Source organism: Streptomyces sp. NPDC031265, from assembly GCF_055570295.1.
On sequence record NZ_JBVIHM010000003.1, the window covers coordinates 217,899 to 331,198 of the forward strand.

Genomic DNA, 113,300 nt, shown 5'->3' on the forward strand with positions numbered 1-113,300 from the left:
GAGGGCGCGCAGGGTGTGGGCGAGCAGTTCGACGGGGTGCGTCCGGGAGAGCGCCCCGCCCGGCTTTCCCTTTCCTGTCGGGGTACGGACGGCTTCCACGATCACGGCGTCGCGCATCGCGTGCTCCTCGGCTCTGCTCGGTCCTGCTCGGGTCCTACCCGTGCCGCTACCCGCGAGTAGGTTGGAAAACTGGATTCACTGTAGCTCGCTGGGTTGGAAAATCCAATGCACTGCCGTTCCGGGCTTACCGTGGAGCCATGACGACGTCGCAGAAGAACGCCCGCCCCTGCTCGATCGCCGACGCGCTCGCGGTCGTGGGGGAGAAGTACGCGCTGCTCGTGCTGCGCGAGGTCTTCTTCGGCGTGCACCGCTTCGACGCGATCGCCCGCAACGTGGGCGCCCCCCGCGACATCCTCACCGCCCGGCTGCGCCGGCTCGTCGACGCGGGCGTCCTGGAGAAGGTGCTCTACAACGAGCGGCCCGCCCGGTACGAGTACCGGGCCACCGAGGCGGGGCAGGAGCTGCGCCCGGTGCTGCTGATGCTGATGCGCTGGGGCGACCGCCACCTGGCGGACGTACCGCCCACGGTGTGGCGGCACACCTGCGGCGCGGACCTGGACCCCACGATCATGTGCCGCTCCTGCGGCGAGGAGGTCCACCGGCGCGATGTCACTCCGCGGTTCCAGGTGGCGGGGTGGACGCAGGAGGGGGCGGAGGCGGGCTGATCCGCGCGTGGCCGGCCCGACGCAACCCCGGCTGGTCGAGCCCCCCAGGGGCGCGGAGCTGCGACATGTGCGGCTCCGCCGCCCGGGCGCGACCGGCCACGCACGGTTCGCAGCCGAATCGCCACCGGCGGAGTCCTTACGCCGCCAGCGGCGTGCAGTGCCCGGCGACCTCGTCGAGCGAGAGTCCGAGTACGGAGGCGAGCGCGGCCACGGTGAAGAACGCCGGGGTCGGGGCGCGGCCGGTCTCGATCTTGCGCAGAGTCTCGGCGGAGAGCCCGGCGGCAGCGGCGACCTCGCTCATGCTGCGCCCTTCGCGCGCCGCCCGCAGCAATCGGCCGAGCCGCTCGCCGCGCTCGCGCTCTTCGGGGGTGAGAGGGGTGCGGACCATGGGGCGAGTCTAGTCCCGTAACCCCTTCGTCCGGCTGCGGACGCGCATGGCCGCTCGCGCCCACGCGGCGGAGCCGCACATGTCACAGCCCCGCGCCCCTGGGGGGCCGGTCGGCCCAACAGATCCTGCGTCCCGCGGTGGGCGGCCCCACCGTGGAAGCGTGCTCAAGCAGCCCGCCCCGCAGTGGCCCCGCCGCGCCGCCGCCCTCGCCACCCTGGTCGCTTTCGGCGCCCTCGCCGCCTGCGCCCCCGCCTCCCGCGTCTCGGCCACCGCGGCAGGCCAGGACGCCGTGTCCGCCTTCCATCACCCCGGTGTGGTGATCGGCAGGAGCCAGCTGGACACCGTACGGGCGAGGGTGCGGGCCGGGCGGGAGCCCTGGCGCTCGGCGTACGAGAAGATGCGGACCAGCCGGTACGGCTCGCTCGCGTACACCGCGCACCCGGCCGAGGTCGTCCCCTGTCCGCCGAACGCCGGGCCGCCCTCGTGTCTGGCCGAGCGCGAGGACGCGATCGCCGCGTACACCCAGGCGCTGCTCTGGTCCGTCGACGGCGACGAGGCGCACGCCCGCAAGGCCGTCGAGATCATGGACGGCTGGTCGAAGGTGATGAAGGAGCACACCGAGGGCAACGCGGGCCTGCAGACCGCCTGGGCGGGCTCCTCCTGGGCGCGCGCCGCCGACATCGTGCACGCGGGCTACCCGAAGTGGGGCGCCGCGGACGTCCAGCGCTTCAAGTGGATGCTGCGCAAGGCCTATCTGCCCGCCGTGACCGCCAAGGTCCCCGACTACAACGGGAACTGGGAACTGGCGATGACCGACGCGGCCATCGGGATCGCGGTGTTCCTGGAGGACCGCGAACTGTTCACCGAGTCGCTGGGCCGCTACCGGGCGCGGGTCCCCGCGTACTTCTACCTCGGCTCCGACGGGAAGCTGCCCAAGCCGCCGCCCGGCGGCACGATGGACACCCCGGAGAAGCTGGCCACGTACTGGTTCGGGCAGCGCACCTACGCCGACGGGCTCGGCCAGGAGACCTGCCGCAACTTCATGCACATCGGCTACTCGCTGGCCGCCTCCGGGCACATCGCGGAGACCGCCTGGCAGCAGGGCGTCGACCTGTACGGGCCGACGGCCGAGCGGCTGCGGGCCGCCCTGGAGTTCCACGCCCGCTACCAGCTGGGCGAGGCGGCCCCGCCGTGGCTGTGCGGCGGCAAGGTGGAGCGCACGATGGGCCCGGACGTCGAGGTCGCGCTCAACCACCTGCGCAACCGGATGCACCTGAAGCTCCCCGAGACCGAGAAGCTCGCCGAGCGGCTGCGCCCGTCGGGGACGGACGACCTGTTCGTGGCCTGGGAGACGCTGACGCACGCGGACAACCCGGGGCGGGCGTCGGCGGTGTGACCGGCGGAGCGCGCGTTGGGCGCGGTCGGGGGGCGCGCGACTTCTTCCATCACCACCCCGTTCGTCGCGCGGCCACACGCCGGTATCGCGGCGAAGACCTCGGCGTAACACGGGCGCAATGCGGCGGGTATCGAATGCCCACGGACCGTGGGGGTTCAGTCGGCGGTTGGGGGATTGTGCTATGACGGCGAATCAACTCCCGGTGGACATCGGGGTGTTCGTGCAATACATGGGCCGGATGGCGGCCCTGCTCGACCGGTACGGCGGCTGGTGCGGCGTCTTCTGGCGGCGCGACCCCGACGGCATGGCGGCCTGTCTCGACGGCAGGGAGATCCCGCCCTGGGACGTGGTCGAATCGCTGCTCCAGGACCTCGCGCCGACGCACGGCCCGGAGGCGGTGGCCCGTGAGACGGTACGGGCGAAGGCGCTGCACAACGCTGCCGCCGCCGCGTACGACGCCCGCCCGGGCGGCCGTGAAGTGCTGCGCGAACGGCTCGCCCTGATGCTCCGCGAGCAGGCGTACGCGGCCGACCGCCTGCCGGGCGCCGCCCCGGACGAACTGGCCTGGATCCAGGACGACCTGTCCCGGGCGACAGCGCGCTGCGCGGAACTGCGCGCCCGCATCACCGCGTTGGGCCCGGAGGTCCCGCGGGGCTGGTTCAGCGATCGGGCGGTGGCGCGGCCCAGGGGGTCGGCCGAGGGGGAGGGCGGTCCCGGTGAACCCGGCGGGCCGGACGCGCCCAGAGTGCCCGACCTCCCCGCCGGACCTGCGGCAACCGACCCGGCACCTCGGGTAGCCGCGCCGCGGCCCGCCGCGCGGCGCACCTCGCGCGGGGCCCGTTTCGCCGGACTGGAGGACGGCGGGGCCGAGGTGGAGGACGGCGGGCCCTTACTGCCGCCGGTCGCCGCCGCCGCGCCCACCGGCGCCCGGTTCGGCGGCGGTTGGCACACCCGCAGACACCCCGAGCACGCCCGGGGAAAGAGCGAGCCGCAGCAGGAGGAGCGGGCGGACGACCGCGAACGGCGCCGGAGCGTGCGCGAAGCCGTCGTCCGGCTCGTCCGGCTGCGCGCCCGGGGCCGGACCGGCGAGGCGCACGCCGTGCTGTGCGAGGCGGCCGCCGGACCCGCCGCCCTGCTGCCGCTGTTCGCGGGCGAACTGCACCGCGCGGGCCTGGGCGCCGACTGGGCCACCCTGCTGTGGGAGGCGGCCTCGCTGCCGCCCGACCGGCTGGCCGCGGCGGCCGCGGCGCTCGCCGCCGCCGGGCAGGGCGCCGACTGCCACCGGCTGCTGCGCCAGGGCGTGTCCCGGCCCGCCGAGCAGATCGCGGACGCGGTGCTCGCTCTGGGTGACGCCGGGCGCGAGCGCGAGGCGGACGCACTGCTGAGCGCCTTCGTCCGGGTCCGCACGCCGGAGGACGCGGCGCATCTGGCCGCGCACGCCCCGGCGCGGCTGGGGCCGCAGCTGCTGGCCGCCGCCGGTGCGGTCTCCGAGGGGCGGCGACGGGACGTCATCCATGCCTTCCGGGTGGCCAGAATTGCAACAGAACGTTGAAAATGCTGATTGAGGTGAGGGCGCGGCTGGGCAGGGTCCTTACCGATGGACATGGACTCCCGCACAGCCCAGCCGCGTACGCGTCCGCCGTGTACGCCCACCGCCGCCGCGTTCTTCGACGTCGAGGGCACGCTCCTGGCCGTGCCCGAGCTGCCCGAGCTGCCCGAGCCGCACCACGACGGCCCCGGGCCGCCGCTCGGCCGTCTCTGGCACGCGCCGGTCCTCGCGGCACTGCACGACCACGCCGCCCGGGGGCACCTGGTGGTCCTGGTGACGCCGTCGTCCGCCGGGGCCGTCGCGCCCGTCGCCCGCGAGCTGGGAGCCGACGCGGTGCTCTGCGCCCGGCCGAGGGCCCCGATGGCCGGCCAGGGCAAGGGGTACGCGGCCCGCGCCCTGTTGCGCGAGCACGCCCTGCTGGCCGCCGACTGCTACGCGTACGCGGACGAGGCGGCCGACCTCCCGCTGCTCGCCGAGGTGGGCAACCCGGTGGTCGTCGGCGACGACCCGGTGCTGCTGAGGCATGCCCGGCGGGGCAACTGGGCCCGGCTGCCCGGCCCCGTACGGAGGGAAATGTGATCGACTTCGTGGCGTAACGGCGATGGTCTTGCCACGGTGCGTGACGGGCTTTACGGTCTCTCCACACGCGGTCTACGCGTGTGGATGCCTGGCTGACGGCCCGTCTAAGGAGCAGCTCATGGCCACTGTTGTCCGCGCCGCACTGGTCCAGGCCAGTTGGACCGGCGATACCGAATCCATGATCGCCAAACATGAGGAACACGCCCGCGAGGCGGCCCGGCAGGGTGCGAAGATCATTGGATTCCAGGAGGTCTTCAACGCCCCGTACTTCTGCCAGGTGCAGGAGCCCGAGCACTACCGGTGGGCGGAGCCGGTGCCGGACGGGCCGACCGTGCGGCGGATGCAGGAGCTCGCCCGCGAGACCGGGATGGTGATCGTCGTCCCGGTCTTCGAGATCGAGGGCTCCGGTTTCTACTACAACACCGCGGCCGTGATCGACGCCGACGGCAGCTACCTCGGCAAGTACCGCAAGCACCACATCCCCCAGGTGAAGGGGTTCTGGGAGAAGTACTACTTCAAACCGGGCAACCTGGGATGGCCGGTCTTCGACACCGCCGTGGGCCGGGTCGGCGTCTACATCTGTTACGACCGCCACTTCCCCGAAGGCTGGCGGCAGTTGGGCCTCAACGGCGCCCAGATCGTCTACAACCCGTCGGCCACCTCGCGTGGACTTTCGGCCTATCTCTGGCAGCTGGAACAGCCCGCCTCGGCGGTGGCCAACGAGTACTTCGTCGCCGCCATCAACCGGGTCGGCCGCGAGGAGTACGGCGACAACGACTTCTACGGCACCAGCTACTTCGTGGACCCGCGCGGCCAGTTCGTCGGCGAGCCCGCCAGCGACAAGGAGGAGGAGCTCCTCGTCCGCGATCTCGACTTCGGTCTCATCGACGAGGTGCGCCAGCAGTGGGCGTTCTACCGCGACCGGCGGCCCGACGCCTACGAAGGGCTGGTGAAGCCGTGACCTCCCTCTTCGACCGCCACCGCGCGGTCCTGCCCGACTGGCTCGCGCTCTACTACCGGCACCCGATCGAGATCACCCACGGCGAGGGCCGCCACGTCTGGGACTCCGAGGGCAAGCGGTACCTCGACTTCTTCGGCGGCATCCTCACCACGATGACCGCCCACGCCCTGCCCGAGGTCACCAAGGCCGTCTCCGACCAGGCCGGGCGGATCATCCACTCCTCGACGCTCTACCTCAACCGCCCGATGGTGGAGCTCGCCGAGCGGATCGCCCACCTCTCCGGCATCCCGGACGCCCGGGTCTTCTTCACCACCTCCGGCACCGAGGCGAACGACACCGCGCTGCTGCTCGCCACCGCCCACCGCGGCTCCAACCAGATCCTGGCGATGCGCAACAGCTACCACGGCCGCTCGTTCAGCGCGGTCGGCATCACCGGCAACCGCGCCTGGTCACCGACGAGCCTGTCGCCGCTGCAGACGCTGTACGTGCACGGGGGCATCCGCTCCCGGGGCCCCTACGCGGAGTTGAGCGACGGTCAGTTCATCAACGCCTGTGTGGCCGACCTCGAAGACCTGCTCGGCCACACCCGCGAGGTCGCCGCGCTCATCGCCGAGCCCATCCAGGGCGTCGGCGGCTTCACCTCGCCCCCCGACGGGCTCTATGCCGCCTTCCGCGAAGTCCTCGACCGGCACGGCATCCTGTGGATCAGCGACGAGGTGCAGACCGGCTGGGGCCGCACCGGCGACCACTTCTGGGGCTGGCAGGCGCACGCCGAGAACGGCCCGCCGGACATCCTCACCTTCGCCAAGGGCATCGGCAACGGCATGTCCGTCGGCGGTGTGGTGGCGAGCGCCCGCATCATGAACTGCCTGGACGCCAACTCCATTTCGACCTTCGGCGGCTCCCCGGTCACCATGGCCGCCGGCCTCGCCAACCTCTCGTACCTCGTCGAGCACGACCTCCAGGGCAACGCGCGCCGCGTCGGCGGCCTGCTCATGGAGCGGCTGCGGGCCGTCGCCGCCCAGCTCCCCCTCGTACGCGAGGTGCGCGGCCGGGGCCTGATGGCGGGCATCGAGCTGGTGAAGCCGGGCACCGACGAGGCCCATCCGGAGGCCGCTGCCGCCGTGCTGGAGGCGGCGCGCGAGGGCGGACTGCTCATCGGCAAGGGCGGCGGGCACAGCACCAGCGTGCTGCGGATCGCCCCGCCGCTGACGCTCACCGTCGCGGAGGCGGAAGAGGGCGCCGCGATCCTCGAACGTGCCCTGCGGAGTGTCAGTTAGGGGCGCGGGCCGTGACATGTGCGGCTCCGCCGCGTGACGCGACCAGCCACGGACGGCCCTTCAGACGAAGCACACCGCGCCCCCTCCGCGGAGCGCTCGTACGTGCATGAAAGGGAGCACCACCCATGAGTACCCGCACCCTGATCACCGGCGGTCTGGTGATCACCGCCGCCGACGAGATCCACGCCGACGTACTGATCGAGGACGGCCGCATCGCCGCCCTGGCCGCGCACGGGTCGAGCGCGGCGCAGAGCTGGAGCGCCGGCCGTACGCTCGACGCGACCGACAAGTACGTCATCCCGGGCGGAGTCGACGCCCACACCCACATGGAGCTCCCCTTCGGCGGGACCTTCGCCTCCGACACCTTCGAGACCGGCACCCGGGCCGCGGCCTGGGGCGGCACCACCACGATCGTGGACTTCGCCGTGCAGTCGCCGGGCCACGCGCTGCGCGAGGGCCTGGACGCCTGGTACGCCAAGGCGGACGGCAAGTGCGCGATCGACTACGCGTTCCACATGATCCTCTCCGATGTGAACGAGCACACGCTCAAGGAGATGGACCTGCTGGTGGAGGAGGGCGTCACCTCCTTCAAGCTGTTCATGGCGTACCCCGGCGTCTTCTACAGCGACGACGGCCAGATCCTGCGGGCGATGCAGCGCTCGGCCACCAACGGCGGGCTGATCATGATGCACGCCGAGAACGGCATCGCGATCGACGTCCTCGTCGAGCAGGCGCTCGCCGCGGGCCGCACCGATCCGCGCCACCACGGCGAGGTGCGCCGCGCCCTGCTCGAAGCCGAGGCCACCCACCGGGCGATCCAGCTGGCCCGGGTCGCCGGGGCGCCGCTCTACGTCGTCCATGTGTCGGCCGAGGAGGCGGTCGCCGAGCTGGCAGCCGCCCGGGACAAGGGACTTCCGGTCTTCGGCGAGACCTGTCCGCAGTACCTGTTCCTCTCCACCGACAATCTGGCCGAGCCCGGCTTCGAGGGCGCCAAGTACGTCTGCTCGACGCCGCTGCGCCCCAAGGAGCACCAGGCCGCGCTCTGGCGGGGGCTGCGCACCAACGACCTCCAGGTGGTCTCCACCGACCACTGCCCGTTCTGCTTCGTGGGACAGAAGGAGCTCGGCCGGGGCGACTTCTCCAAGATCCCCAACGGTCTGCCGGGCGTGGAGAACCGGATGGACCTGCTCCACCAGGCGGTGCTCGACGGCCACCTCACCCGGCGCCGCTGGATCGAGATCGCCTGCGCCAGCCCGGCGCGGATGTTCGGGCTCTACCCGAAGAAGGGCACCATCGCACCGGGCGCCGACGCCGACGTCGTCATCTACGACCCGCACGCCGAGCAGACCATCTCCGCAGAGACCCACCACATGAACGTGGACTACTCGGCGTACGAGGGCAGGCGGATCACCGGCCGCGTCGAGACGGTCCTCTCGCGCGGCGAACTCGTCGTCCACGAGCGGCAGTTCACCGGACGGGCCGGACACGGCCTCTACACCCCGCGGGCCACATCCCAGTACCTCGGCCAGTAACCAGGAGCAGCACCACATGGACTTCGGACTCGTCCTGCAGACCGACCCGCCCGCCTCGACCGTCGTCGGCCTCATGCGCCGCGCGGAACGCAACGGCTTCCGCTACGGCTGGACCTTCGACTCGGCGGTCCTCTGGCAGGAGCCGTTCGTCATCTACAGCCGCATCCTGGAGCACACGCGGCAGATGCACGTCGGCCCGATGGTGACCAACCCGGGCACCAGGACCTGGGAGGTCACCGCCTCCACCTTCGCCACCCTCAACGACATGTACGGCAACCGCACCATCTGCGGCATCGGCCGCGGCGACTCCGCGATGCGCGTCGCCGGGCGCAAACCCAACACCCTGGCCCGCCTCGGCGAAGCCATCGGCGTCATCCGCGACCTCGCCGAGGGCCGCGAGGCCGAGGTCGACGGGCAGCGTCTGAAGCTGCCCTGGGTCAGGGACGGCAAGCTGCCCGTCTGGATGGCGGCGTACGGGCCGAAGGCGCTGGCCCTCGCCGGGCAGAAGGCCGACGGCTTCATCCTCCAGCTCGCGGACCCGTTCCTGACGGAGTGGATGGTCAAGGCGGTCCGCACGGCCGCCGTGGAGGCCGGGCGCGACCCCGCCTCCGTGACCGTCTGCGTCGCCGCCCCGGCCTACGTCGGCGACGACCTCGGCCACGCCCGCGAGCAGTGCCGCTGGTTCGGCGGCATGGTCGGCAACCACGTCGCGGACCTGGTGTCGCGGTACGGCGAGCACTCGGGCCTGGTGCCGGACGCGCTCACCGACTACATCAAGGCGCGCCAAGGCTACGACTACAGCCACCACGGCCGCACCGACAACCCGGACACCGCTTTCGTCCCCGACGAGATCGTCGACCGCTTCTGCCTCCTCGGCCCCGTCGAGGCGCACATCGAGAAGCTGAAGGCGCTGCGCGACCTGGGTGTCGACCAGTTCGCGGTGTACGCCATGCACGACGCACGGGAAGCGGTCATCGACGCGTACGGGGAGCGGGTGATCCCGGCGCTCGGCTGAGCCGTTCGGGGGCGCCCGGCCCGCACCGGGCGCCCCCGTTCCCGTAACCCGCCTCCTCCCACGGCCCGTTCGCCCTCCCCCTCGTCCCCCGAACGAATGGCCTGCCCATGACCGACACCGCGATACCGACGGACACCGCCCCGCCGGACAGCCGCTTCGCCAACGACGACCTCCGGCCGGTGCCGCCCGAGGAACGCCGCTGGACCACCTACAACTTCGCCGCCCTCTGGGTCGGCATGGCGCACAACATCCCCTCCTGGACGCTCGCCTCCGGTCTGGTCGCCCTCGGCATGGACTGGAAGCAGGCCGTGTTCACCATCGCGGTCGCCAATGTGATCGTGCTCGGGCCGATGCTGCTCACCGGGCACGCGGGACCGAAGTACGGCATCCCCTTCCCGGTCCTCGCCCGCGCCTCCTTCGGGCTGCGCGGCGCCAATCTGCCCGCGCTGATCCGCGCAGCGGTCGCCTGCTGCTGGTTCGGCATCCAGACCTGGATCGGAGGCCAGGGCGTCTTCGTCCTGCTCGGCAAGGTCTTCGGCGGCTGGGCCGATGCCTCCGAGATCGGGGGCGAGCCATGGACGCTCTGGCTCTGCTTCGTCCTCTTCTGGGCCCTGGAACTCGCCATCATCCACCGGGGGATGGAGACCCTGCGCCGGTTCGAGAACTGGGCGGCGCCGTTCGTCCTCGTCGGCGCCGTGGTGCTGCTGGTCTGGATCGCCCACAAGGCGGGTGGCTTCGGCCCGCTGCTCGACCAGCCCTCCAAGCACGGCTGGGGGCGCGACTTCTGGCCGGTCTTCTTCCCGTCGCTGATGGGCATGATCGGCTTCTGGGCGACGCTGTCCCTGAACATCCCGGACTTCACCCGCTTCGGCAAGGGCCAGCGCGCCCAGGTCTGGGGCCAGACCCTCGGTCTGCCGACCACCATGACGGCCTTCGCTCTGCTCTCGGTGCTGGTCACCTCCGGCTCGCAGGCGGTGTACGGGGTGCCGATCTGGGACCCGGTGGAGCTGGTGGCCCGGACCGACAACGTCTTCGGGCTGCTGTTCGCGCTGCTCACGGTCCTGATCGCGACGATCTCCGTCAACATCGCGGCGAACGTGGTCTCCCCGGCGTACGACCTCGCCAACCTGGCGCCCCGCTTCATCAACTTCCGTACGGGCGCGCTCATCACGGGCGTCGTCGGCGTCGTGATCTTCCCGTGGAAGCTGACGTCGACGCCCGAGCTGTACATCTTCACCTGGCTGGGTGTGGTCGGCGGCCTGCTCGGCACGGTCGCGGGCATCCTGATCGCCGACTACTGGATCATCCGCCGCACGGTCCTCGACGTGGCCGACCTGTACCGGCCGGGCGGCCGCTACTGGTACACGGCGGGCTGGAACTGGCGCGCGGTGGCCGCGTTCGCGGTCGGCGGCGTGCTGGCGGTGGGCGGCTCCTACTCCACGCTCGACCCGGAGGGCAAGAAGCTGGGCCCCTTCCCGGCGGACGGTTTGATCCCGGCCCTGAAGCCGCTGGCGGACTACGGGTGGGCCGTGGGGCTCGGGGCGGCGGTGGTGGCTTATACGGGGTTGATGGGGGCGGGGAGGCGGAGGGCGTAACGGGTGAGCCGTGCGGGGTGGTCGTGGCCGGTGCGCTCGGCCCCGGCCACGCGGCGGCGATCGCCGGGTCACGCAGCAGGTCCGGGCCCCTGGCGTCGCGCCGCTGCCGGTCTGCGCCGGCGAAGCCGGCTACGGCACCCGCGCCGTCCACTCCTCGTTGGAGAACTTCGTCTCCGCCAGCTTGCGGGCGCGGGACATCTCCTCGTCCGTGACCTTCCCCTCGGCCAGTCCGTACCGCCCGCGGAACGAGGCGATCATCCGCTCGATGACCGCTTCGCGGGGCAGGCCCGTCTGGCGGCGGAGCGGATCGACGCGCTTCTTCGCGCTCTTGATGCCCTTGTCCGAGAGCTTCTCGCGGCCGATGCGGAGGACTTCCAGCATCTTGTCGGCGTCGATGTCGTACGCCATCGTCACGTGGTGCAGCACCGCGCCCTCGTCCGCGACCACCCGCTTCTGCGCGGCGCCCGCGATCTTGCCCGCGTCCGTGGCGATGTCGTTCAGCGGCTGGTACCAGGCCTTCACGCCCATGTCGCCGAGCGCGCCCAGGACCCAGTCGTCCAGATAGGCATAGCTGTCCGCGAAGGACAGGCCCTGGACCAGGGCGTCGGGGACCGAGAGCGAGTACGTGATGGTGTTGCCCGGCTCGATGAACATGGCCCCGCCGCCCGACACCCGGCGCACCACCGTGATCCCGTGGCGCTCGGCGCCCTCCGGGTCGACCTCGTTGCGCAGCGACTGGAAGCTGCCGATCACCACCGCCGGGGCGCCCCACTCCCACACCCGCAGCGTCGGCGGGCGGCGCCCGGCCGCGACCTCGGCGGTGATCACCTCGTCCAGCGCCATGTGCAGGGCGGGGGACTGGGGGCCGTCGTGGATCAGCTGCCAGTCGTAGTCCGTCCAGTCCGTCGCGTGCGCGAGGGCGCGGCGGACCGCGACGCCGATCCCTTCCGACGTCAGTCCGTACATCGTCGTGCCCGGCGGCAGCGCCGCGTCGATACGGGCCGCGAGCCCGGCGGCGTCCGTGTCCGCCGGGGCGCCCTCCAGCGCGCTGTTGATCGCCAGGATCGCCTCGTCCGGTTCGAGGAAGAAGTCGCCCGCCACCCGCACACCGCTCAGGACGCCGCCCTCGACGTCCAGATCCACCACCACGAGCTTGCCGCCGGGGACCTTGTACTCACCGTGCACCGCTGCTCCTCCATCCGTTCCGAGCGGAATCAACGGTAGACGGCGGGTCTGACATTCCACGGCGGCCGTCGCTAGCCTGCCCGGATGGCCGATCACACAGCCCACGCCGTGCGCGCGCCGGAGAAGCCGTGAATCCGTACGCCGCGCCCCCGTTCACCACCCGGCCCACCCTCCAGGGCACCTTCGGGATGGTGTCCGCCACCCACTGGCTCGCCTCGCAGTGCGCCATGGCCGTCCTGGAGGACGGCGGCAACGCCTTCGACGCCGCCGTCGCCGCGGGCTTCGTCCTCCATGTCGTCGAGCCGCATCTGAACGGCCCGGCCGGCGAGGTGCCCGTCCTGCTCGCCCCGGCCGGGGGCGCGGTGCGGGTGCTGTGCGGCCAGGGGCCCGCGCCCGCCGGGGCGACGGCCGCCCACTACCGCTCGCTCGGTCTTGACCTGGTGCCCGGCACCGGCCCGCTCGCGGCCGCCGTGCCCGGCGCCTTCGACGCCTGGATGCTCCTGCTGCGCGACCACGGCACCAAGCCGCTCGCCGACGTACTGAAGTACGCCATCGGATACGCCGAGGACGGGCATCCGCCCGTCGAGCGGGTCGGGGAGACCGTGGAGGGCGTGCGCGCGCTCTTCGAGAGCGAGTGGCACTCCTCGGCCGAGGTGTATCTGCCGGGCGGCCGCGCCCCGCGCCCGGGGCGGCTGCTGCGCAACCCGGACCTGGCGCGGACCTGGCGCCGTGTCCTTGCGGAGTCGGCCCCTACGCGCGCGTCCGCGACCGGCGACGGCCGGGTGCGGCAGATCGAGGCCGCCCGGCGCATCTGGCGCGAGGGGTTCATCGCCGAGGCGCTGGTCGCGCAGGCGCACCGCCCCACCCTGGACACCAGCGGCGAGCGCCGCACCGGCACCCTGACGGCGGCCGACCTCGCCGGGTGGTCCGCGACGTACGAGGACCCGGTGACGTACGACTGGAACGGCTGGACCGTCTGCAAGGCCGGCGGCTGGAGCCAGGGGCCGGCGTTCCTGCAGCAACTGGCGCTGCTTCCGGACGAGTTGCCGCCGTACGGCTCCGCCGAGTACGTGCACCTCCTCGTCGAGGGGTGCAAGCTCGCCATGGCCGACCGGGAGGCCTGGTACGGGGACGCGGCCGGAGTGCCGCTCGTCGAACTGCTCTCGGACGACTACAACGCGGCCCGCCGCGCACTCGTCGGCGCGGCGGCCTCGTGCGAGCTGCGGCCCGGCAGCCCGGGCGGGCGCCCGCCGCGGATCGCCCGCGAGGCGCTACGCGCGCGTGGCCGCGACGCCGACGTACGGGCGGCGGGCGCCGGGGAGCCGACCGTGGCCCCGGACGGCGCCACCCGGGGCGACACCTGCCACCTGGACGTGGTCGACCGCTGGGGGAACATGGTCGCCGCCACCCCGAGCGGCGGCTGGCTCCAGTCCAACCCGGTCGTCCCCGAGCTCGGTTTCCCGCTCGGCACCCGGCTCCAGATGGCCTGGCTGGAGGAGGGGCTGCCGAACACGCTGACCCCTGGACGCCGCCCCCGTACGACGCTGTCGCCCACCCTCGCGCTGCGCGACGGCGTACCGGTGCTGGCGTTCGGCACGCCCGGCGGGGACCAGCAGGACCAGTGGCAGCTGCACTTCTTCCTCGCCGTCGCCCTCGGCGCGGCCGAGCGCGGCGGCCCCGGCCTCCAGGGCGCGATCGACGCCCCGAACTGGCACAACGACTCCTTCCCGAGCTCGTTCTACCCACGGGCTGCCCGGCCCGGCAGCGTCACGGTCGAGGCGCGGACCGCCGAGGAGGTGGTGGCGGGGCTGCGGCGGCGCGGGCACCGGGTCACGGTCGGCGGCGCCTGGTCACAGGGGCGGCTGTGCGCGGTCGCGCGCGACCCGGAGACCGGCATTCTGTCCGCCGCCGCGAATCCGCGCGGGATGCAGGGGTACGCGGTGGGGCGCTGACCCGGGGCGTTCGCCGACGTCACCTCGATGACGCCCGGGGTTGGGACCGTGTTCGCCGATTGTCAGTGGGGCATGTTTTGCTGGACGCATGATCGAAGGGTTGCTCACACAGTTTCTGGAAGACCGGTCGTCCGACGTCGAAGAGGCGGTCCGCAAGGCGGCGGCCGTCGAGATCATGCCGCGCTTCCGCCAGCTCGCCGCGCACGAGGTACTGGAGAAGAGCGGCCCGCACGATCTGGTGACGGTCGCCGACCGGCGCGCCGAGGAGTTCCTGACCGAGGCCCTGACCGAGCTGCTGCCCGGCTCGGCCGTCGTCGGCGAGGAGGCCGTCGCGGCCGACCCGTCGGTGTACGACGCGCTGGGCGGCGACGCGCCGGTGTGGATCGTCGACCCGGTCGACGGGACCCGCCAGTTCGTGCGCGGCGAGGAGGGCTTCTGCACGCTGGTGGCGCTCGCCCACCACGGCGAGGTGCTGGCGTCGTGGACGTACGGGGCGGCGCTCGACGTCATGGCGGTCGCGGTCCGCGGCGGCGGCGCGACGTTCAACGGCGAGGCGATACGGTCCGGGGCGCCCGCGCCCGGCGCGGCGATCGAGGTCGCCACCTCCCACCCGGACTACACGACGGAGGACCAGAAGCGCGCGCTGCTCGGGCTGCGCACCGACGGCGTCCGCCCGCGCCCGTGCGGCTCGGCCGGGCTCGAATACCTGGCGGTCGCGCGCGGCGAGCTGGACGCGGTGGCGTTCTCCTGGGAACTCGCCTGGGACCATGCGGCGGGCCTGCTCCTGGTGACCGAGGCGGGCGGGGCCCACACGACCGTGACGGGCGAGCCGTTCCGGATAACCGGCGGCAACGCACTGCCGTTCACGGCCGCCCGGGACGCGGCGACGGCGGAGCGGGTGCGGGGGCTGCTGGCGGGGGAGTGAGCGGGCGCGGTCGGACGGCCGCCCCCGGGTCGCCGCGCGGCCTCCTGCCGCAACCGTGCCCACCCCGGACCTGATTGTCCGTGGCCCGGAATATGCTGGGTGCCTTGGCCACAAGGGCGTGAGGAGTCCAAGGTGCCGTCGATGCTCGATGCCGTCGTCGTGGGGGCGGGGCCCAATGGACTGACCGCCGCGGTCGAACTGGCCAGGCGCGGCCTGTCCGTTGAGGTCTTCGAGGCCAAGGACACCATCGGGGGCGGCGCCAGGACAGCGGAGCTCACCCTCCCCGGCTTCCGCCACGACCCCTGCTCTGCCGTGCACCCGCTGGGCATCGGCTCCCCGGCATTCCGCCGGATGCCGCTCGACCGGTACGGGCTGGAGTGGCTGCACCCCGAACTGCCGATGGCGCACCCCTTCGACGACGGCACTGCGGCCGTACTCGCACGCTCGGTCGCCGAGACCGCCGCGTCGTTCGGCCCGCGCGACGCGGGCACGTACCGCAGGCTGGTGGCGCCGTACATCGGCAAGTGGGACGTCCTGGCGCGCGACTTCATGTCGCTGCCGCTGAGCGCCCTGCCCCGCGACCCGATCGGCCTCGCGCGCTTCGGTATCGACGGTGTTCCGCCGTACGCGTGGACGATGCGCCGCTTCCGGGACGACCGGGCGCGCGCCCTGATGGCCGGGCTCGTCGGCCATGTCATCGCCCCGCTGACCGGGGTGGCGACCTCCGCGGTCGGCCTGGTCTTCGCGCTCGCCGCGCACGAGAACGGCTGGCCGCTGCCGCGCGGCGGCTCGCAGTCGATCTCGGACGCGCTCGCCGCGTACCTGCGCGACCTGGGCGGCTCGGTCCACACCGGCTTCGAGGTGAAGCGGCTCGACGACCTGCCGCCCGCCCGCGCGTACGTCTTCGACACCTCACCGACCGCGCTCGCCCGGATCGCGGGCCTGGGCCGGGCGTACGAGGGGTACAAGTACGGCGCCGGCGTCTTCAAGATCGACTACGCGCTCGACGGCCCGGTGCCGTGGACCGCGGCCGAGCCGCGCCGGGCCGGGACGGTGCAGATCGGCCCGTCCAGCCGCGAGATCGGCGCCGCGCTGAGCCAGGCGTCCGGGGGCACCGCCCCCGAGACCCCGTTCCTGATCACCGCCCAGCCCAGCCTCGTCGACCCCTCGCGGGCGCCCGAGGGCAAGCACGTGTTCTGGGCGTACGGACACGTGCCGAACGGGTGGGAAGGCGACCTCACCGACGCGATCGAGCGCCAGATCGAGCGCTTCGCGCCGGGCTTCCGCGACCGGGTGCTCGCGCGCGCCACGGCGGGGCCGCCGCAGCTCGCGGCGCACAACGCCAACTACGTGGGCGGCGACATCGCGTGCGGCGCGGCGCGCGGGCTCCAGCTGCTGCTGCGGCCCACCTTGTCGCTGTTCCCGTACACGACCCGGCACCCGTCGGTGTTCCTCTGCTCCTCCGCCACCCCGCCCGGCCCCGGGGTGCACGGCATGTCCGGGCACAACGCGGCCAAGGCGGTCTGGCGGGCTCTGCGGAAGGCGGACCGGCGATGAGTGCTTCGCGCCCCCGGATCGTGCTCGTCCGGGGCGACATCACGGACCAGGCCGTGGACGCGGTGGTCAACGCGGCCAACTCCTCGCTGCTGGGCGGGGGCGGGGTCGACGGCGCGATCCACCGCCGGGGCGGGCCGGAGATCCTGGCCGAGTGCCGCCGGCTGCGCGCCTCCCACTACGGCAAGGGCCTGCCCACCGGGCGCGCCGTGGCCACGACTGCCGGCCGGCTGTCCGCGCAGTGGGTGATCCACACCGTGGGCCCGGTCTGGCAGCGCGACGAGGACCGCTCGGCCCTGCTCGCCTCCTGCTACCGCGAATCCCTGCGGGTGGCGGGGGAGTTGGGGGCGCGGACGGTGGCGTTCCCGGCGATCTCCACGGGGATCTATGGGTGGCCGTTGGACGACGGGGCGCGGATCGCTGTGCGCACGGTGCGGGAGGCCGCTGCCGCGGCTGGGTCTGTGGAGGAGGTCCGTTTCGTGCTGTTCGACGAGGGGGCGTATCGGGCGTTCGAGGAGGCTGTGGGGTAGACGTGTTTCGGCTGCGGTCAGTATGTGGCTGATCGCGCAGTTCCCCGCGCCCCTTGGGGGTTGGGGCTCGGCAGCCCGTCGGGGGAGTGGTTGTTCGGCTGCGGGTGGGTGCGGGCTGGTCGCGCGGTTCCCCGCGCCCCTGGGGGCGTGGCTGGAGGGCTGCATGCTCAGGAGCACGGAGTGTTGCCCCCGGCGGCCTTTCGGCGGCCAGGGCTGCCCCCCGCAACCTTTTCGCCGGCCGGGGCTCCAACCCTCAGCAGCACTTCAGCCGCCAGGCCTCCAACCCCCTTAGGGGCGCGGGGAACTGCGCGGCCGGCTCACCATGGCCCGCAGTCGAAGACGCACCCGGCCGGGGCGCCCCCAACCCCCTGAGGGCGCGGGGAACTGCGCGGTCGGCGGCCCACCCCCACCCACAGCCGAAGAACCACCGAGGCCCGACCCAGCCCAGCCCCTCCCTGCCCACCGAAGGTAGATGTCGGATTCCTGCCAGCGACACCCCCTCCCCATAGCCGATCCTTGACCCATGAATCCCGCCGCCCCCGCGGCCCCCGCCGCCATGCACACCGATACCGAGCGCTGCGTGCGGGCCGTCCAGTCCAAGGACGCCCGTTTCGACGGCTGGTTCTTCACTGCCGTGCTCACCACCCGTATCTACTGCCGGCCCAGCTGCCCGGTGGTGCCGCCGAAGGTCGAGAACATGACCTTCTATCCGAGCGCCGCCGCCTGCCAGCAGGCCGGGTTCCGGGCCTGCAAGCGGTGCCGCCCGGACACCACGCCCGGCTCGCCGGAGTGGAACGCGCGCGCCGACTCCGTGGCCCGCGCCATGCGGCTCATCCGGGACGGTGTCGTCGACCGCGAGGGCGTGTCCGGGCTCGCCGCGCGGCTCGGCTACAGCGCCCGCCAGATCGAGCGCCAGCTGCGCGCCGAGCTGGGCGCCGGACCGCTCGCCCTGGCCCGTGCCCAGCGCGCCCAGACCGCCCGGATCCTCATCGAGACCACCGCGCTCCCGATGGCCGACGTCGCCTTCGCGGCGGGCTTCGCCTCGGTGCGCACCTTCAACGACACCGTCCGCGAGGTCTTCGCGCTCGCCCCCACCGAGCTGCGCGCCCGCGCCGCGCGGGGCGTCGCCCGCCGGGCCCCCGGCTCGATCGCCCTGCGGCTGCCCTACCGCGCCCCGCTCAACCCGGACAACCTCTTCGGGCATCTGGCCGCCACAGCAGTGCCCGGCGTGGAGGAGTGGCGCGGCGGCGCGTACCGCCGCACGCTCTCCCTGCCGTACGGGCACGGCATCGTCGAACTCACCCCCGGGCCCGACCACATCGGCTGTCTGCTCTCGCTCACCGATCTGCGCGACCTCACCATCGCCATCAGCCGCTGCCGCTGGATGCTCGACCTCGACGCCGACCCGGTCGCCGTCGACGACCGGCTGCGCGCCGACCCGCTGCTCGCCCCGCTGGTCGACAAGGCTCCCGGCCGCCGGGTGCCGCGTACCGTCGACGCGGCGGAGTTCGCCGTACGGGCGGTGCTCGGCCAGCAGGTCTCCACGGCCGCCGCCCGTACCCACGCGGCCCGGCTGGTGACCGCGCACGGCGAGCCGGTCGAGGACCCGGCGGGCGGCCTCACCCATCTGTTTCCGACGTCGCAGGCGCTGGCCGGGCTCGATCCGGAGGCCCTGGCCCTGCCGCGCAGCCGCCGCGCCACCCTCACCACACTGGTCGCGGGCCTGGCCGACGGCAGCATCCCCCTGGGCTTCGACACCGACTGGGACCGGGCGCGGGCCCAGCTCCTGGAGCTGCCGGGCTTCGGCCCCTGGACCGTCGAGGTGATCGCGATGCGGGCGCTCGGCGACCCGGACGCCTTCCTCCCCTCCGACCTGGGAGTGCGCCGCGCGGCCCAGTCGCTCGGCCTGCCCTCCTCGCCCGCCGCCCTCACCGCGAGCGCCGCCGCCTGGCGCCCGTGGCGGGCCTACGCCGTCCAGTACCTCTGGGCCACCGACGACCACCCCATCAACAACCTCCCTGCGTGAGGACGTTCACGATGACCACCACACACACCGTCACCGACAGCCCGTACGGCCCGCTCACCCTCGTCGCCGAGGACGGCGTGCTCAGCCGCCTCTACATGGAGAACCAGCGCCACCGGCCGCCCCAGGAGACGTTCGGCGAACCCGACGACGGCGGCCCGTTCCCCGAGGTGATCCGCCAGCTCGGCGCGTACTTCGCGGGCGAACTCACCGACTTCGACCTGGACCTCGACCTGCGCGGCACCGACTTCCAGCGTGCGGTCTGGGACCAGCTGCGCCACATCCCGTACGGCGAGACCCGCTCGTACGGCGAACTCGCCCAGTTGCTCGGCAACCCCGGCGCCTCCCGCGCGGTGGGCCTGGCCAACGGCAAGAACCCGGTGGGCATCATCGTCCCCTGCCACCGAGTGATCGGCTCCACGGGAAGCCTGACGGGGTACGGCGGCGGCCTCGACCGCAAGCAGCGGCTGCTGGCCTTCGAGAAGGGGGCGGGGGAGGACGCGCTGTTCTGACCTCACCGGCCGACCACCCTCAGTCGCCCATGAGCAGCGCGCCCAGGCGCAGGAACGCCTTGTACGTCTCCGGCGCCAGCCACGACAGCTCCACCGTGCTGCCGGTCGTCAGATGGCCGTCGCGGGGGATGGTGAGGACGCCCCGGCAGCGGGAGCTGAGGCTGCGGATGGTGGCCGCGTCCAGGGTCCAGCCGGCGGCCGGGCGGCTGTGGTTGAGGACGACCACGGCCTCCGCCACCAGGTCGGGGCGGCCCAGCGCCACCAGGCGGTCGACGGCCTGCTGGGCCTGGGTGACCCCGGCCGGGTCGGCCCGGGAGACGATCACCACCCGGTTGGCGAGCTCCAGCATCGCCTGCGGGAACCTGTCCGTGTCGGCTAGCGTGATGTCGAAGTACGGCGCCGTCACCTCCGCGACCGTGCGGTACTCCTGGTCCGAGAACTGGCCGGCCGTCGGCGGATGGGACACCGAGTCGTTGGCGAGCACCATCAGCCCGGAGCGGTGCTGGGAGAGGAAGAGGCGCAGCACCTCGAAGCCGGTGACCTCGGGGGCGGAGTGGGCCAGTTCGGTCAGCCGGGCCGCCGTGGCCCGGTAGACCCGGCGCGCGATGTGGATGTGGCTGCCCGCGTGCCGGTCCGTGTCGACGGCGAGCACCCGCTCCTGGCGCTGCTCGGCGAGGATCGCGCCGAGCACGGTGGTCGTCGTGGTGCAGCCCGCCCGGTCCTTGACCCCGAGGACCGCGATCCGCAACGGCTGGCGCAGCGGCGCCCGGATCGTCCGGATCCACTCCTCGCGGACCGAATCGTCCTCCGGGGCCGCCTCGGCGTCGGCCGCGACCTCGTCGTCGTCCTCGGCGGCCTCGTCGTCCCACTCCACCGGCATCAGCATCAGCGCGCCGAACGCCTCGGCCATCTCCCGCGCGGTCGGCCGGGCCTCGGGCTCCTCGTCCACGGAGCGCAGCAGCAGATCGCGCAGACTCTCCTCCAGGCGGCGGAACTCCGGGTGGTGGCGCAGCACGTCGTGCTCGTACCAGCGCCAGTGCCGCCCGGTCACGGCTTCGAGCAGGATGGTGCCGACCGCGTACACATCGCCGGCGGCGATCCGGGACTCGCTCCATGGCGTCACCTCGGGCGCCCGGTAGGGCGAGTTGCTGGGCATGACCAGCGAGGAGGCGCTGGAGGCGCCGTCGATCCGGGCCGACGCCCAGCTGATGATGTGCAGCGTCCGCTCGGTGACGAGCACCGTGCCGGGCGTGAGCGAGCCATGGACGAGCCCTCTGCGGTGGCAGCGGTTGACCGCCCGCGCCAGGCTCCAGCCCAGCCAGGCGAGGAGTGAGGAGTCGCGCAGCGGCCCGGCGGCCTGGAGCACCGCGCGCAGGGTCGGCGCGGGCAGCCCGGTGCTGAGCGTGTCGAGCCGCAGCGCGATCCAGGGCGTGGTCTCGTCGAGGTCGCTGGCGAGCACCCCCGGCGCGTACACCCCGTCCATCCGCCGCAGCGCCCGGTACTCGGTGGCGAGCAGCTCGCGGGCGACGGGCGGGTCCGAGGTGTGGGCGACCCGCAGCAGCACCTCCTGGCCGTCCAGGTCCGCGCCGATGTACGCGACGGGCTTGGTGCCGGTGTCCTGGCGCATCAGCAGCGTGTACGGCCCCAGCCCGTGCAGGTCCTGGAGCCGCAGCGGCAGCCAGGACGGCGCCCTGTCCAGCCCGGACGGCAGCCGCACCTCCTCGTACTCGGTGACCGCCGGGGGCGCCGGCACCGACGCCATCGGACGGGCGCCCAGATGCGTCAGCAGCCGGTCCTCCAGCCAGGCGAACGGCCTTGTCCCCGGCAGGAGTTCGCCCGTCCCCGACGGGTGGGCGAGCCAGGCCGGGAAGTCGGGGGAGCGGCCCACCAGCGTGGCCAGGCGGTCGGTCACCGCGCGGGTGGTGCGCAGCAGGTCGATCGGGGAGGCGGTGTCGAGCAGGATCTCCTGGACGCCGTCGAGGAAGCCGAAGCGGCGGTGCTGGGCGGGGAGTCCGGCGCCGGGCGGGTCGGCCTGGCGCATCAGCCCGCCGAGGAACACCTCGGCCAGGTGTGCGGTGTCCGAGCGCCACGGCACGGCCGCCTGCACCAGCCGCATCACCGGCACCGTCAGCGGCGAGATGGCCGCGAGGTGCGCGGCGAGCCGGTACGCCTGCGGGGACGCCGCGTCCCGGAACCGCAGCACCGCGTCGGCCGGGTCCGTGCCCCGGGTGGCCGCCTCGCCCCGGAGGCCGCGCACGCCCGGCGGAGCGAGCAGCGGCAGCTCCGCGCTGGCCCCGGGCGAGGCCACCAGGCGCGCCCAGGTGGCGACGGCCGGGGGATACGGCTCCAGTACGGGGACGGGCACCCCCGGGAAGCGGTCGCCGAGGCCCGGCGGCAGCAGCGGGTCGGTCACCTCCCAGGTGTGGTTGGCCGCGCCGCGCCGCCGCGTCGTCACCGACCACTGCTCCGAGCGGATGCCCGAGGCGTCCCACATGTGGGAGGGCAGCGCGTGCACCACCGCCGTCGGGCCCTGCCGGGCCCAGCGTTCCAGGGCGGTGTGCATCCGCCCGTCCCGCCAGCACGCCCCCACCCCGTCGCTGATCACCAGGACCAGGGTGCGGCCCGACGGGTCGGCGGCGGACGCGGGGGAGAGCAGCGGCCCGCCGGGGTCGAAGGGGCGCACCTTGAGGCCGGGCGCGGTGTCCGAGCGGGCGTCCAGGCCGTGCACCCGGATGTCGCGGAAGGCGCCCAGCCGCTCGAAGACGGACCGCAGTTCGGTGGCGAGCCTGCGCCACAGCAGCATCGAGAGGCCGTCGTCGATGAGCAGGGTGAGATCCAGCCAGCGGCGCCGCGCGGGCCGCAGCACCACGTCGGGAAGGCCGCTCTCGGCCATCGCGGTGGCGGTCGCCTCCTCGTCGAACTCCCAGAAGTGCGAGCCCGGATGGGGCTGCTTCAGCAGCCGCAGGGACCGGCTCAGACGCAGCTCCCCGTCGCCGAGCGCCTTCTCCTCGGGCACCCGCACCGGCAGCGCCCCGGCGCCGCGTTCAGGGCGGTGCGGGGAGGCGGTCGCGCCGGTGAACTCGGGGGCGCTGCGGGCGGCCGCCGCCGCGTGCAGGGCGCCCAACAGCTGGGTGGGGAGCGGCGGTTGGGAGCCGGCCCCCTCCTTGGCGTCGCCCTCCCCGAGCCCGGGTGGCACCACCGTGCCTTCGGGCGGTGTCGGCGGCCCCGCCCACGCCTCCGGGCCCGGCTGCCGCACCCGGTCCGGCGCCAGAGCGCTCGCCAGCGGTGCGGCGGCGCCGCTCGGCAGCCGGGCGGCCAGCCACAGCGTGTCCAGGAGCTCGTGCGTGGACAGCTCGTGGCCCACCAGGGCGGCGAGTCCCGCCAGGGCGTCGGAGGGCTCCGCGCGCGGCACGGCTAGACCGATCCGCCCAGCCGGTGGAGCACCGCGTCCAGCAGGCCCTCGGCGTTCAGGTTCACCCCGCCCTTGCGCAGGAACACGGCGTTGAGCAGCTGGTCCGTGGCGAGCTCGCCCGGCGCCCGGCGGTTCAGGAACGCGTGCAGCAGGTCGTCGACGCCTTCGAGGGCCCGCTCGCCCAGGTGCGCGGCCACGATGTCCCGCAGCCGCTCCTCGTCCGGATCCGGCAGGTCGAGGCGGACGCAGCGCCGCAGGAACGCGGGCGGGAAGTCCCGCTCGCCGTTGCTGGTGATCACCACCACCGGGAACTCGCGGCAGCGCACCACGCCGCGGGCGACCGTGACCCGTCCGCCCTCGGGGTCATGGGTGAGCACCGGCACCTCGGACTGCGCCTCCGGCAGCCGCGACAGCTCGGGGATCTCGAACTCGCCCTCCTCGAACACCGTCAGCAGGTCGTTGGGAAGATCGACGTCTCCCTTGTCGAGTTCGTCGACCAGGAGGACCCGCGGCCGCTCGCGCGGGACGAGCGCGGTGCCCAGCGGCCCCAGGCGGACGAAGGTGCCGATGTCGGGCTCGGGCGCGCCGCGCTCCTGGCGCAGATGGGTCTCGCGCAGCCGCCCGATGGCGTCGTACCCGTACAGCGCGTCCTTGAGCACCGACCGGCTGTTGACCGGCCACTGGAGCACCGGGCCGAGCGACAGCTCGTGCGCGACGGCGTGTGCCAGCGAGGACTTGCCGGTGCCGGGGTGCCCGGTGACCAGGAGGGGCCGGCGCAGATGCAGCGCGGCGCTCACCACGTCGGCCTCGGTGCGGCCGATCAGATACGGGCGGTGGCGCACCCGCGTCCCCGGGGCGCCGTTGGCGAACTGCCGCCACGGCGGCGCCTCGGGGAAGGCCACCTCCCGTGCCGTGCGGTCGCCGCGGAAGAGCCGCCACCCGTCGTTCTCCGTCATGTCGCCTGATCCGTTCCTTCCGAGGGGCGGGCGATTCCTTCCGGTCCCAGCGAGGGGTCGGCGAGCTGCAGCTCGTCGGGGAGCGGCAACCCGGCGTCCTCCCACACCAGCGCCGGCCGTGCGGGCACCGCCGGGTCCATATAGGCGCGGACCCTGAAGTGCCGGACTCTTTCCGGGAGTTCGTCGACGGGGCCGTACGGATTCGCCCCGTCGAGCCGGGCGGCGTCACCCGGCTCCCCGGCCGCGCGGTCCCACAGGACGATCGGCACCCCCATCGCCAGACAGAAGTGCAGCAGTCGCGTCCGGCTGCCGGGGGGTCCGTGCACTATGACGCGGGCGGCGTCGTAGTGGGTTGTCTTGAGCAGCCGGATGAGCTCCATCTCGTCGGAGATCCGGTGGTCCGCGACGAGCGGTTCGCTCTGGTGCCGGGCGCCCCAGCGGCGCTTCAGGTCGCCCGCGCCGGTGCGCGAGCGGCGTCTGATCTGCGGGCAGCGCAGTACGAGGTGGAAGTCCTCGCCCAGCGGCGCCGGGAAGAACTCGTCGGCGCTCGCCCCGTCCCACTCGTCCACCGCCAGGTGCAGCGCGTCCGGGGCGACGGACACAGCGACCAGCGCCACGTTCTGCCCGGCACCCTCCGCGCCCCCGGCCACCTCGCGCACCAGCCGGGCGATCTCCCGCCCGGTGCGCGGCCGTTCGGTGCCGGTGGCGGCGCGGGCGGCCGTGCCGTCGGCGCGCATCCGCCACACCGCGCACCGGTAGCGGTCGGCCGGGTCCTTGGGGTGGCGGCTGAGCTCCACCAGGACGCGGACTCCGGTGCCGGCCGACCGGTTCGACCAGCGCGCCGCGTCCGCCCGGCGCTCGCCCAGGGCCGAGAGGTGGATGCCGAGCCTGGTCGCGACCCGGCCGCTCCAGTCCTGGAGCGCCTCGCAGGCGATGCCGCCGGTCTCGGCGGCCGCGTACTCCACGACCCGCAGCAGGGCCGGCAGCCGGGGCGTCTCGTCCGGCACCGGCGAGCCGTCGCCGGGCCACTCCTCCAGCTCGCGCACCGCGCCCGGCACGTCGTCGGGGTCGAGCCGCGCGGCCGTCAGCGAACGGGGCAGATCCACATAGGGCAGCGCCGCCGTAGCCGCCCGGGGAAGCAGCCCCGGGTCCTGGCGGGTGAGATGGTCCCACTTCACCAGCAGCGCCCGGTGTTCGGCGACGGAGAGCAGCCCGGCCGCGTCGGTGAGCCGGCCGAGCGCGAGCAGCCGGTCCAGCTGGGCGCGGCCCCGCGTGTCGGTCAGGGACGGGGCGAGCGACTCGGCCAGCGTGGGCAGCGCGCGCTCGACCGTGCACAGCAGCACCGCCAGCTCCTCCACCGACGGGGCCGTCCCGTCCGCCCGGGTGCGCAGACCGAGGGCCGCCCCGAGCGCGGTGGAGTGCGCCGCCCGTACGGTCGGATCGCCCAGCAGGGCGTGCAGCGGGCCGGCCATCATGTCCCGCACCGACTCGTCGCCCGCCGCGGCGGCGGGCTCGCCCGCACCCGGTGGCGCCGGGTCTGGGGCCGCCCCGACCCGTAACAGCTCCTGCCGGACCGACTGCCAGGTCAGGCCCCAGCTGCGACGCACGGTGTGCTGGGTGTCGAACGACCCGCCCGGCGGGGTGATCCTGCCCATCACCAGCCCCACCGCGGCGCCGTCGGCAGGTGACCACAGGGGCCCGCCGCTGTATCCGTCGTCGACGGCCGCGCCGGAGAGCTTGCCGTCGAGATAGCCGATCCGCCCGTCGCACGAGCCGACCTGGACGTCCGCGTACGAGAAGGGCTGGCCGCCGCCGTACCAGGCCCGCACCAGCTGCCCGGCCCGCATGTCCAGCCAGCGCACCGGGCCCACCGGGGGCGGCGGTTCCTCGTCCAGCTCCAGTACGGCCAGGTCGCCGCCCCACTCCAGGGAGCCGTCGGCCACCGGCCCCTGATGGTGCGCGGCGCGCGGCGGCACCCAGGCCACCAGGCGCGCCTGCCGGGCGTCGGCGGCGCCCGCGGCCAGCGCAGGGAAGGAGACGTCGAGGGTGACCGCGCCCGGGTCGCGCGGGCTCAGCATCCGCAGGCCCAGCGCGGCGTTGACGACGTGTGCGCAGGTCAGCAGTCTGCGGCCGGCGAGATAGACGCCCGCGCCCGCGGTCCGCCCCCGGTCGGCCGAGAGCACCCGCACCAGCGCGCCGCGCGCGTCGGCCGACGGGTCCGCGCCCGGCGCCTTGAACCAGCCCACGGCTCAGCTGCCGCCGTCGGCGCCGTCGGGCCGCAGCTGCCAGGTCGCCGAGACGGTCATGCTGGCCTGGCCGTTGGCGCCCACGATCCCGAGCTTGAGGTCCTGGCCGATCTGGAGGCCGAAGCAGACGTCGAGGGAGTCGGGCGGGTCGGGGATGCCCCGTACGGAGTCGTGCACCTGCTGGAGGAAGGGCCCGAGCGGTCGCAGTACGGCCGCGAGCGTGTCCGTGGCGAGCGCGGCGACCCGCTCGCGGCGGCGCCCGACGGGCGTCGCCCCGCCTACCCCGCCCGGCAGGTCGTCGTCCGCTGCCGGGGCCGTCGTTCTCGGTCCGCCGACGGGCGTGAGCTCGACTCTGACCCGGGCGCCGTCGTCGAGGATGAGTTCCATGTAGTCGTCATGCGGCACGGGGATATTGTGGGGCCAACCGGCGTTGGGGGCAGCATGGTTGACGGAATGCGATGACGTAGATCCCGTGGTCGTCAGCCCACCGTTCGGCCGTTCTCCAGCTCCGCCGTACCCGCCCCCGCCGTCAGCACGTCGAGTGCCGCGAGCACCCGGTCACCCAGTTGGCCCGGCAGATACGCGGTGATCTCCTCGCGCGGGACCAGCCGCCAGTCGAGCAGCTCCTCCTCCTGGAGGCGGATCGCCCTCAGCCGCTCCTCGGGGAGGACGCCGCCGTCGTACACGTACGCGGCGATCGGTGGCCGGTCCGGGCCCGGCACCCAGTCGACCGCGAGCAGCCGTCCGGGGCTCACGTCCAGGCCGATCTCCTCCAGAGTCTCGCGCCGGGCGGCCTGGCGAGGGGTCTCGCCCTGGTCGGACTCGATCGTGCCGCCGGGGAGGGCCCAGCCGTCACGGTAGTTGGGCTGGACGAGGAGTACGTGGCCCCGGTCGTCGCGGATGAGGGTGGCTGCGCCGGCGAGGATGCGGGGGAGGGGCGCCGGCGCCGGAATGATCGATCGAATCCGTGCTCATGGCGCCCCACCATGGTTCGCGCCATGGAGGTTTCGTGGGGTGGCACGCCGTTCCGCCGTACATGACACCTATGGGCAGGGGCGCGTGCGGCGGATAGGGTCGGAGCGGCGCGACTGCCTGTTCGACAGCAAGGGATTAGCAAGTGACGGACGGAGCAGTTTTCGAAGCCGCGCGCGTGCTGGTGGCGGCGGACAAGTTCAAGGGCTCGCTCACGGCCGTACAGGTCGCGGAGCGGGTGACGGCCGGGCTGCGGCGGGTCGTCCCCGGTCTGCCGGTGGAGACCCTGCCGGTCGCCGACGGCGGCGACGGCACGGTCGCGGCGGCGATCGCGGCCGGGTTCGCCCGCCGCGAGGCCCGGGTCACCGGCCCGCTCGGCACCCCGGTCACGGCGGCCTTCGCGGTACGGGACGGGGTGGCCGTGGTGGAGATGGCGGAGGCGTCCGGCCTCCAGCACCTCCCCGACGGCGTCTTCGCCCCGCTGACCGCCACCACGTACGGCTCGGGCGAGCTGCTGCTCGCCGCGCTCGACGCGGGCGCGCGGACCATCGTGTTCGGGGTGGGCGGCAGCGCCACCACGGACGGCGGCGCGGGCATGCTCTCGGCGCTCGGCGCCCGCTTCCTGGACGCGGCGGGTGAGCCCCTGGCGCCGGGCGGCGGCCCCCTGGCGACGCTGGCGACGGCGGACCTCTCCGGCCTCGACCCCCGTTTCGCCTCGGTCGGCCTGGTCCTGGCCAGCGACGTGGACAACCCGCTCACGGGGCCCAAGGGGGCGCCCGCGGTGTACGGGCCGCAGAAGGGCGCCACGCCCGAGGACGTGGCGACCCTGGACGCGGCGCTCGGCCACTTCGCCGAGGTCCTGGAGGCGTCCGTGGGCGCCCGTGCGGCCGAGGCGGCCCTCGCCCCGGGCGCGGGCGCGGCGGGCGGTATCGGCTACGGCGCGCTGGTCGCCCTGGGGGCCACGTTCCGGCCGGGTATCGAGGTCATGCTGGACGTCCTCGGCTTCGCCCCGGCCCTGGCCCGGGCCACCCTGGTGATCACCGGCGAGGGCTCGCTCGACGAGCAGACCCTGCACGGCAAGGCTCCGGCGGGCGTGGCGGCGGCGGCCCGGGCGGCCGGCATCGAGGTGGTCGCGGTCTGCGGCCGCCTGGCCCTGCTCCCGGAGGCCCTCGGCACGGCGGGCATCCGCCGCGCGTACCCCCTCACGGCCCTGGAGCCGGACCCGGCGCGCTGTATGGCGGAGGCGGGGCCGCTGCTGGAGCGCGTGGCGGAGCAGATCGCCCAGGACTTCCTGAGCTGACCGCTTTCGGCTGCGGACCGTAGTGGGCTGATCGCGCCCACGCGGCGGAGCCGCATATGTCACAGCCCCGTGCCCCTGACCCCCAGGGGCGCGGGGAACTGCGCGACAAGCCAGCGACGGCTCCCTGCCGCGCGACGAGCCGATGCGCCCCGAACGGAGCGGCATACCGGCCAAGGACGGCCCGCAGCCGAGCCGCAAAGCGGAAAGGCCCCGGACCACGAGGTCCGGGGCCTTGCACGCACAGCGCGAAGCGCTACGGCAGCTGGGCCGCCCGCGCCTCACGGCGGTTGTCGCGGATCGAGTTCACCCGGCGGGCCGTGGCGAACAGGGGGATCACCGCGCCCAGCACGACCTGCAGCACGCAGCCCGTCTGGAGCAGCAGCTGGCCGCCCGGCGCGTCGAACGCCCACGCCGCGAGCAGCCCCATCGCGCCCACGATCCAGCTGAGCATGGCCACCGCGAGGATGCCCCGCGGCTTCGGGTACTCGACCCGGCTGACCATCAGCCACGCCACCCCGATGACGGCGAGCAGCGTCGGGACGAACGGCAGCTCCAGGAGCACGATCGAGACGACCGTGAGCGCGCCGAAGGGGCTCGGCATGCCCTGGAACATGCCGTCCTTCATCGTCACGCAGGAGAACCGCGCGAGTCTGAGCACCACCGCGAGCAGCACCGTGATCGCCGCCACGGCCGCGACCCGCTGGTGCGCGTCGTCGGCGACCATGCCGTACACGAGGACGAAGTACGCCGGGGCGAGCCCGAAGCTGATCAGGTCCGAGAGGTTGTCCAGCTCGGCGCCCATCGGCGAGCTGCGCAGCTTCCGCGCGACCAGGCCGTCGCAGAGGTCGAAGATCGCCGCGAGCAGCATCAGGATCACGGCGGTCGCTGCGGAGTGCCGCGCCATGCCGGTCTCGGAGCTGCCCGACAGGTGCGGGATGAGGATTCCGGTGGTGGTGAAGTACACCGCCATGAACCCGCAGGTCGCGTTGCCGAGCGTCAGGGTGTCCGCTATCGACAGCCGCAGGGAGAGGGGCATCTCCTCCGCGTCGTCGTCGGCGTCCGCGCCCGGCACCCAGTCGGTCTGGGTGTCCGGATCAATCACGGTCAATTCGAGTCACCCCCGCAGTGGTCTTCTGCCCGACCTCGACAGCGACCTCGACCCCCTCCGGAAGATAGATGTCGACCCGGGAGCCGAACCGGATGAGACCGATGCGCTCGCCCTGCTCCACCTTGGTGCCCTGGGGGATGTAGGGGACGATCCGCCGCGCCACCGCACCCGCGATCTGCACCATCTCGATGTCACCGAGCTCGGTGTCGAAGTGCCAGACAACGCGCTCGTTGTTCTCGCTCTCCTTGTTGAACGCCGGAACGAACCCGCCGGGCACGTGCTCGACGGACGTCACCGTGCCGGCCAGGGGCGCACGGTTGACGTGGACGTTCAGCGGGCTCATGAAGATCGCGACGCGGGTGCGCCCGTCCTTCCACGGCATGATGCTCTGCACCACGCCGTCGGCGGGGGAGATGACCCGCCCGGTAGCGATCTCGCGCTCGGGGTCGCGGAAGAACCACAGCATGCCCGCCGCGAGCGCGGTGGCGGGTACGGCCACGGCCTTGGCGGCGCCGGAGCGGCGCGCGCGGGCGAGGCTGAGGGCTGCGGTGGCGACGGTCGGCAGAAGCCACGGCGATGCTCCGCGAGCAAGACGTCCCTGGAGGAAACCGTCGCGAGATGCAGAGGTTTGGCTGTGGGGCATGGATGACCTTCGTAGCGGATGATGCCGCGCTGGCAAGTGGGGGACGGCGGCTGGTTTACCAGCGATGCTATCGGTTGCGAGCCGCAACTGGGAAAGCCAGAAGCCGAGTCGGTCGGCCGGAAGCCCTCAGGAAACGCCTACAGGGTGTGATGTTCTTCGCGGCCGAACCGACCTAAAAGCGGCAATCAACCCTGGAATCGGTACTCCTCGAGAAGCCGACGCCCAATGATCATTTTTTGGATCTCGGCGGTACCTTCACCGATGAGCAGCATCGGCGCCTCGCGGTACAGGCGCTCGATCTCGTACTCCTTCGAGAAGCCGTAGCCACCGTGGATACGGAAGGCGTCCTCCACGACCTCCTTGCAGTATTCGGAGGCGAGGTACTTCGCCATCCCTGCCTCAAGGTCGTTTCGTTCCCCAGAGTCCTTTTTGCGTGCTGCGTTGACCATCATGGCATGAGCGGCCTCGACCTTGGTAGCCATCTCGGCCAGCTTGAACTGAATCGCCTGGTGCTGGGCGATCGCTTTGCCGAAAGTATGACGTTGCTGGGCATAGGAGACACCCAGCTCGAATGCACGCTGAGCGACGCCACAGCCACGCGCCGCGACGTTCACACGGCCGACCTCGACTCCGTCCATCATTTGGTAAAACCCTCGGCCGGTGACCCCGCCGAGGACCCGATTGGCCGGAATGCGCAGTCCGTCCATGATGAGTTCGGTCGTGTCGACGCCCTTGTAACCCATCTTGTCGATCTTGCCGGGGATGGTCAGGCCGGGCCGGACCTCGCCGAAGCCGGGCTCCTTCTCCACCAGGAAGGTCGTCATCGACTTGTGGGGGGCGGTGCCCTCCGGGTGTCCTTCGTCACTCCGGCACAGAACGGCGACGAGCGATGACGTTCCGCCATTGGTGAGCCACATCTTCTGGCCGTTCAGGACGTACTCGTCGCCGTCCCTGACGCCCTTGGACGTGATCGCCGACACATCCGAGCCGAGCGCCGGCTCCGACATCGAGAACGCGCCGCGCACCTCGCCCAGGGCCATCCGGGGCAGGAAGGTGTCCTTCTGCTCCTGGGTGCCGTGCTGCTTGAGCATGTACGCCACGATGAAGTGCGTGTTGATGATGCCGGAGACCGACATCCAGCCACGCGCGATCTCCTCGACGCAGAGCGCGTACGTCAGGAGCGACTCGCCCAGACCGCCGTACTCCTCGGGGATCATCAGCCCGAACAGGCCGAGCTCCTTGAGGCCTTCGACGATCTGCGTCGGGTACTCGTCCTTGTGCTCCAGCTGCGTCGCGACCGGAATGATCTCCTTGTCGACGAAGTCCCGGACGGTGGCCAGGATTTCCTGCTGGACGTCGGTCAGACCGGCGGTCTGCGCGAGACGGGCCATGGCTACTTCTCCTGCTGCTTCGGCTCCGGGCGGCCGGGCTGCTCGCCGCCGCGTTCCTTGATGTACGTCTCGGTGGGGACCATCACCTTGCGGCGGAACACGCACACCAGCGTGCCGTCCTGCTTGTAGCCCTTGGTCTCGACGTAGACGATCCCGCGGTCCGACTTGGACTTGGAGGGCGTCTTGTCGAGGACCGTCGTCTCGCCGTAGACGGTGTCGCCGTGGAAGGTCGGCGCCACGTGCTTGAGCGACTCGACCTCCAGGTTGGCGATCGCCTTGCCGGACACGTCCGGCACGCTCATACCGAGCAGCAGCGAGTAGATGTAGTTGCCCACGACGACGTTCCTGCCGAAGTCGGTCGTCTTCTCCGCATAGTTGGTGTCCATGTGGAGCGGGTGGTGGTTCATGGTGAGCAGACAGAACAGGTGGTCGTCGTACTCGGTCACCGTCTTCCCGGGCCAGTGCTTGTACACGTCGCCGACGGTGAACTCTTCGTAGGTGCGGCCGAACTGCATGGTGTTACGCCTCCGGGATCTCGAACTTCGACGTGCGCTGCATACCGGCCGCCCGGCCCTTGCCCGAGATGACCAGCGCCATCTTGCGGCTGGCCTCGTCGATCATCTCGTCGCCGAGCATCGCCGAGCCCTTCTTGCCGCCGGCCTCGGAGGTGAAGTACTCGTACGCGTCGAGGATGAGCTCGGAGTGGTCGTAGTCCTCCTGCGAGGGCGAGAAGACCTCGTTGGCCGCCTCGACCTGGCCGGGGTGCAGCACCCACTTGCCGTCGAAGCCGAGGGCGGCGGCGCGCTGGGCGACCGCCTTGTAGCCGTCGATGTTCTTGATCTGGAGGTAGGGGCCGTCGATCGCCTGGAGGTTGTTGGCGCGGGCGGCCATCAGGATCTTCATCAGGATGAAGTGGTAGGCGTCCGCCGGGTAACCGGGCGGCTGCTCGCCCACGACCAGCGACTTCATGTTGATCGACGCCATGAAGTCGGCCGGGCCGAAGATGATCGTCTCGAGGCGCTGGGAGGCCGTCGCGATCTCGTTGACGTTGTTCAGACCCTGGGCGTTCTCGATCTGCGCCTCGATGCCGATCTTGCCGACCTCGAAGCCCATCGTCTTCTCGATCTGGGTGAGCAGCAGGTCCAGCGCGACGATCTGCTCGGCGGTCTGCACCTTCGGCAGCATGATGCAGTCCAGGTTCTGCCCCGCGCCCTCGACGACCGTCACGACATCGCGGTACGTCCACTCGGTCGTCCAGTCGTTGACCCGCACGACCCGGGTCTTGCCGGTCCAGTCGCCCTCGTTCAGGAACTTGACGATGGTGTGCCGGGCCTCCGGCTTGGCGAGCGGCGCACAGGCGTCCTCCAGGTCCAGGAAGACCTGGTCGGCGGGGAGTCCCTGCGCCTTTTCCAGGAAGCGCGGGTTCGAGCCCGGAACGGCGAGGCACGAACGGCGCGGGCGGAGCCTGGAGGTGTCGTCCCGCAGGGGCGTCGTTTGAGGGTGGTGGTGGGAGACGGGAGGGCGGTTGACGGTCATGCGGGGACCTCCAGAGGGTCGAGCTTGTTCGCTTTCCGGATCTCGTCGACGATACGGCCGATGATCTCCGTGATACCGAAGTCCTTCGGGGTGAATACGGCGGCCACACCCGCCTTGCACAGCTCCTCGGCGTCCGCCGGCGGGATGATCCCCCCGACGATCACCGGGATGTCGGGGGCGCCGGCCTCGCGCAGCCGCGCCAGCACGTCCGGGACCAGCTCGGCGTGCGAGCCGGACAGGATCGAGAGGCCCACGCAGTGCACATCCTCCGCCAGGGCGGCGTTGACGATCTGCTCGGGGGTCAGCCGGATCCCCTGGTAGACCACCTCGAAACCGGCGTCACGCGCGCGTACGGCGATCTGCTCGGCCCCGTTGGAGTGCCCGTCGAGCCCCGGCTTGCCCACCAGCAGCCGCAGCCGGCCCGCTCCCAGCTCATCGGCCGTACGGGTCACCTTCTCGCGCACCAGCGCCAGCGGCGTGCCCGCCTCGGCCGGGACCGCGACCGGGGCCGAGGAGACCCCGGTCGGTGCCCGGAACTCGCCGAAGACATCGCGCAGCGCCCAGGACCACTCGCCCGTGGTGACGCCCGCGCGGACGCACTCCAGGGTCGCGGCCATCAGGTTCTCGGACCCGGCGGCCGCCTTCTTCAGAGCCGCCAGCGCCTCCGACGCCCGGGTCTCGTCCCGGTTGTCGCGCCACTCGTGGAGCTTGGCCACCACCCGCGCCTCGTTCGCCGGGTCGACCGTCATGATCGCGGTGTCCAGGTCGGAGGTGAGCGGACTGGGTTCGGTCGACTGGTAGCAGTTGACGCCGATGATCTTCTCCTCGCCGCCCTCGATGCGCGCCCGGCGCTCGGCGTGCGAGGAGACCAGCTGCGACTTGAGGTAGCCGGACTCGACGGCCGCCATCGCGCCGCCCATCTGCTGGATCCGCTCGATCTCGGCCAGGCACTCCTCGACCAGCGAGTCCACCTTGGCCTCGACGACGTGCGACCCGGCGAAGATGTCCTCGTACTCCAGGAGGTCGCTCTCGTGCGCGAGGACCTGCTGGATCCGCAGCGACCACTGCTGGTCCCAGGGACGCGGCAGGCCGAGCGCCTCGTTCCAGGCGGGGAGCTGGACGGCCCGCGCGCGGGCGTCCTTCGACAGCGTCACGGCCAGCATTTCGAGCACGATCCGCTGGACGTTGTTCTCCGGCTGCGCCTCGGTCAGACCCAGCGAGTTGACCTGGACGCCGTAGCGGAAGCGGCGCTGCTTGGCGTCCTCGATGCCGTACCGCTCGCGCGTCACCTTGTCCCAGATGCGGCCGAACGCCCGCATCTTGCACATCTCCTCGATGAACCGGACACCCGCGTTCACGAAGAAGGAGATCCGCGCGACCACCTCGCCCTTGCGGTCCTCGGGGATCTGCCCGGACGCGAACACCGCGTCGAGCACGGCGATCGCGGTGGACATCGCGTACGAGATCTCCTGGACCGGGGTGGCCCCCGCCTCCTGGAGGTGGTAGCTGCAGATGTTGATCGGGTTCCACTTGGGGATGTGGTTGACCGTGTACGTGATCATGTCGGTGGTCAGCCGCAGCGACGGACCGGGCGGGAAGACGTGTGTCCCGCGCGACAGGTACTCCTTGACGATGTCGTTCTGCGTCGTGCCCTGCAGCCGGGTGATGTCGGCGCCTTGTTCCTCGGCGACCACCTGGTACATGGCCAGCAGCCACATCGCGGTGGCGTTGATGGTCATCGAGGTGTTCATCTGCTCCAGGGGGATGTCCTGGAACAGCCGGCGCATGTCACCGAGATGGGACACCGGGACCCCGACCCGGCCCACCTCGCCGCGGGCGAGGATGTGGTCCGGGTCGTAGCCGGTCTGCGTCGGCAGGTCGAAGGCGACCGACAGGCCGGTCTGGCCCTTGGCGAGGTTGCGCCGGTAGAGCTCGTTGGACGCCTCGGCGGTCGAGTGACCGGCGTACGTCCGCATGAGCCAGGGCCGGTCCTTCTGACGCTCAGTCATATGTCGCTCCGTGCTCAGATGTTGCGGAAGCGGTTGATGGCGTCGAGGTGCTTGGCACGGAGTTCGTGGTCGCGGACGCCGAGGCCCTCACGGGGGGCGAGGGCGAGGACGCCGACCTTGCCCTGGTGGAGGTTGCGGTGGACGTCGTAGGCGGCCTGCCCGGTCTCCTCCAGGGAGTACACCTTGGAGAGGGTGGGGTGGATCTTGCCCTTGGCGATGAGGCGGTTGGCCTCCCAGGCCTCGCGGTAGTTGGCGAAGTGGGAGCCGATGATGCGCTTCAGGGACATCCACAGGTAGCGGTTGTCGTACTCGTGCATGTAGCCCGAGGTGGAGGCGCAGGTGGTGATGGTGCCGCCCTTGCGCGTGACGTAGACGCTCGCACCGAAGGTCTCGCGGCCGGGGTGCTCGAAGACGATGTCGATGTCCTCGCCGCCGGTGAGTTCGCGGATGCGCTTGCCGAAGCGCTTCCACTCCTTCGGGTCCTGGGTGTGCTCGTCCTTCCAGAACTTGTAGCCCTCGGCGTTGCGGTCGATGACCGCCTCGGCGCCCATGGCGCGGCAGATGTCGGCCTTCTCCGGGCTGGAGACGACACAGATCGGCGTGGCGCCGCCCGCGAGGGCGAACTGGGTGGCGTACGAGCCGAGTCCGCCGCTGGCGCCCCAGATCAGGACGTTGTCGCCCTGCTTCATCCCGGCGCCGTTACGGGAGACGAGCTGGCGGTAGGCGGTGGAGTTCACAAGCCCGGGCGAGGCCGCCTCCTCCCAGCTCAGGTGGTCCGGCTTCGGCATCAGCTGGTTCGACTTGACCAGCGCGATCTCGGCGAGGCCGCCGAAGTTCGTCTCGAAGCCCCAGATGCGCTGCTCGGGGTCGAGCATGGTGTCGTTGTGGCCGTCGGAGGACTCCAGCTCCACCGACAGACAGTGCGCGACGACCTCGTCGCCCGGCTTCCACGCGTTCACGCCCGGTCCGGTGCGCAGGACCACGCCCGCGAGGTCCGAGCCGATGACGTGGTACGGCAGGTCATGGCGCTTGGTCAGCTCGCTGAGCTTGCCGTAGCGCTCCAGGAACCCGAACGTCGAGAGCGGCTCGAAGATCGACGTCCACACCGAGTTGTAGTTGACCGAGGAGGCCATGACGGCCACCAGGGCCTCGCCGGGGCCGAGTTCGGGGACCGGCACCTCGTCGAGGTGCAGCGACTTGCGCGGGTCCTTGTCCCGGGTGGCGAGCCCGGCGAACATCTCCGTCTCGTCCTTGTGCACGGTGATCGCGCGGTACGACTCGGGGATGGGCAGAGCCGCGATGTCTGCGGCGGTGCTGTCCTGCGACTGAATCGCGTCCAGGATTTCCTTCACGGTGTTGCCTCCGGCGGAGCGCGTTGGGAACGCTGAGGGGACTGCTGCTGTGGAGGTGTGCCGTCGGTTCGGCGGTACTACGGGATCGGCGGCGCCTGGTGGGCGCGGGAGGGTGCCTGTGACGCAGGCGTCCGGGCGCGCTCGCTGGGGAAGCTTGCGGGGACAGCCGGCGTACGAAAGGTCTCTGCACGCCGGCCGCCCGGACAACATCAACGTATGGCACGCGGTGCCAGTCGGCAAGACACTGCGTGCCAACAATTTCTCTCAATTGCGTAATGACCTGCACGGATGAGCGATGATCGATCGATTCCGTTTCCGGAGGCGCTCCGGAAACGACGAAAGCCGCCCTGGCGGGGCGGCTTTCGTCCGTTGTATCCGGGTTACGTGCTGTTTCAGCGCTGCCGGAGCGCCTTCTTGATCGACTGCATGATCTCGTCCAGCGGCGCGTCCGTACGAGCCACCGCGACCAGTACCTCGTCGCTGGTGGAGACCGACGCGGCGGCGGGCTTCGGCCCGGCGGTGCGCCCCGCCCCGATCCCGGAGCCGAAGGTGTCCCGGACGATCGCGAAGGCGTGGTCGAGCTGGGCCTCCACATCGCCCTGGCCGCCGGCCCGCAGCCAGCGCCGCAGCACGTGGTTGTGCGCGGTCACGACCGCGGAGGCGGCCACCTCGGCGAGCAGCGGGTCGTCGTTGCCGGCGTGGTGGTCCTTCTCGTCGAAGTGGCCGAGCAGATAGCGCGTGAAGAGCCGCTCGTAGCGGGCCACCGAGGCGATCTCCGCCTCCCGCAGGGTGGGCACCTCACGGGTCAGCTTGTAGCGCGCCACGGAGACCGAGGGGGAGGAGGCGTACATCTTCATGACCTCCTTGATCCCCCGGCACACCGTGTCCAGCGGATGCTCGTGCGGGGGCGCGGCGTTGAGCACCGCCTCGGCCCGTACGAGGGTGTCGTCGTGGTCGGGGAAGATCGCCTCTTCCTTGGAGCGGAAGTGGCGGAAGAAGGTGCGGCGGGCGACCCCGGCGCGGGCCGCGATCTCGTCGACCGTGGTGGCCTCGTACCCCTTGGCCGAGAAGAGCTCCATCGCCGCGGCCGCCAGCTCGCGGCGCATTTTGAGCCGCTGGGCGGCCGCGCGGCTGCCGGCGGCACTTTCCGGGGCGTCGGACGTGGCGGACGTTCGGGTCGGCCGTTTCGATGAGGCAGCGGGCTGGGGCATGGACCGAACGTACTGCATATGCCCAGGAAGTCGCGCTCGCGGGGGCGGACCGCCCGACGGATCGAGCAGGCCGCCCCAGCCCTCCCCCGGCCGGTGGACGGGGGAGCCCCACGGCTCAGCGCCGGGCATACTCGCGGAATCCACGGCCCGTCTTGCGGCCCAGGCACCCGGCTGCGACCAGGTGCTCCAGGAGCGGGGCGGGCGCGAGGCCCGGGTCGCGGAACTCGGCGTGCAGCACCTTCTCGATGGCCAGGGAGACGTCGAGGCCGACCACGTCGAGGAGTTCGAACGGACCCATCGGGTAGCCGCCGCCGAGCCGCATCGCGGCGTCGATGTCGTCGAGCGTGGCGTAGTGCTCCTGGACCATCTTGATCGCGTTGTTGAGGTACGGGAAGAGCAGCGCGTTCACGATGAACCCGGCCCGGTCCCCGCAGTCCACCGGGTGTTTGCGGATCTTCGCGGTGACCTCGCGGACGGTGGCGTGCACCTCGTCCGAGGTCAGGACCGTGCGGACCACCTCGACCAGCTTCATCGCGGGCGCCGGGTTGAAGAAGTGCATCCCGATGACGTCCTGCGGGCGCGAGGTGGCGCGGGCGCACGCGACGACCGGCAGCGAGGAGGTGGTGGTGGCGAGCACCGAGCCCGGCTTGCAGATCTTGTCCAGGGAGGCGAACAGCTGCTGCTTGACCCCCAGGTCCTCGGCCACCGCCTCGACGGCCAGGTCCACCTCGGCGAATGCCTCAAGGGCCCCGGCCGGGGTGATGCGGGCGAGCGTCTCGTCGCGGGCCTCGGCCGTCATCCGGCCCTTGTCGACAGAGCGCGAAAGCGACTTGGCGATACGGGACTTGGCGGTCTCGGCCTTCTCCAGGCCGCGCGCGGCGAGCACCACGGCGTACCCGGCCTTGGCGAAGACCTCCGCGATGCCGGAGGCCATGGTCCCGGACCCGGCCACGCCGACCGAGCGGATCTCGCGGCCGACGCTCGTGCCCGCCGCCGTGGCGCGCGTCTGCGCGTCCGGCACCACGGCCGAGCTGCCGGGGCCCTCGTACGTGTAGAAACCGCGGCCCGCCTTGCGGCCGGTCAGGCCCGCCTCCGCGAGCTGGCCGAGGATGGGCGCGGGGGCGTGCAGCCGGTCCTGCGAGTCGGTGTACATCGCCTCAAGGACCGTACGGGCGGTGTCGATGCCGATCAGGTCGAGCAGCTCCAGGGGGCCCATCGGCAGTCCGCAGCCCAGCTTCATCGCGGCGTCGATGTCCTCGCGGGAGGCGTACTTCGACTCGTACATCGCGGCGGCCTGGTTGAGGTAGCCGAAGAGCAGCCCGTCCGCGACGAAGCCCGGGCGGTCGCCGACCGCGACCGGCTCCTTGCCGAGGTCGAGGGCGAGCCGGGTGACCGCCTCCACGGCGGGCGGCGCGGTCAGCACCGAGGAGACCACCTCGACCAGCTTCATCGCCGGGGCCGGGTTGAAGAAGTGCAGGCCCAGGACGCGCTCGGGGTGGGACGACTCGGCGGCGAGCCGGGTCACGGAGAGGGCGTTGGTGCCGGTCGCCAGGATCGTGGTGGGCGCGACGATGGCGTCGAGCGCGGCGAACACCTGCTGCTTGAGCTCGTACGACTCCGGCACGACCTCGATGACCAGGTCGGCGTCGGCCGCCGCCTGGAGGTCGGTGAAGGTGCGGAACCGGGCGAGGATGTCGCGCCGCTCCTCCTCGGTGATGCGCTCGCGGGCCACGGCCCGGGCGGTGGACGCCTCCAGGGAGGCCACGGCCCGGCGGGCGGCCTGCTCGCTGATGTCGATGCCGATGACCTCGCGGCCCGCGCGGGTGAGCACGTCGGCGATGCCGGTGCCCATGGTGCCGAGACCGACCACGGCGACGGTGTTCAGGGGGGTGTCCATCACGGGACTCCAGGGTGAGTGACGACTGAGGAGAGGGCGCACGCGACCGGCATCCGGCTGTCGCGAGGCGTCAACGAAGACGCGGGTGCGCAGAGCGGCGCACGGCGTGCGGGAGATGTGTCGTGGTGGTGCTGAGGGCCGGCGGACCCGGTCCCGGGGCCACACCGTGAAACTGCCGAACCGACGAAACACTCGCGGTGGCTGCGTCACCAGGCCACCGGAGTTCGCGGGGGGTACCCGCTCACTTGAGATTAACTGGTGAGTAACGAGCGCGCCATAGGGCGGGGGTAAGGAGTCCATGTGATCTGGCTCGCCCCCGCTCCCGGCGGGACCCCTCCCCCTCCCGCGACGGGCCACTACGCTTCCCGCATGGACGAGGAGCTGCGGTCCCTGGCGGACCGGCTGCGGGGCGAGGCCAGGGCGTCGGACGCGGTGTCCGCGTACGAGCGGCTGCTCTCGACCCGGGACCAGGACGAGCTGGCGGCCGTGCTCACCGAGCGCGAACGGCCTCTGTGGGCGCGGGAGATCGCGGCCTTCCGGCTCGGCTGCGCGGGGGACCGGCGCGCCTTCGAGTCGCTGGTGCTGCTGCTCAACCACCGGGACCCGGAGCGCTGCGTCTCCGCCGCGCACGCCCTGGCCCGGCTCGGCGACCCGCGCACGGCACGGGCGGCGGCCGCGCTCGCCACCAACCAGCTGCGCACCGCGTACGCCCTGCACCCGGTGCGGCTGCTCACCGCGCTGCGCGCCCCCGAGGCCGTACCGGCGCTGATCACCACCCTGCGGCCACTGCTCTCGCCCGACACCCCCTACTGGCGGGTGGCGCTGGCCTGTGTGGAGGGGCTGGGGGAGCTGGGCGACAAAAGGGCGGTCGAAGTCCTGGAGACGGCGCTGGCCCGCCCGCGCCTCGCCTCGGCGGCCGCCGTGGCGCTCAGACGCATCGCATAACGCACCTCGGGCACCGCGACCCCGTCCACGACGAAGTCCTCCTCGGCGCCGTCCGGGGCGAAGCCGGCGCCCTCGTAGAACCGCCGGGCCCGGTCGTTGGCCTTCAGGACCCACAGCAGCAGGCGCGGGCACCCGGCGTCGGCCGCGCGGGCCGTCAGCTCGGCCGTCAACAGCCGCCCGGCGCCCGTGGACCAGTGGTCCGGGTGCACATACAGGGCATACACCTCACCGTCGGCCGTCCGCCCGCCGCCGTCCTCCCGGTACGGCCCGCAACACCCCCAGCCGATCACCTCGCCCGCCCGCTCCGCGACCACGTTGACGACCGAGCCGTCGCCGTGGGCCAGATGCTCCCGGCGGCGCTCGGCGTCCCGCTCCACGCTCAGGGCGTCCAGGTGCGTCTGCGGCATCAGGCCCCGGTAGGCGGTGCGCCAGCCCTCGGTACGGACGGCCGCGACCGCCTCGCAGTCGGCCTCGGCCATGTCCCGTACGCGCACAGGGGCGCTCACCGGTCGGCGATCACCGCGAACGCCTCGATCTCCATCAGGAGTTCGGGGCGGAACAGCGACACGACCTGCACCGCCGAGCTGGCGGGGAGGCGGCCGCTGTCGAGGTGTTCGTCCCGCGCCTCGCGGATCGCGGGCAGATGGGCGATGTCGGTGACGAAGACGGTCAGCTTCACCACATCGTCGAAGGTCGCCCCGGCGGCCTCCAGGCAGCGGCGCAGATTCTCGAAGATCTGCCGCGCCTGCGCCACCGGGTCGCCCTCCCCGACCACGTTCCCCTTCTCGTCGAAGGCGCACTGGCCGGATATCGCGATGAACCGGCCGGTGCCCCACACCACATGGCTGTAGTTGACGCCGGGTGCGACGCCGTCCGGGGTGGCGATGTGCGTGAGCGAAGTCATGCGTCCATCCTGAACCATGCCACTGACAATCGGGCGCCGGGTTCCGGTCAGAGCAGGGTGAGCTGGGTCGGACCGGCCGGTTCCGGCTCCACGCGCTGCGGAATGCGCCGGGCCGCGCCCCGGTGCGCCGGTCCGATGCCGAACTCGGTGGCCAGATCGTGTACTTGGCGGGTGATCCGGCGCTGGTACCACTTCGGCGCGTACGCACCCTCCGCGTACAGCCGCTCGTACCGCCGCACCAGATGCGGATGGTGCTCGGCGAGCCACCCCATGAACCACTCGCGCGCCCCCGGCCGCAGATGCAGCACCAGGGGCGTCACCGAGGTCGCGCCAGAGGCGGCGATCGCGCGGACGGTGGCGCGCAGCTGGTCGGGGTGGTCCCCGAGGAAGGGGATGACCGGCGCCATCAGGACCCCGCAGCCGATGCCGTGCTCGGTCAGCGTCCGTACGGCGTCGAGGCGCCGCTCGGGCGCGGGCGTGCCCGGCTCGACCGTGCGCCACAGCGCGTCGTCCACGAACCCCACGGAGACGGAGATCCCGACGCGGGTGACTTCGGAGGCCTGCTGGAGCAGCTCCAGATCGCGCAGGATCAGCGTGCCCTTGGTGAGGATGGAGAACGGGTTGGCGTGGTCGCGCAGCGCCTCGATGATCCCCGGCATCAGCCGGTAGCGGCCCTCGGCACGCTGGTAGCAGTCGACGTTGGTGCCCATGGCGATGTGCGCGCCCTGCCACCGCTTGGAGGAGAGGTGGCGGCGCAGCAGCTCGGGCGCGTTGACCTTGACGACGATCTGCGAGTCGAAGCCGAGCCCGGTGTCGAGGTCGAGATAGCTGTGCGTCTTGCGGGCGAAGCAGTACACGCACGCGTGCGTGCAGCCCCGGTACGGGTTGACGGTCCACTCGAACGGCATCCGGGACACCCCGGGCACCCGGTTGACGATCGAACGCGCGCGGACCTCGTGGAAGGTGACCCCGCGGAACTCGGGGGTGTCGAAGGTACGGGTGACCACCGCGTCCGCGTCGAACAGCGCGGCCGTACCGACAGCGCCCGGCCTCGGTGGATCGTTCTCGGCCAGATTGTCCCAGCGCATACACGCCTCCTCGGGCCTCGTCCGTAGCACTGAGCTCAGAATAGAACATCTGTTCCCATGATCGCAGCAACCCCCGATTTGGGGGCCCGCATCGGAGGTGATTGGCTTTGCCCACCCCGAATCCGGGCGCACCCCCCGGATGTCACGAGTGCTGGAGGAAGAGCCATGGCGCAGGTCGAGGCCACCACGGAGCGGATCATCGCGGCGAGCCCGGAGACGGTGTTCGACACCGTGGCCGACTACAAGGACAGCCGCCCCAAGCTCCTGTCCGAGCACTTCAGCGAGTACCAGGTGCGCGAGGGCGGCGACGGCGAGGGCACCCTCGTCCACTGGAAGCTCCAGGCCACCAGCAAGCGCGTGCGCGACTGCCTGATGGAGGTCTCCGAGCCGACCGAGGGCCGGCTCGTCGAGAAGGACCGCAACTCGTCGATGGTCACCACCTGGACCGTCACCCCGGCCGGGGAGGGCCGCTCCAAGGTCGTCGTCACCACGGTGTGGAACGGCGCCGGCGGCATCGGCGGCTTCTTCGAGAAGACCTTCGCCCCCAAGGGCCTCAACCGCATCTACGACACGGTGCTCGACAAGCTCGCCGCCGAGGTCGAGAAGTAGGTGGAGAAGTAGATCGGGAAGTAGATCGAGGGATCGGCCGGGAAGGCGGCCGGGGCCGGCGGACAGCCCCTGCCCGTTCCCGGCCGCGGTCACCGGATCGAGTGGTTTTCACGGCGCCCCGGTGGTGCGCCCGCGCGTCCCGGGCGGTGTGAAACACGCTGATGGGGCGGTGGACACGCGCCCCTCCAGGGCGAGTTGTGCGCCCCCGCCCCCTCCTCTTCCGCTTGCTCCCTATTAGCGCCCGATGCGCAGGATGTACGCCGCGCAGGCGAATCAGGCGGCGCGACGAGGGGAGCAGACGTGGGCGGGATCACTCTGGTGAAGGACCCGGCGCAGAACGGGCCTTCGGGGGAGCGGTGTTGGAGGCGGGCCGCGACGGAGCCGGCCCCGGAGTTCTCCGACGCGGTGCCGGTGGACGAACCGCCGGTCCCGGCGCCGGTGGACGGCCCGTACGGGGCCCCCGTGGGGCTCACCCCGCGCCGGGTGCGGCTGGTCTTCCTCGGCCTGATGCTCACCATGCTGCTCGCGGCGCTCGACCAGATGATCGTGGCGACCGCGCTGCCGAAGATCGTCGGCGATCTGCACGGCCTCGACAAGGTCTCCTGGGCGGTCACCGCCTATCTGCTGGCCTCCACCATCGGGCTGCCCATCTACGGCAAGCTCGGCGACCTCTTCGGCCGCAAGCCCGTCTTCCAGTTCGCCATCGTCGTCTTCGTGATCGGTTCGGCGCTGGCCGGCTGGTCGCGGTCCATGGACGAGCTCATCGCCTTCCGCGCCGTCCAGGGAGTGGGCGGCGGCGGGCTCATGATCGGTGTACAGGCGATCATCGCGGACATCGTGCCGGCCCGCGAACGCGGCCGCTTCATGGGCCTGATCGGTGCCGTCTACGGCCTGGCCTCCGTGGCCGGGCCCCTGCTCGGCGGCTTCTTCACCGACCACGCCTCGTGGCGCTGGTGCTTCTACATCAACGTCCCCTTCGGCCTGGTCGCCCTCGCCGTCATCGCCGTCGTCCTCAGACTGCCCCGGCCCGCGGCCCGCCCCCGCCTGGACGTCCTCGGCTCGCTCCTCCTCGTCGCCGCCTCGACCTGCCTGGTGCTGCTGACCAGTTGGGGCGGTACGGAGTACGCCTGGGGCTCGCGCACCATCCTGGGGCTGGCCGCCGGAGCCCTCGGCACGACCCTGCTCTTCGTCGTGGCCGAGAACTACGCGCGCGAACCGGTCATCCCGCTGCGGCTGTTCCGCGACTCGGTCTTCAACATCTCCGGTCTGGTCGGCGCGGTCATCGGCGTCGCGCTCTTCGGCGCGGCCAGCTATCTGCCGACCTTCCTCCAGATGGTGGACGGCGCCAGCGCCACCGAGTCCGGGCTCCTCGTCCTGCCCATGATGGGCGGCATCGTCGCCGCCTCGGTCATCTCCGGGCAGCTCATCAGCCGCACCGGCCACTACAAGATCTACCCGGTGCTCGGCAGCGCCGCCTCGGCCGGCGGCATGTGGCTGCTCTCCCGGCTGAAGACCGACACCCCCCGGCTCGACTACAGCGTCTGGATGGCCGTCCTGGGCATCGGCATCGGCCTGGTGATGCCGGTGCTCATCCTCGCCGTGCAGAACGCCGCCGACCCCGCCGACCTGGGCACCGCCACCAGCGCCAACAACTACTTCCGGCAGATCGGCGGCAGCGTGGGGGCCGCCGTCTTCGGCACAATGTTCACCAACCGCCTCGCCCACTCCCTCACCGAGCAGTTCCCCGCGGGCGCCCGCCTCCCCGCCCCCGAGTCGATCACCCCGCAGCTGGTCCACACCATGCCGCCCGCCCTGCGCGACGGCTACATCCGCGCGTACGCAGAGGCGATGCCGCGGATCTTCCTCTATCTGGTGCCGGTGCTCGTGCTCGGCCTCCTGCTCGCCTTCTTCCTCAAGGAGAAACCGCTGGTGTCCCAGAACGCCCCCGCCGCCCCCGCCGTCGAACCGGCACCCGTACCCCACGCCCGTACGTCCAACGCCCCGTATTCCAGCGGAGTTCCGGTCTGCGGAACGGTCCAGCACAGCGACGGGTCCACCGTGCCGCGCGCCGCGCTCACCCTCGTCGACGTGCGCGGGCAGCAGGTCGGGCGCGGCGGCAGCGGCGAGGACGGGCGGTACGCGCTGAGCGTTCCGGGAGCCGGCAGTTACGTCCTGATCGCGGCGGCCGGAGGGCACCAGCCGCAGGCCGTCTCGGTGACCGTCGGCGAGCGCCCGGTCGAGCTCGACGTGGTCCTCGGCGGCGCCGGACGGCTCGCCGGTGTGGTGATCACGGCCGACGGCACCCCGGTCAGGGACGCCGCCGTCACGCTCACCGACGTACGCGGAGAGGTAGTCTCCACCACCCGCAGCGGGCGCGAAGGTGCCTATGTGATCGGCGAGTTGGTGGCCGGTGAGTACACCCTGGCCGCCAGCGCGCCCGCGTTCAGGCCCGCCGCGCTCCCGGTGAGCGTCCAGTCCTCGCGCGAGACCCGGCAGGACATCGAGCTCGCGGGCGGCGCGGTGCTGCGCGGCACGGTCAGGGCCAGCGGCGGACGGCCGGTCGAGGACGCGCGCGTGACGCTGCTCGACGCCGGCGGGAACGTGGTGGACACCCTCACCACCGGCCCGGACGGCACCTTCCGCTTCGTCGACCTCTCGTCCGGCGAGTACACGGTGATCGCAGCCGGGTATCCGCCGGTGGCCACCGTGCTCCAGGTCGCGGGCGGCGGACGCACCGAGCGCGACCTCCAACTGGGCCACGAGGACTGACTATTCTTCAACCAATTGCCCAGTACGCGCGGGCGTGCGCCCTATTCCGGCGTTGCCCCGCGCGGGGCCTACGCATGGCCGTACGGTAGGTGGCACAGCCGCAGATCCTTGCGGCGGGGAAGGAGCCTCCACCCATGGACAGTGGTACTCCGCCGACGCTGCCGCGGCAGTCCGCCGTGGCCGGACGGATTCCGCTTGCCGTGATCGTCGTGGACGGCGACGGGCTGGTTTCGCACTGGTCGACCGGTGCGCGCCGGCTCTTCGGACCCGCCCGCGAGGAGGCGGTCGGCCGGTCCGCCCTCGATCTGCTGCCGGTATCCGGCGCGCTGCGCGAGGACAGGCCCGGCGACGTCCTGCGGGAGCTGGACGCCTACGACACGTTCGGCCCGGGCCTGGACGCCTCGCTCAACGGCCTGACCTCGTACCCGACGGCTGGGCGAGCCACCCTCTCGGATGCCGGTCGGCCTCGCGTCGATGTGCTCTGGTGGGCGTATCCGCTGGTCGGGCCGGGCGCCGAGCGGCTCCTGGTGCTGGCGGCGGACGCGCGGCAGCTGCATGCCGAGCACCCGGGGCCGGGCTGTGGTGCCGTGGAGCGGATAGCACCGGGCTTCGCGCTGCACACCGAGTTCCAGGGAGCCGAGGAGCTGGCCGGTCGGCTGCCCGAGATCCTGCCCAGCATGAGCGTCGGCGAGAGCTCCCGGATCGTCTCGCAGGTGCTCGAACTCGGCTATCCCGTACTGGAGTTCAGCCAGCACGACCGGGTGCCCGTGACGCCTGACTGGGGTGTGCCCCGCCGGGCCGAGCGCAGGGCCGCCCAGGGCGGCGAGCAGGCACCGGCCGCCGCCGGCCTCGCGCCCGCTCCCGAGTTCGAGCAGGACCTCGAATACGCCGCCGTGCGCGAGCGGCTGGAGTTCCTCAACGAGGTCAGTGGCCGCATCGGTTCCTCTCTCGATCTGTCCCGGACGATCCACGAGGTGAGCGCCGCCGTGGTGCCGCGCTTCACCGATGTCGCGGGCACCTATCTGCGTGAACAGGTCATCGCCGGTGAGGGGTTCCCGGACGGGCCGCCGGACGAGACCACGATGTGGCACCGGGTCGCCCTCGAGCACGTCGACGCACCCGGGCGGTGGGACGACGTCGTACCGGTCGGCGAGTCCATGCCGTTCCCCGCGCACACCCCCTTCTTCCAGTGCATGACCTCCGGCGAGCCCGTGCTCGTCCCGCGCATCAGCGAGCAGATGGGCACCGCCATCGCCTCGCAGTTCGAAAAGCGCGACATCCGGCCTCTGATCAACGGCCGGTCGATGCTGGTGGTTCCCCTCAAGGCGCGCAATGTGGTGCTCGGCTTCATGATCCTGCTGCGCCACGCGGAGCGGGCCGAGTTCAACGACATGGACCGGGTGACCGGCGCCGAACTCGCCGCCCGCGCCGGGCTCGTGCTCGACAACGCCCGGATGTACACGTACCAGGAGAGCGTCGCGGAGACCCTCCAGGACTCGATGCTGCCGCAGGTCACCCCTCAGATGACCGGCTGCGACACGGCGACGCGCTATCTGCCCGGCACCCTGCTCGGCCGGGTCGGCGGCGACTGGTTCGACTCGATCAAGCTGCCCGGCTCCCGGATCGCCCTCGTGGTCGGGGACGTCATGGGCCACGGCCTCAACTCGGCCGCGATGATGGGCCAGTTGCGCACCGCCGTACAGACCATGGCGGCCCTCGACCTGCCGCCCGCCCAGCTCCTGCGCAATCTGGACGACCTGGCCCAGCGGCTCGGCGAGCACTATCTGGCGACCTGTCTGTACGCGGTCTACGACCCCATCGAGGGCGAGCTCCTGATGGCCAACGCGGGCCATGTGCCCCCGGTCCTGGTCCGCGCCGCCGACGGCCGCAGCGAGCTGCTCGACCTGCCGACCGGGGCGCCCATCGGCGTCGGCGGGGTGCCGTTCGAGACCGCGCGCGTACGCGTCGAGCCGGGCGACCGGCTGGTGATGTGCACCGACGGCCTGGTCGAGATGCGGGGCGAGGACATCGGCGTGGGGCTGGCGACGCTCTGCGAGTCGGCCGCGCACCCGGCCGCCTCCATGGACGACGCCTGCGACACGATAATCCGCGCCCTCAACACGCGGGGCGGCCGCAAGGACGACGTCGCCCTCCTGATGGCCCGGCTCAACGGCATCGCGCGCGAGGACGTCGCCGAGTGGCCGCTCGCCATCGACGCGCGCGAGGTGGCCCGGGCCCGCCGCCTGGTCGGTGACCAGCTGCGCGACTGGGGCCTCGACGAGGTGGCGGAGACCGTGGAACTGCTGGTCAGCGAGGTCGTCACCAATGCCGTACGGCATGCGCACAGCCACCTGGTGCGGCTGCGGATGGTGCGGGCCGAGTCACTGCGCTGTGAGGTGGTCGACGACGACCACACGCTTCCGATGCTGCTGCACGCCGGACCGCTCGACGAGGCCGGGCGCGGACTGCGGGTGGTGAGCCGGCTGGCCCGCGAGTGGGGGACCAGCCGTACGGGCGAGGGCAAGACCGTGTGGTTCGAGGTGTCGCTGCCGCGCAGGGGGCGCACGGGGCGCTGAACCGGCTCGAACGCGGGGTGGACGATTGCGCCGGGAGCTTGTCGGCGTGCCTCCCGGAGCGATAGACCGATCTTGACACTGTGCGTGCCAGCCTGGGGAGTCGGTCATGAGCGTGACGAGTCGGTACAAGGACGCCTGGGAAGGGTTCTGGAACGAGGCGCCCGACGAGACGGGCGCGGTGTTCTGGGACGCTGAACCGGCCCTGACGGCGGGCCCCCACCTGGCGCTCTTCGAACCCCATCTGGACGATCTGGCCCTGCCCATAGTCGACTTGGGATGCGGCAACGGCACCCAGGCCCGCTTCCTCGCCGACCGTTACGACAGCGTCGTCGGCGTCGACCTCTCGCCCGCCGCGGTGGAACGGGCCAGAAGCCAGGACCCGGACGGGCGGGTCCGGTTCGACCAGCTGGACGCGACCGACGAGAAGGCCGTCCAGGAGCTGCACGCGCGCCTCGGCGACGCCAATGTGTATGTGCGCGGGGTGCTCCACCAGTGCGAGCCGGCCGACCGCCAGCCCCTGGCCGACGCCGTCGCCACGCTGATGGGGACGCAGGGCCGGGCGTTCCTGGTGGAGCTCGCGGAGGCGGCGAAGCCGGTCCTGATGAGCCTCGCCCAGGACCCCGCCGGGGCGCCGCCGAAGCTCCGCCCCGTCTTCGCCCACGGCCTCACCCCGGGTGAGGTGGCCGACGCGGCCGTGCCCGCCCTGCTCGCCGCGGCCGGTCTCACGGTCGTGGCCCGCGGCGAGCTGCCGCTGACCACGACCGAGTACCGGCCGGACGGCACCCGGATCGCGCTGCCCTCCAAGTGGTGGGTGGTGGGGCGCGCCGAGTGAGCCCGGAGGGCGGGTCGGGAGGCCCGCCGCGCCGGAGCGCGTGAGGTGTCCCTGCGCCGGCGCCGGGTCAGGAGTCCTTGCGCCGGCGCAGCAGCAGCACACCGCCGGCCAGGACGCCCGCCATGGAGACCGCCGCGACTGGCTGGGCCGCCGCGCCGAGGGCGAACGAGTCCTTCGACGGCGTGCCGCCGCCGTGCCCCTGGTGGCTGACGGTGGACTTGGACGCCCCCGCCTCGATGCTCTGCTTGCTGGGCGCGGAGGGCTGCGCGGCCGCCTGTGCGGCCTTGCCGTACACGACGTCCGAGCAGCTGTAGAACGCCTCGGGGCTGTCGTTTCGCTGCCAGACCTTGTAGATGATGTGGCGGCCGGTGCGCGCGGGCAGGTTCCCGGTGAAGTTGTAGTAGCCGTCGGTGGAGGTCCTCGCCGTGGCGTACGTGGCGACCGGCTGGGCATCCAGGTCGGACCACTTCAGCGGCTTCGTCGGGTCGAAGCCCTCCTTGGTGATGTAGAGCGTCATCGTCCCCGAATGCGGGGCCGTCACCCGGAACTTGAACCCGAAGGGGCCGGCCGAGACGCCGGTGGCCGGCCAGTCGGTGCGGGCCCAGTCCAGCGCGCGGTACTTCTCGCGGTTGGCCGAGCACAACTTGCCGTCGGGGACGAGCTGTTGATGGTGCCCGTCGGCATTGGCGATGTTGACCTCGTTCCAGTCGTAGAGCGGCTGGGTGCCGGAGTCGGCGACCAGGTCCTTGCACACGTGCGACTTGGGGGTCTCGGGGCCTTCCGCGTAACAGGCGGCGACCCGGCTGACCGGGTTGAACACGGCGCCGTGCGCGGCGGCGGGCGAGCCGGCGACGGAGAGCAGTGACGTGGACGCCACACCGAGAACACCGAGCGAGGCTGCTGTGCGTCGTACGGACATGAGGGGGCTCCTTCCCAGCTGGTTCGGACCAGAGGCTGACATTGGTCTGGACCAACATGCAAGAGGTCTGCACCAATTGGCTGGTCCGCGGACCGTCGGCGGGAGGCGCCCGAGGACACGCGCCCGGGGTTATCCACAGGGCTGGTGGGGGCGTTCCGCGACGCGTACGGTTTCGTGGCATGAAGATCCTCATCAGCGCCGACATGGAGGGCGCGACCGGTGTCACCTGGCCCGCCGATGTGCTGCCGGGCACCCCGCAGTGGGAGCGCTGCCGCGCCCTGTTCACGTCCGATGTGAACGCGGCGGCGCTGGGCTTCTTCGACGGCGGCGCCGACGACGTCCTCATCAACGAGGCGCACTGGTCCATGCGCAATCTGCTGCTGGAGCGACTGGACGAGCGCGTGGAGATGCTCACCGGCCGGCACAAGTCGCTGTCCATGGTCGAGGGCGTGCAGCACGGTGACGTGGACGGGATCGCGTTCGTCGGCTACCACACGGGCGCGGGCACCGAAGGGGTGCTGGCGCACACCTATCTCGCCAACTCCATCACGGGCGTCTGGCTGAACGGGACCCGGGCGAGCGAGGGTCTGCTCAACGCGCACGTGGTCGCGGAGTACGGGGTGCCCGTGGTCCTGGTCACCGGCGACGACCTGACCTGCACGGACGCGGAGGGGTACGCACCGGGGGCGCACAAGGTGGCGGTCAAGGACCACGTCTCGCGGTACGCGGCGGTGTGCCGCACCCCCGCGCGCACGGCCGCCGACATCAGGGCCGCCGCCAAGGAGGCCGCAGGCCTGGCGGTGCGTCACGACCCGGTGCGGGGCGGGCCGTTCACCGTCGAGCTCGAATTCGACGCGGAGCACCTGGTGATGGCCGCCACGGTGGTCCCCGGCGCCGAGCGGACCGGGGAGCGCCGCGTCGCCTACACCAGCGACACCATGTACGACGGCATCCGCACCTTCAAGGCGCTCACCACGATCGTCTCGGCCGCGGTGGAGGAGCAGTATGGCTGAGCACATCGACGCGCGGGCGCTGGACGAAGTGGTGACCTTCACCTCGGAGCTCATCCGGATCGACACCACCAACCGCGGCGGCGGGGACTGCCACGAGCGCCCCGCCGCCGAGTACGTGGCGGAGCGGCTCGCCGCCACCGGTCTGGAGCCCACGCTCCTGGAGCGGACGCCGGGGCGCACCAACGTGGTGGCGCGCATCGAGGGCACCGACCCCTCCGCCGACGCCCTCCTGGTCCACGGCCACCTCGACGTGGTGCCCGCCGAGCCCGCCGACTGGAGCGTGCACCCCTTCTCCGGAGAGGTCCGCGACGGCGTGGTGTGGGGGCGCGGCGCCGTGGACATGAAGAACATGGACGCGATGGTCCTCGCGGTCGTACGGGCCTGGGCGCGCGTGGGCGTCCGCCCCCGCCGGGACATCGTCATCGCCTACACCGCCGACGAGGAGGCCAGCGCGATCGACGGATCCGGCTTCCTCGCCGACCACCACCCCGGCCTGTTCGAGGGGTGCACCGAAGGCATCAGCGAATCCGGCGCGTTCACCTTCCACGCGGACCGCGGCATGGAGCTCTACCCGATCGCGGCGGGCGAGCGCGGCACCGGCTGGCTGAAGCTCACCGCGCACGGCCGGGCGGGCCACGGCTCCAAGGTGAACCGGGCCAACGCCGTCAGCCGCCTGGCCGCGGCGATCGCCCGGATCGGGGAGCACCAGTGGCCGGTCCGCCTCACCCCGACCGTCCGGGCGGCCCTGGCCGAACTCGCCGCGCTGTACGGGATCGACGCCGACCCGGCCACTCCCGGCTTCGACGTGGACGAGCTCCTCGGCAAGCTCGGGCCGGCCGCCGCCCTGGTCGAGCCGACCGTGCGCAACAGCTCCAACCCGACGATCCTGGAAGCCGGTTACAAGATCAATGTGATTCCGGGGCACGCCACCGCGTATGTGGACGGGCGGGTCCTGCCGGGCGGCGAGGACGAGTTCCGCGACACGCTCGACCGGCTCACCGGCCCGGACGTCGACTGGGAGTTCCACCACAAGGAGGTCGCCCTCCAGGCCCCGGTCGACTCCCCGACGTACGCCAAACTGCGCGCCGCCGTAGAGAAGTTCGCCCCCGAGGGGCATGTCGTGCCGTACTGCATGTCCGGCGGCACCGACGCCAAGCAGTTCTCCCGCCTCGGCATCACCGGCTACGGCTTCTCGCCGCTGAGACTGCCGCCCGGCTTCGACTACCAGGCGCTGTTCCACGGCGTCGACGAACGGGTCCCGGTGGACGCGCTCCACTTCGGCGTGCGCGTCCTCGATCACTATCTGCGCTCCGCGTAGGGGGAGTTGGAAGACATGGTGCCCATCGGGCCTTACGGAACATGGCCGTCGCCCATCGACGCCGAGCTCGCCGCCAGCCGCGACGGGGCGCCCGACTTCGTCGGAGTCGTCGGCGACGAGGTGTGGTGGACCGAGCCGCGCCCCACCGAGGGCGGCCGCCGCGCCCTGGTCCGGCGCCGGGCGGACGCCGCCGCGCAGTCGCTGCTGCCCGCGCCGTGGAACGTACGGACCCGGGTCATCGAGTACGGCGGCCGGCCCTGGGCCGCCGTCCCGCGCGGCTCCGGGGGCCCGCTCGTGGTCTTCGTCCACTTCCCCGACCAGCGCCTGTACGCGTACGAGCCGGACGGCGCAGGAGAGCCGCGGCCGCTCACCCCGCTCTCGGCGGTGGGGGAGGGGCTGCGCTGGGCCGACCCGGTGCTCGTGGCCGGGCGGGGCGAAGTCTGGTGCGTCCTTGAGGAGTTCACCGGCGACGCGCCCACCGATGTGCGCCGGGTGCTCGCGGCCGTGCCCCTGGACGGCTCGGCGGCCGAGGACCGCGGCCGGGTGCGTGAGCTCTCCGACGGGCGGCACCGTTTCGTCACCGGCCCCCGGCTCTCCCCGGACGGCTCCCGCGCGGCCTACCTCGCCTGGGACCACCCGAACATGCCGTGGGACGGCACCGAGCTGATCCTCGCGGACATCGGCGACGACGGGGTCTTCGAAGGGGCGCGGCCGGTCGCGGGCGGGCCCGGCGAGTCCGTCGCGCAGGTCGAGTGGGCGCCCGACGGCCGGCTGCTCTTCTCCTCCGACCGCACCGGCTGGTGGAACCTCTACCGCGCCGACCCGGCCCCCGGGGTCCCGCCCTCCTCCCACCCGGCGGACCGCGAAGGCGATGCGGTGCCGCTCTGCCCGCGCGAGGAGGAGTTCGGCGGGCCGCTCTGGCAGCTCGGCCGCCGCTGGTTCCACCCGCTGGAGAACGGTCTGATCGCCGTGGTCCACGGCAGGGGAGCGACCGCGCTCGGCATCCTCGACCCGGAGAGCGGCGAGGTCGTGGACGCGGCCGGGCCCTGGACCGCCTGGCACTGCACGCTCGCGGTGCACGGCAGCAGGGTCGTAGGCGTCGCCGCGAGCCCGCGCACGGCGCCCGAGGTCGTCGAGCTGGACACCCGCTCGGGCCGCACCCGCGTCGTCGGGCGCGACCACGACGACCCGGTGGACCCGGCGTACTACCCGGAGCCGCGGATCCGCACCTTCACCGGTCCGGGCGGCCGCGACATCCACGCCCTGGTCTATCCGCCGCACCACCCCGACCGGGTGGCGCCCGCCGACGAGCTCCCGCCGTACGTGATCTGGGCGCACGGCGGCCCGACCAGCCAGGTCCCGCTCGTCCTCGACCTGGAGATCGCCTACTTCACCTCGCGCGGCATCGGCGTCGCCGAGGTCAACTACGGCGGCTCGACGGGCTACGGGAGGGAGTACCGCGACCGGCTGCGCGAGCAGTGGGGCGTCGTCGACGTCGAGGACTGCGCGGCCGTGGCCCGGGCGCTCGCCGACGAGGGCACCGCCGACCCCCGGCGGCTCGCGATCCGGGGCGGCAGCGCGGGCGGCTGGACCTCGGCGGCCTCGCTCGCCACCACCGACGTCTACGCCTGCGGCACCGTGATCTACCCGGTCCTCGACCTCGCCGACTGGTCGTCGGACGACGGCACGCACGACTTCGAGTCGCAGTACATGGAGTCCCTCATCGGGCCCCTCGCCCACCTCCCCGGCCGGTACGCGGAGCGCTCGCCGATCACCCACGCGGAGCGGATCAGCGTGCCGTTCCTGCTGCTCCAGGGACTCGACGACGTGATCTGCCGGCCCGTACAGTGCGAACGGTTCCTGGCCAGAACGACGGGCCGCGGCATACCGCACGCGTACATCGCCTTCGAGGGCGAGGGACACGGCTTCCGCCGGGCGGACACCATGGTCCGCGCCCTGGAGGCCGAACTCTCCCTGTACGCCCAGACGTTCGGCATCGACCGGCCCGACGTCCCCCTCCTGGAGCTGAAGAAGTGACCTCGACGCACCACGCCCCCGCCCCGCTCACCCGGCCCTCCCGGCTGCGGCCCGGCGCCCGGGTGGCGGTGGTCGCCACCAGTGGGCCGGTGGTGGGGGAGCGGCTCGACGCGGGCCTGGACATCCTGCGCGGCTGGGACCTCGAACCGGTCGTGATGCCCCATGTCCGTGACCGGCACCCGGAGTTCCGCTATCTCGCGGGCAGCGACGAGGGCCGGGCGCGCGACCTCCAGGAGGCGTGGTGCGACCCGTCCGTCGACGCGGTGCTCTGCGCACGCGGCGGCTACGGCGCCCAGCGCATGGTGGACCTGCTCGACTGGAGCGCGATGCGCGCCGCCGGGCCCAAGGTGTTCGTCGGCTACAGCGACGTGACCGCGCTGCACGAGGCGTTCGCGATACGGATGGGGCTCTCCACCCTGTACGGGCCGATGGTGTCGGCCGAGACGTTCCTCAAGGACGACCCGACCCAGCGCTCGCTGCGCACCACGCTCTTCGAGCCCGAGGCGGCCCTCACCCTCGGCCCGGCGGGCGCGCGCCCGATGGTGCCCGGCCGGGCCCGTGGGGTCACCGTGGGCGGCTGCCTCGCCCTGCTCGGTGCCGGCCTCGCCACCCCGCACGCCAGGACGTCGGTGCGCGGTGGACTGCTGCTGATCGAGGACGTCGGCGAGCAGGACTACCAGATCGACCGCATCCTCACCCAGCTGCTGCGCTCGGGATGGCTGGACGGGGTCGCCGGGGTGGCGCTCGGCTCCTGGGAGGAGTGCGGGCCGTACGAGAAGCTGCGGGCCGTGCTGTACGACCGGCTCGCCCCGCTCGGGGTGCCGGTGGTCGAGCACTTCGGCTTCGGCCACTGCACCCCCTCGCTGACCATGCCGCTCGGGTTGCCCGCGGTGCTCGACGCCGACGCGGGCACGCTCACGCTGGAGGTGCCCGCGTTGGTGTAGCGCGTACGCGACGGAGGCGTACGCCGTCCGCTACAGGGCGGCGTAGCCCGGGCGGATCAGCTCGTCGATGATGCGGCGGCGCTCCGGCAGCGGCAGGAACGCGGCCTCCACGGCGGCGACGGTGAACTGCTCGAACACCTCGGGCCCGTAGCCGAAGGCGTCCACCATGTGCTGGAACTCCTCGCTCATGGTGGTGCCGGAGACCAGCCGGTTGTCGGTGTTCAGGGTGACCCGGAAGCCGAGGCGGCGCAGCAGGTCGATCGGGTGCGAGGCGTAGTCCTTGGCCGCGCCCGTCTGGAGGTTGGAGGTCGGGCAGACCTCCAGCGCGACGCGGTTGTCGCGCAGGTAGGAGGCGAGGTGGCCGAGGTCGGCCGTGCCGTCCTCGTGCACCGTGATGTCATCGGTGATCCGCACGCCGTGGCCGACGCGCTCGGCGCCGCAGATCTGCACGGCCTCGTGGATCGACTCCGCGCCGACGGCCTCGCCCGCGTGGATGGTGAAGTGGCAGTTCGACCGCTTCAGGTGCTGGAAGGCGGGGAGGTGGCGGGCCGGCGGGTTGCCGATCTCGCCGCCCGCGATGTCGAAGCCGGCCACTCCGCGGTCGCGGTGGGCCACGGTGAGCTCGGCGATCTCCAGGGAGCGGTCGGTGTGGCGCATCCCGGTGAGCAGGGCGCGGACGGTGATCCGGCCGCCGGTCCGGCGCTCGCCCTCGCGGAATCCCGCGTTCACCGCGTCGACGACCTCGTCGAGGGTGAGCCCGCGCTCCAGGTGCTGCTCGGGCGCGTACCGCACCTCCGCGTAGACGACCCCGTCCGCCGCCAGGTCCTCGGCGCACTCCGCCGCGATCCGCTCCAGCGCCTCGCGGGTCTGCATCACCGCGCAGGTGTGGGCGAAGGTCTCCAGATAGCGCTCAAGGGAGCCGGAGTCGGCCGCGTCGCGGAACCAGACCGCGAGCGCCGCCGGGTCCTCGGTCGGCAGGCTCTCGTAGCCGCACGCGCGGGCCAGCTCGACGATCGTGGCGGGGCGCAGACCACCGTCGAGGTGGTCGTGGAGGACGGCCTTGGGCGCGCGGCGTATCCAGTCGGCAACGGGCTGGGCGGCGGTGTTGTCAGACAAGTGCATGACCGGGGAGTGTACAGCCTCGGCCGCTCGCGCTAGGAGCTCTGCAGTACGGGCAGCGCCGGGGCCCCGGTCGGCAGCATGTGCTTGGCGGCGAGGACGGGGGTGCCCTCCACCCGTACGACCTGCGTGATCAGTACGGCGGGGGTATCGGCCGGGCGGTCCAGCTGCTCGCCCCGGCGGCGTCCGAGCAGGGTCGCCGTGACCCCGCTGTGCGCGGTCAGCGGCACGCCCCGGGAGGCGTCCGTCAGCACCGCGAGCATCGAGCGGGCGGGCTCGTCGGCCAAGGCGGCGGCGAATGCCGGGTGCAGCCGTTCGAGCACGTCCTGGGGAGCGGCCCACTCATGGCAGAGCGCCACCGCCAGCGCCTCCCCGACCAGTACCGTCTCCCAGAACCGCAGCTCCGCACCGGCGGCGGGGAGCAGATGCTGGGTGGTGAAGTCGGTCGGCTCCTCGACGCTGCGCAGCAGGGCCCGCACCCGTACCGGGCCGCCCGTGCCGAGCAGCTCCTCCAGTGGCTGGAGCTGCTCGAAGCCGCGCCGGGGCGGGTGGTCGTTGACGGTCCGCCCCACGCCCCGGCGCACCGAGAGCAGCCCGTCCTCCTGGAGGAGCAGCAGCGCCTCGCGCAGCGCCGGGCGGCTCACCCCCAGCTCGCCCGCGAGCCTGGGCTCCGAGGGCAGGGTGGAGCCCGGCGGATAGGTGCCGTCGTGGATCGCGTCGGCGATCCGCTCGTACAGGGCGACGACCGGCCTGCGCTGCTGTCCGCTGACTGCCATGGCGCAAGCATGGCCCGGCCGCCACTTGTCTGACAAGGCGGGCTCGGATGTGCGGCGGGCCCCGGGCCGGGCCCGGATGCCCGGCTCACCCGTACGGCCCGCTCCGAGACAGCTTCCCGTACGGGACCCGGCCATCCTGTACGGAAGGGGTGTCACCACCCCTCGAAGGCACGCACGCCAGCACCACCCCCAGAAAGGGCCGGGTCATGAGCCCCAAGGACGCGCCGGGCGGGATGAAGGGCGGCACGGGGTTCGGGGGCGCCCTCACGCCGTCACGGATCGCGGTCGTCACGATCGCGGTCCTCGCCCTGATCTTCATCTTCGAGAACACCCGCCAGGTCAAGATCCGGCTGCTGATCCCCGAGGTCTCCACGCCGCTCTATCTGGCGCTGCTCGCGGTGTTCGTGGTCGGGGTGATCTGCGGCGGCTACTTCATCCGCCGACGGGGCAAATGATCGGCAACTCCCGGTATATCGTGGCTGGTTGAGACGACACACGGTACGGACGAGGAGTGCGAGCATGAAGTTCAAGGCCACGGTCATCCCGTCCGGGAACGCGCTGGGCGTCGAGGTGCCGCAGAAGGTCGTCGACGAGCTCGGGCAGGGCAAGCGGCCCCCGGTGGTCGTCGCGATCAACGGCCACTCCTGGCGCACCAGGGTCGCCGCCATGCGCGGCCAGATCCTCATCGGCATCAGCGCGGCCAACCGCGAGGCGAGCGGGGTCGACCTGGGCGAGGAGATCGAGGTCGACCTCCAGCTCGACGACGAGCCGCGTGTGGTGGAGGCGCCGGACGACCTCGCGGCCGTGCTCGACGCGGACCCCGCGCTGCGCGGGGCGTACGAGCGGATGGCCTTCAGCCTCAAGCGCAAGCAGGTCGGGGAGATCGAGAGCGCCAAGAGCCCCGAGACGCGGCAGCGGCGCATCGACAAGCTGGTCGAGTCGCTCAGGGGCAAGTAACGCCGGCTCCGACTGCCCCCGGCTCCGCCGGCCCTTCGCACTCCCACGCCCGCACGGGGACCCGGATGTCCCCCCACCGGGCCTGCCCTCTCTCCCGGCGCCCGCCGGCCCCGTACCCTGACCCGATGCCCGACAAGATCACGTACCTCGCCGAGGGCCCCCGCGTGGGCATCCGGCACTTCACGCAGGACGACGCGGGGGAGTTCACCGCGCTCGCGCGGGAGAGCCGGTCCCTGCACGCGCCGTGGCTCTTCCCGCCGACCGACCCCGACGCCTACGCGACGTACGCGGGGCGGCTGATGGAGGACCCGGCCCGGTACGGGTTCCTGGTGTGCACGCGGGAGGACGACCGGATCGCCGGGTTCATCAACATCAACAACGTCGTCCAGGGCGCGTTCCTGAGCGGGGCGCTCGGCTACGGCGCCTTCGCGCACGCCGCCGGGCGCGGGCTGATGGGCGAAGGGCTGGACCTGGTCACCCGGTACGCGTTCGCCACGCTCGGCCTGCACCGCCTGGAGGTGAACATCCAGCCCGGCAACGTCGCCTCCATCGGCCTGGTGCGCCGCGCCGGATACCGACTGGAGGGCTTCTCGCCGGACTTCCTCTTCATCGACGGCGCCTGGCGCGACCACGAACGCTGGGCGATCACGGCGGAGATGGTCGAGCCGCGCTGATTCCCGCCGGGCGGATGCCTTTGCGCAATCCTGACCAGGGGATGCTCTGGTCAGTGCGGCGCGCGCCGTGTTCCATGGTCACGGGGCGGCCGCAAGGACGGGGCGGCCGACCGCGCGAGGGAATGAGGTTGTCTTGGTCACGACCGTGCGACGTTCCGTACTGACCCTGCCCGCCGCCCCGTTGGGGCTGCCCAACCCGCTGCCCGCGCTGCGGCCGCTCGACGAGATGCACGCCCTCGACGAGAGCGCCCGCGAAGGCCTGCCGCGCGACATGGCCCGGCAGATCGGCTACGAGCCGCTGGAGACGGTCCTCCCGGTACGGATCCTCGACGGCTACGGCCGCGAGCGCACCCCCACCGAGCTGGACACCCTCGTCCTGGAGAACTCCCGGCTGCGCGTCACCGTACTGCCCGGCCTCGGCGGCCGGATCCGCTCCCTCTTCCACAAGCCGACCGGGCGTGAACTCCTCTACGCCAACCCCGTGTTGCAGCCCGCCGACTTCGCGCTGAACGGCGCCTGGTTCTCCGGCGGCATCGAGTGGAACATCGGCGCCACCGGCCACACCACTCTCTCCTGCGCGCCGGTGCACGCGGCCACCGTCCCGGCCCCCGACGGCGGCGAGATGCTGCGCCTGTGGGAGTGGGAGCGGCTGCGCGACCTGCCGTTCCAGGTGGACCTCTGGCTGCCCGAGGACTCCGACTTCCTGTACGTGGGTGTACGCGTCCGCAACCCGCACGAGCGGACCGCGCCCGTCTACTGGTGGTCCAACATCGCCGTGGAGGAGGGCGAGCGCACCCGCGTCCTTGCCCCTGCCGACCGGGCCTGGTACTTCGGATACGCGCGCACGCTGCGGCAGGTGCCGGTCCCCGAGTGGGACGGCGCCGACCGTACGTATCCGCTGCGCGGCGAGCACCCTGCCGACTACTTCTACGAGGTGCCCGACGGCGCCCGCCGCTGGATCGCCTCGCTCGACGCCTCCGGGCAGGGCCTGGTCCAGACGTCGACCGATCTGCTGCGGGGACGCAAGCTGTTCCTGTGGGGCTCGGGCCGGGGCGGGCGGCGCTGGCAGGAGTGGCTGACCGAGTCCGGGACCGCCGGCTACGCGGAGATCCAGGCGGGCCTGGCGCGCACCCAGCTGGAGCACGTTCCGCTGGAGGCGGGCGCGGAGTTCGCCTGGCTGGAGGCGTATGGCCCGCTCGCCGCCGCCCCCGGGCCCGTGCACGGCGACGACTGGCCGGCGGCGCGCGGCGAGGTGGCGGGGCGGCTGGAGGCGGTACTGCCGCGTGAGCGCGTCGAGGAGGCGTACGCGGCCTGGCGCCCGTACGCCGACACCGAGCCCACCCAGTCGCTGGCCACCGGGTCCGGGTGGGGCGCGCTCGAAGTGCTGCGGGGGAGCCTGAAGCTGCCGGGGACGCCGTTCGCCGAGGCCACGCTCGGCGAAGAGCAGGCGCCCTGGCTGGAGTTGCTGCGCGCCGGGGCGCTGCCCGAGCCGCGCCGGGTCGTCCCGCCCGGGCCGACACTGGTGGCCCCGCACTGGCGCGACATGCTGGAGACGGCGCCCGCCTCCCCGCTCACCGAGTACCACCTCGGGGTCGCGCAGTGGCACGCGGGCGACCGGGCGCAGGCGGTACGCAGCTGGGAGCGCGGGCTTCCGCTCGCCCCCTCGCGCTGGCCGCTGCTGCGCTGCCTGGCCGTCGCGGACCGGCTCGCGGGCAACACGGACCGGGCCGCCTCGCTGTACGCGGAGGCGTTCGACGACCTGTGCGCGGAGAGGCGGGACGGGGAGCACTGGGTTGCGGCGACCGCCGCGCTGGGGCGGGAGGCTATCGGGGCGCTGCTCGGCGCGGGGCGCCCGGCGGATGCCCGCGCGGTGTGGGGTCGGCTCCGGCCCCCTGTGCAGGGGCGTGGTGCGTTTCGGCTTCTGGAGGCGCGACTTCTGCTCGCCGAGGGGGATTTGGCGGGGGCGCGAGCCGTCTTCGACGAGGGTTTCGAAGTGGCTGACCTGCGTGAAGGCGCGGAGATACTGGGCGAGGTGTGGGCCCGGATCACGGACGAGCCGTTGCCGGAACGGTATGACTACCGGATGCGGCCGGAGGCACTCTAGGGCGTGTTTCGAAAGTAGCGTCGTCCGCCCGAAGGGCGGGCCCGGCGGCGTCTGGTGCGTGCGATCGCAAGGCGGAGGGTCGCCCCGATACTGGTTGTATCGGGGTGATCCCGACAACGCGGCGAGCGTGCGTGCCAGACGCCGCCGGGCAGACGGGACTTTCGAAACACGCCCTAGGGGGCGCGGCTCTCGGGTGCGGACCGTGGTGGGCTGGTCACGCCCACGCGGCGGAGCCGCACGATGTCACAGCCCCGCGCCCCTGAAGGTGCGCCCCGCGGGGGCGCACCCCCTCCGGGAACTACCCCCTGTGGTCCACGTACTCGAAGACCGCGCCGTCCGGGTGTACCGCGATCAGATTGCGGCCCACCGGGGTGGGGACCGGGCCCGCGATGACGCGGGCGCCCACCCCGGTGAGGGCGCGGTAGGCGTCGTCGACGTCCTTGACGGCGATCGTGGCCGAAACCTTGCGCAGGATCTCCAGCTCCGACTCCGGACCGCTCATCAGCAGGAAGCAGCCGACCGCGGCGACCGACACTCCGCCGCGTTCGAAGCGCAGGGCTTTGCTTCCGGTGAGGCGTTCGTAGAAGACCACCGAGGTCTCCAGATCGTCGACGCAGATGCGCAGTGTCGTTCCGAGGATCTCCATACGTACGAGCCTAGTTGGTGACGGTCACACGCGGCAGAGGATCTCGCCGTGGGGGACCATGAACCACGCGTCGTCGTCGGCGCCCCACGTCCGCCACCCCTCGGCGATCGCCGCGAGGGCTGCCTCGGTGGCGTGTCCTCCGTCCACCGCGAGCCGCGCGTACGAGGACGCCACCGTGCGGTCCGCCCACAGTCCGCTCCACCAGGTGCGCTCGTCGGGTGTGGCGAAACACCAGGTCGAGGCGGTGGAGGTGATGTCGGTGAACCCGGCCTTGCGCGCCCAGGACCGCAGCCGCCGCCCGGCGTCCGGCTCGCCGCCGTTGGCCCGGGCGACCCGGTGGTACAGCTCCAGCCACCCGTCCAGGGCCGGGACTTCGGGGAACCAGGCGAAGGCGCCGTAGTCGCTGTCGCGCACCGCGACCAGACCGCCGGGCCGGGTGACCCGGCGCATCTCGCGCAGCGCCTGGACGGGGTCGCCCACGTGTTGCAGCACCTGGTGGGCGTGGACGACGTCGAAGGAGTCGTCGGGGTGGTCGAGGGCGTGGACGTCCGCGACGGCGAAGGCCATGTTGAGCTGCCCGCGCTCCTCGGCGTACGCGCGCGCCTGCCCGACGATGCCGGGCGCCGCGTCGACGGCGGTGACCTGGCCGTCCGGGACCAGTGCGGCCAGGTCGGCGGAGATGGTGCCGGGTCCGCAGCCGATGTCCAGGACCCGGGCGTCCGGCTTGAGTTCACCGATGAGGTATGCGGCGGAGTTGGCGGCGGTGCGCCAACTGTGCGAGCGCAGTACGGACTCGTGGTGGCCGTGGGTGTAGACGGCGGTCTCCTTCGGCATGACCGGCTCCCTCTCTCGACGTTCTCGCGGTCGGTACGGCCACCGTACGCCGCCGTGTCGGATGCTGAGACCTGCGTTTCGCCATATGGACAGCGCGGGCCCGCCCGCCGGGCGCGCTCCGGGGCAGCCGCGCGCCGTCGAGTCGCCACTACCGCCGGGGGTGGAACAAGCCGTAGCGTCGGGTGCGTTACCCCTGCCGAGCAAGAATGATCACTTGGGAGGGCACCATGGGTGAGGTATCGATCCGGTACGTGGGCGGGCCGACCGCCGTCGTGGACATCTGCGGCTTCCGGCTGGTCACCGACCCGACCTTCGACGCCCCGGGCGACTATCCGATCGGCGACCGCAAGCTGGTCAAGACGGCCGGACCCGCGGTCGAGGCCGACGAGACCGGGGCCGTGGACGCGGTGTTGCTCTCGCACGATCAGCACCCCGACAACCTGGACGAGGCCGGGCGCGCCTACCTGGACCGGGTGCCGCTCGTCCTGTCGACGCCCGCCGCGCACGGCAGGCTCGGGGATGCCGTGACGGCGCTGCCCAACTGGGAGACGTACGAGCTCGGCGAGCGGCTGCGGATCACCGGTGTGCCCGCGCTGCACGGGCCCGAGGGCGCCGAGTCGCTGGCCGGCGAGGTCACCGGCTTCGTCCTGCACGGCGACGCGGTGCCGACCGTCTACGTCAGCGGTGACAACGCCTCGCTGGACCACGTCCGCGCGGTGGCCGAGCGGTTCGGGCCGGTCGACGTGGCCGTGCTCTTCGCCGGGGCCGCGCGCACCCCGCTCTTCGACGGCGCTCCGCTGACCCTGACCAGCGAGGCCGCCGCCGAGGCCGCCCAGATCCTGGGCGCCCGCCATGTGGTGCCGCTCCACTTCGAGCACTGGGGCCACTTCAGCGAGGGCGCGGACACCCTGACCGAGGCGTTCGCCGCCGCCGGGCTCAGCGAGCGGCTGCGGCTGCTGAAGCCCGGGGCGACCTTCACGGACTAGGACAGGTCCCGGGCCCGGTCAACGGTCGTACGCGGGCGGCCGGTTGCCCGGCCCCCTCGTCACGGGCCGGTACACCGTCAGTGCCTCGGGCAGCTTGTCGACCGTCAACTCGCCCTCTATGTGGGCGACTTCACCGTCGTACGCCACCGACGTGCCCGGCGCGAGCCCGCCGATGCGCAGTCGGCGCATCCGCTGGGCCGCGTGGACGGGGGAGCGGCTGAGCGGCCCGGCGAGCGCAGCCGCGAGCAGCCGGAGCCCGGGCAGCCGGCCGCCCTGCACCAAGCGGACGTCGAGCAGCCCGTCCGCCAGGTCGTAGCGGTGGGCCGGGGCCGGGCCGAGGCGCTGGTAGATGCAGTTGCCCGCGAACAGCATCCACAGCGCGTGGGGTGTGCCGCTCAGCTCGGCCTCCAGGGGCCGCTCGCCGCGCAGCACCTCGTACGCCGCGAGCACCCCGGCGGGCCAGCCGCCGATCCGGGGCGACCAGCGCTCGCGCAGCCGCACCAGCTCCGGGTAGACGCCGAGGCTGAAGGTGTTGACGAAGTACCCGGCGGCGTCGCCGCCGGGGCCGGGTGTGAACCGGCCGAGGTCCACTTTGACGGCGTCACCCGAGGCCAGCGCGCGGGCGGTGTCCTGGACCTCCTCGATGCCCAGGTCGTAAGCGAAGTGGTTGAGGGTGCCACCGGGGAACACCGCGAGCGGGACGCCGTGCCGGGCGGCGGCCGCCGCCGCCCGGTTCACCGTGCCGTCGCCGCCGCACACCCCGAGCGCCCGCCCGCGCCGGGCCGCCTTGTCGAGCGTTGCCGTCAGGTCCTCGGGGGCGCACTCCACCACCTCGGCCAGCGGCAGCGCGTCGCGCACCGCGGCGGCCTTCGCGGCGGACGTGCCGGAGGCCTCGTTGACCACGACCACCAGGTGCTCGCCGCCGGGCAGCGCGGGCGCGTCCGTGTACGGCCGCCCGGGCGCGGGCAACTGGCGCCGGGTGGGCACCAGGCCCCGTACGGCGAAGGCCGCGCCGACGCCGAGGGCCGCGCCCACCAGAACGTCGCCCGGATAGTGCACCCCGGTGTACACCCGGGAGGCGGCCACCGAGAAGGCGACCGGAGCCACCACCGCGCCCCAGCCCAGCGACTCCAGGGCCACCCCGGTCGCGAAGGCCGCCGCCGATGCGGAGTGCCCGGACGGGAAGGACGTGGTGATCGGCTGGTTCTTCAACTGCCGCACCAGCGGCACCAGTTCCAGTATCGGCCGGGGTCTGCGCACCGACCGCTTGGCCACCGTGTTGACGGTCGCCGAGGCGAGCGCGAGCGAGGCCACCCCGCGCAGCGCCGCCCGCCGCGCCCGGGGCGAGCCGGTGGCCGCCATCGCGGCGGCGGCGCCGAACCACAGCAGCCCGTGGTCGGCGGCCCGGCTCAGCCGCGGCAGCACGGCGCGGGCGCCCGGCCAGTTCCGGTCGGCGGCCACCCGGAACAGCGCCAGGTCGTGGGCGCTCAGCCGGCGGGGCAGGCCGGTGGACCAGATGGCCCGCTTGGCGGAGACGGGCCGCAGGGGCGGTACGGACGGCAGAGACGGAAAAGACATGGCCCATGGGTACCCGCCCGCCGTCAGCGCAATCCGTGCTTGAGCCTTACGCCCCCGTCCGGGAGAGTTGCCCCATGGATTCCCCTGCGTCTGCGGACCACGCCCAGCTCCTCGACCGCCACCGCGAGGCCATCGCCTTCTTCGGCTCCCGCGTCCACGCCGTCCGGCCCGACCAGTGGGACCTGCCCACGCCGTGCGCCGAGTGGTCGGTGCGGGACCTCGTCAGCCATCTGGCCGTGGAGCAGCTGTGGGTGCCGCCGCTGGTCGCGGAGGGCCGCACCATCGCCGACGTCGGGGACGCCTTCGACGGCGATGTGCTCGGCGCGGACCCGGTGGGCGTGTGGGAGTCGGCGCAGGCCGCCGCGGTGGCCGCGTTCGCCGGGCCGGGCGCGCTCGACGGCACGGTCCACCTCTCGTACGGCAAGACGCCCGCCGCCGCGTACTGCTCGCAGATGGTGGCGGACGCGGTGGTGCACGCCTGGGACCTCTCCCGGGCGATCGGCGCGGACGAGCGGCTGCCGGACGCCCTGGTCGACGCGGCGGCGCGGGAGTTCGGCGGGTACGCCGACGAGCTGCCCCGCAGCATGTTCGACGCGCCCGTGACGGTGCCCGCGGAAGCCGACGCCCAGACACGGCTGCTCGCCATGCTGGGCCGGTCCGCCTGACGGCGGATCAGAACGCTTGAGGGGGACCGGACCGGTCGGCCGGCCCCCCTTGCCGGGGCACCTGCGGCCAGGTCTGCGGGGCGGCCCGGCTGATGTCCCCGAGCGCCGGAGGGGGGTCCTGACGGGCGGCGACGTCCCCGAGGCTCAGCATGCCCAGCGGCCGCCCGCCCTCGACCACCGGCAGTCGGCGCACCGCGTGCCGCCGCATCAGCCGCACCGCCGTCACCAGCTCGTCGTCGGGGCCCACGCACACCGGTGAACGGGTGCACACGGACTGGACGCTGACGGTCAGCGGGTCGGCGCCGTCGGCCACCGCCCGCAGGGTGATGTCCCGGTCGGTGAGCACCCCGATCAGCTGGTCGCCCCGCGCGACCAGCACGCCCCCGATGTCCTGGGCGCGCATCAGCTGGGCCGCTTCGACCAGCGAGGCATCGGGCCGTACGGCCGCGACACCCGCCGTCATGACTTCCCGGACGTACCGTGCCATCGCTGTCCGCCTCGTCTCCGTCTCGTCTCCGTCTCGTCTCCGTCTCGGCTCCGTCCCGCCGCAGTACCCAGCCTCGTTCCGTCCATGCCCGGACACGGGGGTGTTTGGAGTGTGTGGACCCGGGCAGGCGCACCTCGTGCTTCGGACCGGAGGCACGTCCGTGGGAGCGGCTGTCCGCTCCGGGCGTGCCCGTGCCGTCGGCCGGGGCACCCGGCGCAGCCCTCCCAGCGGTGACCACATCCGACTCCACCGTTCAGGGAGCTGTTCCCCGCATGCGTACTCACGCACAGGCCACAGCGAAGCACCCGCACGACGACGCCCCCGACACCGCCGCCGCGTTCGCGCGGCTGGCCGCCCTGCCCGACGGCCCCGAACGGCACGCGCTGCGCCAGGACCTGGTCCGGGCCTGGCTGCCCATGGCCGAGCGGCTGGCCGGCCGGTTCCGCAACCGGGGCGAGGCCCTCGACGACCTGCGCCAGGTGGCCGCCCTCGGGCTGGTCAAGGCAGTCGACCGGTACGACCCGGAGCACGGCGCCGCGTTCGAGAGCTTCGCGGTGCCGACCATCACCGGCGAGCTCAAGCGCCACTTCCGCGACCACATGTGGACCCTGCACGTGCCCCGCCGGGTCCAGGACCTGCGCGGCCGGGTCCGCGCCGCCCGCCAGGAGCTCATGCAGACCGCCGGCACCCGCAACCCCTCCGTGGCGGACATCGCCGCGCACACCGGGATGACCGAGGACGAGGTCAAGGCCGGTCTCGAAGCGCTCGAAAGCTTCTCCGCGCTCTCCCTCGACGCCGAACTTCCGGGTGCCGAGGACGGATACAGCCTCAGTGACTCCCTGGGCGCGGTCGACCCGGCGCTCGACATCGTCGTCGACCGCGAGGCCGTCAAACCGGGGCTGCGCCGCCTCCCGCCGCGGGAGCGGCAGATCCTCTACATGCGGTTCTTCCGCGACATGACGCAGAGCAGGATCGCCGAGGACCTGGGCATCTCCCAGATGCACGTCTCCCGGCTGATCACTCGCTGCTGCACTCGGCTGCGGGATCAGGCCCTGCGGGAGCAGGCTCCGGCGGCTCATCACCAGATGGAGCGGGACGCCGCATAGCCAGCGCCACATGACGGGACATCACGTCCATCGCCTGCGCCTCGGCCATGGAGAACGGCCGGGCCGGCCCCGTACGGAAGAGCGTGAGCACGCCCTGTACGGGACCGGGCGCGCCGAGCGGCACGCACAGCAGGGACGTCACGTCCGCGCGGGCCAGGACCGGCGTGCCCGAGGGGTCGTGGCCGAACCCGTCGGTGTCCTCCGGCTGCACCTGGAGCGACGTCGCCCCGGCCCGGGCCGCCTCCGCGACCAGCGGGGCACGGGCCGGGTCCTGCCCGGCGACCGCGCGGCGGAGCACGGAGTCCTCCTCGGCCGCAGGGCCGAGCACGGCGACGCGCCGCAGCCCGCCCTCCACCACATCGGCCACCACCCACTGCGCGAAGCGCCCGCACAGCACCCGGGCGGCGGTGGCGAGCACCTCGGTGCGGTCGCCGGGCGGCAGCCGCAGCAGCGCCGCCGCCATCGTGTCCACCAGGTCCATCAGCCGGGCGTGCCGCGTCGACTCGGCGAGATCGGGCACCTCGGGCGGCGGGGCGGCGGCCGAGGCCGCCCGGGATATCCCCGCCTGGAAGACCACCAGGACGCCCGGGTGCGGCTCGTCCGGCGGCCGCAGCGCGGTCAGGGTGGCGAGCAGCGGCTCCTCGGGGCGCCGCTGGAGGCGCACGGTCAGTCCCCGGTCGCCCTCGCCGCGGGCCACGGCCGCCGCCTGCGAGCGGAACGCGGCACGGTCGCCCGGCATCAGCAGGGCGGCCAGCGGCCGCCCGGTCGCGTACCCGGCGCGGGCCCCGGTCAGCCCGGTGGCCGCGAAGTTCAGCCTGCGCACCACGGTTTCGCGGTCGACGAGCGCCACCGGCAGCGGAAGCCGCTGGAACAGCGCCTTGAGCAGCAGCCGCTCCTGCCGGTCGCCCGGCGAGCCGGGCGCGCCGGCGGCCCCGGCGGCGAACTGCTCGTACCGGGGCCACAACTGGTCCACCACGTGCTGGAGTTCGAAGAGCGCGGCGTCGAGGACGGTCAGCTGTTCCCCGTCGGACTGCGAGCGCGCGGTGCGCAGCTCGCCCACCCGTCTGACGAAGTCCGCCAGTTCCTCGCCGAAGTCGTCCGCCGTCTGCGTCATACCAGCAAGCTAGCCGTTCGGACCGTTTCCCGGACCGGGGGCAGGGAAGGCGCGGGTCAGGAGGTTTCCCATGCTCTGCGAGCCGGAACGTCAACGACCGCACTCCGCTTCCCCCGTGGGTCGGCTCTCCCGGCTCGCCGAGCAGTCGGTGCGCTGTGCGCCCGGCTCCTGCGGCGCCGTGGCGACCATCGCCGACAGCGGACCCGACAGCCGGGTCACCGCCACGCACCCGGACCTCGCGCCCCTCGCGAACGTTCAGCTGGCCTGCGGCGACGGGCCCATTCCGACCGCGCTGGACGCCGGGGCCCCGGTGGACACCGAGGACCTGCTGACGGAGAGCCGCTGGCCCGGCTACCGCGCCCTGGCCCTGGAGTCGGGCGTACGGTCCTGTGTCACCCTTCCCTTCCGTCGCTCCGGCATCGAAGTCACCCTCAGCCTCTACAGCTTCCGCCCCGGCTCGCTCGACGAGGCCGTGTGCGGCCCGGTGAGCATCCTCGGCGAGGAGACCACCGCGGGCCTCGTCCGCGACCGCCGCTACCACGCGGCCCTGGCGGAGGTGGAGCAACTGGAGACGGCGTTGCGCTCCCGCCCGGTGATCGACCAGGCCAGCGGCATCGTGATGCATGTGCTCGGGTGCGACGCGGAGGAGGCCTTCGCCGTACTGCGCACCGTCTCGCAGCACGCCAACCGGAAGCTGTCCGAGGTCGCCGAGGGCGTGGTCCGCACCAAGGGCCGCGGCCTGGAGGACCAGCTCGCCGCCGTCCCCCGCCGCGCCTGACCGCCGCCCGCCAGGACCCGTCCGGCACGTCCGGCACGTCCGCGTACGCATGCGGAGCGGCGCCGCCGGGCAAACCTCCGTATAAAGGGCTCAGGGGCCGAAACGGGGGACGGCGGGGTGCGAAGGAGGCGGCGCATGCACGGGACGGTGGCGGAAGGCCGGGGACCCGTCCGCTACGGACCGCCCGCGCCCGGCACCGGGCTGCCCGTCCTGCCCGAGCTGGCCGCGGTCCTGGCGGGCGCCGCCGAGCGCACCGGCCCCGAACCGCCCGGCGGCGGACCCGAGCTGCGCGAGGCCGCCTGCGGCTACTGGCGGCGGCGCGGACTGCGCGGCGACCCCGAGCTGGTGGCCGCCGCGCCGGGCGCCCCGCCGCTCCTGTTCGCCCTGCTCGCCTCGTACGGGGGCGACGTGCTGCTGCCCCGCCCCTGCCCGGCCTGGTGGACCCCGCAGGCCCGGCTGCTCGGGCGGCCCGCCTACCACGTGCCGACCCCGGCCGAGTGCGGCGGCGTCCCCGACCCGTACGCCCTCCTGGAGACCGTGCGCCGGGTGCGCACCGAGGGCGGGGTGCCCCGGCTCCTGGTGCTCTCCGTCGCCGACGACCCGACCGCGACGGTCGCGCCGCCCGAGACCGTACGGGAGGCGTGCGAGGCGGCCGTGGGGGAGGGGCTGCACATCATCAGCGACGAGACCTGGCGCGACACCCTGCACCATCCGCACGACACGGTCCTGTTCAGCCCCGCCGAGATGTGCCCCGACGACGTCACCGTCCTGTCCGATCTGTCGGGCGCGCTCACCCCGGACGGATGGCCCGCCGCCGTCGCCCGCTTCCCGGCCACCGAGCGCGGTGGCGAGGCCAGGGCCCGCGCCCTCGACGTCCTCACCGCCCTCGGCTCGGTCGTGGCGGGCCCGGTCGCGGAGGCCGCCGCCTACGCCCTGGGCGAGCCCGACCCGGTCGCGGTCCGGATGGGCCGGGCCGCCGCCCTGCACGGCACCCTCGCCGAGGCGGCCCACCGCGCGGTCCTCTCCGCCGGGGCCTTCGCCCGGCCCCCGCAGGCGGGCCGCCACCTCTACGCCGACCTCGGCCCCCTCCGCAACCGGCTGGCCGCACGGGGGGTCACGGACTCGATGGACCTTGAGGAGTACCTGACCGGCCGACTCGGCGCCCCCGCCCCCGGCGGCCACCGCTTCGGCGACGAACTGGGCGCGCTGCGCGCCCGGCTCGCCACGCGGCCGCTGCTCGGGGCGACCGAGGAGGAGTGCGCGCGGACGCTGGACGCGGCGCACCCGCTGGAACTGCCGCATGTACAGCGGGCGTTGGCCGCGTTCGGGGAGGCGCTCGACGGGCTGTGACCGGCGCCGGGGCCAACGGAGCGCCCGGCATGGGCCTGCCGGTCGACTCTTCGCGCGTGCCGGCCGCCTGAGCGCCTCCGGGGCTACTTCGGTTGCGGGGCCTCCGCCGGTTCGGCCTGTGCCCCGTGCCGCAGCCTGCGCCACACCGTCGGGCCCGCGCTGATCAGCAGCGTCAGTACGACCGCCGCCACCACGCCCTGCCACGGCTCGGGGAAGAGCGAGCCGCCCAGGATGCCGATGAGCCCGTACGCACCGGCCCAGGCCACACACGCGGGCATGTCGCCGCGTACGAACGTGCGCAGCGGCATCTCGCCGAGCAGACACGCCAGCATCACCGGGATCCGGCCCGCCGGGACGAGCCGGGACAGGACCAGGACCGCCGCCCCGTGCCGGTTCAGCTTCTCCTGGGCCTGTTCCAGGCGGTCCGGCGCCGCCCGCTGCCGCAGCGCCGCCAGCCACCGCGACCCGCCGCGCGAACGCACCCCGCGCTGCCCCAGCCAGTACAGGCCGACGTCCCCCAGGAACGCGGCGAGCGCGCCCACCGCGAAGACCAGCAGCAGCGAGAACCAGGCCGTCTGGTGGAAGGCGACCACCGCGGCCGTCGACACCAGCGCCCCGGTGGGCACCACGGGCACCAGCGAGCCCAGCACCACCAGGATGAACAGGGACGGATAGCCGAGCGCCTGCTGCGTCGACTCCGGCGGCACCTGGCCCGCCGCCCGCGCCAGGAACGCGGCGATCACCGTGCGACCTCCGGCCGTACGCTCTCGCCGTGCGCCAGCCGGTGCACCGTCACCCCGGGTGCGAGCCGGGCCGCGTGGCGGACGAAGTCGTCGCCGGGCGCGTGGAACTCGTGCGGGCGCACCCCGTCGAGCCCGATCGGCCAGTACGTGCCGTAGTGCACCGGCACCGCCGCCCGCGCCCCGATCCGCGCCAGCGCCTGGGCGGCCCGGCCCGCGTCCAGGTGCCCCGGGCCGAGGTAGGGACCCCAGCCGCCGACCGGCAGCAGGGCCACGTCGACCGGCCCGACTTCCTCGGCCATCTCGTCGAAGAGCCCGGTGTCGCCGGCGAAGTAGGTGCGGGCGCGGCCCTCGATGACATAGCCGAGCGCGGGCGTGCGGTGCGGCCCGAACGGCAGCCGCCGCCCGTCGTGGCGTGCGCTGACCGACCGTATGCGCAGATCACCTGCCTCGACCACATCCCCGGCGCGCACCTCGGTGAGGCGCAGCCCGAGCTTGTGCAGCCCCGGCACGGCCCGGACCGCGCCGTGCGGCACGACGAGCCGGGTGCCGGGCGCGAGCCGGGCGAGGGAGGGCAGGTGCAGATGGTCGGAGTGCAGATGCGAGACCAGGACCACCTCGGCGACGGCGGCCTCGGGTGGCGGCACCGCCCCCCGCCGCCTGCGCAGATGCGCCAGGCGCCGGGTGAAGAGCGGATCGGTGAGCACCCGCACTCCGGAGTCCTCGACCGTGCAGGTGGCATGACCCCACCAGGTGATCTCCACCGGCACCCGAAATCTCCTCCGCTCGAAAACCACCGTGCGCGCTGTTGTGTACGAGCCTAAGTGTCGTGGGGGCGCACAGGACGGGGTCCGGGGTAGGCATCGGTCCACGAAGGGAAGGCCCGGCATGATCATGCACTCTGAGCAGTGCCCGCGCTGCGGCGGGATACTCGCGATGACCCAGGACGGCTGGAAGATCTGCCACTCATGCGGCTACTCCTCGCCGCCGTGAGCCAGGAGTAGGGTCGGCACCACAAACGAAGGGCATGGGGGTCGGTCATGGGTGACGTGCGAGTGGCGGCGATCGCCAGTCTGACCCCGCTGGAGGAACTCGACCTGGACCCCTTCCTGGTGGACACCCGAAGCCAGCACGAGATGTGCGCGCGCTGGGCCGCCGACAAGGGGTACGTGGTCACCCGGCAGCTTCTCTTCTACGGCCTGCGCCCCGACCACCTCGGACTGTGGGCGGACGTGGACGCGGGCCAGGTGGACCTCTTCGTCGCGCCCAACGAGCGCGTCCTCGAACGGGCGTTGACGTCCGTGCCGGACTTCTCCGCCGAGTGCGAGCGCCGCGGGGTGCGGCTGGAGACGGCCGGGCTCGACGAACCGGCGTACGACGCGGCCAGGAAGGCCCACATCCACCGCAGGCTCTCGATGCCGACCGCCGGGTACGACGGCTGCTGACCCGGCCGCCGCCCGCGAAAACAAAATCGTCGGCCGGTTTCCGCCCCTGTGACACGCTGGGAGGGAACGGCTAGGCGAGAGGCAGTGACGAGCGGCGTGTGCACAGGGCGATGGCGGACGGCGGGCAGCGCCCTGGTGCGGGTGATCGTGGTGTGGGCGGTCTCCACCCTCACGATGATGGCGCTCGCGGGGATCCTGCCCGACTTCCGGCTGAAGTCCGCGGGCGGCGACAGCATCACCCGCGTCGCGCTCACCGCCGCCTGGGGCGCGGGGGCGTTCGGTCTGCTCAGCGCCCTGGTGTGGCCGCTGGTGGTGCGCGCGTTCCTGCTGGTCCCGGCCCTGGTCCTGGGCCTGTTGGTGTTCTTCCTCAACGGCTCGCTGCTGCTGATCGCGCTGAGCCTGATCCCCAGCGGGCGCGGCGCGGCCCAGCCGGAGACCGCGGTGGTGGTGGCCGCGGTGATGTCGGCCGTCGCCTCCGCCACCTCCACCGCGCTCGCGGTCCGGGACGACAACGCCTACCGGCGCAGACTCTCGCGCCTGGCCGACCGGCGCCGCCGCCGGCGCGGCGACGAGGACCGCGGCTCCGAGCCGCCCGGGACGGTCTTCCTCCAGCTCGACGGCGTCGGCCACGACGTGCTGGGCCACGCGGTCGGCGCCGGCCTGATGCCGACCGTCGCCGGCTGGCTGGAGCGCACCCACCGGCTCACCCCGTGGCGCACCGACTGGTCCAGCCAGACCGGCGCCAGCCAGCTCGGCATCCTGCACGGCTGCACCTTCGACGTGCCCGCCTTCCGGTGGTACGAGAAGGACACCGGCGAGCTGATGGTCTCCAACCGCCCGGCCTCCGCGGTCGAGCTCCAGCGCCGGGCCGTCGAGCGCACCGGCGACGGCGGGCTGCTCACCGTCGACGGCGCCAGCCGCGGCAACCTCTTCTCCGGCGGCGCCGACCAGCTCGCCCTGGTCCTGTCGATGGCGGCCCGGCGCGGCCGCCGCAACCGGTCCCGGGCGGGCTACTTCGCGTACTTCTCGGACCCGGCCAACGCCGTGCGCACCGCGCTCTCCTTCGTCGCCGAGGCCGGCCGCGAGATCGGCCAGTCCACCCGCGCCCGGCTGCGCGGGGACACGCCGCGCGTGCGGCGCGGCGGGCTCTACCCGTTCATCCGGGCGTTCGCGACCGTCGTCGAGCGAGATGTGGTGGTCGCGGCGGTGATCGGGGACATGCTCGCCGGGCGCACCGCCGTCTACGCCGACCTGGTGGCGTACGACGAGGTGGCCCATCACTCCGGGCCGCGCGGCCGGGACGCCCAGAAGGTCCTGGAGCGCCTGGACCGGTCGATCGCGCTGATCGACAGGGTCGCGGAGCACGCCCCGCGCGCGTACCGGATCGTGCTGCTCTCCGACCACGGGCAGAGCCCGGGCGAGACGTTCGCGCGCGCCTACGGGCTGACCCTGAAGGACCTGGTGCGGGCCGGGTGCGGGCTGCCCGTGCCGCGCAGCGCCGGGCGCACCAAGAGCGGCGCGGAGGCGCGGGACGCGGTGCGGGTGGCACTGCACCGGCCGGTCCCGGAGAACGGGGAGCCGGGGCCCGCCTCCGACCCGGTCGTGCTCGCCTCCGGCAACCTCGGCCTCGTCTCCTTCCCGGACACCGGCTGGCGGCTCAGCCGCGAGGAGATCGACCGCCGCCACCCGGCGCTCCTGCGCACCCTCGCGGGGCATCCCGGCATCGGGTTCCTCCTGGTGCGCAGCGAGGAGCACGGCGCGGTGGTCATCGGAGGCGCGGGCACGGACCGCGTCCACGAGGTGCCGGTCTCCGAGCTGGAGGACGGGAAGGGCCCGTTGACCGGGTTCGGGCCCGGCGCGGCGGAGGCCGTGCGGCGCACCGACACCTTCCCGCACACCGCCGACATCATGGTCAACTCCATGTACGACCCGGTCACCGGTGAGGTGCACGCCTTCGAGGAGCAGATCGGCTCGCACGGCGGACTCGGCGGCGAGCAGGCGCACCCGTTCCTGCTGTGGCCGCGCGGCCTGTCGGCGCCGGTCGCCGGTGACGGGCAGCTGGTGGGCGCCGAGCAGGTGCACCACGTGCTGCGGAGGTGGCTGCGCGAGTGCCTGGGGCCGCAGGTGCCGGTTTCCCCCGCTCCGCAGATTCCCCGGTCCGAAGCCGAAGCGGAAGGACCTTTTCCGGTTGAGGGGGCGGCTCTGCGGGACAAATCCGCGTGATTTTGAGCAGGGCCCTCCGTACCCGAACATGAACGGGTTTCGGCACGGAGAGAGGCGCACCACCCCATGACCACGCAAGAGACCCAGAGCAGGCATGCCCGGCAGTTCGGATTGCCGGTGGCGACCGCTCTGGTCATGGGCAACATCATCGGCGGCGGTATCTTCCTGCTGCCGGCGTCGGTCGCCCCCTTCGGCACCATCAGTCTGCTCGCCTTCGCGGTCCTGACCGTCGGCGCGATCGCGCTGGCGCTGGTCTTCGGACGCCTCGCCGAGCGGCTGCCGCAGACCGGCGGACCCTACGTCTACGCGCGCGAGGCGTTCGGCGACTTCGCCGGATTCCTCGCCGCCTGGTCGTACTGGATCACCACCTGGGTCTCCAACGCGGCGCTCGCCGTGGCGGCCGTGGGCTACCTCGACGTACTGATACCCGTGCACGGGAACAAGGCGGCGACCATCGCGGCGGCGCTGACGCTCCAGTGGCTCCCCGCGCTCGCCAACCTCGCGGGCACCCGCTACGTGGGCGCGGTGCAACTGGTCTCCACCGTCCTGAAGTTCGCGCCGCTGCTGCTCGTCGCGGTCGGCGGGCTCTTCTTCTTCGACCCGGCCAACCTCGGCCCGCTCCAGGCCGACGACCACAGCGCCATGGGCGCCGTCTCCGCCTCGGCCGCGATCCTGCTCTTCAGCTACCTCGGCGTCGAGTCGGCCGCGGTCAGCGCGGGAGAGGTCCGCGACCCGCGCCGCAACGTCGGCCGCGCCACCATCCTCGGCACCATCGGCGCCGCCGTGATCTACCTCCTGGGCACCCTCTCGGTCTTCGGCACCGTGCCGCACGACCGCCTGGTGACCTCCACCGCGCCGTTCACCGACGCCGTCGACGCCATGTTCGGCGGGACCTGGGGCGGCACCGCGGTCGCGGTCGCCGCGCTGGTCTCCATGGTCGGCGCCCTCAACGGCTGGACGCTGCTGAGCGCCCAGACCCCGTACGCCGCGGCCCGGGACGGGCTGTTCCCCAAGGCCTTCGCCCGCAAGAGCCGGGGCGTGCCCACCGTCGGCGTCCTGGTCACGGTCGTCCTCGCCTCGTCGCTGACCGTCTACAACTACACGGCGGGCGCCAAGGGCGTCTTCGAGATGCTGGTCCTGGTCACCACTTTCACGGCGACCGTCCCCTACCTCCTGTCGACCGCCGCCCAGATCTACTTCCTCGCCTCCGGCCGCGCCGACCGGGTCCACCGCGGCCGCCTGATCCGCGACGGACTGCTCGCCTCCTTCGCCGCCGCCTTCTCGCTGTGGCTGGTCGCCGGCTCCGGCTACGCGGCGGTCTACCAGGGCGTGCTGTTCCTCTTCGCGGGCGTGCTGGTGTACGCGCTCCTCGCGGCCCGCAAGCAGCGTCCGCGGGAGGACGCGGTGGAACTCCCCGAGCAGGCCGTACGGGAGAGCACCCGCGTGTAAACGGGGTGTCGTCAACGGCTGGCCGCCGAGACGGGCGTGGGGCAGATGCCCGAAGGGCTGCTGTACGACCCGGGGTTGAAGGGGCTGTCTGCCGAGGAGGTGTACGACCGGATCGCCACCGATCCGCGAGGCGCGCTTCCTGCCCCCGGCCGAGATCGCCGGGCGAGTACGGGTGCGCGGACGCGGCGGAACCGTCCTGCAGTCCGGCACCCGCAGGGCGGGGCGCTGCCGTTCGCCCCCAAGGGGCCGGTGTTCCGGGTGCGCTGACGGGCATTCACCCGGGAGGGGGATCTCGCCCGGATCCGGGCAGGTCATGGGCTTTTACGGGCAGGGTTCAGGCATGCCGCCCGTTCTCCTCGGCGCCCTGCGCCGCGCCGTCGTGGTGCTGCTCGTGGTGGCCGCGCTGCTCGGGGCGGCGCCGGGGGCGGAGACGGCGGGTCCGCCCGCCCCGGACCGGGCGGCCGTGTCGTCGGCGGTGCCGGGCCCGGTGGGCGAGGAGCAGCCGGACGAGGCCGCGCCCGCGCCACCGGCGGAGGCCCGCGCGAGCCGCCCGGCGCCGGGCGCCCGTTCCGTACGGATGGCGCCACGGCCCGTCGTACGCGGGCCCGGCGGGCCGGGCCGGGTGGGGCCCACTTCCCTCGATGCCACGCGCTGTGTGGTGCTGCGCTGCTGAGCGTTCCGTGCTCAGCGAGCTCAGCGGTACTCAACTCACCAGCACAGCGAGGTGGTTCAGCCATGCCCATCGACCCCTTCGCGGCGCTCAACGCGATGCTGCGCGCCGAGGCCGCCCGGATCCGACCGGCCCCCGCGACCCCCGAACGCGAGGTCCCCGACCCCGGAGAGGAGCAGCGCCGACCCCCGGCGGACCCGCACGGCAAATAGCCGGGTCCGCCACGGCAGGGCGGTGGACGGGATCCGGCCGCCGCCCTGGTGACCTGCTGTTCTCACAGAGAGTGAGGGCAGTGGGCGATCCGTCGTGCGGTACTCCGTTCGGCGGCTTACGTTTGCTGCGGGGGCACCCGACCGAAAGGTCTGCCATGCGCGGACGTACGACAGCGGGCGCCGCCGGTGCGGCGATGGCGCTGCTCGCCCTGACGGTCCCGGCCGCGGCGGACGGCCGCAAGCCTGATCTGACCCGCTTCTACACCCAGCACCTGACCTGGGGCGGCTGCACGGTCAAGGACGCCCCCAAGGGCATGGAGTGCGCCGAGCTGACCGTGCCCGTCGACTACGCCCGGCCCGAGGCCGGCACGATCGCGCTGGCGGTGGCCCGCGTACGGGCGGCCGAGTCGGGCGAGGGCCCCACCGGCACGGGCACGGAGGCGGGCACGGCCTCGCCGGGCGGCGCGGTCTCCGCTACCGCCCCCAAGGGCTCGCTCGTCTTCAACTTCGGCGGCCCCGGCGAGTCCGGCCTCAAGGGCCTCGGCGGCTTCACGGCGGACACCGCGCGGCTCGCCCCGGCGTACGACCTGGTGAGCTTCGACCCGCGGGGAGTGGGCCGCAGCGCACCCGTGCACTGCGGCGCCAAGGCCGAGCAGGACATCGAGAGCTCCTCGGACAGCGCCCCGGCCGACGACGCCGAGGGCCGGAGCCAGCTCGTCGACGAGCTGAAGGCGGTGGCCGAGGAGTGCCGCAAGGTCACCGGCGAGCTGCTGCCGCACGTGGGCACCATCAATGCCTCGCGTGACCTGGACGTGCTGCGCCAGGCGCTCGGCGACAAGAAGCTGAACTACTTCGGCATCTCCTACGGCACCCGGCTCGGCGCGGTCTACGCGGCCCAGTTCCCCAGGCGGACCGGGCGCATGGTCCTGGACGCCGTGGACTCGCTGACGGCGGACGCGGCGCAGTCGGCGCTCGCCCAGGCCAGGGCGTTCCAGAAGGGCCTGGACACCTTCCTGTCCGACTGCGCCGCACAGGGTGCCGTGTGCCCGCTCGGCGCCGGCACCGCCAAGGCGACCAGCACACTGGACGCGACCGTCGCCCAGCTCGACCGCAAGAGCGCCAGAACCGCCTCCGGCGCCGACTTCACCTCCGGCGACCTGCGTACCGCGATCACCAACTCGCTCTACGCCGAGCAGCTGTGGCCGACCCTCGCTCAGGGCATCGCCACCCTCCACGACAAGGGGGACCCGGCCGTCCTCGACGAGATCAACAAGCAGTTCGCGGGGGAGGACGCGCAGGGCGACCGCGCCGACGACGACAACAGCCGCGAGGCGCTGCTCGCGGTCAACTGCGCCGACGACCCGGTGCGCGCCAGGGACCCGGCCGCCGAACTCGCCTCACTGGAGCAGAAGTTCGCCAAGGCCTCCCCGATGTTCGGCCCGGACCAGGTGGGCGCGGCGATCTCCTGCACGGGCTGGCCCGCCGGTACGGACTACATCCGCAAGATAGACAAGACCGGCGCGCCGCCCGTGCTGCTGATCGGCACCAAGGGCGACCCCGCCACCCCGTACCAGTGGGCGGCGGAGACCGCCCGCCACCTGGGCAAAGGCGTGGTCCTCAGCTACGAGGGCGAGGGGCACGGCGGGTACACGGCCTCGCAGTGCGTCCGCGACACGGCGGACGCCTTCCTGCTCGACGGCGTCCTGCCCGCCGAGGGGGCGTCCTGCGCCCGCGAGACGCCCCCGGAGCGCTGAACGCGGCGGGTGGTCAGTTGCTCATCGCCGCCGCCATCGGGGCCGCTGTTGCCCATCGCCCGATCGCCGTCTCGGCCGTGATCCCGGGGCCGAAGCCCGCGATGAGCCCGCCCGCCCCGTCCGCCGCGCCGCCCTCGTCGAAGAGCCGGGCCAGCGCGTCGAAGACCACGGAGCTGGCGATGTTGCCGCGCTCGGTGAGGGTGGCACGGCTGAAGCGGAACATCTCCGGCGGCAGGTCCAGGAAGTGGCACAGGTCGTCCAGGATGCGCGGCCCGCCCGCGTGGACGATGAAGAAGTCCATCTGCGGGATCTCCCAACTGTGCTGCGCCACGAGCGCCTTGAGGGCGGGCGCGAGCATTTCCATGGTGCCGGGGACGCGCTTGTCGAGCAGGAAGTGGAACCCGGTGTCGCGCACGGCGTACGAGATCCAGTCCTCGGTGTTGGGCACCAGGTGCGAGCCGTTGCGCTCGATCCGCATCCCGGTGCCGCCCTCGCCGCGCACCACGGCCGCCGAGATCGCGTCGCCGAAGAGACCGTTGGAGAGCAGCGAGCCGACGCCGATGTCGGTCGGCTGGTAGCAGAGCGAGCAGAATTCGCAGGACACGATCAGTACGTTGGAGCGCGGATACGCCGTGCAGAAGTCGTGCGCACGGTTGATCGCCGCGCCTCCGGCGGCGCAGCCGAGCTGGGCGATCGGCAGCTGCCGGGTCTCGGTCCTGAACCCCATGGTGTTGATCAGCCAGGCGGTCAGCGAAGGCATCATGAAGCCGGTGCAGGAGACGTAGACGATCAGGTCGATGTCCTTGGCCTCCACCTCGGCGTGGACCAGTGCCTGCTTGACGACATCGGGCACCCGGGCCTTGGCCTCCGTCTCGTACAGCAGATTGCGTTCCTCGAAGCCGGGGTGGAGCAGGGTCTCCTCGATCGGCTGTACGAGGTGGCGGGTACGGACCCCGGTGTTCTGGATGAGGCGCAGGACGAGGTCCCGCTGGGGATGGTCGGCATGCGTCTCACGGGCGAGAGCGAGCGTCTCCTCCTGCGTGATCACATGGTCGGGTACGGCTACTGAGGGGCGGCACAGGGTGGCCATGGAACTTCCTTGTCTCCTGCCGGGCAGACGCCTGCGGTTTCCACGCGGGTGCTCCAGGGGTGTGCGGTCGTGTGCCTGTCACGTATCCCCGAGCATGGTCATGCCCATGTTCTTGATCGGGGTAATTAACCGATTAGAGGGAGATTCCGGAGCGGGTAGCTCACTCGGGTGACGCGGTACGGCCGAACGGGGGACGGAGGGGTCCCGGGCAGCGCGAGGCGCGCGGGCGACCCGGGGGCGCCCGCGCGCGATCTCGTCCGCGCTGTCAGTGGGAGAGTTCGGAGAAGGTGAAGGCGAACTCCGAAGGTTCCGCGTGGAGTTGGTGCTGTGGAAGCGGACCCGGGCCGCACGACTGGGAGCCGATGCCGTGCTGGCGGTGGTCGAGCGTGACCCAGACCGTGTCGCCCGGGACGAGATCGGTCAAGTGCCGTGCCTCATCGAGATGTTCGGTCGTCCAGCGCCGTGCGGTGAACCAGAACTCCGGGTCGCCCTCGACGCGCAGCCCCCCGATCTCCGCCCAACGGACGTCGGCCCGGGCCCCGTTCTCCTGCGGCCGGACGTACGGCGTCTGGAGGGCGTCCACGTCCGTCTGCCACAGCCCGACCGCCGACGCGGCCGCCGTGTCCGGGTACGCCTCGCCAGGCCCGCCGCCGAACCAGCGCACCGGGACGCGGCTGCCCCAGGCGGTACCCGTGAGGCCGAACCGGATGCCGAGCCGGGGCAGCGGCACCTGCCACTCGCCCTCCGGCGTGACCGCGACCGTCAGCCGCAGTCGGGGCCCGTCGGACGTCCACCGGTACTCCGTGGCGAGGCCCACGTCACGGGCCGCCGGGGCCACGCGGCTGCGCACGACCAGCGCGTCCCCGGTCAACTCGACCGAGTCCCGACGGTGGTGCATACGGTGCAGCCCCAGCTCGCGCCAGCGCGGCCCGTGCAGCAGATCGGGTCGCCAGGGCGCGCCGTTGTCGTTGTCGGTGGGGGCGCGCCACACGTCGAGGCGCAGCCCGGTGACCGCCACGGCGCCGAAGGCCACGGGCGCTCCGGTCCGGGCGTCGAAGACGGCCGGACCGAGAGCGACCCGATCCCCGGAGCGGACGGGACGAGCGCCAAGGGCGGCGGGCGCCGATGTCCGTGCGTTCACGGGAAGTTGGGACCAGGCCATCTCGTGCCCCCGCGCTCCCCACGCCGTCGGCTCCGCGAGCACCGCCTGTACCGTCCACCGGGTCTCGGCCGCCGGGTCGGCCCCGGCGGGCCGCTCGGGGAGTTTCAGCTCCGCCCGCTCGCCCGGGCCGAGCTCCGGCACCGCGAGGGTGCCGGTGGCGAGAGGCACGCCGTCCGACTCGTACGACCAGGTGAAGGCGAGTCCGGAGAGGTCGGTGAAGGCGTACAGGTTGGTGATCCGGACCGTGCCCGCCCGGCCGTCGCCCTCGATGCGTACCGGCTCGATCACCTTCTTGTACTCGGCCAGACCCGGGGAGGGGGTGCGGTCGGGGAAGAGCAGGCCGTCGCAGACGAAGTTGCCGTCGTGCAGCTCCTCGCCGTAGTCGCCGCCGTAGGCGTAGCCGTACGCCGGGTGCTCCAGACCGTGGTCGATCCACTCCCAGACGAAGCCGCCCTGGCAGCGCTCGTACGTGTCGAACAGGCGCTGGTACTCCGCGAGTCCGCCGGGGCCGTTGCCCATCGCGTGGGCGTACTCGCACAGGATGAAGGGGAGTTCGCGGCGTCGCTGCGGGCCGCCGTCGAGATGGCGGCCGATCCGCTCGACCTCGGCGTGCGAGGCGTACATCCGCGAGTACATGTCGGTGTCGTGGCAGTCGGAGTCGCCCTCGTAGTGGATCGGGCGCGAGGCGTCGCGGGAGCGGATCCAGTGCGCCATGGCGGTCAGCCCGCGCCCGGTCCCGGCCTCGTTGCCGAGCGACCAGACGACGACCGACGGGTGGTTCTTGTCGCGCTCGACCATCCGGGCCGCCCGGTCGAGCAGCGCCGGGGCCCAGCGGTCGTCGTCCACCGGGTTGTCGCGCCACGCCTGCTCGACGAAGCCGTGCGTCTCCAGGTCGCACTCGTCGACGACCCAGAGCCCGAACTCGTCGCAGAGGTCGAGGAAGGCGGGGTGCGGCGGATAGTGGCTGGTCCGCACGGCGTTGATGTGATGCTGCTTCATCAGGAGCACATCGCGGCGCATCGTGTGCGCGTCCAGGGCCCGGCCCGTCGCGGGGTGGAACTCGTGCCGGTTGACGCCCCGGAAGAGCAGCGGCTGTCCGTTGACCTTGATCAGGCCGTCCTCCAGGGCGACCGTGCGGAAGCCGATCCGCAGCGGGACGCGCTCGCCCGCCGTGGCCAGCACCCCGTCGTACAGGCGCGGGGTCTCCGCCGTCCACGGCTCGACCCGCACGGTGACCTCGGCGCCGGTCGCCAGGTCGATGCCGAGCTCGGGCACGGTGACGCGGCCGGCGGTGTCGGACTCGACCCGCAGGGTTCCCTCACCGGTGCGGTGGTCGTAGGAGGCGTGGACGAAGTGGTCGCCTGCGCACCCCTCGGGGCGGTGCACCAGCGTGACATCACGGAAGATGCCGGGCAGCCACCACTGGTCCTGGTCCTCCAGGTACGAGCCCGACGACCACTGGTGCACCCGCACGGCCAGCACGTTCCCGCGCGCCTTCAGAAGCGGCCCGACGGTGAACTCGTGCGGCAGCCTGCTGCCCTTGAAGTGGCCCAGCTCCTCGCCGTTGAGCCACACCCGGGCGCACGACTCGACGCCGTCGAAGCGCAGCACCGCGCCGCCCTCGCCCGCCGGCGGCCAGTCGTCGGGCAGGTCGAAGACCCGCAGATGGTCACCGGTCGGGTTCTCGGTCGGTACGCGTGGCGGGTCGACCGGGAACGGGTAGAGGTGGTTGGTGTATATCGGCCCGCCGAAGGCGCCGTCGCCCTGGAGTACCCAGTGCCCGGGCACCCGCACCTCGCCCCACTCCCCGGCGTCGTACCCGGGCACGGCGAAGCCGTCGTCGTGCGCGTCGGCGGTACCCGCGAGCCGGAACTGCCAACTCCCGTTCAGTGAGAGCCGTTTGGCATCCGACCCGGCGTACCAGGCGCGCGGCGGCAGCAGACACCCCCCGCCACCGGGCGCGAGGGCTTCGACGTAGTGGAGGTCCGTGACGCCAGGGGTGTGGAGGGACACGATCCGGAGGCTAAGGCGGTGATCGGGGCGGCGACAAGGGGGCCGGACGAGAGGGACCGCCGGTGATGACGGCGGGCGGCATTACCTCGCACGTAATCGACCCCCACCACCCCCGCCGGGCAAGGTGGAGCCATCGGGTCCCGGGCGGCGCACTCCGGCCGGGGCCCGGGTTCCACCACCGTATGAGTCCTTGATTCTCGTCCTTTCCGGAGGCTGATTTCCATGTCCGAGAACCGCTACGAGGCCGCCGTCGCCCGCTACTTCGAGGCGTGGAACGCCACCGGCTCGGCCCAGGAGCTGGCCAAGGCCGTCGAGGCCGCCTGGAGCGCGGACGGCAGCTACACCGACCCGCTGGCCGACGTCACCGGGCACGACGCCATAGCCGCGCTGATCGGCGGGGCCCACGCCCAGTTCCCCGGCTTCGAGTTCCGCCTGGACGGGGCCGTCGACGGGCACCACGACCTGGCCCGGTTCCGCTGGGAGCTGGTCTCGGTCGCGGACGGGGCCGCGCCGGTCGCCGGGTCCGATGTGATCACGCTCGCCGAGGACGGCCGGGTCGCCACCGTGGCCGGATTCCTCGACCGCGTACCGCCTACGGTGTGAACGACTGGAGGTAGGCGAACGTCTCCGGGTCGGCCGGCAGGAACGTCTCGATGGCCAGCTCGGAGACGGTCACGTCCATCGGTGTGTTGAACGTGGCGATCGTCGATATGAACGACAGGACCGTGCCCCGGTGTTCGATGCGCAGCGGCAGCGCGAAGGGGAAGACGGCGTGGTCGGAGGTGTCCTCGTCCGCCGCCTCGGGCACGGGGTGCGCCGCGACCTCCTCGTACAGCTCGCGCAGGGCGTCCGAGCGCATCAGGGCGATCTGGCGCTCCATCTGCTCGAACAGATGGCCGCGCCACTGGCGCAGATTGCGGATGCGCGGCGCCAGGCCCTGCGGGTGGAGGGTCAGACGCATCGCGTTGAGTGGGGGAGCGAGCAGCCGCTCGGGCACGCCTTCGGCGAGCATCGCGATGCCCCGGTTCGCCGCGAGGACCGTATACGTGCCGTCGACTATCAGCGCCGGGAACGGCTCGTACCCCCGCAGCAGCCGCTCCATGGCCTCGCGCAGGGCGCCCATGGACGGGTCGTCCAGGGACGTCTCCGCGAACTGCGGGGCGTAGCCGGCCGCCAGCAGCAGGGCGTTGCGCTCGCGGACCGGCACCTCCAGGTGCTCGGCGAGGCGCAGGATCATCTCCTGGCTCGGGCGCGACCTGCCGGTCTCGATGAAACTGATGTGCCGCGCGGACGAGTCGGCGCGCAGGGCCAGCTCCAGCTGGCTGATCCTGCGCTGCTCGCGCCAGCCGCGCAGCATCGGCCCTACTCCCGTGTCGATCGCGGCAGTTGTCGTCATACCTCAGACACTAACCCGGGCCTCTGACAACGCCCGGCGCCGCACCCCCCACCCGGCCAGCACGATCGCCGCCGCCACCGCGTACGCGCTCGTCCTGACGATGTCGAAGGAGTGCGGCATCGCCCACGCCGTCACGTAACAGACGGCCCCCGCGGCGGCGACCGCCAGCCACTCCCAGCGGCCGTCCAGGGCCACCAGCGCGACGAGCAGCAGGGCGTACCACGAATAGCCGGGCGTCATCAGGCAGAACGCCCAGCCGAGGACCAGCAGGGCGCCGCTCCAGGGGCGCTCCGGATCGCCCCGGCGCAGCACGTACAGGACGACGAGCCCCACCAGGGCGAGTGCCGCGGGCAGTGCCCAGGAGTCCGGGAGGACCAGCCGCAGCAGCCCGTAACGGCTGCGGGCGGACGCGTCGTCGTACCCCTCCTCCTCCGCGTACCCGCCCAGATAGCCGAAGACGGACGCGTGCGAGACGAGGACGTACGGGAGGTAGGAGAGCGCCACGCACACGGTGGCCGGGACGAGGACGGTCGCCGCGCGCCGCCAGTCAGGGCGGCGCCCCGCCAGTAGGCCCGCGAGGGCACCCGGCAGCACCACGGCGGGCAGCATCTTCGCCGCGATCCCGGCGCCGATCAGCACGCCTCCGACCGCCCGGCGGCGCACCGCGACCGCGCCGAGCCCCGCCACCGAGAACAGCACCGCCAGCCCGTCCACGTGCGCGTTGTTCACCGCCTCGATCGGCACCGCCGGGCACCACGCCCAGTACGCCGCCCGCGTCACGTCGTCCCCGCGCCGCCGCAGGACCAGCAGCAGGACGCCCGTGGTGGCGACGGCGAGCACGGCGCCGCCCACCTGCAGCGGCTTGTGGCGGGCGGCGGCGGGGGAGAGCCCGTGGACAGCGAGGAAGTACGCCTCGGCCACCGGCGGGTAGATGGTGTGCACCTTGGGGCGGTTGAGGCGGGTGCAGCGGTCCGGCTCGCCGAACCGGGCCCGGTCCGGGCCCTCGCACGCCGCGCCCCTGGGGAACAGCCAGTCGTCGCGCAGCCCGGCCAACTCCCGGTCCGCGGGGGCGTGGTCGTACGGCGAGATCCCCGCCGACTGCACCCGGCCGTCCCAGGCGTAGCGGAACATGTCCGTGCTGGTGGTCGGCGGCGCCGCCAGGCCGGTCGCCGCGACCAGCACCCCGCCGGCCAGGACCAGACCGGTCCGGTGGCGGGCCGGGACCCGGCGCAGCGACCAAGCGGCCGCCGCGAACAGCAGCCAGCAGGCCAGATACCACCAGGAGAGCGTGGACGGGTGGAAGTAGTAGCCGTCCTCGACGACCGTCAGGACGAGCACGGCGGTGAGCGCGGCCAGCAGCACGGCCGTCGGGGCCGAGCGGCGCAGGGCGGCCGGTGTGTCGGCCGGCGGGGCGGCCGGGGCGGTGGCGGTACGCGGAGCGATCACCCGTCCACATTGGCAGGCCGACAGGCGCCCGGACGGCCCATCGCGCGACGCGTCCGTGAACCGTAAGGTGTCAGGAGCCCTGTTCAGGGCGTTCCGGGGATGTCATAGAGACATGAAGTCACGACTCCCGCTTCCCCCGCCGCCGTCGGCGCTGCTGCCGTCCTTCAGGGGAGGGCTTCACGACAGGCGCACGGCGACGGCGATCGGCCGGCTCCTCGGCGTGGCCATGCTGGTCTGCATGGTCACCGGCGTGCTGAGCCACTACCTCCAGCACCCGCCGGGCTGGCTGGCGGACGACCTGCCCGCCCGCCCCAGCTGGGGGTACCGGCTGAACCAGGGCCTGCACGTGGGGGTGGGCATCGCCGCGATCCCGCTGCTCTTCGGCAAGCTGTGGACCGTCTACCCGAAGCTGTTCGTGTGGCCCGCGCTCAACGGCGTACGGCATGCGCTGGAGCGGCTCTCGGTGGCGGTGCTCGTCGCGGGCGCGGTCTTCGAGCTGCTGACCGGGCTGCTCAACACCGTGCAGTGGTACCCGTGGCCGTTCAGTTTCGTACCCGTCCACTTCGCGGTCGGCTGGCTCCTCACCGGCGCACTGCTGCTGCACCTGGCGGTGAAGTGGCCGGACATCAAGGCGTACTGGTGGCGGCGCTCGGCCGCCACGCGCGCGTTGCCGACGGAGCCGGAGAGCGCGCTCGACCGGCGCTCGCTGCTCACCGGGCTCGCGGTGGCGGTGGGTGCGGTCACCGTGACGACCGTCGGCCAGTCCCTCACCCCGCTGGGGGACCTCGACCTGCTGGCGCCCCGCCACCCCGACCACGGCCCGCTTGGTCTGCCCGTCAACCGCACGGCGGCGGCCGCGGGGACGACCCGGGTGGACACGGCGGCCTGGCGGCTGGCGGTGCTGGGGCCGCGCCCGTACGAGCTGACGCTCGACGAACTGGCCGCGCTGCCCCAGTACGAGGTGGAGCTGCCCATCGCGTGCGTCGAGGGGTGGAGCAAGAACGCGCACTGGACCGGTGTACGGATCAAGGACCTCACGGAGCGGGCCGGGGCGCCCGGGTCCGCACTGCGGGTCGTCTCGCTCGAACAGCACGGCACGTACCGCGTGATGGACATGGGCCGCACCTACGCGCGCGACCCGCTCACCCTCCTCGCGCTGCGGCTCAACGGGCAGGTGCTCACCCCCGACCACGGCTACCCGGCCCGCATCATCGCCCCCAACCGGCCCGGGGTGCTCCAGACCAAGTGGGTCACGCGACTGGAGGTGCGGTGATGGTGGGACGGTACGCGGTGGGCGCGCTCGGGGTCGCCACCATGGGTCTCGGGGTGTCGCTGGTGTGGGCGCAGTCGCCGTGGGACGTGGCGGTGTGGCTGGTCGGGGCGGTCGTGCTGCACGACGGGCTGATCGCACCGCTGGTGCTGCTCGTCGGCCTGGGCGTGGCGGCGACCCGCCCCGGGGTGCGCGGCCCGCTGCGGGCGGCCCTGGTAACCGCCGGCTGCCTCACGGCAATCGCCCTCCCGGACATCCTGCGCCCCGGCCCGCACAACAATGCGACGGTGCTGCCGCTGGATTACGTGCGCAACTGGCTGGAGCTGCTGGGGGTGGTCGCGATCGCGACAGGGCTGGTGCTGGTCGTCAGGCGGGTGCAGGCTGGGCGGCGTCGGGGGCCCCGCTAGGGCCTGTCCGGCGGATGTGGTCGCCTGCGAGGTGCCTGCGTCTTCCGGTCCTGGTGAGCGGGGTTCTGGTGCTTCCCCAAGCTCTCAACTTCGTTCGAGCAGGGGAGACCCCAATGCTGCAAGGCGGAGGAGGGCGTCGACGCGATGGGGGTCTCCCCCCCCCGCTCGAACGAAGTCGAGAGCTTGGGGGAGTCGGCAACCCACGACAACGCCGCTGGAGGTCCCCCCTGGCCCTTGAGGCCTTGGGGGAGGGCGTGCCAGGGCCCCGCGTCCCAGACAGGATCCGCCGGACAGGCCCCAGGGGCGCGGGGCCGTGACATGTGTGGCTCCGCCGCGTGGGCGCGACCAGCCACAGACAACCCGCGGCCGGATCACTGCATCTACGAAGCCGCGCCACCACTTACCCGCTGAATCGTCTCCGCCCCTTCCCACACCGTCAGGAACGCCAGCCGCAGACACGCAGCCAGCGCCGGATGCTCGATGTACAGCGCGGTCGTCGCACCCGTCCCCGCGACCGGGTCCGGCATGTCGCACAGCACCAGTGACGCGTCCGCGATCACCAGCTTGAGGGGGAGCTCCTCGGTGAAGCGCGCCTCCTCGCCCGCCTCGCCGAAGCGGGCGACGTTCTCCAGGACCTCCTCGTCGCGGAGCGCGTCGTACGTGTACAGCGCCCGCACCGTGCCGCCGCCCCGCCGCAGCCGCCGCGCGGCCCTGAGACCGGGGAGGTTGGCGGCGGGCGCGACGAACGGCGGGCGGCAGAAGGTGAGGAGCTCGCCGTCCGCCTGGTCCTGGATGTCCGCGAACCGCTCGGCGATCGTCTTCGGGTCGCGCAGCACCTCGATGTAGTCGAGCGGGTCGGTGTGCGAGCGCCCGGCCTCCCACAGTGGCAGCAGGGCCGCGGTGAGCCCCGTCGAGACGTGTTCCAGCCGTTCCAGGTACTCTCTCTGACGGGCCATCAGACGGGTGAGTGCGAGCTCCGGTGCCACCGCGCCGAACGTGGTGACCCGCCCCTGGTGCGCGACCGCCAGCTGCGCCCTGACCAGGCCGTCGAGCACGTCGTAGATCCGCTGGCGGGGCACCTCGGCCTCCCGCGCGACCTCGGCTGCCGTATAGGAGTCGCGCCGGACCAGCGCGAGGTACACACGCGCCTCGTAGCGCGAAAGTCCAAGGGCGACGAGGTCGTTGACCGACTCCTGCTCCGGCTCCATGGTCAACCACGGTATACGCGATCAGTGCGGTGTGATCCAGCCGGACCCCCAGGAGAATCCCGGGAATCCTTGCCTTTCGCTTTGCCCGTACGGGAGTTGTCGGCGCCGGGCGGCTGTCCTACGTTCAACCGTGCCACCACTCAACCGGGTGGCACCTTCTCAGAGGCGATCTTGTCATGCACCCGCCATGCAGATCCATCGACGGTCGCCTTCCGCTCGTCCCTCATCCCGGCGAGCCGACCCCCCCCATGGAGGGCAGTTCCATGTACGCGAAGAGACCCTCGCACGCGAAGAGACCCCTGGGGCTCAGAAAGCCGACCGGCAGAGCCGCCACCGCACTCGTGTCCCTGGTGGCACTCGCCACCGGCGGGCTCCTGGCCGCCGCCCCGTCCGTCTCCGCCGCCCCCGCGCACGACGCCCCCGCCCAGGCCGCCGCCCCCACCGAGCGGCTCTGCGCGCAGGCCACCCAGCCGGGCCGGATGTCCTGTCTGGCCCTGGCCCGTACCGATGTGGAGCACCACCTCGGCGTCGTGCCGGACGCCGCGCCCTCCGGCTACGGCCCCTCCGACCTGCAGAGCGCCTACGCCCTGCCGTCCGGCGGCTCCGGCGCCACCGTGGCGATCATCGACGCCTACGACGACCCCAACGCCGAGTCCGACCTGGCCACTTACCGCACGCAGTACGGCCTTCCGGCGTGCACCACCGCCAACGGCTGCTTCAAGAAAGTCGACCAGAACGGCGGCACCAGCTACCCGACGCCCGACTCCGGCTGGGCCGGTGAGATCTCCCTCGACGTCGACATGGTCAGCGCGGTGTGCCCGTCCTGCCACATCCTGCTCGTCGAGGCGAACCAGCCCACGATGGAGGACCTGGGCGCGGCCGTGAACCGCGCGGTCACCATGGGCGCCAAGTACGTCTCCAACAGCTACGGCGGCGGCGAGGACTCCACCGACCCGTCCTCCGACTCCGCGTACTTCAACCACCCGGGCGTCGCCATCACCGTCTCCTCCGGCGACAGCGGCTACGGCGTCGAGTACCCGGCCGCGTCCCAGTACGTGACCTCGGTCGGCGGCACCTCGCTGAGCCGCGCGAGCAACGCGCGCGGCTGGTCCGAGTCGGTCTGGGGCACCAGCTCCGGCGGCCAGGGCGCGGGCTCCGGCTGCTCCGCCTACGACGCGAAGCCCTCCTGGCAGAAGGACACCGGCTGCGCCAAGCGGAGCGTCTCCGACGTCTCCGCGGTCGCCGACCCGGCCACCGGCCTCGCGGTGTACGACAGTTACCAGGCCAGTGGCTGGAACGTGTACGGCGGCACCAGCGCCTCCTCGCCGATCATCGCGGGCGTCTACGCCCTGGCGGGCACCCCGGCGGCGGGCAGCTACCCGGCCTCCTACCCGTACGCCCACACCTCGTCGCTGTACGACGTGACGTCCGGCGCCAACGGCTCCTGCGGCACCTACCTCTGCAAGGCGGGCACCGGCTACGACGGCCCCACCGGCCTCGGCACCCCGAACGGCGCCGCCGCGTTCGCCGGCGGCACCAGCCAGGGCAACACCGTCACCGTGACCAACCCCGGCAACCAGAGCACCCAGATCAACACGGCGGTCTCCCTCCAGATCAAGGCCACCGACTCGGACACCGGCCAGAGCCTGACGTACAGCGCCACGGGCCTCCCGGCGGGCCTGTCCATCAACTCCTCGACCGGTCTGGTCTCCGGCACCCCGACGGCTGCCGGCACCTCCAGCGTGACCGTCACCGCCCGGGACACCACCGCGGCCACCGGCAGCACCTCGTTCAGCTGGACCGTCACCCAGCCCGGCGGCGGCTGCCAGCCCGCCCAGCTGCTCGGCAACCCCGGCTTCGAGACCGGCTCGGCCGCGCCCTGGTCGGCCACGGCGGGCGTGATCGACAACAGCACGGGTGAGCCCGCGCACTCCGGCTCCTGGAAGGCCTGGCTGGACGGCTACGGGGCGACGCACACCGACTCGCTCTCCCAGACGGTGACCATCCCGCAGGGCTGCCACGCCACGCTGACGTACTACCTGCACATCGACACCCGCGAGTCGACCACCTCCACCGCCTACGACAAGCTGACGGTGACGGCCGGCTCGACCACCCTGGCCAGCTACTCCAACCTCAACAAGAACTCCGGTTACGCGCTGAAGACCTTCGACCTGTCGTCGCTCGCCGGGTCGACGGTGACCCTCAAGTTCAACGGCACCGAGGACTCCAGCCTGCAGACGTCGTTCGTCGTCGACGACACGGCGCTGAACCTCAGCTGATCCCCCCACGGTGAAAGGGGCGGGCCCGGACTCCCACCCAGAGTCCGGGCCCGCGCCCCCGCGCTCACGTCCGGCGCAGCACGACGAACGGGCGCCCGGCGGCCGTCCACCGCTCGGCCGCCCGCCAGCCGGTGGCGTGCGCGTACCGCACCAGCGCGGCGGTGCCGAGCCGCGACCAGGGGAAGCCCGACCCGAAGGCGCCCCGGCCGTCGGCCACCCGCACCTCCACGCGCTCGTCCACGTCGAAGGGCGCCGCCTCCACGATCAACTGCCCGTCGAGGTCCACCAGTTGGGCCGCCCGTGCGAGCAGCGCGGCCGGGTCGCCGCCGATGCCGACGTTGCCGTCGAGCAGGAGCGCGGTCTGCCAGCGGCCCTCGCCGGGCAGCGGGTCGAAGACCGACCGGCACAGGGCGCTGCCGCCCGACCGCTGGGTGCGGCGGACGGCCTCGGGGCTCACGTCGACGCCGAGCGCGGCCGTACCGAGCGCGGCCAGCGCCACCACCAGACGCCCGGGCCCGCACCCGATGTCGAGCGCGGCGCCCCGGCACCGCCGCAGCACGGTCAGGTCGGCCGGGTCCGGCGCCGCACACCACCGCTCCACCTCAAGGGGCAGCAGCCACCCGTCCTGGCGGTGCAGGAACAGCGGCCCTCGCCCGCTGCGCAGGGCGGCGGTGTACGGATCGGCCCGCCAGGCGAGTGCGGCGGGCACGGCGGTCGTGGTCATCGCGCGGCGCCCCGCGCCCCGGCGGCCGCCTTGAAGGAGCCGCCCGCGCACGCGGCCACGGCCCGCGCGAACCGGCCGCCCGGCGCGAGCGCCGCAACTTCACCCACGTCGGCCGCGGTGTCGACGTCCCGCAGCGGCGGCAGCTCGTGCACGGTGAGCCCCGCGTCGACGAGCCGCCGCCGCTGGACCGCGCCCGTCTCGGGGACGGACATGGGGACGCCGCGCAGCAGCGCGGGGTCGGGGGCGGTCAGGCCGAGCGACCAGAAGCCGCCGTCGGCCGCCGGGCCGAACCACGCCTCGCCGGGCCCCCAGCCGGCCAGGGCGGGCGCCAGCAGGGCCGGGCCCACCTGCGGGGTGTCCATGCCGATGAGCAGGGCCGGGCCCGGATCGAGCGCGAAGGCCGCCGCCAGCCTTTCGTCCAGGCCTCCCGCGCACTGCGGGACGACCTCGATGCCCGGCGGGAGCCACGGGCCGGGCGCCCCGTCGAGGACGAGCACCCGGCGCCGGGCCGGTGCGGCGAGCAACGCGTCCAGCGTGTCGGCGAGCGCGGCCTCGGCGATCCGCGCGGCCTCCTCCGGCGAGTACGGCGGGGTCAGCCGCGTCTTGACCCGGCCCGGCACCGGCGCCTTGGCGATCACCAGGAGGGTGACCGGCGCGCCCCGCCCCGTCACCGGGCACCCGCCGTCGTGGCGGGGAGCGACGGCCCGGGCGGCAGGGCGAGCACCGCGCGCATGTCCCGTACGGCCTGCCAGGTGCCCCGCCAGGTGCCGGTCACCTTCGACTTGCCGGTGCGCTGCAGATACGGCACGTCGTGCTCGCGCACCCGCCATCCGGCGTCCGCCGCGCGCACCACCATCTCCAGCGGATAGCCGCTGCGCCGGTCCGCGATGCCGAGCGCGAGCAGCGGCGCGCGCCGGGCCGCCCGCAGCGGGCCCAGGTCGTGCAGGCGCAGCCCGGTGCGGCGGCGCAGCATCCTGGACAGGGCCAGGTTCCCGGCGCGCGCGTGCGGTGGCCAGGCCCCACGCGCGGTGGGCCTGCGCCGCCCCAGGACGAGGTCGGCGTCACCGGCGGCCACCTCCCGTACGAAGGGCGCGAGGAGTCCGGGGTCGAGCGAGCCGTCGCAGTCGCAGAAGCACACGTACTCGGCCCGGGCCGCGAGCAGCCCGGCGTGGCAGGCCGCGCCGAAGCCGCGCCGGTCCTCGTGCACCACGGTCGCGCCGAGCGCGCGGGCGATCTCGGCCGAGCCGTCCGTCGAGCCGTTGTCGACGACGACGGCCCGCCAGCCCTCGGGGATCCTGGCCAGCACCCAGGGCAGGGCCCCTGCCTCGTCGAGGCAGGGCAGTACGACGTCCACCGTCGTGGGGATCGAGTCGGTCACGCCCTTCACGGTACGAAGTCGCGGCGGACAAATCGGGACTTCGGGTTCTTACGAAACAGGGACGTCGTCCCGGGTCGGCCATCCGGGTGGCGACGCGGGGACCCACCGGATGCGACGCTGTCGCCATGCACAACGCCCAGTCCCGCATCCTCGTCGTCGACGACGACCCGACGGTGGCCGAGGTGGTCACCGGCTACCTCGAACGCGCCGGGTACGAGGTCGAGCACGCCGGCGACGGCCCCGCCGCCCTGCGCGCGGCCGGTGCGCGATGGCCCGACCTCGTCGTCCTCGACCTGATGCTGCCGGGCATGGACGGCCTGGAGGTCTGCCGCACGCTGCGGAGCACCGGCCCCGTACCGGTCATCATGCTCACCGCGCGCGGCGACGAGGACGACCGCGTCCTGGGCCTGGAGATAGGTGCCGACGACTACGTCACCAAGCCGTTCAGCCCGCGCGAGCTGGTGCTGCGCGTCGACTCCGTACTGCGCCGCGGCCGGGCCGCCGCCGCCCGGCCGGGACCGCCGGTGCGGCGCGCGGGCCTCGTCCTGGACCCGGCCGCCCGCCGCGCCGCCAAGCAGGGCGCCGAACTCGCCCTGACCCTGCGGGAGTTCGACCTCCTCGCCTATCTGATGAGCCACCCGGGCGAGGCCGTCACCCGCGAGCGGCTGATGCGTGACGTGTGGGGCTGGGAGTTCGGAGACCTGTCCACCGTCACCGTCCATGTGCGGCGCTTGCGCGGCAAGGTCGAGGACGACCCGGCGAAGCCGAGGCTCATCCGGACGGTGTGGGGAGTCGGGTACCGCTTCGAGGCGGAGAGCGCGGGCGAGAGCGCGGGCGAGGGCGAGGGTGAGCCGCAAGGCACGGGCCTCGCCGGAGAGGAGGTCTGACATGAGCGACGTCCTGCTCATCGCCGTGTACGCGTTCCTGGGCGCCGCCGCCGCGGGCCTGCTCGGGGCCCTCGCGCTGCGCCTGCTGCGCCACCGCTCGGTCACCGCCTCGCTCGCCGTGGTGGCCGCCGTCGCGGTCAGCGCGATGCTCGCCGGGACGCTCGCCGTGGCCTGGGAGATGTTCCTGTCCTCGCACGACCTGAAGGTCGTCACCCTGGTCATCGCGATGGCCGCGGCCGTCTCGCTCGCCACCGCGCTCATCCTGGGCCGCCGGGTCGTCGCCAGCAGCCGTCAACTCGCCCTGGCCACGCGCTCGTTCGGTGACGGCGGCAGCTTCGCCGCGCCCGAGGGGCCGGCCACCGCCGAACTCGCCGCGCTCAGTCGCGAGCTGGCCGCCACCAGCGCCAAGCTCTCCGCGTCCCGCGAGCGCGAACGCGCCCTGGAGACCTCCCGCCGCGAGCTCGTCGCCTGGATCTCGCACGATCTGCGCACCCCGCTCGCGGGGCTGCGGGCGATGGCCGAGGCCCTGGAGGACGGCATGGCCAAGGACCCCGAGCGCTACTTCCGGCAGATCCGCACCGAGGTCGAGCGCCTCAACGGCATGGTGGGCGACCTCTTCGAGCTCTCCCGCATCCACGCCGGCGCGCTCGCCCTCAACCCGGCCCGGATGTCCGTCCACGACCTGGTCGGGGACGCGCTGGCGGGCGCCGACCCGCTCGCCCGCGAGCACGGCGTCCGGCTGGTCGGCGAACGCGTCGAGCCGGTCCCGGTCGAGGTGGACGGCAAGGAGATGACCCGGGTCCTGGCCAACCTGCTGGTCAACGCGATCCGGCACACCCCGGCGGATGGCACGGTCGCGGTCGCGGCGGAGGCGCGCGCGGAGTCGGTGGTGCTCTCGGTGACGGACGGCTGCGGCGGCATCCCCGACGACGATCTGACCCGCGTCTTCGACACCGGCTGGCGCGGCACCGAGGCGCGCACCCCGCCGGGCGGCGCGGGCCTGGGCCTCGCGATCGTGCGGGGCATCGTCGAGGCCCACGCGGGCAGCGCCGCCGTCCACAACGTGCACGGCGGCTGCCGCTTCGAACTGATCCTCCCGGCGGCCCGTTCCTGACGAAACGTCAGCCGGTGGCCGGGCGCAGCTCCGCCCGTGCGAACTCCGCCATCCCCTCCGCGAACCCCACCGCCGGCCGCCATCCGAGCTGCTCCCGCAGCCGCGCCGAGTCGGCCGTGATGTGGCGGACGTCCCCGAGCCGGTACTCGCCCGTCACCACCGGTGCGGGCCCGCCGTACGCCCCGGCCAGCGCCTCGGCCATCTCGCCCACCGTGTGCGGGGTCCCGCTGCCCGTGTTGTACGCGGTGAGGGTCCCCGGCGGGCGCTCGTGCAGGGCCTCCAGGGCCACCGCGTTCGCCTCGGCCACATCGCGTACGTGGACGAAGTCCCGGCGCTGGCGGCCGTCCTCGAAGACCCGGGGCGCCTCGCCGCGTGCGAGGGCCGAGCGGAAGAACGAGGCGACCCCGGCGTACGGGGTGTCGCGGGGCATCCCCGGCCCGTACACGTTGTGGTAGCGCAGCGACACCGCACGGCCGCCGGTGGCCCGCGCCCAGGCGGCCGACAGATGCTCCTGGGCCAGTTTGGTCGCGGCGTACACGTTGCGCGGGTCCGCGGGCGCGTCCTCACCGACCAGACCCGGCGCCAGCTCCGCGCCGCAGCGCGGGCACAGCGGCTCGAAGCGCCCGGCCGCCAGCTCCTCGTACGGCCGGGGCCCGGGGCGTACGGGGCCGTGGCGCGGGCACTCGTAGTGCCCCTCCCCGTACACCACCATCGACCCGGCGAGCACCAGGTCCCGCGGGCCCCCCTCGGCCATCACGGCGAGCAGCACCGCCGTGCCGAGGTCGTTGCACGCCACATAGTCGGGCGCGTCGGAGAAGTCCGTGCCGAGGCCGACCATCGCGGCCTGGTGGCAGACGGCGTCCACGCCGCGCAGCGCCCTGGTGACCGCCTCCCGGTCGCGGACGTCGTCGCCGGGCCGGACCGCGCGGTCGAGGACGACTGGTTCATGGCCCCGGGCGGAGAGGGCCGAGACGATCTGCGAGCCGATGAAGCCCGCGCCTCCCGTGACAAGTACACGCATAGGGGCGACGCTACGGAGACGGAGCCGGAGAAGCCGCGCTCCACCCCGCACCGTCACCACCTCGTAAGGAGTCCGGCCATGCCCGTTGAGCCGCTGTCGCAGAAGGACATCGAGGACCGCCTGCGCGAACTGCCGGGCTGGTCGGTCCCGGACGGCGAGGAGCGCCTCGCCCGCACCTACCGGCTCGCCTCGCACTTCGCGGCCACCGCGATGGTCATCCACATCGCCCAGATCCAGGACGAGCTGAACCACCACTCGGACCTGACGCTCGGCTACAACACGGTGGCGCTCACGGTGAACAGCCACGACGCGGGCGGCCGGGTGACCGAGAAGGACTTCGAGCTCGCCCACCGCGTCGAGGCGATCGCCTCCGGCCACGGCGCGGGCTGACCTCCCGGGGCTCGCGGGCCCCGGGAGGCGCCGGGGTCAGGCGTCGAGCGCCGCCACGTCGACAGTGGCCAGGCGCTCCAGGTCGGCGAGGATGTTGATCTCGACGATGCGGTCGTCCCGGACAGTGAAGCCGAGCACCGCCATCGTCCGGCCCTCCGGGGCGTTGACCACCCCCATGGCGCCGTTGACCAGCGCCGGACGGGCGAACTGGGCGTACTGGGCGAAGGACAGCGCGTTCTGGACCACGGCGTGGGCGCCGAGCACCGTCTTGGACGGGGTGAGCGAGCCCGGCCCGTAGTCGGCCCGGAGCACGATGTCCGGGTCGAGCGTGGCGAGCAGGCCCTCGAAGTCGCCGCCGCGCGCCGCCGCGAGGAACGCGTCGACGACCTTGCGCTGCCGGTTCAGGTCCGGGTCGGGGACGGCCCGGCCCTGAACCCGGCGGCGGGCCCGGCTGGCCAGCTGCCGGGTGGCCGCCGGGGCGCGGTCCACGATCGGCGCGATCTCCTCGAACGGCACGCCGAACATGTCGTGCAGTACGAACGCCAGCCGTTCGGCCGGGGCCAGGGTGTCGAGGACGACGAGCAGGGCGAGCCCGACCGAGTCGGTCAGCAGCGCCTCGTGCTCGGGGTCCACCCGGTCCGGGCGGTCCACGATCGGGTCGGGCACATGGACGTCGAGCGGATCCTCCCGCCGGGCCTGGCGTGAGCGCAGCATGTCGAGGCAGACCCGCGAGACGACCGTGGTCAGCCAGCCGCTCAGGTTCTCCACACCCTCGCTGGAGCTGGCCGCCCGCAACCAGGCTTCCTGGACGGCGTCCTCCGCCTCGCTCAGTGAGCCGAGCATCCGGTAGGCGACCGCCCGCAGGCGCGGGCGGTTCTCCTCGAAACGCTCCGCCAGGGATTCGTTCTCGTCCATCGGTTCAGCTTCCTTCGTTGCGGCGTGTCGTCAATGCGGTGACAGACGAAAACCTAGTCCGAAGGAATGGCGGCTACCCGACGGCAGGCCCCGATTGCGGTAATCGGACGCTCACGGAGGGCGTGGTGTTGGTCACGGCGAGTTTCGGCCACTTGGCCTGAGATCAACAGCTGAGGCGGGTGGTGAGGCGCTGGAGGGGTGCTGGAGGCGGGCTCGACGCCGGGCTCAGCCCTGCCAGTCGCCGGCCGCCGCCGCGTCCCGCGCGAAGTCCGCGAACGCCCTGGGCTCACGGCCCAGGACGCGCTTGACGCCGTCCGTGGTCGAGGAGTTGTGCCCGTCGAGCAGCGTCGTGAACAGCTCCGCGAGCCACCGCGCCTCCCCCTCGTCGAGACCGTACTGCACCAGCAGCTCCGCGTACTGCGCCCCGGACATCGGCACATACCGCACCGCTCGGCCGGTCGCGGCCGACAGTTCCGCCGCGACCTCGGCGAGGGTCAGCAGCTGAGGACCCGTCAACTCATGAACGAGCCCCGCGTGCCCTTCCTCGGTGAGTGCCTTGACGACGACATCGGCGATGTCGTCGGCGTGCACCCACGGCTCGGCCGTCTCGCCCGCCGGGAACGGGATCTCGCCCGCGAGCACGCCCTCCGTCATCGCGCCCTCGCTGAAGTTCTGGGCGAAGAAGGCGGCGCGTACGACCGTGAGGTCCGCGCACGACTCGCGCAGCGCGTCCTCGGCCAGCACCGCCGCCGGTTCGCCGCGCCCGGAGAGCAGCACCAGGCGCCGCACACCGTGCTGGACGGCGAGTCCGCCGAAGGTCCGCATCGCCTCGACCGCGCCGGGCGCCGCGAGGTCCGGGAAGTACGTCACATAGGCGGCGTCCGCACCGGCGAGCGCGGGTCCCCACGTCGACTCGTCCGCCCAGTCGAAGCGCACCTCGCCGCTGCGCGAGCCGGAGCGGACCGGCACGCCGAGCGCGGTGAGCCGCTCGACGACCCGGTGCCCGGTCTTGCCGGTGCCGCTGGTCACGAGCACGGTCCCCGGGGTGTTCGGCGCGGTGCACGTGGTGGGCGTGTTCTGAGTCGTGCTGGTCGTGTTCTGGTTCGTGTTCAGCTCTGTGTTCGTCATGCGTCCAGCCTCGTGGGCGCGGCCCCGACTCTCCATGCTTCAGGGGCTCATGCGCATACGTCTGCGTCTACGGGCCCGCCCACCGCTCCGACGGGGCTCCGATTAGGCTCGCGGCCATGGACGCACTCGCCGGACTGCTGGACGGTCCCCGTGCCCGAGGGGCGTTTCTGCTGCGGATGGTGATGGAGCCGCCGTGGTCCGTACGGATCGAGGACCGGGCGCCCATCTGCCTGATGTCGACGACGCGGGGCGAGGCGTGGATCGTCCCGGACTCCGGGCGGCCGGTCCTGGCCCGGCCCGGTGACATCGTCGTCGCGCGCGGCCCCGACCCGTACACCGTCGCCCACGCGCCGGACGCCGAGCCGTCCGCCAGGATCGGCCCGGGCGGGGTGTGCACCACGCTGCGCGGCGAGCCGCTGGCGCAGTCGATGGAACTGGGCGTACGGACCTGGGGCAACGCCGCCGACGGCTCGGCCACCATGCTCGTCGGCACGTATCTGATGGCGGGTGAGATCAGCGGGCGGCTGCTCGACGCGCTGCCGCCACTGCTCGTGCTCACCGCCGAGGAGTGGAACTGCTCGGTGATGCCGCTGCTCGACGAGGAGATCTCCAGGGACGAGCCCGGCCAGAGCGTCGTCCTCGACCGGCTGCTCGACCTGCTTCTGATCGCGGTGCTGCGGGCTTGGTTCAACCGGCCGGGCGCCGACGCGCCCGCCTGGTACCGGGCGATGGGCGACCCGGTGGTGGGGCCCGCGCTGCGGCTGCTCCAGGACGAGCCCGCGCACCCGTGGACGGTCGCCGCGCTCGCCGCGAAGTGCGGGGTCTCGCGGGCCGGTCTGGCCCGGCGGTTCGGGGAGCTGGTGGGGGAGCCGCCGATGGCGTACCTCACGGGCTGGCGGCTGGCGCTCGCGGCGGACCTGCTGCGCGAGGGCGACGCCACGGTCGAGGCGATCGCCAGACAGGTGGGATACGGGGGCGCGTTCGCGCTGAGCGCCGCGTTCAAGCGGGTGCGCGGCGTCAGCCCGCAGGAGCACCGGACGAATTGCCGAAACGGCAAAGAAATTCCCGACTCCGGGGCGGCCGGGGGCAGGGTGGAGCCATGAGCGACTCGCGCGGCCACGACGGCCAGGACAGCCAGCACGACGGCCACCGGGGTCACACCCACGGCCATGCCCACGGCGACGGCTGGACCGACTTCGACTGGGAGGCCCTGCTCCCGCTCCTGGTGGGCGAGGCCGAACTGTTCTCGGGGGCGTACCGGGAGGCCGCGGCCTGGATCGGCGCGCAGCGGCCCGGCGCGGAGGTGCGCCGGATCCTCGACATCGGCAGCGGCCCGGGCGTCGTGACCTGTCTGCTCGCGCAGGTCTTCCCGCAGGCGGAGGTCGTCGCTGTCGATGGCAACCGGGCGCTCCTCGGCCACGCGCTGGCCCGCGCTGAGCACCTGGGCCTGGCGGACCGCGTCCGTACGATCGAGGCGGAACTCCCGGAGGACTTCGGCGTGTTGGGTGAAGCCGACCTGGTCTGGGCGGGCAACTCGCTGCACCACCTGGGCGACCAGCGGGCCGCGCTCGCGGGCTTCGCGGGCCTGCTGCGACCGGGTGGCACGGTGGCCCTCGCGGAAGGCGGGCTGCCCACGCGCCACTTGCCCCGCGACATCGGCCTGGGCCAGCCGGGCCTGGAAGCCAGGATCGACGTGCTGGTGGACGAGCGGTTCGCGCGGATGCGGGCGGAGCTGCCGGACGCCATGGAGGAGACCGAGGACTGGGCGGCGCTGCTCACGTCCGTGGGGCTGACCTCACCGGCCACCCGCAGCTTCCTCGTCGACTTCCCGGCGCCGTTGGACCCGGCGGTACGGGAGCAGGTGGTGACCGCGTTCACCCGGCACTCGGAGACCGTGGGGGAAGAGCTGCCGACGGAGGACGCGGCGGTGCTGCGGCGCCTGGTCGACCCGGCCGACGAGGCCGGCCTGGCACGGCGCCCGGACGTGTTCCTCCTCGCGGCGAGGTCGGTCCACACGGCCCGCCGCGCGGGCTGACAGCAGCGCTGACCGGCTCCCGCGATGAGTTCCGGCGCCGGAGGCGGTCCTACTCGTACGGACCGGAGAGGGTGCGACCGGAGAGCGTGCGAACGGACAGGGAGCCGAGCATGGACAAGGAATTCACTGCCGTCCTGCGGAAGAGTCCGGGGAACGGCGGCTGGACGTACGTGGTGTGGCCCGAGTCGGTCGGGTTCTTCGGCACCCGGGGCCTGGTCAAGGTGCGCGGCACCGTCGATGGCCGGCCGTTCCGCAGCTCGTTCATGGCGCTGGGCGACGGGACGCACAAGCTGCCCGTCAAGGCGGATCTGCGCAAGGCCATCGGTAAGGAGGAGGGGGACACGGTCACCGTCCGGCTGGAGGAGCGCCTGACGGACTGACGCGCCGGCGGGACTCGGTACGACGCGATGCCCGCCGCCAGGACAGCGGAACCGCCCGAGCGGCGGGCATCGTCACTGCCTCGGCCTGGTCCCGGCCTCAGAAGTCGAAGTCGTCCGGGTCCGGGCCCAGGCGCTTGGCCTCGTCGAGGGCGGCGATCGCCGTGATGTCCTCGGTGTCGAGCTCGAAGCCGGACACGTCGAAGTTCTCGGCGATGCGCGAGGGCGTCACCGACTTCGGGATGGCGATGGTGCCGAGCTGGAGGTGCCAGCGCAGCACGATCTGCGCCGGGGTCTTCGCGTACTTCTGCGCGATCGCGACGATCGTGGGGACTTCGAGCAGTCCCTTGCCCTGGCCCAGCGGCGACCAGGCCTCGGTCGCGATGCCGTGCTCGGCGTGGAAGGCGCGCAGGTCGGCCTGGGCGAGCTGCGGGTGGAGCTCGACCTGGTTGACCGCCGGGACCACACCCGACTCGTCGATGATCCGGCGCAGCTGCGGCTCCTTGAAGTTGGAGACGCCGACCGCCTTGGCGCGGCCGCTCTTGGCGATCTCGCCGAACGCGTTCCAGATCGTCACGTAGTCGTCGCGCATCGCGCGCGGCCAGTGGATCAGATACAGGTCGACGTAGTCGAGGCCCAGCTTCGACAGGGAGGCGTCGAACTCGCGCAGGACGCCGTCGCGCGTCCACGTCTCGCTCGCGTCGTTCCACAGCTTCGTGGTGACGAAGAGCTCCTCGCGGGCCACTCCGGACGCCGCGATCGCCTTGCCGGTGCCCACTTCGTTCTCGTAGATCGCGGCCGTGTCGATGGACCGGTACCCGGTCTCGATCGCGGTCGTGACCGCCTGCGCGGCCTCGTGGTCCGGCACCTGCCAGACACCGTAACCGAGCTGCGGCATCTCGACGCCGTTGTTGAGGGTGATGGAGGGGACCTTGCTCACGAGCGGTCGATCCTTACGTCGTCGGTTTCGTACTCGAAGCGTCAACGATCGGGCGGACGGAACCATTCCCAGAGAACGCCGCGAGGCGATCGTGGCCAGATCTCTGTGCTACAGATCCGACCTCCTCGGTTCAGACCATTGACCGCGCTCCATCAAGACGCAACTCTATGGCACATAACTGAACGCGGTACATCCTTGTGAACGCCGCGTCCGGTCCTGCCCCCGCATATGCCGTACAGGGGTGCACTTCTGAACCCCACCCCCATGAAGACAGGAAAGGCAGGTACACCCGCATGAACGACGGCAAAGAAACATCGGAGGAAACGCCGGTCTGGGTGACTCCGGACTATGTGGTCGTCGAGACCGCGCTGGAAGTCACCGCCTACGCCCTCACCGACCGGTAGACCCACCGTCATGCTGCTGCAGGTGCTGGGCACCGCGGCGGGCGGCGGACTGCCCCAGTGGAACTGCGCGTGCCCCGGCTGTGCCGGGGCACGCGCCCACCCGCACCGGCGCCGCCGCCACGCGTCACTGGCCGTACGGGTGGCCGACCACCGCTGGTACGTCGTCAACGCGGGCCCCGACCTCACCGACCAGATCGAGGCCGCTCCTGCCCTCCACCCCGGCCCGGGCCTCCGGGAGACCCCCGTCGCCGGTGTCGTCCTCACGGACGCCGAACTCGACCACACCCTCGGCATCGCCCGGCTCCGCGAGGCCCGTGCCGCAGTCGAGGTGTGGGCGACCCCGCCCGTACGGCACGCACTGCTGGACGGACTGCGCCTCGGCGACGTCCTTGGGCCCTACACTCCGCTGGAATGGCGGGAGTTGGGGCCACAGCCCCGCCTCCTCGGCGACGCCGTCGAGATGAGCGCGCTGCCCATCTCGGCCAAACGACCGCGTTACGCGACCGGACTCACCCCGCCGCCGGGTTCGCCCGGCGACGAGGCCCCCGACGACCTCTCGTGGGTCGTCGCCCTGCACCTTCACGAACCCGCCACCGGGGCCCGCGTGGTGTACGCCCCCGCTCTCGCCGCCTGGCCCGACGCCCTGCAGAAGGCCGTCGAGGACGCCGACTGCGTCCTGGTCGACGGCACGTTCTGGGACGACGACGAACCCGTACGCACGGGAATCTCGTCCCGCACCGCCACCTCCATGGGCCACTTGCCGATCGACGGGCCCGACGGCACCGCCCCCCGGCTCGCCGGGGTGCGCGGCCGGTGCCTCTACACCCACCTCAACAACACCAACCCCCTCACGGACCCCGGCGCGGCCGAGCACGCCCGGCTCGCCGCGCTGGGGCTCGAAGTCGCCGCCGAGCGGATGGTGATCGAGATATGAGTTCTCGCGTAAACGCTGTCGATGTCACTCAACCATCCTGGAGTGAGGGCGAGTTGGAGTCCCGGCTCCGCGCCGTCGCCGATGCGCGCTACCACGACCGGCACCCCTTCAACGTACGGATGCACAAGGGGGAGCTGCGCCCCGACGAGCTGCGGCGGTGGATCGTCAACCGCTTCCACTACCAGCGGCACATCCCCGTCAAGGACGCCCACATCCTCGCCAAGTTCGACACACCCGCTCTGCGGCGGACGTGGCTGCGGCGCATCCAGGACCACGACGGGGCTCGGGACGGCGAGGGCGGGATCGAGCGCTGGCTGCGGCTGGGGGAGGCCGCCGGGATCGGCCGGGAACGGCTCACCTCGGGCGCCGAAGTGCTTCCGGGTGCACGCCTCGCGGTCGACGGATACGTCAACTTCTGCCGGCTGAGGCCGCTGCTCGACGCCGTCGCCGCCTCGCTCACCGAGCTCTCCGCGCCGGGGCTGATGCGCACCCGCATCGAGGCGTTCGAGCAGCACTATCCGTGGATCGAGGCCGACGGGCTCACGTACTTCCGTACCCGGATCGAGCAGGGCGGCCGCGACGGCGGCGAGGCGCTCGCCCTCGTCAAGACCTGGGCACGCACCCGCGAGCAGCAGGAACGGGCCGTCGCCGCGCTCGCCTTCAAGTGCGACGTCCTGTGGTCGCTGCTCGACGCGGTGGAGTGCGGCGGAGCTCGGGAGTCCCGGGAAGCGGGCGCGCCGGGGGGTGCGCCATGAGTCGCACCGGCACCTGGCGGCCGGTGCTCTCCCGGTCCGTGCTGCTGCGCCGCGACCGTGTGCGCGGCGCCGATCTGCTCGTGCTGCCCGAGCGCGTCGTCGTACTGCGTGGCCCCGCCGGGCACATCGTGCGGCTGTGCGACGGCCGCCATGACGTGCAGGGGATCGTCGACGAGCTCGGCGCGCGCTTCCCGGGTGCGCCCGTGGCCGACGAAGTCCCGGTGTTCCTGGGCAAGTTACGGGACGAGGGGTGGCTGCGATGACCGTGGACCCGCCCTGGGCGCTGCTCGCCGAGCTCACCCACGGCTGCCCGCTGCGCTGTGCGTACTGCTCCAACCCGGTGGAGCTGGTGCGCCGTACCCGCGAGCTCGACACCGATGGCTGGCGCCAGGTCATGTCCCAGGCCGGTGAGTTGGGCGTCGTCCACACCCATCTGTCCGGCGGCGAGCCGCTGCTGCGCCGCGACCTGCCCGAGATCGTCGCCGCCGCCGACGCGGCCGGGATCTACACCCAGCTCGTCACCAGCGGGATCGGCCTCGACGCGGAGCGCCTGGCCGCTCTCGTGCACGCAGGGCTGCGGGCCGTCCAACTGTCGGTGCAGCACGCCGACGCGCGGGCGTCCGAACGCATCGCGGGCCGCCGCCGCTCCTTCGCCGCCAAGGAGCGGGCCGCCGCCCTGGTGAGGGAGGCGGGGCTGCCGCTGGGGCTCAACGTGGTGCTGCACCGCGACAACCTGGACGCCCTTGACGCCATCGTCGAGCTGGGGCTCGCCTGGGGCGTCGACCGCATCGAGCTGGCCAACGCCCAGTTCTACGGGTGGGCCCTGCTCAACCGCGACCACCTCCTGCCCGAACGCGACCAGTTGGAGCGCGCGCGGGTGGCGGTGAACCGCTGGAGGGAGCGGCTCGCCGGGCGCGTCGAGCTCGTCTGGGTCGTCCCCGACTACTTCGACGGCACCGCGAAAGCCTGTATGGGCGGCTGGGGCGCGGTCTCGCTCACCGTGGCGCCCGACGGCACCGTGCTGCCCTGCCCGGCCGCCGCATCGCTGCCCGGCCTCGACCCGCCCAACGTCCGCGACCGGCAGCTGGAGTGGATCTGGCGCGAGTCCCCGGCGTTCAGCGCCTATCGGGGCACCGCCTGGATGCCCGACCCCTGCCGCGGCTGCGAGCTGCGCACCACCGACTTCGGCGGCTGCCGTTGCCAGGCGTACGCGCTGACCGGCGACCCGGCCCGCACCGACCCGGCCTGCCACCGTGCCCCCGACCACCACCTCGTCCAGGAGTTCACGGTCCGCCGCACCCCCACGGCGACACCGGCGCCCCTGCCCGTACCCCGTTCGTTCCGGTCCTCCCCCCAGACGTCCCTATGAGGTGACCATGACGAGAATCCGCGGCCCCCACCGCGCCCCCCACCCCCCTTCCCGTGCCCCCCGCCGTAACTCCCGCCGGGCTCCCCGCCTGCTCACAGCCGTCCTGGCCGCCGCGCTCACGGCGGGCGGGATCGGCGCCACCGCCACCGGGCCCGCCACGGCCGCCCAGCACCGGCCGGTCCAGCGTTCCGATGTCCGGGCCACGGACTGGTCGGTCGCCCTGACCAGGTCGACGATGGCCCGCTTCACCCCGTCGTCGATCGGCGGCTGGTCGTATCCGGTCGGGCTCTACCTCTTCGGCCAGTACCAGGTCTACCAGCGCACCCACGACCCCAAGCTGCTCACGTACATCAAGAGTTACGTCGACCGGTTCGTGGACAGCTCGGGCAGGATCGGGCAGAGCTTCGACAACCTCGACAGCATGCAGGCGGGCCGGCTGCTCGTGATCCTCCATCACGAGACCGGGCAGGACCGCTACCGGATCGCCGCCAAGAAGATCCGCGACCGGCTGAACACCTACCCGCGCACCGCCGACGGCGGCTTCTGGCACGCCGACAGCAGCAGCCGCGCCCATCAGCTGTGGGCGGACGGGGTGTACATGGTCAACCCGTTCCTGGTCGAGTACGGCAAGGAGTTCGGCGACTCCACGTATGCCAACGACGAGGCGGCCGAGCAACTCGCCGTCTATGGCAGCCACTTGCAGGTATCCAGCGGCCTGCTGAGGCACGCGTACGACGAGTCGCGCACCGCGGGCTGGGCCGACAGGTCCACCGGGCTCGCCCCCGAGCACTGGTGCCGCGCCATCGGCTGGTACTCGATGGCGATCGTCGGCGTCCTGGACGCGATACCCGCCGGGCACCCCCGCCGCGCCGAGCTCCTCACGTATCTGCGGGGCCTGGCAGGCGGTCTTGAGCGCTACCAGGACCCGCAGACCGGCCGCTGGTTCCAGGTCGTCGACAAGGGGGCCAAGTCCGACAACTGGACCGAGACGTCCTGCTCCAGCATGTTCACCTACGCGCTGGACCGCGCGGTCCGCCAGGGCTACGTCGACCCGCACTACGAGACGGTCGCCCAGCGCGGCTACCGGGGCGTCCTCGCCAAGATCTCGCTCGGCGCGGACGGCCGGACCAACCTCGCCGACATCTCCATCGGCACCAACGTCGGCGACTACGCCTACTACATCGCACGCACCCGGGCCACCAACGACTTCCACGGCCTCGGCGCCTTCCTGATCATGAACGAGCAACTGGAGGAGGACAGGTGAAGAGATGCTCCGCGCTGCTCGGCCTCGTCGTGGCCGCGTTGCTCGCGCTCGTCCAGCCCACCGCCCTCGCGGCCCCGACGGCCCCGCACCCCCAACCAACCACACCGGTTGCCGAGTTCGACGTCAGGAACTTTGGCGCCAAGGGTGACGGGTCCGCCAATGACAGCCCGGCCGTCGACAAGGCGATCACGGCGGCCAACGCGGCCGGCGGCGGCACCGTGCGGTTCCCGTCCGGCACGTACAAGTCGCAGAACACGATCCATCTGAAGTCCGATGTCACCCTGCAGCTCGACTCCGGGGCGAGACTCAAGGGGTCGAGCGCGGGCAAGTACGACGCGCCCGAGTCCAACCCGTACGACAAGTACCAGGACTACGGCCACAGCCACTTCCACAACGCCATGATCTACGGCGACCGGCTCACCAACATCGGCTTCACCGGCGCCGGGGTCATCGACGGCGGCGGCAACCTCATCACCGGCAACCCCAAGTCCGGCCAGGCCGACAAGATCATCTCGCTGACGAGGTGCGACGGGCTGACCCTGGGCGGCGGGATCACCCTGCGGCGCGGCGGCCACTTCGCCGCCCTGATCAACGGCTGCTCGCACGTCACCTCGGACCGGCTGCACATCGACACGGCGAGCGACCGCGACGGCTGGAACATCATCAGCACCACCCATGTGGCGATCACCCACGCCGACATCGCCGCCAACGACGACGCCCTGGTCTTCAAGAGCGACTACGCCCTCGGCGCCAAGCTGCCCAGCGGCCATGTCAGCGTCCAGGACAGCAAGTTGTCCGCGAAGTGCTGCAACGCGCTGATGTTCGGCTCGGAGACCTGCGGCGACTTCACCGACTACCAGTTCCAGGCGATCACCATCAACGGCGCGAACAAGTCGGGCCTCGGCATGGTGTCGATGGACGGCGCCGACATCAGCGACGTCCACTACCGCGACATCACCATGACCAACGTGCACTCGCCGATCATGCTGAAGATCGGCACCCGCAAACGCTGCGGCAACAACCCCGGCGTGGGGCACATCGCCGACGTCACGTACGACAACATCACGGCGACCGGCAGCAGCCCCTCCTTCAGCCCGACCCTGTGGGGCGAGTCAGGCGCGAACCACATCAACGGTGTGACGTTCACCCACGTCGACCTCACCGTCCCCGGCGGCAGCGCCACCATGTCGACCGGCGTACCGAGCGACACCTCCACGGACTACAACCCGGACAGCATCGGCACCCGCCCCGCCTACGGCTGGTATCTGCACAACGCCGACAACGTCTCCTTCACCGACAGCTCGGTGCGGTTCACCGCCAACGACGGGCGCCCCGCGGTCATCGCCAACGGCGGCGGCCCGATGAGGTTCACCCGGTTCACCGCACAGCGCGGCAGCGGCAGCCCGCACGACCTGGGCTTCCAGAGCGTCGGCGGCTACTGCGTCGCCGACAGCGCGAACACCTCCGGCGGCGCCCTGCGGACCGCCGACTCCGGCTCCACCCCCTCGTGCACACCCACCGCGCCCCGCGACGAGGCGACCCACCTCGACAACCCGCGCCAGGACTTCCTGCGCGCCTCGACCTCCGGGCTCTTCCTGCACTGGGGCGTGCGGACCGCGCCCGCGCACACCAGCTGCCCGGCCTGGGAGTCGGACGCCACCAGCGGCGGCTGGACCCCGGACTACTGGGTGAGGGAGGCGCAGAAGCTGCACGCGCAGTATCTGGTCCTCGCCACCTTCCACAGCCGTCTCGGCTACGCCCGCCCCTGGCCGTCGAAGATCCCCGGCAGCTGCTCGACCAAGCGGGACTTCCTGGGCGAGCTGATCGCGGCCGCCAAGGCCAAGGGCCTGAAGACCATCCTCTATATGACCGACGACCCCCAGTGGCACAACGAGGGCGGCCATGAGTGGCTGGACTCCGCCGCCTACTCCTCGTACAAGGGCGGCTCTGTCGACCTGACCACCCGCGACGGGTTCGGGCAGTTCAGCTACGACAACTTCTTCGAGGTCATGGACCGCTACCCCGACCTCGGCGGCTTCTGGATCGACAACGACAACGCCTACTGGGAGAGCCACCAGTTGTATGCCCAGATCCAGCAGAAACGCCCCTCCTTCACACTCAGCAACAACAACGAAGACACGCCGGTCATGGATATGATCAGCAATGAGCAGAAGACCGGGATGAGTCCCTCCTACGACTATCCGCAGGCGGTCTACACGGCGCAGCCGCGGCTCACCGAGGCCGACTTCAAACTGCCGTCCACCGGCGCCTGGTGGTACGACGGATCGAATCCGAGCGTCGACAAGAAGCTCACCCTGGGACGGCTCGTCACCAACGCCGGGTCGTCGGTGAAAGCCCTCATGGCGGAAACGGCCCAGGTGAACGGGAAGTTCCCGTCCAACCAGGCCTCCTTCAACGACTTCGCCAACGGCTATCTGAGCCCCGTCTGGGAGTCGCTGCACGGCGTCGAGGGCGGCGGCTATCTGTACGGCGGGCTCAAGCCCGGGTTCTGGAACGACGGCGCCCACGGCGTCACCACCATCAGCAAGACCGACCCCGACCAGCAGTACGTCCACGTCATCACCCCGCCGAGCACCTCGACCCTCAAGCTGCGCGACAACGGCTACCGGGTGACCGGGGTGACCAACCTCCGCACCGGCGCGGCGATCCGGTACGGCCAGTCCGGCGGCGCGCTCACCCTCAGCGGCCTGGGCGGCTGGGACCCGTACGACACCGTCTTCAAGGTCACCACGGCCGGGCGCACCGGGATCATCCCGGCCGGCACCTACACCGTGACCGCCAGTGCCTCGGCGAGCGGTCACGGGGCGGCGGCCGCGGCCGACGGCAGCCATCTGACGTACTGGGACAGCAACAAGACCCTCCCGGTGCGGCTCGACTACGACCTCGGCTCGGCCGAAAAGGTCCAGTACCTGGGCGTCAACCAGCGTGAGGACTCGGTGAGTTACGCGCGCTCCGACACTGAGCAGTCGGCGCGCATCAAGGGCTACAAGGTGTACGTCAGCGCGGACGGGAGCAACTGGGGGAGCCCGGTGAAGTCCGGCACGCTGCCCAGTGCGCGGGGCGTCGCGGTCATCGACATCCCGGCGGCCACGACCCGCCACGTCCGCCTCGAGGTGACCAGCACCTACGCCGCCTCCTCCGACACCACCCGCTACAAGCGCCTGCGCATCGACGAGACCTGGCTGGGCTCGGCGTACGCGGGCTCCGCCCCGGCAACCACGGCGTCGGTCCCCGCCTCCGACAGCGGACAGACCGTCAGGCCGGCGATGGGCCGGTCCGGTTGGTCCTTCGTGCGGCGCACCCCCACCGAGGCCAAGTCCAAGGCGCAGGCCGACGCGATGGCGAGCAGCGGCCTCAAGGACCACGGGTTCCTGTACGTCAACCTCGACGACTTCTACCAGAAGCACGACGCGAACGGCTTCGTGGTGGACGGGTACGGGCGCTGGGCGGTGGACGCGGCGAAGTTCCCGTCCGGGATCAAGGCGCTCGCCGACCAACTCCACGCGCGCGGCCCGAGGTTCGGGTTCTACGTCACGCCCGGCGGACGGCTGCAGCGCGACCCTGCGCCCCGGTGAGACCCGGCTGATCAGGGCCGGGCCCACGTCCGTCAACACGGCGAACCCGGGCCGCACCGGCCGGGGATGATCCCGGGCACTCCCACCGCAAGTGGCCCAACAGGCCGACGCCGAACGGAAGTCGGACTCCCGCAAGTCATTGACAACAGGCGCTTGAGGCACTGCTATGCAGTGTTGGTTAGGAAGCTTTCCTAACTCTCCCTCGGAAGGAACCCCCCATGCATGTTGCCGCTCCCCGACGCCGCGTAGCCGCGGTCGCCGCCGGCCTCAGCTGTCTCGTCCTGCCCCTGGTCGCGTCCGTGCCCAAGGCCGCCGCGTCCGCGTCCCCGCCGCTCGCCGCGGGAACCATGGCCGCCGCCCCCTACGAGTACCTGGGCTGGGGCAGCCCGCAGAAGCCCACCGACGTCATGGCCGCCACCGGCGTCAAGTGGTTCACCCTCGCCTTCGTCCTCTCCGATGGCGGCTGCAACCCGAAGTGGGACGGGTCGCGGGCGCTGACCGGCGGCTCGGACCAGTCCGCGATCAACGCCATCCGGGGCGCGGGCGGCGACGTCGTCGTCTCCGTCGGCGGCTGGAGCGGCAACAAGCTCGGCGAGAAGTGCTCCAGCGCCTCCGCGCTGGCCGGCGCCTACCAGAAGGTGATCAACGCGTACCACCTGAAGGCGCTGGACATCGACATCGAGGACACCGAGTTCTCCAACGGGACCGTGCGCAAGAGGGTCGTCGACGCGCTCAAGATCGTCAAGACGGACAACCCCGGGATCGTCACCTACGTGACCATGGGCACCACGCCCGGCGGGCCGGACGCCAACGGCAAGGACCTCATCAAGAAGGGCGCCGCGGCCGGGCTCGCCAACGACGGCTGGGTGATCATGCCGTTCGACTTCGGCGGCCACAGCGGCTCCATGGGCTCGGCCACCGTGAGCGCCCTCGAAGGGCTGAAGGCCGCGGTGAAGAGCGCGTACGGCTACGGCGACGACACCGCGTACCGGCACATCGGTGTGTCCTCCATGAACGGCAAGACCGACGAGGCCGGCGAGACCGTCACCACCGGCGACTTCCAGACCATCCTCGGCTACGCCAAGCAGCACCACATCGCGCGGTACTCCTTCTGGTCGGTCAACCGGGACCGCCGGTGCGGCTCGGGCGGCGGCGGAGACGCGTGCAGCGGGATATCCCAGGCGCCCTACGCCTTCACCAAGATCGTCGTCCAGTACACCGGCTGAGGGAGTGACGATGACACGGCAGCAGTCCGTACGGCTCCGCGGTTCCGCGGCCGGTGCCCTCGCGGCCGTCGTGGGCCTCCTGGCCGCCGCGCTCGCCACCACCCAGCCGGCCGCCGCGGCGAACACGGAAGCCGGTCCGGCCGTCCCGTTCGGCAGCCACCAAGTCCCGTACGTCGCAGGCATGTTGAAGCCGAGCGGCTCGCAGTCGGCGGTCGACCAGCAGGTCGTCACCACGTACAAGGCGTGGAAGGCCGCGTTCGTGAAGCACAACTGCGGCAACGGCTGGTACGAGGTGATCTCGCCGGACGCCGACCACCCGTATGTGGCCGAGGGGCAGGGGTATGGCATGGTCGTCACCGCCCTCATGGCGGGGGCGGACGCCGACGCCAAGAAGATCTTCGACGGGCTGGTCAAGTACACCCTGGCCCACCCCTCGGTGAACAACTCCGCTCTGCTCGCCGCCGAGCAGGACTCCTCCTGCAAGAGCGTCGACGGCTCCGACTCGGCCACCGACGGCGATCTCGACGTGGCCTACGGACTGCTGCTCGCCGACAAGCAGTGGGGGAGCACCGGCACGTACAACTACAGGGACCTGGCGGTGAAGCACATCGCCGCCATCAAGAAGAGCGAGGTCAACGCCACCACCCACCTCATGCTGCTCGGTGACTGGTCCGGGTCCGGCGAGTCCCACCACTGGATCACCCGTTCCTCGGACTGGCTGATCGACCACTTCCGGGCGTTCCGGACCGCCACCGGCGACAGCGCCTGGGACACGATCCGTACCGCGCACCAGAGCCTGATCACCTCGCAGCAGTCCAAATACGCCGCCTCGACAGGGCTGCTTGCCGACTTCGTCGTCAACACCAACGGCACGCCCAAGCCCGCGCCGGGCAAGGTGCTCGAAGGCTCCCACGACGGCGACTTCAGCTGGAACGCCTGCCGCGACCCATGGCGGATCGCCACGGACGCGGTGACCAGCGGGGACGCCGTCTCGCTCGCCTCCGCGCGCAAGCTCAACGGCTGGATCAAGTCCAAGGCCGGCGGCGACCCGAGCAAGATCGTCACGGGCTACCACCTCAGCGGCTCTGCCATCGAGAGCGGCAAGGACATGGCGTTCACCGCTCCCTTCGCCGTCGCGGCGCTCACCGACCCCGGCTCGCAGGCCTGGCTCGACGCGCTCTGGGGCAAGCTCGCCGCCACCCCGGTGGACCCGAAGC

General features: G+C 72.7%; 100 protein-coding genes and 1 pseudogene (2 of these 101 cut by a window edge). 59 read left to right on the forward strand and 42 right to left on the reverse strand.

Annotated features, from left to right (window positions below):
• On the reverse strand, positions 1-117 hold the 5' portion of the coding sequence (locus ACZ499_RS07525; protein ID WP_468673164.1) for a thiolase family protein. It extends 1,053 nt beyond the left edge of the window; 117 of the gene's 1,170 nt are visible here — the first part of the coding sequence; its start codon is at positions 115-117; the stop codon falls past the left edge of the window.
• A gap of 140 nt (positions 118-257) precedes the next feature.
• On the opposite strand from ACZ499_RS07525, the gene ACZ499_RS07530 reads away from it, so the two are divergent.
• Positions 258-725 carry a winged helix-turn-helix transcriptional regulator gene (locus ACZ499_RS07530; protein ID WP_385539503.1) on the forward strand — a complete coding sequence of 156 codons (468 nt, stop codon included), beginning with the start codon at positions 258-260 and terminating at the stop codon, positions 723-725.
• Positions 726-861: 136 nt separating this feature from the next.
• On the opposite strand, the gene ACZ499_RS07535 is transcribed toward ACZ499_RS07530, so the two are convergent.
• The gene (locus tag ACZ499_RS07535) at positions 862-1,113 is read right to left on the reverse strand and encodes a helix-turn-helix domain-containing protein (RefSeq protein WP_468673165.1); all 252 of its coding nucleotides are present in this window, start codon (positions 1,111-1,113) and stop codon (positions 862-864) included.
• Between the two features lie 160 nt (positions 1,114-1,273).
• On the opposite strand from ACZ499_RS07535, the gene ACZ499_RS07540 reads away from it, so the two are divergent.
• The 8 genes from ACZ499_RS07540 (at position 1,274) to ACZ499_RS07575 (ending at position 11,020) form a co-directional block, all read left to right on the forward strand.
• Positions 1,274-2,509 (forward strand): alginate lyase family protein, encoded by a 1,236-nt coding sequence (locus ACZ499_RS07540; RefSeq protein WP_468673166.1) that lies wholly within the window; start codon positions 1,274-1,276, stop codon positions 2,507-2,509.
• Positions 2,510-2,690: 181 nt separating this feature from the next.
• Positions 2,691-4,061: a hypothetical protein gene (locus tag ACZ499_RS07545; RefSeq protein WP_468673167.1), complete on the forward strand. Its 1,371-nt coding sequence runs from the start codon at positions 2,691-2,693 to the stop codon at positions 4,059-4,061.
• Positions 4,062-4,112: 51 nt separating this feature from the next.
• Entirely contained in the window at positions 4,113-4,637 is a 525-nt protein-coding gene (locus ACZ499_RS07550) for an HAD family hydrolase (protein WP_468673168.1), read from the forward strand.
• Between the two features lie 118 nt (positions 4,638-4,755).
• Positions 4,756-5,598 (forward strand): nitrilase-related carbon-nitrogen hydrolase, encoded by an 843-nt coding sequence (locus ACZ499_RS07555; protein WP_468673169.1) that lies wholly within the window; start codon positions 4,756-4,758, stop codon positions 5,596-5,598.
• Entirely contained in the window at positions 5,595-6,878 is a 1,284-nt protein-coding gene (locus ACZ499_RS07560; protein WP_468673170.1) for an aspartate aminotransferase family protein, read from the forward strand. Before ACZ499_RS07555 ends, ACZ499_RS07560 begins: the two co-directional genes overlap by 4 nt.
• Before the next feature lie 125 nt (positions 6,879-7,003).
• Positions 7,004-8,410, forward strand: coding sequence for a dihydropyrimidinase (hydA, locus tag ACZ499_RS07565; RefSeq protein ID WP_468673171.1), 1,407 nt, complete (start codon positions 7,004-7,006; stop codon positions 8,408-8,410).
• 16 nt (positions 8,411-8,426) lie between these two features.
• On the forward strand, positions 8,427-9,425 hold the full coding sequence (locus ACZ499_RS07570) for a TIGR03842 family LLM class F420-dependent oxidoreductase (RefSeq protein WP_468673172.1): 999 nt from the start codon (positions 8,427-8,429) through the stop codon (positions 9,423-9,425).
• A 107-nt stretch (positions 9,426-9,532) separates the two neighbouring features.
• Positions 9,533-11,020 carry an NCS1 family nucleobase:cation symporter-1 gene (locus ACZ499_RS07575; protein WP_468673173.1) on the forward strand — a complete coding sequence of 496 codons (1,488 nt, stop codon included), beginning with the start codon at positions 9,533-9,535 and terminating at the stop codon, positions 11,018-11,020.
• 129 nt (positions 11,021-11,149) lie between these two features.
• Here ACZ499_RS07575 and ACZ499_RS07580 read toward each other — a convergent pair whose 3' ends face one another.
• Positions 11,150-12,205 carry a lipoate--protein ligase family protein gene (locus ACZ499_RS07580; protein ID WP_468673174.1) on the reverse strand — a complete coding sequence of 352 codons (1,056 nt, stop codon included), beginning with the start codon at positions 12,203-12,205 and terminating at the stop codon, positions 11,150-11,152.
• Positions 12,206-12,393: 188 nt separating this feature from the next.
• Here ACZ499_RS07580 and ACZ499_RS07585 point away from each other — a divergent pair, with 188 nt between their 5' ends.
• The 6 genes from ACZ499_RS07585 to ACZ499_RS07610 all read left to right on the forward strand — a co-directional run bounded on the left by ACZ499_RS07585 (position 12,394) and on the right by ACZ499_RS07610 (position 19,701).
• Complete coding sequence (locus ACZ499_RS07585; RefSeq protein ID WP_468673322.1) at positions 12,394-14,157, forward strand: gamma-glutamyltransferase family protein; 1,764 nt, start codon at positions 12,394-12,396, stop codon at positions 14,155-14,157.
• A gap of 88 nt (positions 14,158-14,245) precedes the next feature.
• Positions 14,246-15,082 (forward strand): inositol monophosphatase family protein, encoded by an 837-nt coding sequence (locus ACZ499_RS07590; protein WP_468673175.1) that lies wholly within the window; start codon positions 14,246-14,248, stop codon positions 15,080-15,082.
• A gap of 141 nt (positions 15,083-15,223) precedes the next feature.
• Entirely contained in the window at positions 15,224-16,639 is a 1,416-nt protein-coding gene (locus ACZ499_RS07595; protein WP_468673176.1) for a phytoene desaturase family protein, read from the forward strand.
• The gene (locus tag ACZ499_RS07600) at positions 16,636-17,166 is read left to right on the forward strand and encodes an O-acetyl-ADP-ribose deacetylase (RefSeq protein ID WP_468673177.1); all 531 of its coding nucleotides are present in this window, start codon (positions 16,636-16,638) and stop codon (positions 17,164-17,166) included. Before ACZ499_RS07595 ends, ACZ499_RS07600 begins: the two co-directional genes overlap by 4 nt.
• 556 nt (positions 17,167-17,722) lie before the next feature.
• The gene (locus tag ACZ499_RS07605) at positions 17,723-19,192 is read left to right on the forward strand and encodes a DNA-3-methyladenine glycosylase 2 family protein (RefSeq protein WP_468673323.1); all 1,470 of its coding nucleotides are present in this window, start codon (positions 17,723-17,725) and stop codon (positions 19,190-19,192) included.
• Between the two features lie 11 nt (positions 19,193-19,203).
• Complete coding sequence (locus tag ACZ499_RS07610; protein WP_385539524.1) at positions 19,204-19,701, forward strand: methylated-DNA--[protein]-cysteine S-methyltransferase; 498 nt, start codon at positions 19,204-19,206, stop codon at positions 19,699-19,701.
• A 19-nt stretch (positions 19,702-19,720) separates the two neighbouring features.
• Here the strand turns inward: ACZ499_RS07610 and ACZ499_RS07615 are convergent, their stop codons facing one another.
• From ACZ499_RS07615 to ACZ499_RS07635, 5 genes are all read right to left on the reverse strand, one after another.
• On the reverse strand, positions 19,721-23,113 hold the full coding sequence (locus tag ACZ499_RS07615) for an SAV_2336 N-terminal domain-related protein (RefSeq protein ID WP_468673178.1): 3,393 nt from the start codon (positions 23,111-23,113) through the stop codon (positions 19,721-19,723).
• Between the two features lie 2 nt (positions 23,114-23,115).
• The gene (locus ACZ499_RS07620) at positions 23,116-24,069 is read right to left on the reverse strand and encodes an AAA family ATPase (protein ID WP_468673179.1); all 954 of its coding nucleotides are present in this window, start codon (positions 24,067-24,069) and stop codon (positions 23,116-23,118) included.
• A complete protein-coding gene (locus ACZ499_RS07625; RefSeq protein WP_468673180.1) occupies positions 24,066-26,315 on the reverse strand; it encodes a VMAP-C domain-containing protein in 2,250 nt (749 codons plus the stop codon). The genes ACZ499_RS07620 and ACZ499_RS07625 overlap by 4 nt, the downstream gene beginning before the upstream one ends.
• Positions 26,316-26,318: 3 nt before the next feature.
• Complete coding sequence (locus ACZ499_RS07630) at positions 26,319-26,720, reverse strand: CU044_2847 family protein (protein ID WP_468673181.1); 402 nt, start codon at positions 26,718-26,720, stop codon at positions 26,319-26,321.
• A 74-nt stretch (positions 26,721-26,794) separates the two neighbouring features.
• On the reverse strand, positions 26,795-27,280 hold the full coding sequence (locus tag ACZ499_RS07635) for an NUDIX domain-containing protein (RefSeq protein ID WP_468673324.1): 486 nt from the start codon (positions 27,278-27,280) through the stop codon (positions 26,795-26,797).
• Positions 27,281-27,432: 152 nt separating this feature from the next.
• On the opposite strand from ACZ499_RS07635, the gene ACZ499_RS07640 reads away from it, so the two are divergent.
• On the forward strand, positions 27,433-28,587 hold the full coding sequence (locus tag ACZ499_RS07640; protein ID WP_468673182.1) for a glycerate kinase: 1,155 nt from the start codon (positions 27,433-27,435) through the stop codon (positions 28,585-28,587).
• 253 nt (positions 28,588-28,840) lie between these two features.
• On the opposite strand, the gene pssA is transcribed toward ACZ499_RS07640, so the two are convergent.
• The 9 genes from pssA to ACZ499_RS07685 form a co-directional block, all read right to left on the reverse strand.
• Positions 28,841-29,695, reverse strand: coding sequence for a CDP-diacylglycerol--serine O-phosphatidyltransferase (gene pssA, locus ACZ499_RS07645; protein WP_385533103.1), 855 nt, complete (start codon positions 29,693-29,695; stop codon positions 28,841-28,843).
• Positions 29,682-30,338 carry a phosphatidylserine decarboxylase gene (locus tag ACZ499_RS07650; RefSeq protein WP_067166206.1) on the reverse strand — a complete coding sequence of 219 codons (657 nt, stop codon included), beginning with the start codon at positions 30,336-30,338 and terminating at the stop codon, positions 29,682-29,684. Before ACZ499_RS07650 ends, pssA begins: the two co-directional genes overlap by 14 nt.
• A gap of 185 nt (positions 30,339-30,523) precedes the next feature.
• Entirely contained in the window at positions 30,524-31,729 is a 1,206-nt protein-coding gene (locus tag ACZ499_RS07655) for an acyl-CoA dehydrogenase family protein (RefSeq protein ID WP_188272373.1), read from the reverse strand.
• A gap of 2 nt (positions 31,730-31,731) precedes the next feature.
• Complete coding sequence (locus ACZ499_RS07660; protein WP_468407419.1) at positions 31,732-32,244, reverse strand: MaoC family dehydratase; 513 nt, start codon at positions 32,242-32,244, stop codon at positions 31,732-31,734.
• A 4-nt stretch (positions 32,245-32,248) separates the two neighbouring features.
• On the reverse strand, positions 32,249-33,265 hold the full coding sequence (locus ACZ499_RS07665) for an HpcH/HpaI aldolase/citrate lyase family protein (RefSeq protein WP_468673183.1): 1,017 nt from the start codon (positions 33,263-33,265) through the stop codon (positions 32,249-32,251).
• Positions 33,262-35,274, reverse strand: a complete 2,013-nt coding sequence (locus ACZ499_RS07670) for a protein meaA (RefSeq protein WP_468407415.1) — start codon at positions 35,272-35,274, stop codon at positions 33,262-33,264. Before ACZ499_RS07670 ends, ACZ499_RS07665 begins: the two co-directional genes overlap by 4 nt.
• Positions 35,275-35,288: 14 nt before the next feature.
• The gene (gene ccrA, locus ACZ499_RS07675; RefSeq protein ID WP_468673184.1) at positions 35,289-36,626 is read right to left on the reverse strand and encodes a crotonyl-CoA carboxylase/reductase; all 1,338 of its coding nucleotides are present in this window, start codon (positions 36,624-36,626) and stop codon (positions 35,289-35,291) included.
• Positions 36,627-37,018: 392 nt separating this feature from the next.
• A complete protein-coding gene (locus tag ACZ499_RS07680) occupies positions 37,019-37,837 on the reverse strand; it encodes a TetR family transcriptional regulator (RefSeq protein WP_468673185.1) in 819 nt (272 codons plus the stop codon).
• 115 nt (positions 37,838-37,952) lie between these two features.
• Positions 37,953-39,734, reverse strand: coding sequence for a 3-hydroxyacyl-CoA dehydrogenase family protein (locus ACZ499_RS07685; protein ID WP_468673186.1), 1,782 nt, complete (start codon positions 39,732-39,734; stop codon positions 37,953-37,955).
• A gap of 369 nt (positions 39,735-40,103) precedes the next feature.
• On the opposite strand from ACZ499_RS07685, the gene ACZ499_RS07690 reads away from it, so the two are divergent.
• Positions 40,104-40,679 carry an adenylosuccinate lyase gene (locus ACZ499_RS07690; RefSeq protein WP_468407407.1) on the forward strand — a complete coding sequence of 192 codons (576 nt, stop codon included), beginning with the start codon at positions 40,104-40,106 and terminating at the stop codon, positions 40,677-40,679.
• A gap of 77 nt (positions 40,680-40,756) precedes the next feature.
• Here the strand turns inward: ACZ499_RS07690 and ACZ499_RS07695 are convergent.
• From ACZ499_RS07695 to ACZ499_RS07705, 3 genes and pseudogenes are all read right to left on the reverse strand, one after another.
• Positions 40,757-41,158, reverse strand: a pseudogene (locus ACZ499_RS07695) (GNAT family N-acetyltransferase); the annotation flags it as partial.
• A gap of 23 nt (positions 41,159-41,181) precedes the next feature.
• Positions 41,182-41,583 carry a RidA family protein gene (locus tag ACZ499_RS07700; RefSeq protein ID WP_385533127.1) on the reverse strand — a complete coding sequence of 134 codons (402 nt, stop codon included), beginning with the start codon at positions 41,581-41,583 and terminating at the stop codon, positions 41,182-41,184.
• Positions 41,584-41,630: 47 nt separating this feature from the next.
• Positions 41,631-42,671 carry an Rv2578c family radical SAM protein gene (locus ACZ499_RS07705; RefSeq protein WP_468673187.1) on the reverse strand — a complete coding sequence of 347 codons (1,041 nt, stop codon included), beginning with the start codon at positions 42,669-42,671 and terminating at the stop codon, positions 41,631-41,633.
• Between the two features lie 165 nt (positions 42,672-42,836).
• Between ACZ499_RS07705 and ACZ499_RS07710 the strand changes: the two genes are divergently transcribed.
• The 4 genes from ACZ499_RS07710 to ACZ499_RS07725 all read left to right on the forward strand — a co-directional run bounded on the left by ACZ499_RS07710 (position 42,837) and on the right by ACZ499_RS07725 (position 49,457).
• Positions 42,837-43,280: an SRPBCC family protein gene (locus tag ACZ499_RS07710; RefSeq protein WP_385533133.1), complete on the forward strand. Its 444-nt coding sequence runs from the start codon at positions 42,837-42,839 to the stop codon at positions 43,278-43,280.
• Positions 43,281-43,580: 300 nt separating this feature from the next.
• Entirely contained in the window at positions 43,581-46,049 is a 2,469-nt protein-coding gene (locus ACZ499_RS07715; protein WP_468673188.1) for an MFS transporter, read from the forward strand.
• A 134-nt stretch (positions 46,050-46,183) separates the two neighbouring features.
• Positions 46,184-48,625, forward strand: coding sequence for a SpoIIE family protein phosphatase (locus tag ACZ499_RS07720; protein WP_468673189.1), 2,442 nt, complete (start codon positions 46,184-46,186; stop codon positions 48,623-48,625).
• 106 nt (positions 48,626-48,731) lie between these two features.
• Entirely contained in the window at positions 48,732-49,457 is a 726-nt protein-coding gene (locus ACZ499_RS07725) for a class I SAM-dependent methyltransferase (protein ID WP_468673190.1), read from the forward strand.
• Between the two features lie 67 nt (positions 49,458-49,524).
• Here the strand turns inward: ACZ499_RS07725 and ACZ499_RS07730 are convergent, their stop codons facing one another.
• Positions 49,525-50,376, reverse strand: a complete 852-nt coding sequence (locus ACZ499_RS07730; protein WP_468673191.1) for a lytic polysaccharide monooxygenase auxiliary activity family 9 protein — start codon at positions 50,374-50,376, stop codon at positions 49,525-49,527.
• Between the two features lie 179 nt (positions 50,377-50,555).
• Between ACZ499_RS07730 and ACZ499_RS07735 the strand changes: the two genes are divergently transcribed.
• From ACZ499_RS07735 to ACZ499_RS07750, 4 genes are read left to right on the forward strand one after another with little or no spacing between them, the layout of a single operon-like run.
• A complete protein-coding gene (locus tag ACZ499_RS07735; RefSeq protein WP_468673192.1) occupies positions 50,556-51,389 on the forward strand; it encodes a M55 family metallopeptidase in 834 nt (277 codons plus the stop codon).
• Positions 51,382-52,707: a M20/M25/M40 family metallo-hydrolase gene (locus ACZ499_RS07740; RefSeq protein WP_468673193.1), complete on the forward strand. Its 1,326-nt coding sequence runs from the start codon at positions 51,382-51,384 to the stop codon at positions 52,705-52,707. The genes ACZ499_RS07735 and ACZ499_RS07740 overlap by 8 nt, the downstream gene beginning before the upstream one ends.
• A gap of 15 nt (positions 52,708-52,722) precedes the next feature.
• Positions 52,723-54,744, forward strand: a complete 2,022-nt coding sequence (locus ACZ499_RS07745; protein ID WP_468673194.1) for a S9 family peptidase — start codon at positions 52,723-52,725, stop codon at positions 54,742-54,744.
• Positions 54,741-55,688 carry a S66 peptidase family protein gene (locus tag ACZ499_RS07750; RefSeq protein WP_468673195.1) on the forward strand — a complete coding sequence of 316 codons (948 nt, stop codon included), beginning with the start codon at positions 54,741-54,743 and terminating at the stop codon, positions 55,686-55,688. The genes ACZ499_RS07745 and ACZ499_RS07750 overlap by 4 nt, the downstream gene beginning before the upstream one ends.
• 30 nt (positions 55,689-55,718) lie before the next feature.
• On the opposite strand, the gene ACZ499_RS07755 is transcribed toward ACZ499_RS07750, so the two are convergent.
• The gene (locus tag ACZ499_RS07755) at positions 55,719-56,810 is read right to left on the reverse strand and encodes an adenosine deaminase (protein ID WP_468673196.1); all 1,092 of its coding nucleotides are present in this window, start codon (positions 56,808-56,810) and stop codon (positions 55,719-55,721) included.
• A gap of 32 nt (positions 56,811-56,842) precedes the next feature.
• Positions 56,843-57,583, reverse strand: a complete 741-nt coding sequence (locus tag ACZ499_RS07760) for a GntR family transcriptional regulator (protein ID WP_385820517.1) — start codon at positions 57,581-57,583, stop codon at positions 56,843-56,845.
• Positions 57,584-57,789: 206 nt separating this feature from the next.
• Here ACZ499_RS07760 and ACZ499_RS07765 point away from each other — a divergent pair, with 206 nt between their 5' ends.
• The 4 genes from ACZ499_RS07765 (at position 57,790) to ACZ499_RS07780 (ending at position 61,318) form a co-directional block, all read left to right on the forward strand.
• Positions 57,790-58,038 carry a LapA family protein gene (locus tag ACZ499_RS07765; protein WP_468673197.1) on the forward strand — a complete coding sequence of 83 codons (249 nt, stop codon included), beginning with the start codon at positions 57,790-57,792 and terminating at the stop codon, positions 58,036-58,038.
• Positions 58,039-58,102: 64 nt separating this feature from the next.
• Positions 58,103-58,540: a YdeI/OmpD-associated family protein gene (locus ACZ499_RS07770; protein WP_468673198.1), complete on the forward strand. Its 438-nt coding sequence runs from the start codon at positions 58,103-58,105 to the stop codon at positions 58,538-58,540.
• Positions 58,541-58,665: 125 nt separating this feature from the next.
• Positions 58,666-59,214, forward strand: a complete 549-nt coding sequence (locus tag ACZ499_RS07775) for a GNAT family N-acetyltransferase (protein WP_468673199.1) — start codon at positions 58,666-58,668, stop codon at positions 59,212-59,214.
• 133 nt (positions 59,215-59,347) lie between these two features.
• Positions 59,348-61,318 (forward strand): DUF5107 domain-containing protein, encoded by a 1,971-nt coding sequence (locus tag ACZ499_RS07780; RefSeq protein WP_468673200.1) that lies wholly within the window; start codon positions 59,348-59,350, stop codon positions 61,316-61,318.
• Between the two features lie 298 nt (positions 61,319-61,616).
• On the opposite strand, the gene ACZ499_RS07785 is transcribed toward ACZ499_RS07780, so the two are convergent.
• Together ACZ499_RS07785 and ACZ499_RS07790 are read right to left on the reverse strand one after the other, a co-directional pair.
• Positions 61,617-61,964, reverse strand: a complete 348-nt coding sequence (locus ACZ499_RS07785; RefSeq protein ID WP_468407371.1) for a VOC family protein — start codon at positions 61,962-61,964, stop codon at positions 61,617-61,619.
• Between the two features lie 24 nt (positions 61,965-61,988).
• Positions 61,989-62,798 carry a class I SAM-dependent methyltransferase gene (locus tag ACZ499_RS07790; RefSeq protein ID WP_468673201.1) on the reverse strand — a complete coding sequence of 270 codons (810 nt, stop codon included), beginning with the start codon at positions 62,796-62,798 and terminating at the stop codon, positions 61,989-61,991.
• Positions 62,799-63,025: 227 nt separating this feature from the next.
• Between ACZ499_RS07790 and ACZ499_RS07795 the strand changes: the two genes are divergently transcribed.
• Positions 63,026-63,784 (forward strand): MBL fold metallo-hydrolase, encoded by a 759-nt coding sequence (locus ACZ499_RS07795; protein WP_468673202.1) that lies wholly within the window; start codon positions 63,026-63,028, stop codon positions 63,782-63,784.
• 18 nt (positions 63,785-63,802) lie between these two features.
• On the opposite strand, the gene ACZ499_RS07800 is transcribed toward ACZ499_RS07795, so the two are convergent.
• On the reverse strand, positions 63,803-65,362 hold the full coding sequence (locus ACZ499_RS07800; RefSeq protein WP_468673203.1) for a diacylglycerol kinase family protein: 1,560 nt from the start codon (positions 65,360-65,362) through the stop codon (positions 63,803-63,805).
• 74 nt (positions 65,363-65,436) lie between these two features.
• On the opposite strand from ACZ499_RS07800, the gene ACZ499_RS07805 reads away from it, so the two are divergent.
• Complete coding sequence (locus ACZ499_RS07805; RefSeq protein WP_468673204.1) at positions 65,437-66,027, forward strand: TIGR03086 family metal-binding protein; 591 nt, start codon at positions 65,437-65,439, stop codon at positions 66,025-66,027.
• A 7-nt stretch (positions 66,028-66,034) separates the two neighbouring features.
• Here ACZ499_RS07805 and ACZ499_RS07810 read toward each other — a convergent pair whose 3' ends face one another.
• Positions 66,035-66,514 (reverse strand): CBS domain-containing protein, encoded by a 480-nt coding sequence (locus ACZ499_RS07810; RefSeq protein ID WP_468673205.1) that lies wholly within the window; start codon positions 66,512-66,514, stop codon positions 66,035-66,037.
• A 272-nt stretch (positions 66,515-66,786) separates the two neighbouring features.
• Here ACZ499_RS07810 and ACZ499_RS07815 point away from each other — a divergent pair, with 272 nt between their 5' ends.
• Positions 66,787-67,620 (forward strand): RNA polymerase sigma factor SigF, encoded by an 834-nt coding sequence (locus ACZ499_RS07815; RefSeq protein WP_385533194.1) that lies wholly within the window; start codon positions 66,787-66,789, stop codon positions 67,618-67,620.
• Here ACZ499_RS07815 and ACZ499_RS07820 read toward each other — a convergent pair.
• Complete coding sequence (locus ACZ499_RS07820) at positions 67,532-68,734, reverse strand: PAS domain-containing protein (protein WP_468673206.1); 1,203 nt, start codon at positions 68,732-68,734, stop codon at positions 67,532-67,534. The genes ACZ499_RS07815 and ACZ499_RS07820 overlap by 89 nt on opposite strands.
• Positions 68,735-68,849: 115 nt before the next feature.
• On the opposite strand from ACZ499_RS07820, the gene ACZ499_RS07825 reads away from it, so the two are divergent.
• Together ACZ499_RS07825 and ACZ499_RS07830 are read left to right on the forward strand one after the other, a co-directional pair.
• On the forward strand, positions 68,850-69,512 hold the full coding sequence (locus tag ACZ499_RS07825) for an ANTAR domain-containing response regulator (RefSeq protein ID WP_468673207.1): 663 nt from the start codon (positions 68,850-68,852) through the stop codon (positions 69,510-69,512).
• 135 nt (positions 69,513-69,647) lie between these two features.
• On the forward strand, positions 69,648-70,862 hold the full coding sequence (locus tag ACZ499_RS07830) for an aminotransferase class I/II-fold pyridoxal phosphate-dependent enzyme (RefSeq protein ID WP_468673208.1): 1,215 nt from the start codon (positions 69,648-69,650) through the stop codon (positions 70,860-70,862).
• Positions 70,863-70,945: 83 nt separating this feature from the next.
• Here the strand turns inward: ACZ499_RS07830 and ACZ499_RS07835 are convergent, their stop codons facing one another.
• Together ACZ499_RS07835 and ACZ499_RS07840 are read right to left on the reverse strand one after the other, a co-directional pair.
• The gene (locus ACZ499_RS07835; RefSeq protein WP_468673325.1) at positions 70,946-71,602 is read right to left on the reverse strand and encodes a DedA family protein; all 657 of its coding nucleotides are present in this window, start codon (positions 71,600-71,602) and stop codon (positions 70,946-70,948) included.
• Positions 71,602-72,372 (reverse strand): MBL fold metallo-hydrolase, encoded by a 771-nt coding sequence (locus ACZ499_RS07840; RefSeq protein ID WP_468673209.1) that lies wholly within the window; start codon positions 72,370-72,372, stop codon positions 71,602-71,604. Before ACZ499_RS07840 ends, ACZ499_RS07835 begins: the two co-directional genes overlap by 1 nt.
• Before the next feature lie 270 nt (positions 72,373-72,642).
• Here ACZ499_RS07840 and ACZ499_RS07845 point away from each other — a divergent pair, with 270 nt between their 5' ends.
• The 6 genes from ACZ499_RS07845 to ACZ499_RS07870 all read left to right on the forward strand — a co-directional run bounded on the left by ACZ499_RS07845 (position 72,643) and on the right by ACZ499_RS07870 (position 79,355).
• Positions 72,643-73,047: a hypothetical protein gene (locus tag ACZ499_RS07845; RefSeq protein ID WP_385533209.1), complete on the forward strand. Its 405-nt coding sequence runs from the start codon at positions 72,643-72,645 to the stop codon at positions 73,045-73,047.
• Positions 73,048-73,143: 96 nt separating this feature from the next.
• The gene (locus tag ACZ499_RS07850; RefSeq protein WP_468673210.1) at positions 73,144-75,270 is read left to right on the forward strand and encodes a phage holin family protein; all 2,127 of its coding nucleotides are present in this window, start codon (positions 73,144-73,146) and stop codon (positions 75,268-75,270) included.
• A 66-nt stretch (positions 75,271-75,336) separates the two neighbouring features.
• Complete coding sequence (locus ACZ499_RS07855) at positions 75,337-76,719, forward strand: amino acid permease (RefSeq protein ID WP_468673211.1); 1,383 nt, start codon at positions 75,337-75,339, stop codon at positions 76,717-76,719.
• Between the two features lie 340 nt (positions 76,720-77,059).
• Complete coding sequence (locus ACZ499_RS07860) at positions 77,060-77,392, forward strand: hypothetical protein (protein ID WP_468673212.1); 333 nt, start codon at positions 77,060-77,062, stop codon at positions 77,390-77,392.
• A gap of 62 nt (positions 77,393-77,454) precedes the next feature.
• Positions 77,455-77,601 (forward strand): hypothetical protein, encoded by a 147-nt coding sequence (locus tag ACZ499_RS07865; protein ID WP_385533241.1) that lies wholly within the window; start codon positions 77,455-77,457, stop codon positions 77,599-77,601.
• Positions 77,602-77,756: 155 nt separating this feature from the next.
• Complete coding sequence (locus tag ACZ499_RS07870; RefSeq protein ID WP_468673213.1) at positions 77,757-79,355, forward strand: alpha/beta hydrolase; 1,599 nt, start codon at positions 77,757-77,759, stop codon at positions 79,353-79,355.
• Positions 79,356-79,368: 13 nt separating this feature from the next.
• Here ACZ499_RS07870 and ACZ499_RS07875 read toward each other — a convergent pair whose 3' ends face one another.
• Both ACZ499_RS07875 and ACZ499_RS07880 read right to left on the reverse strand, forming a co-directional pair.
• On the reverse strand, positions 79,369-80,445 hold the full coding sequence (locus ACZ499_RS07875) for a type III polyketide synthase (RefSeq protein WP_468673214.1): 1,077 nt from the start codon (positions 80,443-80,445) through the stop codon (positions 79,369-79,371).
• 265 nt (positions 80,446-80,710) lie between these two features.
• A complete protein-coding gene (locus ACZ499_RS07880; RefSeq protein ID WP_468673215.1) occupies positions 80,711-83,620 on the reverse strand; it encodes a glycoside hydrolase family 2 TIM barrel-domain containing protein in 2,910 nt (969 codons plus the stop codon).
• Between the two features lie 222 nt (positions 83,621-83,842).
• Here ACZ499_RS07880 and ACZ499_RS07885 point away from each other — a divergent pair, with 222 nt between their 5' ends.
• Positions 83,843-84,223: a nuclear transport factor 2 family protein gene (locus tag ACZ499_RS07885; RefSeq protein WP_468673216.1), complete on the forward strand. Its 381-nt coding sequence runs from the start codon at positions 83,843-83,845 to the stop codon at positions 84,221-84,223.
• On the opposite strand, the gene ACZ499_RS07890 is transcribed toward ACZ499_RS07885, so the two are convergent.
• Positions 84,213-85,016 (reverse strand): helix-turn-helix domain-containing protein, encoded by an 804-nt coding sequence (locus ACZ499_RS07890; protein WP_385533252.1) that lies wholly within the window; start codon positions 85,014-85,016, stop codon positions 84,213-84,215. The two genes, ACZ499_RS07885 and ACZ499_RS07890, sit on opposite strands and share 11 nt — an antisense overlap.
• A gap of 3 nt (positions 85,017-85,019) precedes the next feature.
• The gene (locus tag ACZ499_RS07895; protein ID WP_468673326.1) at positions 85,020-86,402 is read right to left on the reverse strand and encodes a glycosyltransferase 87 family protein; all 1,383 of its coding nucleotides are present in this window, start codon (positions 86,400-86,402) and stop codon (positions 85,020-85,022) included.
• Positions 86,403-86,574: 172 nt separating this feature from the next.
• On the opposite strand from ACZ499_RS07895, the gene ACZ499_RS07900 reads away from it, so the two are divergent.
• Together ACZ499_RS07900 and ACZ499_RS07905 are read left to right on the forward strand one after the other, a co-directional pair.
• On the forward strand, positions 86,575-87,735 hold the full coding sequence (locus ACZ499_RS07900) for a molybdopterin-dependent oxidoreductase (protein ID WP_468673217.1): 1,161 nt from the start codon (positions 86,575-86,577) through the stop codon (positions 87,733-87,735).
• Positions 87,735-88,139, forward strand: coding sequence for a hypothetical protein (locus ACZ499_RS07905; protein ID WP_468673218.1), 405 nt, complete (start codon positions 87,735-87,737; stop codon positions 88,137-88,139). Before ACZ499_RS07900 ends, ACZ499_RS07905 begins: the two co-directional genes overlap by 1 nt.
• Positions 88,140-88,519: 380 nt before the next feature.
• Here ACZ499_RS07905 and ACZ499_RS07910 read toward each other — a convergent pair whose 3' ends face one another.
• On the reverse strand, positions 88,520-89,347 hold the full coding sequence (locus ACZ499_RS07910; protein WP_468673219.1) for a TrmB family transcriptional regulator: 828 nt from the start codon (positions 89,345-89,347) through the stop codon (positions 88,520-88,522).
• 263 nt (positions 89,348-89,610) lie between these two features.
• Between ACZ499_RS07910 and ACZ499_RS07915 the strand changes: the two genes are divergently transcribed.
• On the forward strand, positions 89,611-91,626 hold the full coding sequence (locus tag ACZ499_RS07915; protein ID WP_468673220.1) for a putative Ig domain-containing protein: 2,016 nt from the start codon (positions 89,611-89,613) through the stop codon (positions 91,624-91,626).
• A 64-nt stretch (positions 91,627-91,690) separates the two neighbouring features.
• On the opposite strand, the gene ACZ499_RS07920 is transcribed toward ACZ499_RS07915, so the two are convergent.
• From ACZ499_RS07920 to ACZ499_RS07930, 3 genes are read right to left on the reverse strand one after another with little or no spacing between them, the layout of a single operon-like run.
• Positions 91,691-92,350 carry a methyltransferase domain-containing protein gene (locus ACZ499_RS07920; protein WP_468673221.1) on the reverse strand — a complete coding sequence of 220 codons (660 nt, stop codon included), beginning with the start codon at positions 92,348-92,350 and terminating at the stop codon, positions 91,691-91,693.
• The gene (locus ACZ499_RS07925; protein WP_468673222.1) at positions 92,347-93,021 is read right to left on the reverse strand and encodes a TIGR04282 family arsenosugar biosynthesis glycosyltransferase; all 675 of its coding nucleotides are present in this window, start codon (positions 93,019-93,021) and stop codon (positions 92,347-92,349) included. The genes ACZ499_RS07920 and ACZ499_RS07925 overlap by 4 nt, the downstream gene beginning before the upstream one ends.
• Positions 93,018-93,737, reverse strand: a complete 720-nt coding sequence (locus ACZ499_RS07930; RefSeq protein WP_468673223.1) for a glycosyltransferase family 2 protein — start codon at positions 93,735-93,737, stop codon at positions 93,018-93,020. The genes ACZ499_RS07925 and ACZ499_RS07930 overlap by 4 nt, the downstream gene beginning before the upstream one ends.
• A 116-nt stretch (positions 93,738-93,853) precedes the next feature.
• Here ACZ499_RS07930 and ACZ499_RS07935 point away from each other — a divergent pair, with 116 nt between their 5' ends.
• On the forward strand, positions 93,854-94,615 hold the full coding sequence (locus ACZ499_RS07935; protein WP_468673224.1) for a response regulator transcription factor: 762 nt from the start codon (positions 93,854-93,856) through the stop codon (positions 94,613-94,615).
• A 1-nt stretch (position 94,616) separates the two neighbouring features.
• Positions 94,617-95,729 carry a sensor histidine kinase gene (locus ACZ499_RS07940; protein WP_468407324.1) on the forward strand — a complete coding sequence of 371 codons (1,113 nt, stop codon included), beginning with the start codon at positions 94,617-94,619 and terminating at the stop codon, positions 95,727-95,729.
• Between the two features lie 7 nt (positions 95,730-95,736).
• On the opposite strand, the gene ACZ499_RS07945 is transcribed toward ACZ499_RS07940, so the two are convergent.
• On the reverse strand, positions 95,737-96,750 hold the full coding sequence (locus ACZ499_RS07945) for an NAD-dependent epimerase/dehydratase family protein (protein ID WP_468673225.1): 1,014 nt from the start codon (positions 96,748-96,750) through the stop codon (positions 95,737-95,739).
• A gap of 78 nt (positions 96,751-96,828) precedes the next feature.
• Here ACZ499_RS07945 and ACZ499_RS07950 point away from each other — a divergent pair, with 78 nt between their 5' ends.
• The gene (locus ACZ499_RS07950; RefSeq protein ID WP_371655595.1) at positions 96,829-97,140 is read left to right on the forward strand and encodes a 4a-hydroxytetrahydrobiopterin dehydratase; all 312 of its coding nucleotides are present in this window, start codon (positions 96,829-96,831) and stop codon (positions 97,138-97,140) included.
• 36 nt (positions 97,141-97,176) lie between these two features.
• Here the strand turns inward: ACZ499_RS07950 and ACZ499_RS07955 are convergent, their stop codons facing one another.
• Together ACZ499_RS07955 and ACZ499_RS07960 are read right to left on the reverse strand one after the other, a co-directional pair.
• Positions 97,177-98,055: a sigma-70 family RNA polymerase sigma factor gene (locus ACZ499_RS07955; protein ID WP_468407318.1), complete on the reverse strand. Its 879-nt coding sequence runs from the start codon at positions 98,053-98,055 to the stop codon at positions 97,177-97,179.
• Between the two features lie 225 nt (positions 98,056-98,280).
• On the reverse strand, positions 98,281-99,183 hold the full coding sequence (locus ACZ499_RS07960) for an NmrA family NAD(P)-binding protein (protein WP_468673226.1): 903 nt from the start codon (positions 99,181-99,183) through the stop codon (positions 98,281-98,283).
• 116 nt (positions 99,184-99,299) lie between these two features.
• On the opposite strand from ACZ499_RS07960, the gene ACZ499_RS07965 reads away from it, so the two are divergent.
• From ACZ499_RS07965 to ACZ499_RS07975, 3 genes are all read left to right on the forward strand, one after another.
• Complete coding sequence (locus tag ACZ499_RS07965; protein ID WP_468673227.1) at positions 99,300-100,286, forward strand: AraC family transcriptional regulator; 987 nt, start codon at positions 99,300-99,302, stop codon at positions 100,284-100,286.
• The gene (locus tag ACZ499_RS07970; protein WP_468673228.1) at positions 100,283-101,218 is read left to right on the forward strand and encodes a class I SAM-dependent methyltransferase; all 936 of its coding nucleotides are present in this window, start codon (positions 100,283-100,285) and stop codon (positions 101,216-101,218) included. The genes ACZ499_RS07965 and ACZ499_RS07970 overlap by 4 nt, the downstream gene beginning before the upstream one ends.
• Before the next feature lie 110 nt (positions 101,219-101,328).
• Positions 101,329-101,598, forward strand: coding sequence for a DUF1905 domain-containing protein (locus ACZ499_RS07975; protein WP_468673229.1), 270 nt, complete (start codon positions 101,329-101,331; stop codon positions 101,596-101,598).
• A 97-nt stretch (positions 101,599-101,695) separates the two neighbouring features.
• Here ACZ499_RS07975 and ACZ499_RS07980 read toward each other — a convergent pair whose 3' ends face one another.
• Positions 101,696-102,535 (reverse strand): aldo/keto reductase, encoded by an 840-nt coding sequence (locus ACZ499_RS07980; protein WP_468407311.1) that lies wholly within the window; start codon positions 102,533-102,535, stop codon positions 101,696-101,698.
• A gap of 293 nt (positions 102,536-102,828) precedes the next feature.
• Here ACZ499_RS07980 and pqqA point away from each other — a divergent pair, with 293 nt between their 5' ends.
• The 9 genes from pqqA to ACZ499_RS08025 all read left to right on the forward strand — a co-directional run.
• Positions 102,829-102,939, forward strand: a complete 111-nt coding sequence (pqqA, locus tag ACZ499_RS07985) for a pyrroloquinoline quinone precursor peptide PqqA (protein WP_385820474.1) — start codon at positions 102,829-102,831, stop codon at positions 102,937-102,939.
• 10 nt (positions 102,940-102,949) lie between these two features.
• Complete coding sequence (pqqB, locus tag ACZ499_RS07990) at positions 102,950-103,873, forward strand: pyrroloquinoline quinone biosynthesis protein PqqB (RefSeq protein WP_468673230.1); 924 nt, start codon at positions 102,950-102,952, stop codon at positions 103,871-103,873.
• Positions 103,870-104,628: a pyrroloquinoline-quinone synthase PqqC gene (pqqC, locus tag ACZ499_RS07995; RefSeq protein ID WP_468673231.1), complete on the forward strand. Its 759-nt coding sequence runs from the start codon at positions 103,870-103,872 to the stop codon at positions 104,626-104,628. Before pqqB ends, pqqC begins: the two co-directional genes overlap by 4 nt.
• Positions 104,625-104,891 (forward strand): pyrroloquinoline quinone biosynthesis peptide chaperone PqqD, encoded by a 267-nt coding sequence (gene pqqD / locus ACZ499_RS08000; RefSeq protein WP_468407305.1) that lies wholly within the window; start codon positions 104,625-104,627, stop codon positions 104,889-104,891. The genes pqqC and pqqD overlap by 4 nt, the downstream gene beginning before the upstream one ends.
• Complete coding sequence (gene pqqE, locus ACZ499_RS08005) at positions 104,888-105,997, forward strand: pyrroloquinoline quinone biosynthesis protein PqqE (RefSeq protein WP_468673232.1); 1,110 nt, start codon at positions 104,888-104,890, stop codon at positions 105,995-105,997. The genes pqqD and pqqE overlap by 4 nt, the downstream gene beginning before the upstream one ends.
• A 7-nt stretch (positions 105,998-106,004) precedes the next feature.
• A complete protein-coding gene (locus ACZ499_RS08010; protein WP_468673233.1) occupies positions 106,005-107,261 on the forward strand; it encodes a glycoside hydrolase family 88/105 protein in 1,257 nt (418 codons plus the stop codon).
• Positions 107,258-110,857: a glycosyl hydrolase family 28 protein gene (locus tag ACZ499_RS08015; RefSeq protein WP_468673234.1), complete on the forward strand. Its 3,600-nt coding sequence runs from the start codon at positions 107,258-107,260 to the stop codon at positions 110,855-110,857. The genes ACZ499_RS08010 and ACZ499_RS08015 overlap by 4 nt, the downstream gene beginning before the upstream one ends.
• A gap of 218 nt (positions 110,858-111,075) precedes the next feature.
• Positions 111,076-112,083, forward strand: coding sequence for a chitinase (locus tag ACZ499_RS08020; protein WP_468673235.1), 1,008 nt, complete (start codon positions 111,076-111,078; stop codon positions 112,081-112,083).
• A 10-nt stretch (positions 112,084-112,093) separates the two neighbouring features.
• Positions 112,094-113,300, forward strand: the 5' portion of a protein-coding gene (locus ACZ499_RS08025; protein WP_468673236.1) for a glycosyl hydrolase family 8. It continues 68 nt past the right edge of the window; 1,207 of the gene's 1,275 nt are visible here — the first part of the coding sequence; it begins with the start codon at positions 112,094-112,096; its stop codon lies beyond the right edge, outside the window.

Bases quoted from the DNA above. Each gene is read 5' to 3' on its own strand.
- ACZ499_RS07530 (WP_385539503.1), top strand. From the start codon at position 258: ATGACGACGTCGCAGAAGAACGCCCGCCCCTGCTCGATCGCCGACGCG.
- ACZ499_RS07535 (WP_468673165.1), bottom strand. From the start codon at position 1,113: ATGGTCCGCACCCCTCTCACCCCCGAAGAGCGCGAGCGCGGCGAGCGG.
- ACZ499_RS07545 (WP_468673167.1), top strand. From the start codon at position 2,691: ATGACGGCGAATCAACTCCCGGTGGACATCGGGGTGTTCGTGCAATAC.
- ACZ499_RS07550 (WP_468673168.1), top strand. From the start codon at position 4,113: ATGGACTCCCGCACAGCCCAGCCGCGTACGCGTCCGCCGTGTACGCCC.
- ACZ499_RS07555 (WP_468673169.1), top strand. From the start codon at position 4,756: ATGGCCACTGTTGTCCGCGCCGCACTGGTCCAGGCCAGTTGGACCGGC.
- hydA (WP_468673171.1), top strand. From the start codon at position 7,004: ATGAGTACCCGCACCCTGATCACCGGCGGTCTGGTGATCACCGCCGCC.
- ACZ499_RS07570 (WP_468673172.1), top strand. From the start codon at position 8,427: ATGGACTTCGGACTCGTCCTGCAGACCGACCCGCCCGCCTCGACCGTC.
- ACZ499_RS07575 (WP_468673173.1), top strand. From the start codon at position 9,533: ATGACCGACACCGCGATACCGACGGACACCGCCCCGCCGGACAGCCGC.
- ACZ499_RS07585 (WP_468673322.1), top strand. From the start codon at position 12,394: ATGGTGTCCGCCACCCACTGGCTCGCCTCGCAGTGCGCCATGGCCGTC.
- ACZ499_RS07590 (WP_468673175.1), top strand. From the start codon at position 14,246: ATGATCGAAGGGTTGCTCACACAGTTTCTGGAAGACCGGTCGTCCGAC.
- ACZ499_RS07595 (WP_468673176.1), top strand. From the start codon at position 15,224: ATGCTCGATGCCGTCGTCGTGGGGGCGGGGCCCAATGGACTGACCGCC.
- ACZ499_RS07600 (WP_468673177.1), top strand. From the start codon at position 16,636: ATGAGTGCTTCGCGCCCCCGGATCGTGCTCGTCCGGGGCGACATCACG.
- ACZ499_RS07605 (WP_468673323.1), top strand. From the start codon at position 17,723: ATGCACACCGATACCGAGCGCTGCGTGCGGGCCGTCCAGTCCAAGGAC.
- ACZ499_RS07610 (WP_385539524.1), top strand. From the start codon at position 19,204: ATGACCACCACACACACCGTCACCGACAGCCCGTACGGCCCGCTCACC.
- ACZ499_RS07620 (WP_468673179.1), bottom strand. From the start codon at position 24,069: ATGACGGAGAACGACGGGTGGCGGCTCTTCCGCGGCGACCGCACGGCA.
- ACZ499_RS07650 (WP_067166206.1), bottom strand. From the start codon at position 30,338: ATGCCCCACAGCCAAACCTCTGCATCTCGCGACGGTTTCCTCCAGGGA.
- ACZ499_RS07655 (WP_188272373.1), bottom strand. From the start codon at position 31,729: ATGGCCCGTCTCGCGCAGACCGCCGGTCTGACCGACGTCCAGCAGGAA.
- ACZ499_RS07660 (WP_468407419.1), bottom strand. From the start codon at position 32,244: ATGCAGTTCGGCCGCACCTACGAAGAGTTCACCGTCGGCGACGTGTAC.
- ACZ499_RS07665 (WP_468673183.1), bottom strand. From the start codon at position 33,265: ATGACCGTCAACCGCCCTCCCGTCTCCCACCACCACCCTCAAACGACG.
- ACZ499_RS07670 (WP_468407415.1), bottom strand. From the start codon at position 35,274: ATGACTGAGCGTCAGAAGGACCGGCCCTGGCTCATGCGGACGTACGCC.
- ACZ499_RS07680 (WP_468673185.1), bottom strand. From the start codon at position 37,837: ATGCCCCAGCCCGCTGCCTCATCGAAACGGCCGACCCGAACGTCCGCC.
- ACZ499_RS07685 (WP_468673186.1), bottom strand. From the start codon at position 39,734: ATGGACACCCCCCTGAACACCGTCGCCGTGGTCGGTCTCGGCACCATG.
- ACZ499_RS07690 (WP_468407407.1), top strand. From the start codon at position 40,104: ATGGACGAGGAGCTGCGGTCCCTGGCGGACCGGCTGCGGGGCGAGGCC.
- ACZ499_RS07700 (WP_385533127.1), bottom strand. From the start codon at position 41,583: ATGACTTCGCTCACGCACATCGCCACCCCGGACGGCGTCGCACCCGGC.
- ACZ499_RS07705 (WP_468673187.1), bottom strand. From the start codon at position 42,671: ATGCGCTGGGACAATCTGGCCGAGAACGATCCACCGAGGCCGGGCGCT.
- ACZ499_RS07710 (WP_385533133.1), top strand. From the start codon at position 42,837: ATGGCGCAGGTCGAGGCCACCACGGAGCGGATCATCGCGGCGAGCCCG.
- ACZ499_RS07720 (WP_468673189.1), top strand. From the start codon at position 46,184: ATGGACAGTGGTACTCCGCCGACGCTGCCGCGGCAGTCCGCCGTGGCC.
- ACZ499_RS07725 (WP_468673190.1), top strand. From the start codon at position 48,732: ATGAGCGTGACGAGTCGGTACAAGGACGCCTGGGAAGGGTTCTGGAAC.
- ACZ499_RS07730 (WP_468673191.1), bottom strand. From the start codon at position 50,376: ATGTCCGTACGACGCACAGCAGCCTCGCTCGGTGTTCTCGGTGTGGCG.
- ACZ499_RS07735 (WP_468673192.1), top strand. From the start codon at position 50,556: ATGAAGATCCTCATCAGCGCCGACATGGAGGGCGCGACCGGTGTCACC.
- ACZ499_RS07740 (WP_468673193.1), top strand. From the start codon at position 51,382: ATGGCTGAGCACATCGACGCGCGGGCGCTGGACGAAGTGGTGACCTTC.
- ACZ499_RS07745 (WP_468673194.1), top strand. From the start codon at position 52,723: ATGGTGCCCATCGGGCCTTACGGAACATGGCCGTCGCCCATCGACGCC.
- ACZ499_RS07755 (WP_468673196.1), bottom strand. From the start codon at position 56,810: ATGCACTTGTCTGACAACACCGCCGCCCAGCCCGTTGCCGACTGGATA.
- ACZ499_RS07760 (WP_385820517.1), bottom strand. From the start codon at position 57,583: ATGGCAGTCAGCGGACAGCAGCGCAGGCCGGTCGTCGCCCTGTACGAG.
- ACZ499_RS07765 (WP_468673197.1), top strand. From the start codon at position 57,790: ATGAGCCCCAAGGACGCGCCGGGCGGGATGAAGGGCGGCACGGGGTTC.
- ACZ499_RS07770 (WP_468673198.1), top strand. From the start codon at position 58,103: ATGAAGTTCAAGGCCACGGTCATCCCGTCCGGGAACGCGCTGGGCGTC.
- ACZ499_RS07775 (WP_468673199.1), top strand. From the start codon at position 58,666: ATGCCCGACAAGATCACGTACCTCGCCGAGGGCCCCCGCGTGGGCATC.
- ACZ499_RS07785 (WP_468407371.1), bottom strand. From the start codon at position 61,964: ATGGAGATCCTCGGAACGACACTGCGCATCTGCGTCGACGATCTGGAG.
- ACZ499_RS07790 (WP_468673201.1), bottom strand. From the start codon at position 62,798: ATGCCGAAGGAGACCGCCGTCTACACCCACGGCCACCACGAGTCCGTA.
- ACZ499_RS07795 (WP_468673202.1), top strand. From the start codon at position 63,026: ATGGGTGAGGTATCGATCCGGTACGTGGGCGGGCCGACCGCCGTCGTG.
- ACZ499_RS07800 (WP_468673203.1), bottom strand. From the start codon at position 65,362: ATGTCTTTTCCGTCTCTGCCGTCCGTACCGCCCCTGCGGCCCGTCTCC.
- ACZ499_RS07805 (WP_468673204.1), top strand. From the start codon at position 65,437: ATGGATTCCCCTGCGTCTGCGGACCACGCCCAGCTCCTCGACCGCCAC.
- ACZ499_RS07810 (WP_468673205.1), bottom strand. From the start codon at position 66,514: ATGGCACGGTACGTCCGGGAAGTCATGACGGCGGGTGTCGCGGCCGTA.
- ACZ499_RS07815 (WP_385533194.1), top strand. From the start codon at position 66,787: ATGCGTACTCACGCACAGGCCACAGCGAAGCACCCGCACGACGACGCC.
- ACZ499_RS07820 (WP_468673206.1), bottom strand. From the start codon at position 68,734: ATGACGCAGACGGCGGACGACTTCGGCGAGGAACTGGCGGACTTCGTC.
- ACZ499_RS07830 (WP_468673208.1), top strand. From the start codon at position 69,648: ATGCACGGGACGGTGGCGGAAGGCCGGGGACCCGTCCGCTACGGACCG.
- ACZ499_RS07845 (WP_385533209.1), top strand. From the start codon at position 72,643: ATGGGTGACGTGCGAGTGGCGGCGATCGCCAGTCTGACCCCGCTGGAG.
- ACZ499_RS07855 (WP_468673211.1), top strand. From the start codon at position 75,337: ATGACCACGCAAGAGACCCAGAGCAGGCATGCCCGGCAGTTCGGATTG.
- ACZ499_RS07860 (WP_468673212.1), top strand. From the start codon at position 77,060: ATGCCGCCCGTTCTCCTCGGCGCCCTGCGCCGCGCCGTCGTGGTGCTG.
- ACZ499_RS07865 (WP_385533241.1), top strand. From the start codon at position 77,455: ATGCCCATCGACCCCTTCGCGGCGCTCAACGCGATGCTGCGCGCCGAG.
- ACZ499_RS07870 (WP_468673213.1), top strand. From the start codon at position 77,757: ATGCGCGGACGTACGACAGCGGGCGCCGCCGGTGCGGCGATGGCGCTG.
- ACZ499_RS07875 (WP_468673214.1), bottom strand. From the start codon at position 80,445: ATGGCCACCCTGTGCCGCCCCTCAGTAGCCGTACCCGACCATGTGATC.
- ACZ499_RS07885 (WP_468673216.1), top strand. From the start codon at position 83,843: ATGTCCGAGAACCGCTACGAGGCCGCCGTCGCCCGCTACTTCGAGGCG.
- ACZ499_RS07890 (WP_385533252.1), bottom strand. From the start codon at position 85,016: ATGACGACAACTGCCGCGATCGACACGGGAGTAGGGCCGATGCTGCGC.
- ACZ499_RS07900 (WP_468673217.1), top strand. From the start codon at position 86,575: ATGAAGTCACGACTCCCGCTTCCCCCGCCGCCGTCGGCGCTGCTGCCG.
- ACZ499_RS07905 (WP_468673218.1), top strand. From the start codon at position 87,735: ATGGTGGGACGGTACGCGGTGGGCGCGCTCGGGGTCGCCACCATGGGT.
- ACZ499_RS07910 (WP_468673219.1), bottom strand. From the start codon at position 89,347: ATGGAGCCGGAGCAGGAGTCGGTCAACGACCTCGTCGCCCTTGGACTT.
- ACZ499_RS07915 (WP_468673220.1), top strand. From the start codon at position 89,611: ATGTACGCGAAGAGACCCTCGCACGCGAAGAGACCCCTGGGGCTCAGA.
- ACZ499_RS07920 (WP_468673221.1), bottom strand. From the start codon at position 92,350: ATGACCACGACCGCCGTGCCCGCCGCACTCGCCTGGCGGGCCGATCCG.
- ACZ499_RS07935 (WP_468673224.1), top strand. From the start codon at position 93,854: ATGCACAACGCCCAGTCCCGCATCCTCGTCGTCGACGACGACCCGACG.
- ACZ499_RS07940 (WP_468407324.1), top strand. From the start codon at position 94,617: ATGAGCGACGTCCTGCTCATCGCCGTGTACGCGTTCCTGGGCGCCGCC.
- ACZ499_RS07945 (WP_468673225.1), bottom strand. From the start codon at position 96,750: ATGCGTGTACTTGTCACGGGAGGCGCGGGCTTCATCGGCTCGCAGATC.
- ACZ499_RS07950 (WP_371655595.1), top strand. From the start codon at position 96,829: ATGCCCGTTGAGCCGCTGTCGCAGAAGGACATCGAGGACCGCCTGCGC.
- ACZ499_RS07955 (WP_468407318.1), bottom strand. From the start codon at position 98,055: ATGGACGAGAACGAATCCCTGGCGGAGCGTTTCGAGGAGAACCGCCCG.
- ACZ499_RS07960 (WP_468673226.1), bottom strand. From the start codon at position 99,183: ATGACGAACACAGAGCTGAACACGAACCAGAACACGACCAGCACGACT.
- ACZ499_RS07965 (WP_468673227.1), top strand. From the start codon at position 99,300: ATGGACGCACTCGCCGGACTGCTGGACGGTCCCCGTGCCCGAGGGGCG.
- ACZ499_RS07970 (WP_468673228.1), top strand. From the start codon at position 100,283: ATGAGCGACTCGCGCGGCCACGACGGCCAGGACAGCCAGCACGACGGC.
- ACZ499_RS07975 (WP_468673229.1), top strand. From the start codon at position 101,329: ATGGACAAGGAATTCACTGCCGTCCTGCGGAAGAGTCCGGGGAACGGC.
- pqqA (WP_385820474.1), top strand. From the start codon at position 102,829: ATGAACGACGGCAAAGAAACATCGGAGGAAACGCCGGTCTGGGTGACT.
- pqqB (WP_468673230.1), top strand. From the start codon at position 102,950: ATGCTGCTGCAGGTGCTGGGCACCGCGGCGGGCGGCGGACTGCCCCAG.
- pqqC (WP_468673231.1), top strand. From the start codon at position 103,870: ATGAGTTCTCGCGTAAACGCTGTCGATGTCACTCAACCATCCTGGAGT.
- pqqD (WP_468407305.1), top strand. From the start codon at position 104,625: ATGAGTCGCACCGGCACCTGGCGGCCGGTGCTCTCCCGGTCCGTGCTG.
- pqqE (WP_468673232.1), top strand. From the start codon at position 104,888: ATGACCGTGGACCCGCCCTGGGCGCTGCTCGCCGAGCTCACCCACGGC.
- ACZ499_RS08010 (WP_468673233.1), top strand. From the start codon at position 106,005: ATGACGAGAATCCGCGGCCCCCACCGCGCCCCCCACCCCCCTTCCCGT.
- ACZ499_RS08020 (WP_468673235.1), top strand. From the start codon at position 111,076: ATGCATGTTGCCGCTCCCCGACGCCGCGTAGCCGCGGTCGCCGCCGGC.